Raw genomic sequence first — 115,343 nt, forward strand, 5'->3', positions numbered from 1 at the left:
CCGGTGCCTGGTGGTGGCAGAATTACCAGATGCAGCAGCAAGAGATCAGCTCGATGGTCGATCACGCTGCGGCTAACACCTCGGAAGAAACGGAAAGTCAAACGGCAGTTCCGCTCGCCACAACCGGTTCACAGAGCATCGATTTGACGCAGATTGCGCCGGCCGCGCCGGAAGGTGCCAACACCGCGGCGAATGCGCCGTCAGTGAGTACGCCTGCAGCAAATGCAGCAGCGACCACGGGGGCGCCAGCGCAGGCAAGTAATGGGCATCAGCCTGTTGCACCAGCGACCACTCCCCCTGTTACTGCTACAGAGCCCGTTGCGTCACCAAGCGCAACGCCTGTCAGTGGCAATGGCAACGCCATTGCCATGACCTTTAGCGCCGACTGCTGGCTGGAAGTGATCGATGCGGCAGGCAAAAAACTCTACAGCGGCGTGCAGCGCGGCGGCAGTGTATTAAACCTGAGCGGTCAGGCGCCTTATCGTTTGAAGATCGGCGCACCGGCAGCCGTGCAAATTCAGTATCAAGGTAAACCGGTGGATTTGAGCCGGTTTGTAAGAAGCAACCAGATTGCTCGTCTGACGCTGGCAGCGGAGTAATTTCCGGTGCCGGTGATGCTGTAAATGTGGAGAAGAAGTAATGCATAACCCTGCACCCATCGTCCGTCGCAAATCAACGCGCATTTACGTCGGCAAGGTGCCTGTTGGTGACGGCGCACCGATTGCCGTGCAGTCGATGACTAACACCCGAACCACCGATGTGGACGCCACGGTAAAACAGATCAAGGCCCTTGAACGCGTTGGCGTGGACATTGTCCGCGTCTCCGTACCCACCATGGACGCCGCGGAAGCGTTTAAACTCATCAAACAGCAGGTTAACGTTCCGTTGGTGGCCGATATCCACTTTGACTACCGTATCGCGCTGAAAGTGGCGGAATACGGCGTAGATTGCCTGCGTATCAATCCCGGCAATATCGGCAACGAAGAGCGTATTCGCTCGGTGGTCGATTGCGCGCGCGATAACAACATTCCGATCCGCATTGGGGTCAACGGCGGTTCGCTGGAAAAGGATCTTCAGGAAAAATACGGTGAACCCACGCCGGAAGCGTTGTTGGAATCTGCAATGCGTCATGTGGACATCCTCGATCGCCTCAACTTCGATCAGTTCAAGGTGAGTGTGAAAGCGTCGGATGTGTTTCTGGCGGTGCAGTCATACCGCTTACTGGCGGCGCGTATCGATCAGCCGCTGCATCTGGGGATTACGGAAGCGGGCGGCGCACGCAGCGGTGCGGTCAAATCGGCAATCGGTCTGGGGCTGCTGCTGTCGGAAGGCATTGGCGACACGTTGCGTATTTCGCTGGCGGCCGATCCGGTTGAAGAAGTCAAAGTCGGCTTTGATATCCTCAAATCGCTGCGTATTCGCGCGCGCGGTATCAATTTCATCGCGTGCCCTACCTGCTCTCGTCAGGAATTTGATGTTATCGGTACGGTCAACGCGCTGGAACAGCGTCTGGAAGATATCATTACGCCGATGGACGTTTCCATTATCGGTTGTGTGGTCAACGGGCCGGGCGAAGCCCTAGTCTCCACGCTGGGTGTGACCGGCGGTAACAAGAAAAGCGGCTTTTATGAAGATGGCGTGCGCCAGAGAGAACGCTTTGACAACGACGACATGATTGACCAACTGGAAGCGAAAATTCGCGCCAAAGCGGCGATGCTGGATGAAAATAAACGCATCACGGTCAACGTGGTGGACAAATAATTAGCCTCGCACTGTCAGTGACCGTTAAACCCGGCGCTGGCTTTAACGTTGAACAGAGCACATTGAACCCCCTATAATCGGGTCCATTGGAAAAACAATTTTACAACGCATAGAGAACTGACGTGGCAAAAAATATCCAAGCCATACGCGGCATGAATGATTACCTGCCTGCTGAAACGGCCTTATGGCAGCGTATTGAAGATAGCCTGAAAAAAGTACTCCGCAGTTACGGTTACAACGAAATCCGCACACCGATCATGGAGCAAACGCCGTTGTTTAAGCGCGCGATTGGCGAAGTGACCGACGTGGTCGAAAAAGAGATGTACAGTTTCGATGATCGTAACGGTGATAACCTGTCGCTGCGCCCGGAAGGGACCGCAGGGTGCGTTCGTGCCGGTATTGAACACGGCATTTTCTATAATCAGGAACAGCGCCTGTGGTATATGGGGCCGATGTTCCGTCACGAACGTCCGCAAAAAGGGCGTTATCGTCAGTTCCATCAGTTAGGCTGTGAAGTGTTTGGTCTGCAAGGGCCGGATATTGATGCCGAGTTGATCCTGCTCAGCGCGCGCTGGTGGCGCGAATTGGGTATCGCCGAACACGTGGCGCTGGAACTCAACTCCATCGGTTCGCTGGAAGCGCGAGCGCGCTACCGCGAAGCGTTGATCGCGTTTTTGGAACAACACAAAGATCAGTTGGATGAAGATTGCTTGCGTCGCATGTACACCAACCCGCTGCGCGTGCTGGATTCCAAAAATGCGCAGGTGCAGACGCTTCTCAATGATGCGCCGGTGCTGACGGACTATCTGGATGAAGAATCTCGCCAACACTTTGAGCAACTCGGTGAACTTTTAACGCAAGCGGGTATCCCATTTACGGTGAATCCGCGGTTGGTGCGCGGTCTGGATTATTACAACCGTACTGTGTTCGAGTGGGTCACCACCAGTCTGGGTTCGCAAGGCACCGTGTGTGCAGGCGGTCGTTATGACGGCATGGTAGAACAGCTCGGTGGACATGCCACGCCCGCCGTCGGTTTTGCCATGGGGCTGGAGCGCTTGGTGCTGTTAGTGCAGTCGGTTAACCCGGATTTCGCCGCACTGCCTGGCGTTGAGGTGTATCTGATTTCCTCCGGCGTTGGCACGCAGTCAGCGGCCATGCAACTGGCTGAAACGCTGCGTGATGCGCTGCCGGAGCTGAAATTGATGACCAACTACGGCGGCGGTAATTTCAAGAAACAGTTTGCTCGCGCGGATAAATGGGGCGCTCGTATTGCGCTGGTGCTGGGCGAGAACGAAGTGGCTTCCGGTCAGGTAGTGGTGAAAAATCTGAGCAGCGGTGAGCAGGATACATTGGCGCAGGCGGACGTTGCCGCGCGTCTGGCAACGTTACTGGATTGAGGAGAAAGACACCGTGGAAGTCTATACCACTGAGAATGAGCAAGTTGATGCGTTGCGCCGCTTTTTGATTGAAAACGGTAAAGCGTTGGTGGTGGGGATTGTGCTGGGTATCGGTGCCCTGGTCGGGTGGCGTTACTGGCAGAATCATCAGTCTGAAGGAGCCATGTCTTCCTCGTTGGCTTACCAACAGGCCAGTGAAGCATTGGCGAAAGGCGATGCGACGGGCGTTTCGGCAGCGGAAAAATTCTCGGCCGAGAATAAAAACAGCTATGGCGTGTTGTCTTCCTTGCAACTGGCGCGCTATCACGCCGATAAAGGGGAGTTCGCTCAGGCGGAAACCCAATTGCGCACCGCGTTGACGCAAACCAAAGATGTCGATCTGCAAGCATTGACCGCACTGCGTTTGGCGCGCGTTCAAGTGCAGCAGGGTAAGGCCGATGACGCATTGAAAACGCTGGATACCATCACACAGGCGGGATGGGCTGCCATGGTGGCGGATGTGCGCGGCGATGCCCTGGTGAGCAAAGGCGATAACGCGGCGGCACGTGCGGCATACGACAAAGGGGTGGCGGCGAATCCGCCACAGGCATTGCAGGCGTTGCTGCGTATGAAATTAAATAATCTGCCGGGCTAAGAGGAACGTCATGCAATTGCGTAAAACACTTGTGGTTGGAATGCTTTCTCTGGCTTTTTTGAGCGGATGTTCACTGTTCAGCGGTGAAGAAGACGTGGTAACCATGTCGCCGCTGCCCAAGGTTGAGAACCAATTTACGCCAACCAAAGTTTGGAGCAGTTCTGTGGGGAGCGGCCTTGACGGGCACTACTCCAATTTGCGTCCAGCGTGGCAGGGCGATCGCGTATTTGCCGCCGATCGTAAAGGTCTGGTGAAAGCGATGGATTTGGCGAACGGCAAAGAGCTGTGGCGCGCCGATCTGTCTACCAAGCGTGGGCTGCTCTCGTCGCGTGAATCCGCGCTGCTTTCCGGCGGTGTGACGGTCTCTGGCGATCATGTCTATGTCGGCAGTGAGCGCGCAGAGGTGTTTGCGCTTAATGCGGCAGACGGTACCCTTGCATGGCAAGCTACGGCAGCGGGTGAAGTATTATCGCGCCCGGTGGTGAGTGATGGCGTGGTGCTGGTGCACACCAGCAACGGTATGCTGCAAGCGCTGAATGAAAGTGACGGTACCATTAAATGGACCGTAAACCTGGATATCCCGACGCTGTCGCTGCGCGGTGAGTCTGCGCCTGCCACTGCGTTTGGTGCTGCCATTGTCGGCGGTGACAATGGTCGTGTGAACGCCGTGCTGATCAACCAAGGGCAACTGATTTGGCAGCAGCGCATTTCTCAACCGAGCGGCGCGACCGAAATCGATCGCCTGAATGATGTGGACACGACGCCGGTGGTAGCGGGTGAACAGGTATATGCGCTCGGCTATAACGGCAACATGACGGCGCTCGATTTGCGTTCCGGCCAGATCGTGTGGAAACGCGAGCTGGGCAGCGTGCAGGATTTTGTCATCGATGGCGATCGCATCTACGTTGTGGATCAAAACGATCGCGTGGTGGCTCTCAGCACCAATGGCGGCGTGAATCTGTGGCGACAAAGCGATCTGCTACACCGTAACCTGACGGGACCAGCGTTGTATAATGGCTATCTGGTGGTGGGTGACTCCGAAGGTTATCTGCACTGGATCAATACGGCGGATGGTCGTTTCGTGGCCCAACATAAAGTGGACAGCGCCGGTTTCCTGAGCGACCCGGTGGTGGCAAGCGATAAGCTGCTGATTCAGGCCAAGAACGGCGACGTATACGCGTTTACCCGCTAAAAAACAGCATGTATCTGGGCTACACCGCGCAGGCGGTGTGAGCCTTGAAACGGCTCCTGAACGCATCAGGGGCCGTTTCGTCTTTTAAATGTCAGCGAGTCGATTTGCTGTAACATATTGAAATATAATAAATGAGGTTGTGAAATGATACCTGTCGTCGCGCTCGTTGGGCGCCCGAATGTGGGAAAATCTACCCTGTTTAACCGCCTGACGCGTACCCGCGACGCCCTGGTGGCGGATTTTCCTGGGCTGACGCGTGACCGTAAATACGGTCGGGCGGAAGTGGAAGGGCAGGAGTTCATTATTATTGATACCGGTGGTATCGACGGTTCGGAAGAAGGCGTAGAAACCCGTATGGCGGGGCAGTCGCTGCTCGCCATCGAAGAAGCGGATATCGTGCTGTTTATGGTGGACGCGCGCGCCGGACTGATGCCTGCCGATCTGGGCATCGCACAGCATTTGCGCAGCCGCGAGAAAGCCACCTTTCTGGTCGCCAACAAGATTGATGGCGTAGATGCGGATATCGCGATGGCGGATTTCTATTCGCTGGGGCTGGGCGAAGTCTATCCCATGGCGGCTTCCCACGGGCGCGGTGTCACCTCGTTGCTGGAAAACGTGTTACTGCCTTACGCCAAGCAGGAAGATGAACCGGTTGAACTGACGGAAGAAGAGGCTAATGCCGCCTATTGGGCTGAGCAGTTAGGTGAAAATACCGATGAGCCAGAGGACACCGAAGATGACTTCGATCCGGAAAGTATGCCCATCAAACTGGCTATCGTCGGTCGCCCTAATGTGGGCAAGTCCACCCTGACCAACCGTATTTTGGGTGAAGAGCGTGTGGTGGTGTATGACATGCCGGGCACCACCCGCGACAGCATTTACATTCCGATGGAGCGCGATGGTCGCGAGTATGTGTTGATCGACACCGCTGGCGTGCGTAAACGTGGCAAGGTCACGGAAACTGTCGAAAAATTTTCGGTGATCAAAACGCTGCAAGCGATTGAAGATGCCAACGTGGTGCTGCTGGTTATCGATGCGCGCGACGGCATTTCCGATCAGGATCTCTCGCTGTTGGGCTTTATTCTCAATGCGGGACGTTCGCTGGTTATCGCGGTGAACAAATGGGATGGGCTGTCGCAAGAGATCAAAGAGCAGGTGAAAGACATGCTCGACCTGCGTCTCGGGTTCATCGATTTTGCCCGCGTGCACTTTATCTCTGCGCTGCATGGCAGCGGCGTCGGTAACCTGTTTGAATCGGTGCACGAAGCCTATACCTGCGCCACCAAGCGCGTTAACACCTCGCTGTTGACGCGTATCATGCAGATGGCCGTTGACGATCACCAGCCGCCGCTGGTTCAGGGCCGTCGCGTGAAGCTGAAATACGCGCACGCCGGGGGCTACAACCCGCCGATTGTGGTGATCCACGGTAATCAGGTCAAAGATCTGCCGGATTCCTACAAACGCTACCTGATGAATTACTACCGCCGTTCGCTGAACGTGATGGGCACGCCGATTCGCATTCAGTTTAAAGAGGGGGAGAACCCCTTTGCTGAGAAGCGCAATACGCTCACGCCCAATCAGTTGCGTAAGCGTAAACGCTTGATGCAGCACATTAAGAAAGGCAAGTAACCAGAATGGGGCGGAATCGATGATCCGCCCCATTGTTATTATGGCCTTTGAATCAGCAATCACCGTCAACCCTGTGTGAAAGTGTTCGTTATGTCTTGGGAAACCTGGAGTTTTGCCTTTAATGTCACCATGCCCAACCTGTTAATCCTGTTGATTGGCATGGGGCTGCGCCGTTTGGGGCAGTTGGATGACACCTTTTGCGATTCGGCAATGAAGCTGGTGTTTAACCTGGCGCTGCCCTTCCTGCTGTTTTTCAGCGTGGCGACCAGCCAGCAGTCAATTGCCACGCACCTTCCGATGATACTCTATGGTGCCGTAGGCACCGTCACCACGTTTTTATTGCTCGAGTATGCGGCGGTGTATCTGGTGAAAGATCCCCGTGAGCGCGGTATTTTCGTTCAGGGCGGCTTTCGCTCTAACACCGGAATCATGGGGCTGGCGTTTGCGGTGCGCGCTTATGGTGAGCAGGGGATTGCGATAGGCTCGCTCTATCTGACGGTCACGGTGATCTTGTTCAACGTGCTGTCCGTGATCACCTTAACGCGCAGTTTACGGCGGGGACAGGATGGGGGCCGCGTCAGCAAGAAAGCGCTATTGACCAGCATTGCGACCAATCCGTTGATTATTGGGCTGTTGCTGGGCGTGTGCTATGCGCAGTCTGGCTTGGCGCTGCCTGACGTGATGCGGCAAACGGGTCAGCAGATCTCCGGGCTGGCACTGCCATTGGCATTGCTGTGTGCCGGGGCGAGCCTGGATGTCAAAACCATGCTGCGCACCAGTAATGTCGCGGCGCTCTCTACCGTTGCCAAGCTGGTGGTGGTGCCGGGCCTGCTGACGCTCGGCGGCTGGCTGGTTGGCTTTCGCGGTGTGCAGTTGGGGGTTATTTTTCTCTTTTCCTCGACCCCGACGGCGGCGGGCAGCTATGCCATGACACGGGCTATGGGCGGGAATGCTACGCTGGCGGCCAATATTATTGCCATGACCACGGTAGGATCGTTTTTTGCCACGGCGCTCGGGGTTTACTTGTTACGCGCCTGGGGCATCGCTTAATCCTGAAACGGAGGAGCCAATGGACATCTTGTGTCCGCATTGCCAACATACTTTGAACTGGCTGAGCGACAGCCGATTCCAATGTTCGCAGTGTCATCACCATTTTCAACAACAGGCGCATTGCCCGGAATGTCAACAGCCTCTGCAAACCTTATCGGCCTGTGGCTCGGTGAGTTATTTCTGTCAACGCGGCCACGGTTTGATTTCACGCCAACGCGTGCAGTTCAGTTACCTTCCAGTGTCGGAATAGCTAGGAGGATTTGCGCCGTGTGCGCTTTTTGGCATCCGGTGTGACCTGCGTAACCTGACTTTCTACCCAGCCGTCCTGTAAGCGGGTTTTTAGCGTGTCGCCCGGCGCTGTCTGAGCCGTGGCGCGTAAAACCTGCCCAGAGGGCATGGTGGTCACGTTATAGCCGCGCGCCAACGTTTTAAGCGGGCTGACCCCTTCCAGATGGGAACAGACCTCACCCAACCGTTGTTTATTCTCACTCAGTTGCCGGGTCATAAGCCGCTGCAATAGATACTGCATCTGTTGCAGGTATTGCTGCGCACGATGGATACGCGAAAGCGGTTGCTGCTGCGTCAGCCGCTGCTGCAAACGCTCATTGCGCAGGGTTGCGCGCCGCAGTTGCTGCTGCATGCTTTCATCGAGCCTGCGGCGTAGGGTAATCAATTGGTTAAGCTGGCGCGCCAAGCGTAACTGCGGATGCTGTTGCTGCAAACGGTGGTAGAGCCGAGAGAAATCGCGCTGGCGCTGGGCCAGTGAATAATCCATCGCCATCTCCAGCCGTTGACGCTGTGCGTGCAGTTGGCGCAGCAGCTCGTTGCGATCGCGACTGACCAACTCTGCCGCCGCCGACGGCGTAGGTGCGCGTAAATCCGCCACAAAGTCGGCAATGGTGACGTCGGTTTCATGGCCGACAGCACTCACGATAGGAATACGACTGGCGAAGATGGCGCGAGCCACCCGTTCATCGTTAAAACCCCAGAGATCCTCCAGCGAACCGCCGCCGCGCCCAACGATCAGCACATCACACTCTTGTCGTTGATTGGCAAGCTGAATGGCGCGAACGATTTGTGCTGGGGCCTCTTCGCCTTGCACCTGGCTCGGATAAATCACCACCGGCAGTGCCGGATCGCGCCGCTGTAGCACATGCAGGATATCGTGCAGCGCTGCGCCGCTGGGTGAAGTAATCACACCGACGCTGCTGGCTGGACGGGGGAGTGCTTGCTTGAATGATTGATCGAACAACCCTTCTGACGCTAACCGCTGCTTAAGCTGTTCGAACTGCTGTTGCAACAGGCCATCGCCTGCGGGCTGCATGCTCTCTGCCAGCAGTTGGTAATCACCGCGCGGTTCGTACAGGGTGATCGTGGCGCGCAGCAGCACTTGCTGCCCGTTTTGCGGGCGAAACGTCACACGGCGATTGCTGGTGCGAAACATGGCGCAACGCACCTGAGCGCGCTCATCTTTCAGAGTAAAGTACCAGTGACCGGAGGAGGGCTGAGAGAAATTGGAAATCTCGCCGCACAGCCAGATTTGCCCCATTTCCATTTCCAACAGTTGCCGGACGGTTTGATTGAGGCGGCTGACGGTAAAAATAGCGGATGAAGGCGCTTGGGACATGGCGTTGGCTAACCCGATTTAGTGAGCGAGATCAAATTTTAAAACAGAGGGTTAATTAACCGATACTACCTTGCCTGAAAGGTTAATCAAGTTTTTTTATAAAAAAAGCTGGAGGCAACCGATTACGCTCTGTATAATGCCACGGCAATATTTTATCGCATCCCCACATGAGATATTGCCCATGCTACGTATTGCCAAAGAAGCACTGACGTTTGATGACGTCCTCCTGATCCCAGCTCACTCGACCGTTCTGCCGAACACTGCCGATCTTACTACCCAGCTCACAAAAACGATTCGTTTGAACATTCCTATGCTTTCTGCTGCCATGGATACCGTGACGGAATCCGGTTTGGCTATCGCACTGGCGCAGGAAGGCGGCATCGGTTTCATCCACAAAAACATGTCGATTGAACGCCAGGCAGAAGAAGTTAGCCGGGTAAAACGTCATGAAAGCGGCGTGGTTGTCGATCCGCAAACCGTGACGCCAACCACCACGCTGCGTGAAGTCAAAGCGCTGACCGAGCGTAACGGCTTTGCCGGTTACCCGGTAGTGACCGACGATAACGAACTGGTCGGCATTATCACCGGTCGTGACGTGCGTTTTGTGACCGATTTGGAACGCCCGGTGAGCGCCGTTATGACGCCAAAAGACCGGCTGGTAACGGTGCGTGAAGGCGAAGCGCGTGACGTGGTGCTGCAAAAAATGCACGAGAAACGCGTTGAGAAAGCGCTGGTGGTGGATGATAGCTTCCATCTGCTTGGCATGATTACCGTGAAAGACTTCCAGAAAGCCGAGCGTAAACCTAACGCTTGTAAAGACGAACACGGTCGCCTGCGCGTTGGTGCAGCGGTTGGCGCAGGCGCGGGCAACGAAGAACGCGTTGATGCGCTGGTTGCTGCCGGTGTTGACGTGCTGTTGATTGACTCCTCGCACGGTCACTCTGAGGGCGTGTTGCAGCGCATTCGTGAAACCCGCGCTAAATACCCCGATCTGCAAATCATCGGCGGCAACGTAGCCACCGGCGCTGGTGCTAAAGCGCTGGCTGAAGCCGGTGTGAGCGCCGTGAAAGTGGGTATTGGCCCTGGCTCTATTTGTACCACCCGTATCGTTACCGGCGTGGGTGTACCGCAGATCACCGCGATTTCTGACGCGGTAGAAGCGCTTGAAGGTACTGGCATTCCGGTTATCGCCGATGGCGGCATCCGTTTCTCCGGCGACATTGCCAAAGCCATCGCTGCGGGTGCAGCCTGTGTGATGGTCGGTTCTATGCTGGCGGGCACGGAAGAATCTCCGGGCGAGATTGAGTTGTATCAAGGCCGTTCCTTTAAATCTTACCGTGGGATGGGCTCGCTGGGTGCCATGTCCAAAGGCTCTTCTGACCGTTATTTCCAGAGCGATAATGCGGCAGATAAACTGGTGCCGGAAGGGATCGAAGGGCGCGTTGCTTATAAAGGCCGCCTGAAAGAGATCGTGCATCAGCAGATGGGTGGCCTGCGTTCCTGCATGGGCTTGACCGGTTGCGGCACCATTGACGCATTGCGCACTCAGGCCGAATTTGTTCGCATCAGCGGCGCAGGCATTCAGGAAAGCCACGTGCACGATGTGACCATCACCAAGGAATCGCCGAACTATCGGATGGGTTGATTGGGCCCACAGGCCAATCTGCCGATGTGATGGCTGATTTGACAGAAACCCGGTAAACTTCGCCGGGTTCTCTTATTTTTTGCTCCTTACGTATTTTGGAATGCGCCTCTCATGACAGAAAATATTCATCAACACCGCATACTCATTCTGGATTTTGGTTCGCAGTACACGCAACTGGTTGCGCGCCGCGTGCGTGAACTGGGCGTTTATTGCGAACTCTGGGCATGGGACGTTACCGAAGCACAGATTCGTGAATTTAACCCGAACGGCATCATCCTTTCCGGTGGCCCGGAAAGCACCACCGAGCACAACAGCCCGCGCGCGCCGGAATATGTGTTCCAGGCCGGTGTGCCGGTGTTGGGCGTGTGCTACGGCATGCAGACCATGGCAATGCAGCTGGGTGGCCGCGTTGAAGGTTCCAGCGAGCGTGAGTTTGGTTATGCTCAGGTCGAAATCAAAGCGGAAAGCGCGCTGTTGCGTGATATTCAGGATGCGCTGAGTGAAAGCGGTGCGCCGCTGCTGGACGTTTGGATGAGCCACGGCGATAAAGTGACGGCCATTCCGTCCGATTTCGTTACCGTTGCCAGCACCGATACCTGCCCGTTTGCCATTATGGCTAACGAAGAGAAACGCTTTTACGGCGTACAGTTCCACCCGGAAGTGACGCATACCCGTCAGGGACAGCGCATACTGGAACGTTTTGTGCGTGACATCTGCCACTGTGATGCGCTGTGGACGCCGGCAAAAATCATTGATGACGCGATAGTGCGTCTGCGTGAACAGATTGGCAACGATCGCGTTATTCTGGGCCTGTCCGGTGGTGTCGATTCTTCGGTTACGGCGATGCTGCTGCACCGTGCCATTGGCGATCGTTTGACCTGTGTGTTCGTGGATAACGGCCTGCTGCGTTTGAACGAAGCGGATCAGGTGCTGGAAATGTTCGGCGATCACTTTGGTCTGAATATCGTGCACGTGGCTGCCGAAGATCGTTTCCTGTCTGAACTGGCCGGTGAAAACGATCCGGAAGCCAAACGTAAAATCATTGGTCGCGTGTTCGTTGAAGTGTTCGATGAAGAAGCAAGCAAGCAGACTGAGGTGAAATGGCTGGCGCAGGGCACCATTTATCCTGACGTGATTGAATCTGCGGCGTCCAAGACCGGCAAAGCGCACGTCATCAAGTCTCACCACAACGTGGGTGGCCTGCCGAAAGAGATGAAGCTTGGTCTGGTTGAGCCGCTGAAAGAGCTGTTCAAAGACGAAGTACGTAAAATTGGTCTCGAACTGGGCTTGCCGTACAACATGCTGTACCGCCATCCGTTCCCGGGTCCGGGCCTTGGGGTGCGCGTGCTGGGCGAAGTGAAGAAAGAGTACTGCGATCTGTTGCGCCGTGCCGATGCCATCTTCATCGAAGAACTGCACAACGCTGACCTGTACCACAAGGTTAGTCAGGCCTTCACCGTGTTCCTGCCAGTGCGTTCCGTTGGCGTAATGGGCGATGGTCGTAAATACGACTGGGTGGTCTCTCTGCGTGCCGTCGAAACCATCGATTTTATGACCGCGCACTGGGCACACCTGCCTTATGACTTCCTGGGTCGCGTTTCCAACCGCATCATCAACGAAGTCGATGGCATTTCCCGCGTAGTGTATGACGTGTCGGGCAAGCCGCCTGCGACGATCGAGTGGGAATGATTTCGCGTCTGGCAACAGCCTGCACGTAAAAGCAGTAAAGTACCTCTAAGCCCGCGTAACTGCGGGCTTTTTTGTCTGGCATTTGTGACCTGCTCCCCGTTGATTGACATACCACGATGTTAGTAATGTCTTCATCAGCAAACGAAGAATTTCCCTTGCTTGGTTGATTGCAGAAATTTTAAAAATACTGAGGCGCTGCGTGGTCACTTCCAAAGTGTTCCGACGGTCGTCGATTGGGTTAATTTGTGCCTATGGCGGTTCTTTCGATGCTCAGGATGTATTGATTGCTCACTACTTATTCAAATGTTTTGGAAATTCTTCAGCGAGCCAGTCGATGAATACACGCAAACGATGCGTCAAATGGCGGTTCTGCGGATACACCACATGAAAAGGAAATTTTGAAGGTCGCCATTCCTTTAACACTTCCACCAGTAAGCCACACTCCAGCGCCTGCCGGGTACAGTAGGAAAACGTCTGGATAATGCCCAACCCAGCCTCGCCGGCTGCGACATGGGCATTACTTTCATTGATCCCCATCCAATGCTCAATCTTGATTTCGGATGTCACCCCATCACGTTCGAATCGAAATGGTATCGCCCGTCCTGTTGCCGTTGAAACATAAGCAATCAGCCGATGCCCGTTCTTAAGTTCTTCAGGATAAGCAGGAACACCATAGCGCTTGAGATAACTGGGTGATGCACAGGTCACCATATTGGCGTGACCAATATTTCTTGCAACCAGCGATGAGTCGACCAGTAAACCCCCCCGAATAACACAATCGACGCTATCGCTGATCAGGTCGACAGATCGATCTGTTACGCCAAGATCAATCCTGATATCAGGGAAACGCTCCTGGAATGCAGGCAGTGCCGGAATGAGCACGTCACTCGCCGTTGAAGAACCGATGTCGATCCGTAAATGCCCTCGTGGTTTGCTGTGCGCAATGGCGAAGCCAGTATCGATATCTTCAAGATCGGCCAGCAACCGCGTGGTCTTCTCGTAATAATCTCGCCCTTCGGGTGTCACAGTGACGCGCCTAGTCGTTCGCTGTAGTAGCTTCACACCTAAATGGGCTTCTAAGTCCTGCACCAACTTACTCATTGTCGCATTAGGCATATCAAGCGAATCAGCCGCACGCGTGAAATTGCCAGCCTCAACGACTCGAGCGAAGGCTCGGATAGCCAGTAACTGGTCCATCGGAATACCTCTTCTTGATTATCCATGTACATAGATAATCTTTTCGAATTTGCTTACTTTATCAATAAATTTTGGGGTAATAAAGTTAATCCCATGCTCTGACCGTTATGCACTTATCGCCGACGCAAAAGCATCTTAATCAATGAAATTACTCAAGGATAACTCATGAACAAATCACTGAACGGAAAAATAGCGCTCGTCACCGGTGGTAGCACCGGTATTGGTCTGGCAACGGCACAGGAGTTGGTCACGCAGGGCGCTAGGGTATTTATTACTGGCCGCCGCCAGGCTGAATTGGATGCAGCCGTTGCCACCATCGGCGAGGCCGCCACGGGTATCAAGGCCGACGCGTCAGTTTTAAGCGATTTAGACCGAGTCTTTGCACAAATCGCCCAAGAAGCGGGTCATCTGGATGTCTTGTTCGCCAACGCCGGTGGGGGCGACATGATGCCCCTGGGGGCTATCACGGAAGAACACTTTGATCGTATTTTTGGCACCAACGTGCGCGGCGTGCTTTTCACGGTACAGAAAGCACTTCCTTTGTTGGTAAACGGCAGCGCGATCATCCTGACAGCATCAACAGTTTCCATCAAAGGCACAGCTAACTTCAGCGTTTATAGTGCCAGCAAAGCTGCGGTCCGCAACTTTGCTCGTTCTTGGGCTCTTGATTTGAATGATCGCCAAATCCGGGTGAATGTAGTGAGCCCTGGACCGATTCGTACACCCGGACTCGGCGGGCTGGTAGACGACGATAGCCGTCAAGGCCTGTTCGATCATTTGGCTGCTCAAGTACCGTTGGGCCGCGTGGGGGAGCCACAAGAGATCGGCAAGGCCGTGGCCTTCCTGGCATCCGATTCCGCAAGCTTCATCAATGGTATTGAGCTCTTCGTCGATGGCGGTATGGCACAAATTTAAGCCACTGCGTTTGCCTCGTTATCAACACGAGGCTTTTCTCTTCAAGGAGTACTGATATGCAAAACATTCATCCTGCAGCGGCATCAGAACTGGTAACACAAACCTGAATGGGTTCCTTGATGGCTTCTAAGCTGAGGAGTCGTTGCAGTGCAGCAATGGCGGTATCGGTAAGCTCATGTCCCTTGGTGAGAACCATCAAATCATTTGTGGTGCGGATGTCTTCATCAATGACCCAGCCAGGTTTTAATTCACGAATGCGTACCGTACGGACACCGGCCATGTTAGCGCGAAAATCGGTGAGGCTTTTGATGATGTATTCTGGGATGGCTGGCTTGATGGCATTGAGAATTTCCCGTGGATGCTCCAGCCCCTTTCCTCTGGCGGCATGACGTTCAAGTTCGAGGGCTGCGCGCAAGAGATGAGACCCTCGCATAACTTCAGTCGTGGCATCGGCGGGAGCCATGGTCGCTTGGTATCGAATAATTTCGGCTACTGGTTCAAGGCGGGGAATGTTTTTTACTAAGCGAGCCGCGACATCAGGATGTTCTTGAAGTAGTTTTTTTTCTTCCGCAGAAAGTGTGCGTTGTGCGGCGTCAGCCTGAACGATATCGATAGGAATTCCCACACAGCCGATTTGGCTCAGTGATGCGGCAATGGTGTAAATCCATCCATCGGGCCATTCCAGTTTGAGCAGTGCATGACGAACACAGGACTGAGCAAATGCGGCCCGTTGGAAAGCCCAGGGCGCTACCATGGCGAGCACTTCTGTCAGTGTTTTTACGGATGCGCTGAGCGTGGTTTCCAGGAGTTCTTTTTCTACACGAATAAGGCGGTGCTGACTGACGGCATCATTCAACGCTGAAACCAATTCTTCCTTGGGACAGGGTTTGCAGAGGTAGCGAAAGATCGCGCCTTTGTTTATTGCTGCAATCGAGGATTCAACATCGGCCTGGCCTGTAAGGAGAATACGTACGCTGTCTGGAGAAATTTCCCGCGCTTTAGCAAGGAAGACTGCGCCATCCATACCGGGCATACGCATATCTGACATGATCACCGCAAATGGCTCACCCCAACGAACGGCATCCAAGCCAGCCTCACCACTGCGAGCCGTTACGACGTCAAATTCACCAAAAAGACTGCGTTCCATTGCGGCGAGGACATTGGGTTCATCGTCTACGCAGAGCACCCGGGGTAAGGCAGTTTCAGTCATGATGTGTTTCCTTTATTTGGGTAAGCATGTCTTGCCATAAGGTTTGCTGGTTAAGCATGCCGGTTTGTTCGAGATAGCCCAGGTCGAGAGGGGTGTTGTTGGCGAGGGCAACGCCTACGTGCACAGCGCCAACGACGTTAAATGTCTTATCTGTGGCGAGGGAGGGCTGAACGTGATATGCCACGGCTTCCACGATATCCATCGGCAAGCCCCACAATGCCATCAGATATGCACTGACTGCGGCGTGTACCGCGATAGTATTGTGCGTGAGTACGAATGCGTTATTGGGCTCTCTCATTTCAGGTATCAGTCGCGCAATATTGGCAAGCAGTGCGGCCGTTTGCGCTCCCCCTTGATGATCCGATATCTGCGCCGCCAACGTTGAAGCAAGCAGGGCGCGTTGTTGTAGCTGAGCAACATAGCGATCTGTTTTAGCCTCAGCAAAGATCTGAGAAGCCAATACCAGTAACTTAACCTGCTCCAGGCCCAAATGTGAGATGGCATTTCCAATATCTGTGATGCGTCCCCCTCGAGTGAAATAGCTTGAGTTCGCCAGTTGTAAAATTTTTGCGCTCAAGGCGGGATCGCTACTCAGCAACTTGGTGATCTGTCGCGTATCACTGTCAACCTGAGTGATGAGGCGGGAGACTTCAATAAACACGTCAGGCGCTGCGGGTAGATAGCTGGTGCGGCCGACAACGTCGATCATGGCGGGCGCTTGCAGCCTATCGCGCAGGAGTAGAATATTGTTTATCGTCGCTATTAATGTCGTGCTGTCACACGGTTTGGAAATAAATCGGTGAGCGACAGCCAGCATGCGTGTCGTCGCATCAGGGGCAGAATACCCAGATAAGATGATACGTATTGTGCCAGGCCAATGGTGTCTTACCTGTGAGAGTAATTCAGCACCATCCATGAAGGGCATTCGCATGTCAGATACCACCACATCGGCTGGTTTTTCTTCCAGCATCGTGAGCGCTTGTTTGCCACTGTTGGCAAATCGATATTCCCATTCGATGTCTTCTACTAGGAGTGCCCGCTCAATACCTGAGAGCACTCGAATTTCATCATCGACGAACATCACTTGCATGCAGGGGATTCCTCTTGAGGCGAGTTAAGGGGTAATAGCAGAATGAATGTTGTCCCCACGCCTTCCTCTGACTCACATCGGATCTGTCCTTTATGCTTATCAACTACCGTTGAATAGACAATGGAGAGTCCTTGACCTGTCCCTTTGCCTACGGCTTTGGTTGTGAAAAAGGGGTCGAATATCCGGTCTCGGATCCCAACGGGAATGCCGCTCCCGTCGTCTTTAACCCGGATCTCTATGTGCTCACCGTTGAGTGCTGCGGAGATAATAATATGGCCTTTTTCTTTAATGCCTTGCTGAATGGTATCTGCAATAGCGTGGGCTGCATTCACTATCAGATTTAGAATAGCCTGCCCAATGGCGTCTCTCAGACAGGGGAGCTTGGGTAATTCATGCTCAAAGTGTGTCTCTAGTTCAGCAACGTATTTCCATTCATTACGGGCGACGGTTGCTGTGGTGTTGATCACATCGCGGACGTCGACCATTTCTTTTTCATTGTGCGAAGGATGCGAGAATTCTTTCATGGCAGCCACAATCTTGGTGATATGCCCAAGGCCTTCCAACGATTCATCTAAGGCGCTTGGGAGTTGGCGGCATAAGAATTCCACTTTCGTTCGTTTTCGGAGGGTGTCGAACTCCCTTAGGGGGGGGTCTTCAGCGAGTTTCTCCCGTGTTGTATCGATCAGTGCCAGCGCCGTGTCCAACAAAGCGATCAGTGACGTTGTTGCTGTTTTAACAAAGCCCACGTTGTCACAAACGTATTGTGTCGGTGTATTTATTTCGTGGGCAATCCCCGCCGCGAGTTGCCCAATGGATTCCATCTTTTGTGCTTGTAGCAATTGAACTTGGGTTAAACGAAGCTCTTTCAGTGCTTTTTCTAACTCGTAACGTTCATTTTCTAATTCCAACGTTTTACGGGCGACCACTTTTTCCAAGCCTACATTTTGCCTCAGTATTGCGAAAGGCGTGGCATGATCTTGCGCTGTCTCTCGCAAGATACGGCGCTTTAGCACATCAATCGTTTTGTCTCTGGCGGCTAATTTGCGCTCGAACTCGGCGATAGACATGGCAGAGGATGCGGAAAATGTTCCTTCAGTCAATTCACTATCCTCCAATGGCGATTCCCGTGAATGTTTGATTCACGTGCAATCCGTTGTATTGCTCTCCGTATGTGGAAAATCCTACAACGCGGTTTTGCACCATAACGTTGGCGATCTGTTGTTCGAGGCCTTCTTGCTCAAACTGGATACGGCGTAGAATGCAATCACATCCGATGATGACGGGGTCAGGGAGGGTCTCGCGAACCTTACTGAAGGCACATTCAAGGGTTTGGACGGGATCTTCCGCTTTACCGATAGAAACGATAAGGCCTTCTTCAATCGCGCAGTAACAGGTAAGTGATAAATCGGCGTTCCATTTTTGAATAGAACGGACATAAGGGTCATCACCAAAGGAAAGCACAAGTGGGTGACGGGAAAAGACGGTTGGGGTCAATTCAGATACGGTTAACCCGAGGGCTTGTGCGTAAGCAAACGCAGCGGGTTCACCGTTTATTTCAAAAATAAGCCGTCTTTCTGGATCGGCTTCAGTGATAACGAGTTCAATCTTGCTGGGTCTAAAATGCTGTACTTTAAATGTCACGATGGTTGATTGGGTTTCAATAACAGCAAATACGGCTGCATCAGAAATAAAGCGGCCATCGCCATCATAAACATACGCTTTCTCGAAACGCAGGTTATCGCCTGCGGAGCCACCAATAATCGGGATATTGCCTATCTGCTGGTACAGACTTGCAGTCAAACGTTCTTCAATCATTGATAGACCATCGACCAGCAGCAGACTAAAACGATGAAGCGTTGGCCTGTCCTCACAATCGCGATGAATCACTTCGGCAATGTCAGAGACCATTTCGGCATAGTTTTTTAAAGGGTGGATTGTGAAGGTGTGGGCGCTAAAATTCTTGTTCAGGCCCAACCCTACCAACCCGGTATGCTGAAACCCTTGGGTACCGATTTGCCCGGAAGAGGTACAACCGATACACGTGCAGGAGAAGGATTTTTTTAATTCTTGACCTAAAACGTCTAAATCGTAATCAGGAGAGCAGAAAAAAATCACCGTTTTAATATCTTCATGATTAAGTATTTTTGCAAATTCGGCGACTGCCTGGATAGGATCCGGTGACTTACTACTGGCGTACTTGAGTTGAAAATTCATGAGAATGCTCCCGCGCTATTAAGCAGAAACTTTTGCATGAATTTCTGCGAGATCCTGTTATCTCTATGAAAATAGTTCAGAGGGTCAGATAGTCAAGAGCCAGCGTTTTTTTTGTTTCAGATACCGCTTTTTTTTTATTTTCAGACAGGATACAAAAAAATATTGTCATGGTGAGTGCACAATCACTACGCCTTTTCTACTGAGCTTATTTCGGCGTTGTCATCCGGTAAGTGCCGACTTATTCTATTGATTCTCTGTCTTAAACTAGCATCTTGTTGCCGACGATGTTGCTTTCTGTGCATTCAATAGGGTAGAAAACGCAATGTATCTGTCTGATGAAGCCATTCGCGATTTGAATACGCTGGCGGGGTGGTTAGCCCTTGACGATCTCAGCGCTCGAGAAACGCTGAACCCAGAACTGCTGATTTTGGCGGGGCACGCCATTATGCCGAACATTATCGGCGCGCTTGATCTTGCCGCAAAAACCGGCATTCCTGTGTTACTCAGCGGTGGTATTGGTCATTCAACGACGTTGTTACAGCAGGCGGTAAAACAGGACCCGCTCACAGCTACGATTGAGACCGAAGGGAGGGGGGAAGCGGATATTCTTGGCGAGATCGCGCATCAGGTTTTTGCAATCCCTTGGGAAAACATTGAGATAGAAAATCGCTCTACCAACTGTGGCCAAAATGCGGACTTCAGCAGAGACACGCTATTGGCCCAGTCATCTATTCCCGCGACGATACTGCTGGTGCAGGATCCGCTGATGCAGCGCAGAACGTTTGAATCTTTTCAGCACAGTTGGCGGCAGAAAAATTTAACCAGTCGATTTATCAACTGGCCGGTATTTGTGCCGCATGTCGTCAAGGTGGACGATTCCCTGGTGATCACCGGCGGACAACGTGCAGGCATATGGACGATTGAACGCTACATCGCCATGATCTTAGGTGAGGTCAAGCGCCTGCGCGATGATGAAACCGGTTACGGGCCAGCAGGAGCTGGTTTTATCGACCATGTTGATATTCCTGACGCGGTTGAAAATGCCTGGCGGCGGCTTACTGCAAACAACAAACTGTTGGTGAGCGTCAGATAAATCTGCCGCCGGATCGCACCGACGACAGCGTCAGGGGGTCAGGTTGGGTTACGGGAGCTATTGACGTGTCGTTGGGAAAGGCAACCATTTATCTTCACAGGCATACGCCGTTTTCACCGCAGTTGCATTCGCGATGGTCGATGGCGCTGGCGTCAAGCCGCCTTCGGCCACATGAACAATGACGTTTTGTTGATGCCAGCCCTGAAGATTATCGATTTTCACACCGTCAAAGGTCACATCAAGGGGATGGTCACTGTCATAGCCGTTAAGTACCACCTTGCCGCCGTTACCGGACACATTTTTCAGCGAAATATGGTGGTACCAGGGAATAAAGTTGCCCTTTTTGCCTTCATAAGCCGTATCCAGCGTAATCGGCCATTTGTTATTGCGCAAACACACATTCTCAACCTTGACGTTTTCAACGATTCCACCGCGGCTGGAATCACTTTTAATTCTGATGCCTGAGGTTGTGCCATCCAGCGTAAGATCTTTAATCAGAATATCGCTGATGCCGCTGTTGGTTTCACTGCCGATAGACATACCGTGACCGGAATAGAAGTGGTTATCCAGAATAGAGATGAAACGCGTTGGCCCGCTGTTGCCTGCTTTAATTGCTATGTTGTCATCACCGGTGCGGATAACGCTTTTGGCTATCGTTACATCGGTTGCCGCACCCGGATCGATACCGTCGGTATTACGCGCATCCGCTGGCGTATCAATAACAATTCCCCACACCGTGATCCCCTGAACCTTATTCAGCACCAGATGAAAGTTAGGCGAGTTGGTTAAACGGATGTGATAAAAGGTCAGGTTTTTGGCATTATCGACCTGAATAAGACGAGGCACGTTCTGGTTACCCCCTTCCTTTTGCGCGCGTCGCGCCAACTGCCACCAGGTTTCAGTTTTACCCTCCATGATCTGGTTGCCACGCCCATCAATCGTCCCTTCGCCGACCAGTCCGCCGCCCTGCACGTTCTCAATATGAATAAAAGGCTGACATTGCCCTTTCTGGTTGCTGAGCGTGCCGCAAATACCACGGCCTTTATCGTAATCGGCGGGGTTGGCAGAAGCCGCGAGCACGGTACCTTTATCCACCCACAGCCATATGCCGGAACGTATACTCAGCGGGCCGCTTAGAAAGGTATTTTGACCGTTGGCGGCAGTGAGTTTCACGGCTTGCCCCGCAGGGCAACGATCGATGGCCTGTTGGATCCGTTGCTGATTATTTCCCGGTTCGGGTGTCAGCGTAGTACAACTCTGCTGCGGATAGGTGGGTTCCTGTACCTGGCGGCGATCGGCGGCGTGCGCGATACTCAATAAAAACGCGGGGCAAAGCGACAGTATCGTTGTGAGTGTTTTTACTTTCATCGGTGTAGCCTGTTAACCATCATCCACGGTAAATACGTTGTTTTCGTCCAGACTATAATTACAACAGAACCACGAGTACTGCTCTCTCGTGGCCACGTAAGGAAGTGTCACAAAGTAATACTTCGTTTATCGCTATCGTCTGTTACGCTGTCGCTGAAAAATAAATATCGGCATGTGGATGATATCTATCAAGCCAAGGCTTTCGCCTTCAGTTTTTGGTATTCCTCTTCCGTAACGATGCCATCATCTAACAACTTTTTAGCATCTGATATCTGTTCGGCGGGCGATTTCCCCGCTACCTCACGAATATACTCGTTGGTGGCTGAAACGGATTTTTTTACCTGCGCGCGATGTCGCTCAGCCATGCCCTTGCCACGCACGATAAGGTAGATGAGAGAAGTAAGTAGCGGAATAAACAGTAAGAAAACAATCCACGCCGCTTTGTAAAGACCGCTGACTTCCTGATCGCGAAACAGGTCGGATACGACCTGGAAAAGAATAAAAAGATAGGCAATAAAAAAGAACAGTGAAAATGCCGTGACCAATATATCCCACAGCGTCAGTAGGTGCGTTGCCATTTTTGTGTTTCCTCTGGATTTAATTAATTAAATCAGGCATCGAGATGAACATAACAAAGGTATATACCCGTCATACTTCACGTTGCAGGTACGTTGGCTGCACTCGCTCACCCGAATCACTTACTTGAGTAAGCTCATCGGGACTCCCTCATTTGCCGCCTTCCTGCAACGCGAATTATTTAGGGTATAGCACAAATTTATTTTTTCCACACAACAGGGAAAAATAGAAACGAGGGGAGACTATTATGGAGAATGGATGAATAAGAGACGAAGAATAACTGCCAAAGGCATAGCGCGCTATTGATCTGCTGCCTGAGCGTCATCTTCAAAAGCAAACAGTGTAACCAGATCGATGTGTAACCCAACGGCGATGATATAGAGCACTTCCAGCGTTGGATTGCGCACACCACGCTCAACGCCGCTGAGGTATGTGCGGTCCAACCCACATTTTTCAGCAAAAGCTTCTTGCGACAGATTCGCCTGCAATCTGAGTGATCTTACGCGCTGGCCCAGACGGGCCTTGATGGAATTGGATATTTTCATGGAGTAAGCATTGTTTTTTGATGCTTATCAGTCCACGGACTATTAGTCACAACAGTAAGATTTTGTGGTAACGTAGTGACTCATAGTCAACGAACCGGAGGCGTAAATGGAAAAACAGGATTGGCACCCAGCAGATATCATTGCTGCCATAAAGAGGAGGGGGACGTCGCTGGCGGCATTATCTCGGGCATCTGGGCTGGCGTCATCAACGCTAGCGAATGCACTCACGCGACGGTGGCCTAAAGGGGAGCGGCTTATCGCACAAGCGATAAACGTGAGCCCGGAAGAGATCTGGCCTTCACGCTACCTAAAAAATCGCCGTTAAGCGGGGCGGCGAAGCCGTCATCCGTCTTACGCGGGTGACGGAGATTGCCTCATGTTCGACACCGGTGTGGCATCATGGTCACTCTGCGCGTTTTTACGGCGAAAGGTATTGCTGACAGCCTTGATTTCTTTGATGATGCGACAATGAAGCGTTATTTGTTGCTGTCATTAACAGGGTAGGGTTGATGAAGTTTACCAAAATCGTAGGTGTGGCCATCGTTAGTATATTGCTGCTGTCATTCTGGCAAAGCTGGGCGCACTCGACGCGCGGTGGTGAAGCGATGAGCGGTCAGGGATGGTGGTCTGCTCGGCGTGATTCCGCTGGCGTTGCGCCCGATCCCGTGCGTTGGCGTGATACCGCTATTGTTCAAGTGTATGCTGCGCCGACCTATGGTTGGCGTGGTCTGGTGGCAGTTCACCCTTGGATTATCCTGAAAGCCAAAGGTGAAACCCGCTACCGGCGTTATGAAGTGATCAGTTGGGGAAGCGACAATGTGGTACGCCTGAATTACACCTTACCGGACGGGTTCTGGTACGGGGCCACGCCGAAACTGCTGGTTGAACATCGCGGTGAGGCAGCGCAGGTGATGATCCCGCAGATCGATGCCGCGATCAAAAGCTATCCCTGGCCGCAGACCTATCGCGCTTGGCCTGGACCGAACAGCAATACCTTTCTCGCGCACATTGGTCGTGAAGTACCGGCCTTAAAGCTTGATATGCCTGCCAATGCCATTGGTAAAGATTATCGCTCAATCGTGAATCCGGTGGGGTTGGCCCCTTCTGGCAGCGGCGTTCAGATTTCGGTTCTGGGGGCGCTGGGCGTGACGCTGGCACTGGAAGAAGGCCTGGAAGTGAACCTGCTAGGGATGAACCTGGGCATTGATGTGAATCCACCGGCGTTGCGCCTGCCTTTCATTGGCCGATTAGGTTTTGACAATGTGGATCAGCAGCAAGAACGCTGACGCTAAAAGGCGTGGTGCGAGAGCCGATGTGCCCTGCGCCCCGCTATGGGTGCTCAATAATCATCACCGCGCAGGTATCTTCCTCCAATGCTTCGAAGGTGTGCGGCGCATCGGCGGCATAGCTGATGTAATCTCCGGCGTTAAGCGCAATTTCATGCCCTTCAGGACCCAGCACGGCTCGTCCACGGCTAATCATGACATGCTCCAGCGTGCCGGGTTGATGGGGGACAGAGCGGCGTACGCTGCCCGGCTGCGCTGTCACGCGGTAGATATCGCGTTGCATGCCTCTCGGACAGACGGCGAGCAGTGTCACAAAATAATGTGCCTGTTCAGCGGCGACAATTTCCCCCTCATGGGCACGGATTACCTTCACGTGGGGCTGCGGTGCTGCAATCAACTGCGTGACCTGCACATCCAGCGCCAGCGCCAGTGCCCACAGCGTTTCCAGGCTGGGATTACCGCTGCCTGACTCCAATTGAGATAGCGTCGATTTTGCGATACCGGCACGTTTGGCCAGTTCGCTGACGGAAATACCTATCCGCTCGCGTTCACGTTTTACCGCTACGGCGAGAATCCCTATCGGCGTTGATGAAGGTTGCATGTCGTTCTCCATAAAAAACGATCGTTCTGTTTGACAGTCGATATTGCGATAGCCATTATACCATTCGTTCTTTTTATCGAACAGTCGTTCGTTATGTTATTTATTGTATGCGAGGTAATCGATATGGCATCCGATCAACGTGCCGAGTGGGGAGCGGGATCGCTAAAAATGGCGATAGCCATGATCATTTCAGGAACGGTGGGATGGTTTGTGTTAGCCACTGACTTATCTGCGTTAACGGTGGTCTTTTGGCGCTGCGTTTTCGGCATGGTAGCCATGGCACTGGTCTGTGCGACGCAAGGTCTTTTGCGTCGTGGCATGCTTGCACGTAGGCAGTTTTACTGGATTATGGTAGGTGGCGTCACTCTGACGCTCAATTGGATTTGTCTGTTTATCGCGTATGCGCAGACGTCTATTGCCGTCGCAACCATAACCTACCATGTACAGCCGTTTATTTTGGTTGCGCTAGGGGCGTTGCTATTCAATGAAACTCTGACACGTTATAAGCTCGGTTGGATGGTCATTGCCTTTTCCGGTGTGGCACTGATTATGTTGGGAGGTCAGCAGCAGGATCAGGATTCCGGCCAATACCTCTATGGGGTAGGGTTTGCATTGGCTGCCGCCTTTTTTTACGCCATCACAGCAACAATTACCAAGGCGTTGCGCGATGTGTCTCCTTGCCTGATGGTGTTTATTCAGTTAGGGGTTGGCTGCGTGATGTTGCTGCCTTTCGTTTCGCTGCCCACGACATCCTTTTCCAGCGCTGTCTGGGGGCTGCTGGTCGTGATTGGCTTTGTGCATACTGGCCTGATGTCTGTACTACTTTACAGCGCAGTGCAAAAAATCCCGACAATATTGGTCGGCGGGCTCGCGTTTATCTACCCTGTCGTGGCTATTTTTGTCGATGCCTGGGTGTTGCATCGGCCATTAAATGGGTGGCAGTTGACAGGCACCCTGATCGTTTTGGCTGCGGTTGCGGGTATTAATATCCGTAATCTTCCTCATTAACGCGTTATTCTGGCCTGCATTAATGTTGACCAGGGTCAGCATCTGGTAGGGCGAGTTCAGGCTACGATGCGGCAGCATTGCGATATTTTTTCGCTATACCCGTCATACTTCAAGTTGCAGGTGTAATGTGCAGGCGGTTTCGTGTTTATAACAGGGGGAACGTTCAATGCTAGATCATTTAAGTGTTCCGGTGACAGATATTGATCGCAGTCGACAGTTTTATGAAAGCGCGTTGGCACCGTTAGGTTATCGTCTGATTAAAGATTTTAATCATGCAGTAAGTTTTGGCGTGTTGGAAGGATATGGAAAGTCCAGCGATCCTGGCGGCGAATTTTGGATCTATCAAGGAAAAGCATTACCTTGTCCGGCGGCGCATTTTGCTTTTAGTGCTGAGACGCGTGATGTTGTTGATGCGTTTTATCGCGCGGCAATCGAGGCAGGCGGACAGGATAATGGTAAGCCTGGAATTCGAGAGCTGTATCATGCCCATTATTATGCGGCATTCGTGCGCGATCCTGATGGATATAACATCGAAGCTGTCTTTCATCGCAGTATTGCGTCTTAGGGATATCGCTTCTTTTGTTGGCTGCAAACGATCAAAGAAAATCGGATCCTGATTGATACGCATGCTAATACACCTGCGGTATTAATTTTTCCGTCATTTTAATCAGGTCTTTGGGGGATAAAACGTTTTGTCGAGGAAGGCGAAACGCAGGTGAAGATAACGATTACAGATTAGAAAAGATATGCATGGAGTACAACATTACTCCATGCATAACAAGACAAGTGACGCGCGCTAATACGGCAAGGAAGAGAACAAATTAAATCTCGAAATCTTCCAGCGTTTTGCTTCCGCCATCAATGGCTTCACGGATTGCTTTCGGCGTACGGCCTTGGCCAGTCCAGGTTTGCTCGGTGCCATTCTCATCAATATATTTATATTTTGCCGGACGAGGATCGCGTTTGGCCTTGGCCGGTTTGGATTTCACGCTCTCCAGCAGTTCAGCCGGATCAATGCCGTCTTCAAGAAGTTGAGCACGAATGGCATCCAGTTTTGCCAAACGTTCTGCCTGCTCTTTCTGAATTTTGCTGTCTTCTTCGCGGCGCTCTTCCACAATTGCAGTGAATTTGCTTAACAGTTCTTCCAGGGTTTCAAGATCGGTATCTCGGGCCTGAGCGCGAAGAGTACGAATATTACTTAGCACGTCAAAACTCATCATGGTGTTCCTTTAAAAAGAAGAGACATTATTAGCTTACAAGATATTTTTTGATTTTCCAATATACACCAGATACGCCGGCATGAAATATTTTTTTATAGCGTCTTATGTAAAAAAATGCGTAACACGAGGTGTGGGGAAAGCAGGAGCGTTAATCGTTAGCTGGTTAATAACACAACGCCTCGTAGTTTCCACTATTTATTAATTTCCCCACTTAACCACCCATACTTAAGCGGGCTTGTCTGCTCATGGTATTGGTATACCTAATCCTTTCGCCGTGTCAAATTATCGGGGCGATCTCATGTTTCCCCTGTGCATAACACTAATTATTTAAGGGTATAAGCGCCATGTAGAAGAATATAATGCCAGCCTGGGCACACGCAGGTAGGGAAAGGGACTGGGTGGGCATGTGTGAAAAACTGACCCTACTGCTTTCCTTTTACTCTGCGGTGAATGAATGTCTGGTCTGGCAATCGCCCTTTGGCGGGAGGCGAATACAAATCAATTTACACACGTTGTTTTGATGATTATCCTGAATATGTTTTGCTGTGGCAGTACCACAGTAAATTGATGTTGCGATGACTCGGGGTGCCCTTCTTTGTGAAGGCTGAGAAATACCCGTACCACCTGATCTGGATAATGCCAGCGTAGGGAAGTCTCGGTATTCCGATCGGCTACCGTCTTCTTGCACGCCGGTTGGGAGTAATGATGAACGACCAGCCCACCGATTTTTCTGCTGCCCACGCGGCGGCATTTTTGCTCGATTTCTCAACGGCTTCGCCGTTAGTCCATTGCCTGACCAATGATGTGGTCCAGTCTTTTACCGCCAATGTGTTGTTGGCGCTCGGGGCATCCCCGGCGATGGTGGTGGATCCGGGAGAGGCGGCACAGTTTGCTACGTTGGCCGATGCGCTTCTGATTAACGTGGGGACGTTAGAATCCACGCGCGCCGATGCCATGTTGGCTGCGGTGCAGAGCGCTAATCAAGCGGGAAAACCCTGGGTGCTGGACCCCGTCGCGGTTGGCGGGTTGCGCTTTCGCACTGATTTTGTACACAAATTGCTGCCTTACAAACCGGCGGCGATTCGCGGTAATGCCTCGGAAATTATCGCACTGTCTGGCGTCGCTTCTCAGGGCCGAGGCGTTGACAGTCATGATGCCTCCTTTACTGCCATCCCGGCTGCACGCGAACTGGCGACGCGTTGGTCAACCGTGGTAGCGGTGACGGGGGAAGTGGACTACGTCACCGACGGTGTGCGCGTCTGCGCGGTAAACGGTGGTCATGCGGTGATGACGCGTGTGGTGGGTACCGGGTGCGCACTCTCCGCCGTCGTTGCGGCATTTTGTGCACGCGGCGGGGACATGCTCTTTCAGGTTGCAACAGCGTGTGCCGTAATGGCGCAGGCAGGGGAGCGTGCCGCTGCGCAGTCCAGCGGGCCGGGCAGTTTTACACCTGCATTTTTGGATGCGCTTGCGCTATTGCGTCAGGAGGCACAGGCATGCGCCTTATAAAAGAGAACGCTCCCCGAATAAATGCGTTAACGATAGCGGGCACCGATCCCAGCGGTGGTGCTGGGATCCAGGCTGATCTAAAAACGTTCTCTGCCCTGAGTGCCTATGGCACCAGTGTGATCACTGCGCTGGTGGCACAAAATACGCAGGGAGTGCAGTCGGTTTATCGTATCGAACCTGATTTTGTAGCGGCTCAACTGGATTCTGTATTGTGCGATGTGCGTATCGACAGTGCGAAGATCGGCATGCTGGCGCAAAGTGATATTGTTGAAGCCGTTGCGGAACGTCTGCAACGCTATGCTGTACCTTATATTGTGCTGGATACGGTGATGCTGGCGAAAAGCGGCGATCCGCTATTGGCACCTGAAGCGATCGCCGCGATCCGTGAGGTGCTGTTGCCGCGCGTGTCACTGATAACCCCTAATCTTCCGGAGGCGGCGGCGCTCTTGGCATGCAATGCGGCGACGACAGAAACGGAGATGAAAGCGCAAGGGCAAGGGTTGCTTGAGATGGGATGCCAAGCGGTGCTGATCAAAGGGGGCCATTTGAGTGACGCGGAGAGTCCGGACTGGCTGTTTCAACGCGGGCATGCACCGCAACGTTTCTGTGCGCCACGGGTAAACACCCGCCACACTCATGGCACAGGATGCACGCTGTCTGCGGCGCTGGCGGCGCTGCGCCCCCGGCACCACGATTGGGAAAATACGGTGCAAGCGGCGAAGCATTACCTCCAGTATGCATTACTGGCGGCTGATTCATTGGAGGTGGGTCAGGGAATTGGCCCCGTGCATCATTTTCACCAATGGTGGTAGTCGGTTATGGGGGATGCGGTCGGCGGTGATAAACCGCCGACTTTGCAGTTTGTTGCCTGTGGTTTCAGAAAGAGATGATCTTGGCGGTAAACCTGTTGAGCAAGAGCAAACGGCACAACAGCACTGATGCAATAAACACCAATACCAGCAGAACAAATTTCAGGTTGACGTAGTTAAAGTCATATAGCGTGCTAATGAAATAAAACACACTGTAATGTACAATATAGACACCGATCATGGCCGGGCCAATAAACTCGACGACGTGAGTTATAATTTTGTTTTTTATGGTGATATTTTCAAACACAATGAATAATGCCAAACACATGGTCAGCAGATGCAGATGTTCAAGAATCAGCCAGGGCGTGACAATATTTTGAGTGTGGGTTGACAGAAAGCGTTCGTAAAAGAACATCGAGATGCCTACGGGCACCACCATTATGCGAGCCAGCCAGATGATACCAGGTCGGTGAGTGAACAGCCTGCCTGCGGCGGTTCCCAGCATTCTTCCCACAATATAGTATCCCCCCCATACCCAGATAAATGAATAACTGTGTATAAAGAGTGGGTCATCGCGCATATCTAACGGGCTGAATATATCGAATAGAAAAATAATAGCGAGCAAGCTCGCAAAAAATGCCAATGTCATTTTTACATTATGCATTGCCTTAATGATAAGAGGGTAGATGATGTAAATTATGCCAATGGTTAACATTATTCCATTTTGCAGTATGTATCCCTGCTGAATATATTGGAATGTAATCAATGACAGGATAATATTCCAAAAGACGATGATGAATACCACGTTTTTAATTTTTATCCTGACCTCTTTTTTGGTCAGGTTGTCGATATTGTCAAAATAGCCAATAAGGATGAAAAACAATGGCTTGGCAATTGTTGAAAGGAAATAGAGAATGCTCATCGCGTTAGCATTAATAAAACATTCATTCACGCAAAGTTGACTGGCTGAGTAAAATGTGACAGCGGAAAAACAACTCAAACTTTTTAAGGCGTGTTGGCTGACATCTCTGATCATGACACATTCACCTTTAGCCGTAGGTCCTATGGTTATATCCCTGTTTTTCATGAAGATAAGCGTAGTGTTAAAACAGTTTCACGCCTAGTGAGGTGTTTGCGCGCAGCACGTTGCTACTGCATTTCTCTCCATTATTTCCTTATTTTACTTCATGATTTTTAATGTTTTTAGCAGCGCCATGTAATCAATATCCTAATTCTTTACGATTGATTGCTGTCGTCTGGATATTGCGACTTTTTATAATATTATTGAAGTGATAACCACAATAAATAGGCGTGAGTAATACTCACTACTCTCAAATCAGATATTTCTCTTAACGAAATCGTGTTGTTTGTATCCTTACAGAAAAAGAGTAGGTCAGAAAATTAATACTCTTCAATAGTCCATCACATCAATGGCCTTGTGTCAGGAAGGAATACCATGGCGAGCTCATCAGTAAATAAGCTGTCCTTATGGTCTCTCACGGCGTTGGTCGTGGGATCCATGATTGGCGCGGGAATATTTTCATTACCGGCGACATTTGGACGCGCAACCGGGGGATTTGGTGCCATTATCGCATGGTGTATCGCGGGTGGCGGCATGTTAATGCTGGCTTTTGTTTTTCAATCTCTGGCGCAACGTAAACCTGACCTTGATTCAGGGGTCTTCATTTATGCTAAGGAGGGGTTTGGTGATTATCTCGGATTTGCCTCTGCATTAGGGTTCTGGGCAGGAACCTGTATTGGTAACGTCTCCTATTTCGTGCTGATCAAATCCACGCTGGGTGCCTTTTTCCCGGTCTTTGGCGATGGCAATACGATCTCTGCACTGGTGGTGTCGTCAATCATCCTGTGGGGCTTCCATTTCCTGGTGCTCAATGGCGTCAAAAACGCTGCCACTATCAATACCATTGCCACGGTGGCCAAAATCGTCCCGATCATTGCATTTGTCGGGGTACTGATTTTTGCCTTCCAAAGCGACATCTTTATGCAAAATTTCTGGGGTTCTCCGACGGCGGTGCCTGTAACGCCCGATCTTGAGCACCTCAACGATTATGGCTATGCCGGGCATGCGGCGGCAGCGATTATGCCAGCGCAGGAACCGGAATCGTTGTTCAGCCAGATTCGTAGCACCATGCTGGTGACCGTGTTTGTGTTTCTGGGCATTGAAGGGGCCAGTGTGTATTCCCGTTATGCCAAAGAGCGTCGTCACGTGGGTATTGCCACCGTGATGGGCTTTATCGGCGTATTAGGGCTGTTGGTGCTGGTGACGCTGCTCTCTTACGGCGTGTTGCTGCGCCCTGAATTGGCTGGCTTGCGTCAACCTTCCATGGCGGGCGTGCTGGAATCTGTGGTTGGGCCATGGGGCCGCGTTTTTATCAGCGTTGGTTTGATCGTTTCTGTCTTGGGGGCCTACCTCTCCTGGTCATTGCTGGCGGCCGAAGTGCTGTTCTCCGCCGCTAAGCATCAAAGCATGCCGAAAGTCTTCATGACCGAGAACAAACATGACGTTCCCTCTGCCGCTGTTTGGCTCACCAATATCACTATTCAGGTGTTTTTGATCCTGATGCTGTTCAGCCAGTATGCCTTCCAATTGGCGATCGAGTTGACCAGTTCATTAACCCTCATTCCCTATTTATTGGTTGCCGCTTACGGATTGAAACTGGCCTGGACGGGGGAAACGTACGAAACCGACAAGCGCGATCACCGCAAAGATCTCACGTTTGCGCTCCTTGCCACACTCTATGCCCTGTTGATGCTGTACGCCGGGGGGGTGAAGTACCTGCTGCTCTCGGCTGTGATTTATGGGCCGGGCACTGTGTTGTACATCATGGCCAAACGCGAACAGCGGGTTGCGCTGTTCAACAAAACTGAACTTGGGATTTTCGCTATCGTTATGGTCGCCGCCATTGTTGCAATCTACAGCATTGCGACAGGCATTATTACTATCTAAGTGAGGCTGCTTATTATGTCGACAAAAAAGAAGTCTGAGAAGAAATATGGCGTGCATTCGGAAGTTGGTAAATTACATAAGGTTATGGTGTGCGCTCCAGGCAAAGCACACAATCGATTGACGCCGAGCAACTGCGACGAATTGTTATTTGATGACGTGTTGTGGGTTGAACGTGCCAAGCGCGACCATTTTGATTTTATGACCAAAATGCGCGAGCACGGTGTTGATGTGGTGGAAATGCATAATCTGCTGGCGGAAACGGTGGCACTACCGGAAGCGAGAAAGTGGATTCTGGATCAGCAGATTGTGCCGGATGAAGTCTCTCTGGGCATTTTGAACGAAACCCGCAGCTTCCTGGATGGCTTGGCGCCACGCGCGTTGGCTGAAGTGTTGATTGGCGGTTTGTCGACCACTGAACTGGCGAAAGAAGGCTATGCCGATCACGAAGAACTCAATCTGATCCGCGACGCGGCGGGGATTACTGAATATTTGCTGCCGCCGCTGCCCAATACGCTGTATACCCGCGACACCACCTGCTGGATTTACGGTGGGGTAACGTTAAACCCTCTTTACTGGCCTGCTCGTCATGAAGAAACCATCCTGACGACCGCTATCTACAAATTCCACCCGGATTTTGCCAACGCTAACATCAATATCTGGTACGGCGATCCTACCAAACACCACGGCACCGCCACGCTGGAAGGCGGCGATGTGATGCCGATTGGCAATAAAACCGTGTTAATTGGTATGAGTGAGCGCACTTCGCATCAGGCCATCACACAACTGGCGGCCTCTCTGTTTGCCAACAAAGCCTCGGGCGTTGAGCGGGTGATGATTGCTGCGATGCCAAGATTGCGCGCGGCTATGCACCTGGACACGGTGTTTACCTTCTGCGATCGCGATGTGGTAACCCTTTACCCTGCCATTGTGAACCAGATTCGCACCTTCTCGTTGCGACCTGATGATGGCCCAACCGGGATGAAACTGTATCGCGATAAAGGCACGTTTGCGGAAGCGATCGCAGGCGCATTGAACCTCAAGAAACTGCGCGTGGTAGAAACGGCCGGTAATGATTACGACACCGAACGCCAGCAGTGGGATAGCGGTAACAACATGGTAGCCCTCTCCCCCGGTGTGGTACTGGCTTACGATCGTAATACCAAGACCAACACACAATTGCGCAAGGAAGGGGTGGAGGTTATCGAGATCGTCGGCAGTGAACTGGGGCGTGGACGCGGCGGTGGTCACTGTATGACATGTCCTATCATTCGTGAACCTGTGGATTATTAATGTCCCCCATCAGGCGCTCTCACCGAGCGCCTGATGAACACGCACTGTCAGTGCACGAGATCGTTATGCTAACCAGGTGCCAGGCCTGATTCACCTTTCTGCGATAGCGTTTACCGCTGTGATGGTTATGGCGATGACGTAGCGGCGCGTGAATCTGATCCGAAGAGATTGCATCGTGAAAATAAAATTTATCGTTGTTACGTTTATCGCGTTTTTTATTTCTGCCTGTGACAGGGAGGCGACCGAACCAAGTATTACGGTGCGGCCAGTGAGTATTCTGGAAGTTAGCAACAGCGCACAGCAAGGTGTGCGTATCTTTCCCGCCAGAATTATTGCGGGCGATAGAACAGAGTTGGCGTTTAAACGTCCCGGTCAATTAGAACGATTGCTGGTACGTGAAGGGGAACCCGTTACACAAGGGCAGGTGATCGCGGAGCTTAACAGCAATGATGCGAAGCTGCGCCTACAGGATCGCCAGGCTACGTTTAACCTGTCTCAAACCCAATTTAGCCGTTATGCGGCGTTGAGCGAGCGTCACATTGTGGCGCGTGCCGAACTGGACGTGCAGCGCGCTGCGCGTGACTCGGCACAGGCGGCGCTGAAACTGGCGAAAGAAGAGCTGGACGATACGATTATTCGGGCTCCGTTTCCCGGTGTTATCGCCATGGTCAACGCCCGCAATTATCAAATTGTCGCGGCTGGGCAATCTATTGCCACGTTGAACGCGCTGGAGTTGCTGGACGTGGAATTCAGCATTCCCGAAAGCCTTTTTATTCTTATTGATGCCAACAATGTTAAATATCAACCCGTGGTTGAATTGAACAACCTGCCAGGGCGCGAGTTTGTTGCCAGTTACAAAGAGCACACCGCACAAACGGTGTCGGGGGCGCTGACTTATCGTATGGTGCTGACTATGCCACGTCCGCAAGATATCCCGCTGTTGTCGGGCATGAGCGGCAGGGTCAAGATCAATCTGGGTAATCTCCCTGGCAGTGTCGCTGCAATGGCGGTGGTTGTTCCGGTTGAGGCGGTTTTCAATCCAGATACCAGCGCTGAGCATAAGCCGCATGTGTGGGTGGTTAATGAACGTGATGGCAAGCTGTTTGTCACCTCACGCCAGGTTGAATTGGGCCAACTAACGGCGAATGGCGTTCAGGTCGTTTCTGGGTTGTCCCAAGGCGAGCGGATTGTGGCAGCTGGCACCCGTGAGCTTACGCCAGACCAGGAAGTGCGAGCATGGGTTCGTGAGCGAGGTCTCTAATGAAACTGACAGAGAACTTCATCAACAACGGCACTCGCATCTGGCTGTCGATTCTATTGTTAGGTCTGGGGGGCGTCATTGCCTTTCTGAACATTGGCCGATTGGAAGATCCTGCGTTTACCATCAAAACGGCGGTGGTGGTTACCCGTTATGACGGCGCTTCTGCGCAGCAGGTTGAGGAAGAGGTGACTTTACCGCTGGAGAATGCTATTCAGCAGTTACCCTACATCGATAATATCTCCTCGATTTCCAGTGTGGGGCTGTCGCAAATCACCATCAATATCAAAGCCCAGTACGGGCCGGATGATTTACCACAGATCTGGGACGTACTGCGGCGCCGTATTGGTGATGCGGCACGCCAACTGCCACCCGGTGCCAGCCCGCCTTTCGTCAATGATGATTTTGGCGATGTGTATGGCTACTTCTTTTCCCTCTATGGCGATGGCTATTCCAATCAGGAGTTGCGTAACTTTGCTGAGGTATTGCGCCGCGAACTGGTAGTCGTGCCGGGGGTAGGGAAAGTGGCGATCGTCGGGGTGTTGCCGGAAGAGGTGCAAATAGAGATCTCGCGCGCGCAGATGACCGCTGCCAATATTGTGCCACAGCGCTTATATGATTTGCTCAGTCGGCAAAATGTCGTGTCCAATGCCGGTGAACTCTTGGTTGGCAGTGAATCGATCCGCTTGCATCCCACCGGTGAGTTCGACAACGTACAAGAACTCGGTAATCTGTTGATCAGCGAGCCGGGCAGTCCGCGCAGCGTCTATCTGCGAGATATTGCCACCATCAGCCAAGGCGTGACACATTCACCGAACAATATTTACCGCGCTAATACGCAGGCAGCGCTCTCCGTGGGTGTTTCCTTTGCCCCCAGCGTAAACGTGATTGTGGTGGGTAACGCCATCAAGGCACGGCTGGCACAGCTGGAAGCCGAACGACCGGCAGGCATGGCGTTGAATGTGTTCTACGACCAGTCCCATGAAGTCGAGGGGGCAGTGAATGGTTTTATCATGAACTTCCTGATGGCGCTGGCGATTGTCATTGGCACGCTGCTGATTTTTATGGGCGTTCGCAGTGGACTGGTGATTGCGGCTTCTCTGGCGCTGAACGTGTTGGGCACGCTGCTGATCATGAAGCTGCTGAATATCGAATTGCAGCGCGTTTCGCTTGGAGCGTTAGTGATTGCGCTTAGCATGCTGGTCGATAACGCTATCGTGATCGTTGAAGGCGTATTGGTGGGTCGGCAACGTGGTGCTACGGCGATGGATGCTATCAACCGCGTGGTGAAGCAGACCATGTTCCCTCTGTTGGGCGCGACCATTATTGCTGTGCTGGCGTTTGCACCTATTGGTTTGTCTAATGACTCCACCGGTGAGTATTGTAAGTCACTGTTTCAAGTACTGCTTATCTCGCTGATGCTGAGTTGGTTTACTGCGCTGACACTCACACCCGCTTTCACCAAATGGGCGTTTGAAAAGCAGAAAATGGCGCCGCAGAACCCGGATGAACCGGTGAAAAATCCTTACGATGGCTGGCTATTCCGCGTCTATCGTTCTCTATTGGGTAAATTGCTCAACCAGCGCACCTTGACGTTAACGCTGCTGGCAGGCTTGCTCGTCGCGGCGGTGGTGGGGTTTGGCAGTGTGCGGCAAAGCTTTTTCCCACCGTCGAATACACCTATCTTCTTTGTCGATCTCTGGCTGCCGTACAGCACCGATATCGCCTATACCGAGAAGGTTGCGGCGGAAATCGAAAAGCACATTAGCGAGCAACCCGGTGTCGACAATACTATGGTGACGGTAGGGCAAGGCGCGTTACGGTTCATGCTGACCTATAATGCCCAGCGGCAATATGCCAACTATGCGCAGATACTGGTGAGGACCGACGCGCTGAATCAGATCCCGTCGCTGATTCGTGATATTGAAGCCTACGTGCGTGATAACTATCCGGCAGTAAAAGGGCAGGCGAAGCGCATTATGTTTGGTCCGTCCAACAACAGCTCCATTGAGGCGCGGTTTATTGGTAACGATCCGAAGATACTGCGTTCGTTGGCGGCCACGGCGGAGCGGATAGCCAGTGCTGACCCGGATTCCGATGGCGTCATGCATGATTGGCAGGAGAGCAGCAAAGTTATTCGCCCACAGTTCTCGGATTACCTTGGGCGCGAGTTGGGTGTCGATAAGCGTGAGATAGACAATGCATTGCGGATGAGCTTTGGCGGCATCAATGTGGGGTTATATCGCGACGGAACGCGGCTGATGCCTATCGTGTTGCGCACCCCGGATGCGGAGCGGTTAAATGCCGATCGGCTCAATGACGTGATGATCTGGAGTCAGGCGCGACAAGCCTTTATTCCGATCGACAACGTGGTTAACCGCTTCACGACCGAATGGGAAGATCCGCTGATTATGCGGCGCGATCGCACGCGTACGCTGACGGTGCAGGCCGATCCCGCGTCGCAGAGTGGGGAAACGTCCGCTGAGTTGCTGGGGCGCATCAAGCCTGCTATTGATGACATTGCCCTGCCGCACGGATATCGCCTTGAATGGGGCGGTGACTATGAGAGTACCAAAGAGGCACAAGCAGGGCTGTTCACCAGCCTGCCCATAGCCTTTATCGTGATGTTTATCATCACCGTATTGATGTTCAGTTCGGTGAAACATGCCATTGCCATCTGGCTAACCGTGCCGCTGGCGTTAATCGGCGTAACTGTCGGGTTTCTGCTCACCGGTATTCCCTTCGGGTTCATGGCGCTGATTGGTTTGCTTAGTCTGAGCGGGATGTTGATTCGTAACGGTATTGTGCTGGTGGAGGAGATAGGCCTGCAACGTGAACAAAAAGCAATGCGTGATGCCATCATCGATGCATCGACCTCTCGTTTGCGTCCTATTCTGCTCACCGCGTTTACCACGGTGCTGGGGTTGGCCCCGTTGCTGAGCGATGCCTTCTTTCAAAGCATGGCGGTGGTTATCATGTTTGGTCTGGGTTTTGCTACTGTGTTGACACTATTGGTATTGCCAGTGATTTACAGTTGTATGAATCGGGACGAGAAAATCGCATCAGTGGCCTCCTGAGGAGGCTGACAATTCCGCTTCTCTTCATCGCCAGGTAGCGTGCTGCCTGGCGATGTCATTTCTCCCCGTGGTATTCATGGCGTAATGAAATAATGCCAAAACGTTATGAGTAAAAACGTGGCGTTTTGTGGTAAAAAACCGCTATGGCACAACGACTGACGGCATCAGCCTCAGCGACATAATAACGACATCTGCCAGCTGTACCCTTGCTGGAGCCATGCCACGGTGCGGCATGGTGCGTTGATGATGATGTAAGGTAAATACCTATGGATGAAGGACTGCATATGCCGGGTTCTGCGCGCGGGCTCAAAGTGGCGAAAATGCTTCAGACGATACTCAATATTGGGTTATTGCTGCTGGCGACCATTCTGGTGATTTTCCTGATGAAGGAGACATTTCATCTGGCGCAAGTACTGCTGATCAGCAGTGAAAAAGACTCTTCCTTTCAGCTTATTGAAGGGATTGTTATCTACTTTCTCTATTTTGAGTTTATCGCGCTTATCGTGAAGTATTTTCAATCGGGCTACCATTTCCCGTTGCGCTATTTTGTCTATATCGGCATCACGGCGATCATTCGCTTGATCATCGTAGACCACAAAGATCCGCTGGATACCTTGGCGTATGCCGCCGCTATTCTGGTGCTGGTGGTAACGCTCTATCTGGCGAACAGCAAACGCCTTAAACGGGAGTAGCCCGGCATTCAGGCCAACAGTGGACACTGTGGCGGTAACCGACAGGTTAAAGCCTCGGGCACTATGTCGATGCGGAAGCGGTTGGCGTTTAGCGGCTCTCCGTCCAGGTTGAAGGTGATGTCATCGGGCGCAACGATCTCCAGCCAGGGCAAGGTCGCGGCGATCACATTCGGGTTCTCACTGCCAGTGAACAGCGCCTGAAGCATGTTGGGCAGTAATTCCTGGGCTGAGAGCACGCGCAGTTGCAATCGCCCATCGTTGATCAGCGCTTCCGGGCACAGCGGTTGGCCGCCGCCCGCCTGACGCCCGTTACCGATGGCGATCACCAACGTATCACCGGACCACTGAAAATCGGGGCCGCGAATCTCGCAGCGCTCTGCGCTCAGCATATCCATACGCAGCAAAGCGTGCAGCACGTAAGAAGCGCCTCCCAGTGCGGATTTCATCTTCGAGGGCGTTTCTGTGGTAATGCGAGTGGCAAAACCGCCGGTTGCCATATTGATAAAATAGTGGCTGTCATTGACGCAGGCGATATCGATCGGCGTTGCGTGCCCTTTTAACGCCAACGCTAAGGCATGTTCGACATCAAGCGGAATCTGGCAACTGGTGGCAAAATCATTCGCGGTGCCGAGGGGGATGATGCCAAGCGTTGGGCGCTGGGCTGATGCACATTGCACCAGTGCGCTGGCGACCTCATTGATGGTGCCATCCCCACCGGCGGCAATCACCGTATCCACGTTAAGCTGCACGGCTTCCTCAACGTAGCGTTTGGCATCACCGTGTTCCCAAGTCACGCGCACATGCAGCGTAAACCCGGCTTCTCTGTACTGTTGGACTGCGCTACGCAAGACATCGTTATCCGTGTTTTTGCCATTGAGAATCAACAGGGATACGGGATGTTGGCTCATGACGTGCTCCTTTTTGCGCTGAAAAGAGGCAAAGGCAAGTATAAACAGCGTAGCCAGAAATGGCCGAGAACGGTATCAGAACAAGGGATAAAGCAGGAAAAAAGGCAAAGAAAAGCCAGCTCAAGGGAGATTGAGCTGGCCAAGGAGGTGGTTCCTAGTAGTATCACTACGCTTATTTTTCGTTCTAGATTTTCTCAGCGACGCAATACTAACCAGATAGTAAGGGTATTGATGTGATCTGTTTCTAAAATTTGCGAAAAGTCGCAGATTGTGCCTCTGAAGCATGCTTGCGCAGGCAGGATCTCCTACAGGCTAAACGGAGAGGTCCCCGGCTTTCGCCGAGGACGACACACAAGGGGATTACGCTACCTTACGCCGCATTGGGGTTACGGGTGGTCACGTCACTTGGCAGGTTACGCAGCAGTAACGCAAACTCCAGCGCCACGTCATCCGGCACGGGAAGGTAAACGATATGCCCGTTCCCCGGAGCGACGTCGATAGCTTCACCCTTGGCGTTTTGCAGCGCATCGAGCGTGAATTGAATGTTGCCGTTCGGCGTCATCATCTCCACGCTGTCACCGAGGGAGAACTTGTTTTTCACTGCCACTTCAGCCAACCCGTTACGCCGCTCACCGGTAAATTCACCGACAAATTGCTGACGATCTGAAACAGAATAGCCGTATTCGTAGTTCTGGTAATCTTCATGAACGTGGCGACGCAGGAAACCTTCGGTATAGCCACGGTGCGCCAGACCTTCCAGCGTTTGCAGCAGTGTCGGATCGAAGGGTTTTCCTGCGGCGGCATCGTCGATCGCCTGACGGTAAACCTGTGCCGTGCGTGCGCAGTAGTAGAAGGATTTGGTCCGGCCTTCGATCTTGAGCGAGTGCACATGCATCTGGGTTAAACGTTCAACGTGCTGAATAGCGCGCAGATCGCGCGAGTTCATGATGTAGGTGCCGTGCTCATCTTCGAACGCACTCATGTACTCACCGGGACGCAGGTTCTCTTCCAACATAAACACTTTATCGGTCGGTTCACCAATACCCAACGTGGGATCTACGTTCTGTACCGGAATCGGCTCATGTAGGTGAACGATATTGCCGGTATCGTCTTCTTTCCCTTCCTGCACTTTGTATTCCCAACGGCAGGCGTTGGTGCAGGTGCCCTGATTGGGGTCACGCTTATTAATATAACCGGAAAGCAGGCAGCGGCCAGAATAGGCCATGCATAACGCGCCGTGCACGAAAATTTCCAGCTCCATGTCTGGCACCTGCTGGCGGATTTCGGCAATCTCTTCGAGTGACAGTTCGCGAGACAGGATCACGCGGCTCAGCCCCATCTGCTGCCAGAATTTCACCGTTGCCCAGTTCACCGCGTTGGCTTGCACTGAAAGGTGAATTTGCATGTGCGGAAAGTTTTCTCTTACCAGCATGATCAGGCCAGGATCGGACATGATCAACGCATCCGGCCCCATATCAATCACGGGTTGAAGATCGCGCAGGAAGGTTTTCAGCTTGGCGTTGTGCGGGGCGATATTCACCACCACGTAGAATTTTTTCCCCAGTTCGTGGACTTCATTGATGGCGAGCGCCAGCGTCTGGTGGTTGAATTCGTTATTACGCACCCGCAGGCTGTAACGAGGTTGACCGGCATAAATCGCATCAGCGCCATACGCGAAGGCGTAGCGCATATTTTTCAGCGTACCGGCCGGAGAAAGCAGTTCCGGTTTAAACATGGTGTCTCTCTGGTCTGATCACAAGTCAGGCTGTTCCCCGAGGGAACAGTAAAGGAGGGGGATTCTAGCGCTAATGTCGGTAAAAATCAGCTAACGACGCAGAAAAAGTGTGGCTATTGCCCACGCGCACGCTGGCGTGGGCAAAAGGGATTACTTCCCGAGGTTGGCGCGGTTGTGCGCACGTTGTAAATCCACCTGCGGGCCGAGCGGCACAATACCGGTCGGGTTCAGCCAGCGAATACCGTAATAACCCGCTTTGATATGGTCAATATTGACCGTCTCTTTGATTCCCGGCCACTGGTAAAGCTCACGCAGGTAGTTCGACAGATGAGGATAATCTTCAATGCGACGGATGTTGCATTTGAATGCACCGTGGTAGGCCACATCAAAGCGTACCAGGGTCACAAACAGCCGCCAGTCGGCCTCGGTAATGGTATCACCCGCAATATAGCGATTCGTCGCCAGGTGAGTTTCAACACGATCTAACGTATCGAACAGCGTTGTCACCGCATTTTCGTAGTGCTCTTGGGTTTTGGCAAAGCCGGTTTTGTATACGCCGTTGTTGATGTTGTGGTAAATCACTTCATTCCATTCATCAATGGTAGCGCGCAGCGCAAGGGGATAATAATCCTCATGATTACCCGTCAAGGCGTCAAACTGGCTGTTGAACAGACGAATGATATCGGCCGATTCGTTATTCACGATGCGCCCTTCAATACGATCCCACAGCACCGGTACGGAAACTTTACCGGTGTAATGGGCATCGCTGGCGGTATACAACTGATGCAGATAACGCACGGGAGCAACGTGTTCTCCGGCATCTTGCGGGGTGGTAAATTCCCAGCCGTTATCCGCAATCACGGGTTGTGCAATGGACAGAGAAACAATATTTTCTAACCCCTTGAGCTTACGGAACATCAAGGTGCGTGATGCCCACGGGCAGAGATAAGAAACAAAAAGTTGATAGCGGCCCGCTTCTGGAATCAGCGTCGTTTGGCGAAACAGCGTTTCCTGACGATGAAAAGCCCCGTTTTTGATCTCTTCTGCGGCGACATCGCCATTGACCCATTGGCCGTTTACTAAACCTGACATGATATTGTGTTCCCCGTCTTGCCCGCTGTCGGTGAGATAAACCTAAAAATCATCATCGTTATTGTTGTGACGTTATATATGTTAGCAGCCGCTAGAAAGCATAACAGGGTAGAATTTTCATCAAGTCGAACAGTTTTTTTGACGAGTTGGCCTTAGCGTTGATTTAAAGATGTGACCGTGCAGCCATAGCAGGGCGGCATGTTGAGCTGTTCGGCCAGAAAATGGGTAAAGCGTCTTACCTTGAGCGGCAGCAGTTTACGCGTCGGGTAGTGCGCTAGACCATTTCACACGATCCGGCTTCCCAGCGGTATCCCATGCCATAAACGGTACGGATAAACGATGTGCGCTCGTCCAGTTGTTCCAGCTTGCGCCGCAGATTTTTGATATGGCTGTCGATGGTGCGATCGGTCACGACGCGGTAGTCGTCGTAGAGCTTATCCAGCAGCGCTTCGCGCGAAAACACCTTACCGGGCTCCGCCGAAAGGGTTTTCAGCAGACGAAACTCAGCCGGTGTCAAATCGAGCGGTTGACCGAGGTAGCTGGCCTGAAAACGGCTGTTGTCGATCTGCAAGGCCGCTTCTTGCCCCTCTTCGGGCGGTGGTGCAGATTGCCAGCGGCAGCGGCGCAGCAGGGTTTTCACCCGCACCACCACTTCCCGTGGGCTGTAGGGCTTGCAGATATAATCGTCCGCGCCAATTTCCAATCCCAGCAGCCGGTCAATCTCTTCGCTGCGCGCGGTAACCATAATAATTGGCACATTGGAAAATTGGCGGATGATGCGGCACAGCGTCAGACCATCGGTGCCCGGCAGCATTAAATCCAGCAGAATCAACGACGGTGAGTGCTCACGCACCCAAGGCAATACCTCATCGCCGTGGGTGATCCACTGCGTGCGATACTCTGCGGCCTGAAGGTAGTCCACCAGAAGCTGGCCGAGCTTGGGCTCATCTTCAACAATCAGCACCTGCTCTGGCAGCGTCTCGTTCGATAAGGTTTCGGTCATCAGCGTTTTAGGATTCCGGTGGATGAAGCGGGAATTCGGCGGTCATTTGTAAACCACCGAGTAAGGAAGCGCTAGCATACAATCGTCCTCCGTGGGCCTCAACGATATTCTTACAGATAGCCAGCCCCAGCCCGGAACCGCCGCTGGCGCGATTGCGCGATCGCTCTGCGCGGTAGAAACGATCGAAAATCCGCGCCAGTTGCTCGGCGTCGACGCCGGGGGCACTGTCCTCCCACACCAGGGTGCACACGCCATTTTCAGTATGGGCGCGAATCTGTAGCTGTCCACCGTTGTCGGTGTAGCGCAGGCTGTTTTCCAGCAGGTTGTTAAACAGTTGGCTGAGTCGGTCTGGATCGCCAAAGGCGCTGGCGCGTTCTGGCAACTGCGTGATGACCTGAATATGTTTTTTCGCAAAGCGCTCGTTGAAGGACGCGACGCTGATATGCAGCAGTTGGATTAAATCCACGGAAACGCGGCGATAAGCGAGTGCGCCAACATCGGAGAGCGACAACTGATGCAGATCGTCCACCAGTTTGGTCAGCGTGGATACTTCGTTTTGCAAAGAGAGCAGGGAGCCTGAATCCGCCTTGCGCACGCCATCCTGTATGGCTTCCAACTCGCCGCGCAGTACCGCCAACGGTGTGCGCAGTTCATGGGAGATATCGGCCATAAAGGCGCGGCGCGACTGCTCGTTTTTTTCCAGCGCGGTGGCGAGCTGGTTAAAGTCTTGCGCCAGGCGCCCCAACTCATCGCGGGTATTGACCGGCACGCGTGCGGTGAACTCCCCGGCAGCCAGACGGTGGATCCCCTGCATCAGCCGTTTTACCGGTGCCAGCAGGCCACGCGCCATCAGCCAGGTCACTATGATGGCGAGCAGCGTTGACAGCCCGACAATAAACCAACTGGTGCGCTGTTGCTGCCGGTCGAAATTGATATCGGCATCGCGCGTCAAGCGTTCGCTGGGAGAGGCTACCACCCAACCGACCACTGTGCCCTGATGGCGAATGGCTTGCCAGGTGCTTTCGGCGGCAATCGGGGCTGGCGAACCAAACAGCCGGTTGCGCTGGGCATCCAGCACCCAGAGTCGGACGCGCCAGCCGCGCATGCTGTTACTGTCTTCATTTTTGTCCAGCGTGTGCAGCAGGTTGAACACCAAGCGCTCATTGTTTTGCAGAAATACCCAGTCGCCGTACTGCGCGTATTGTTCCTGTAATGCATCACGCAACTGCTCGACGCGCTGCGCATTGCCTTGTTTGATGTAATCCACAAAGCCGCGTTCGAAGCTCATCCGCACGCCCCAATGCATGGTGATCAACACCAGCATGCAGGTAGCAAAAATGGCGAGGAACAGTTTAGCGGTAATGCCGAATCTCATCGTATCCTCACCTTTTTCCCGGCAGCACGTTCTGCTTGATCTGGTCCGGCGGTACGCGCAGGAACAGCAGGGCGGGCAGCGCCAATATGACGGCCATGCTCAGATAGGTATAGCGGAATACTTCGGCGGTTGCCGGGCTAGCGATGTCCAGCGTCCCCTGCTGGGCAAAAATACCCAGCAGAATGCCTGCCAGACTCACGCCGAGACTCATGGAAAGCTGCATGGTCATCGACAGCAGGCTGTTGCCTCCGCTGGCGATGCTGTCCGGCAGATCTTTCAGCGTCAGGGTATTCATGGTTGAAAAACGCACCGAATTGGCAACGCCCACCAGTATCAACACCAACGGCAGCAGCCATAGCCAGTTCAGCAGTGCGACGGTGGCAAACAGCAGGGTGCTGAGCGAGAGCGCCAGGGTAGAAACAATCAGGGCCAAGCGGTAGCCCAAGCGGTTAACAATGCTGACGACGATGCGCTTGGTGCCCATGCTGCCGAGAATCATCGGAATCATCATCAACCCGGCATGAAACGGCGAAAATCCCATGCCCAGTTGTAAAAACAGCGGTGTGGTAAAGGGCAGCATGCCGCTACCGATACGCGCCAGAAAACCGGCGCTGAGCCCAATCGAAAAGGTGGGCGTATTGAACAGGTTCAGATTGAACAGGGCGTTTTCATTTTGACGCGCATGCAGCCAGTAGCTCAGCAGGGCAATAATGCCGATCGCAATCAAACCGACGATGGCAATCGGCGGTAATGCCAGGCTTTTGTGCCCGTCCAACGCTAACGTCAATGTTGCCATGCCGATGGCGAGCCAGAAAAAACCGCTGAGATCGAAGCGCGAGGTTTCGGTGGTGTAGTTCGGCATGATCAACCAGGTGGCGATAGCTCCGATAATTCCCACCGGCAGATTGATCAGGAAAATCCAGTGCCAACTGGCGTATTGCACCAGCAGCCCGCCCAGCGTTGGGCCGAGCAACGGTCCAATCTGGCCGGGAATGGTGACAAAGGTCATCGCGGCCATAAACTGGTCGCGCGGCACAATCTTCATCACCGTCAGACGACCGACCGGCACCATCATGGCGCCGCCTATCCCCTGAATCACCCGCGACATCAGCAGCGCATTCAGGGTTTCCGACCGTGCGCACAGCAGCGATCCCAGCGTGAAAATAATAATGGCGGCAAAAAAGACCCGCTTCACCCCCAGTTTGTCCGCCAGCCACCCGCTGGCAGGCAGCATTACCGCCACGGTGAGCACATAAGCCACCACTACCGAGTGCATGCGCAGCGGGTTTTCATTCAGGCTGAGCGCCATCGTCGGCAGTGCGGTGTTGACAATGGTGGTATCGAGCGTCTGCATAAAGAAGCCAAACGCGACAATCCAAAGCTGCCAGCGCACGGAGGCGGGTTGGGCCGTTGACGGAGTGGACGAAAAACGCATGAAATAACGGGCCTCACGAAATCAGGGTTGTTCTTGTTTACTGGCTGCGCGTCAAGATGACGTGACGCTAGCTGAGTTACGCCGCCGAGCCAGCCAGCCGCGCAGACGATCGAAATAGAGGTACACCACCGGTGTGGTGTAGAGCGTGAGCAGTTGGCTCATCACTAACCCTCCGACGATGGTAATGCCGAGCGGTTGGCGTAGTTCAGCACCGTCACCGCTGGTCAACACCAGCGGCAGCGCACCAAAAATCGCGGCCAGCGTCGTCATCAAAATGGGGCGGAAGCGCAACAGGCAGGCTTGGAAAATCGCCTCTTGTGCACTTAACGTCCCGCCGCGCTGCGCTTCCAGCGCGAAATCCACCATCATGATGGCGTTTTTCTTCACGATACCGATCAGCAGCAAGATACCGATCAGGGCAATCAGACTGAAGGGGGCACCAAACCCTTTCAGCGCCAGCAGCGCGCCAACCCCGGCAGACGGCAGCGTCGACAGGATAGTCAGCGGATGCACATAGCTTTCGTACAGGATCCCTAACACGATGTAGACGGTAACAATCGCGGCAATGATCAGCAGCACCTGCGCACTTTGTGACTGTTGAAACGCCTGTGCCGTACCGGCAAATTGTCCGCGCACCGAAGAGGGCACTCCTAACGCGGTCATACTGCGCTCAATGGCTGCCGTGGCGTCAGAAAGTGATACCCCTTCCGGCAAATTAAACGAAACGGTTGACGCGGCTGACAGCCCCTGATGATTGACAGACAGCGGGGCGTTGATCGGGCGCCAACTGGCGAACGCCGACAGGGGAATCGGCTCTCCGGCGCTGTTAAGCACAAACATCTGGTCCAGCGCGCTAACATCCTGAGTATATTTGGATTCGACCTCCATCACCACTTTGTATTGGTTGAGCGGCTGATAGATGGTGGAAATTTGACGCTGCCCGAACGCATTGTTTAACAAGGCATTGACGCTGGAAACGCTGATACCGAGGCGTGCAAGGGTATCCCGGTCGTAGGTCAGCGCCATTTCCGAGCCTTTATCCTGCTGATCGGAGTTAACGTCAGCCAGTTCAGGGAGTTGGCTGAGCGCGAGGCGAATTTTTGGCTCCCAGGCACGCAGTTCGTTCAGATCGTCGGACAGCAAGGTAAACTGGTAGCCGGCATTGGATTCCCGTCCGCCGATGCGAATATCCTGCACCGGCATCAGAAACAGGTTGGCCCCTGGCTCCTGCGCCAGCTTGCCGCGCAGGCGGGCGATCACCTGTTGAGCGCTCATTTTGCGTTCGGCCAGCGGCTTGAGCGTAATAAACATCGAGCCTGCGTTGGTGCGCGAGCCGCCGGTAAAGCCCGTCACGTTATCCACCGCAGGATCGTCGCTGACGATCACCATAAAATCGTGCAGCTTGTTGCGCATTGCCTGAAATGAAATGCTTTGATCGGCCTGAATAAAGCCCATCACGCGACCAGTATCTTGTTCCGGGAAAAAGGTTTTGGGAATCGAGATATAGAGCCAGACGTTAAGCCCGATGGTGCCAATCAGAATGAGCAGCACCCAGCGTGCATGTTGCAACACCCAGCGTAGCGAACGGCCATACTGCTGTTGCAACGCGACCAGCAGGCGACCAAAACCGCGCTTGCGCGGCTGGCTGTGCGTTGCATGGCTGCGCAGCAGACGCGCGCACATCATCGGTGTCAGGGTGACGGAAATGATCAGCGAAATGGCTATCGCGGCAGACAGCGTGACGGTGAATTCACGAAAGTAGCGCCCCGGCAATCCGCCCATCAGCAGCAGCGGCAGGAACACCGCGACCAGCGACAGGCTCATTGCCAGTACGGTAAAGCCGACCTCGCGCACCCCTTTCAGGGCGGCCTGCATTGGTTTCATGCCAGCTTCAATATGGCGCGAAATGTTCTCCAGCACCACGATGGCATCATCCACCACAAACCCGGTGGCAATCGTCAGTGCCATCAGCGAGAGGTTATTCAGGCTGAAACCGCACAGGTACATCGCCGCGAAGGTGCCAATCAATGACACCGGCACGGCAATGGCTGGGATCAGCGTGGCGCGTCCTGAGCGCAGGAACAAGAACACCACCAGTATCACCAGCGCCACAGCAATCACCAGTGACTGCTCCACCTCGGCCAGTGAAGCCCGAATGGTCGGCGAGCGGTCTTGCGCGATGTTCAATTGAATGGCAGCGGGCAGGCTGGCACGCAGTTCCGGCAGCGCGGCGCGCACGTTGTCCACGGTGGCGATGATATTGGCATCGGGAGCGCGTTGCACCACCACCAGCACGGCGGTTTTGCCGTTTGCCATCCCGGCGTTGCGTGTGTCCTGCACGCCGTCTTTGACCTGCGCCACGTCGCTCAATCGTACCGGCGCACCCTTGTTGTAATGCACCACGATCGGTGCGTAATCCGCCGCCGTTTTCAGCGCATCATTGGTTTGCACCTGCCAGCGTGCTTGCCCATTGTCGATGTTGCCCAAAGGCTGTTTTACGTTGGCTTTGGCAATGGCCTGACGCACCGCATCCAATGCGATACCTTGATTAAACAGCGCCTGAGGGTTCAACTCAACGCGCACGGCGGGCTGTGAGGCGCCGCTGACCGTCACATCGCCCACGCCGTCCATTTGAGAGATGCGTTGCGACAGCTGATTGGTGGCGAAGTCGTAGAGCTGGCCCGAGTTGTAGGTGTCGGAAGTTAATGTCAGCACCAGAATCGGCGCGTCGGCTGGGTTGACCTTACGGTAGGTCGGACGGCTTGACATGCCGGAGGGCAGCAGGTTCTGTGCGGCGTTGATCGCTGACTGTACGTCGCGCGCCGCGCCGTTGATATCACGCGAGAAATCGAACACCAGTATAATACGGGTTCTGCCCAGCGAACTGGTCGAGGTCATCTCTGTCACCCCGGCGATGCGCCCGAGCGAACGCTCCAACGGCATGGCGACAGAGGTCGCCATGGTTTCCGGCGAGGCACCGGAGAGCGAGGCAGAAACCACGATCGCCGGGAAATCCACCTGCGGCAGCGGGGCAACCGGCAGCAGGCGGAAGCCGAGCACGCCGCACAGCGCAATCGCCAGCGTCAGTAACGCGGTGGCGACCGGGCGGTGAATAAACAGCGCGAAAAACTTCACTGTGCGTCTTCCTCTGGCTGCTCGGCACGACGCAGACGGTGTGCCAGTCGGTCAAACAGCAGGTAAATCACCGGCGTAGTGAACAGCGTCAGAATCTGGCTCATGATCAACCCCCCCACCATGCAGATACCGAGCGGTTGGCGCAGTTCGGCACCGACACCGTTGCTGAGCATCAGCGGCACGGCACTCAGCAACGCCGCCAGGGTCGTCATCAGGATCGGGCGAAAACGCAGCAGACAGGCCTGATAAATGGCATCGTAAGGCGTCATGCCTTGTTCGCGTTCCGCCGCCAGCGCGAAATCGATCATCATGATGGCGTTCTTCTTCACAATGCCGATCAGCAAAATGATGCCGATGATGGCAATCACATCCAGTTCGTTGCCCGCTGCCATCAGAGCCAATAGTGCACCAACGCCAGCGGTCGGCAGCGTGGAGAGAATGGTGATCGGGTGAATAAAGCTTTCGTACAGCACGCCGAGCACAATGTACATCGCCACAATCGCCGCCACGATAAGCCACACGGTGCTGCTCAGCGCCGCCTGAAACGCCAGCGCGCTGCCCTGAAAGTGGGTGACGATATCCGCTGGCATCTGCAACTGCTGCTCCGCTGCCGTGATCGCCTGCACCGCTTCCCCAAGGGAATAACCGGGGCTAACGTTAAATGAAATGGTGGTAGCCGGGAACTGATCGATACGGTTCAGCGCCAGTGGACCACGCCGCTCTTCCAGCGTGGCAACGGCGTTCAGCGGTACGCTGTTGCCATCACTGTTTTTGATGTGCACTTCATTCAGTGCGCCGATCCCGGTGGTGTGCGCCGTCTGTTGCGCCAGCACCACGCGATATTGATTCGACTGCGTGTAGACCGTTGAGACCAGACGCTGTCCAAAGGCGTTATACAGCGCATTGTCGATGGCGGACATGGTGAGTCCGAGGCGGCTGGCTGCATCGCGGTTGACGTTGACATAAGCTACCGCCGCATCATCCTGCCAGTCGCTGCTCACATCCTGTAGCTGCGGCAACTGTTGCAATTCGCGCATCAGCGGCGGTACCCAGTGACTCAAATCCTCCAGCGACATTGCTTGCAACGTGAACTGGTACTGAGTGCGGCTGACCTGGGTGTCGATAGTGAGATCTTGCACCGGTTGCAGATAGAGCGTGATACCGGTGAGCTGCGCGGTTTTTTCCTGCAAGCGGGCGATAATGTCTGTCAGGCGATCGCGTCGTTCACTGAGCGGTTTCAGGTTGATCTGCAAGCGTGCGCTGTTCAGCGCCGCGTTGGTGCCATCCACGCCGACAAACGAAGAGACGCTCAATACTGCCGGATCCTGCATGATCAACGATACGGCCTGCTGCTGGCGCTGTGCCATATCGGCATAGGAGACGCTTTGCGGTGCCTGCAACGTACCCTGAATCATGCTGTTATCCTGAACCGGGAAAAAGCCTTTGGGGATCCACAGATAGAGCAGAACGGTAAGCACCAGCGTGCCGATTGCCACGCTCAGGGTGATCCACGGGTGGTTCAACACCCGGCGTAAGCCTTTGCCATACAGCGCGACCAACCGTGAGAAAAAGCGTTCGCTGGCGCGCGTAAAGGCATTTTGTCGATTCAGGCTCTGATGCGTGAGTAACCGGGCGCACATCATCGGGGTCAGCGTCAGGGAAACGATGCCAGAGATCAGGATTGCGACCGCCAGCGTAATGGCAAACTCGCGGAACAGACGGCCAATGATATCGCCCATAAACAGCAACGGGATCAGCACCGCAATCAGTGAGAAGGTCAGTGAGATAATGGTGAACCCAATTTCCCCCGCGCCTTTAAGCGCCGCGTGCAGCGGTTTCTCCCCTTTTTCGATATAGCGTGAAATGTTCTCGATCACCACGATGGCGTCATCCACCACAAAGCCGGTGGCAATGGTGAGCGCCATCAGCGTCAGGTTGTTGATCGAAAAGCCAAGGAAATACATGGCGGCGAAGGTGCCGACCAGAGACAAGGGCACCACAATACTGGGGATCAGCGTGGCGATGGCATTGCGCAAAAATAGGTAGATAACCATGATCACCAGCGCAATCGCCAGCATCAGTTCAAACTGCACATCTTTCACTGACGCGCGGATACTGGCGGTGCGATCGGTGAGCGTAGTGACCGTCACCGATTTTGGCAGGCTGGCGGTTAACGTCGGCAGCAGATTACGCAGGCTGTCCGTGGTGGTGATCACGTTGGCACCCGGCTGTCGCTGGATATTGATGATGATCGCCTGTTCACGGTTGGCCCAGGCACCTAGCGCGGTGTTTTCCGGGGCTTGTTCTACGCTGGCGACATCGCGCAGGCGTACCGGTGCGCCATTGCGCCAGGCAACGATCAACTGGCGATAATCCTCGGCGGATTTCATCTGGTCGTTGGCTGACAAGGTTACCGCGCGCGTTGGGCCGTCCAGGCTGCCTTTGGCGGAGTTGACGTTGGCACTGGTGATGGCGCTGCGCAGGGTTTCGCTGTCCAACCCGTAGGAGGCCAGTGCGTTGGCGTTAAAATTGACCCGCACCGAGGGGCGCTGTCCGCCCGCCAGTGAGACACGACCGACGCCAGAGACTTGCGCCATTTTCTGCGCGATACGGGTTTCCACCATATCCTGCACCTGCGTCATCGGGATGGCGCTAGAAGTCACCGCCAGCGTCATGATCGGCGGATCGGCCGGATTGACTTTACTGTAAATGGGCGGATAGGGCAGATCGCTGGGCAACAAATTGTTGGCGGCGTTGATCGCGGCCTGTACATCCTGCTCTGCGACATCCAACGGCAATGTCAGTTGGAATTGCAGGGTGATCACCGATGCGCCGCCCGAGCTTTGCGTCGACATCTGTTTCAACCCGGACATTTGCCCGAACTGACGCTCAAGGGGGGCGGTGATCGCTGATGCAATCACATCCGGGCTGGCACCGGGGTAGAGTGTCACCACCTGAATGGTCGGATAGTCCACCTCTGGCAGCGCAGAGACCGGTAATGCCCGATAGCCAATAATCCCCGCCAGCAGGATCGCCAACATCAACAGGGTGGTGGCGATAGGGCGCAGGATAAACAGGCGGGATGGGCCCCCGCCTGCCGGAATCTCCCCTTGCATCAGGGTTTCTCCCCGCGCGTGGCGTGTTTGGGCGGCGGTGTGGTTGTGGCGCTAGCGGCGCTAATCACTTCCACCTGTGCCCCTTCGGTTAAGCGGTCGATACCGTCAGTCACCACGCGATCGCCCTCATTCAGGCCAGCCGTTACCACCATCTCCTGACCGTATTGAATACCGACCGTCACACTGTGTTTACTGACCTGGCTTTTCTCATTCAGCACCCAGACAAAACGTCCTTCGCTGCCCATCTGAATGGCGGACAGGGGAACCAACAGCGCGTTTTGCAAGGTGGTTACCTGCATGCGCACATTGACAAACTGGTTGGGAAACAGGGCGTCGTCGCTGTTTTCAAAGCGGGCTTTCAGCTTGATAGTGCCCGTGGTGGCATCAATCTGGTTATCCATGCTGAGCAGGCTGCCTTGTGACAGCTTGTGCTGGTTGGCGCGATCCCAGGCTTCAACCGGCACGGCTTGGCCCGATTTCTGTGCGCTCAGCACCGTGGCGATATCACCTTCCGGTAACGTGAAGATGACATCAATCGGGTGCGTTTGGGTCAACACCACAATACCGGTGCTATCGCCGCTGGTGATGTAGTTGCCCACATCCACTTGTTTAAGCCCCACGCGGCCATTAATCGGCGAGGTGATGCGGCTATAGGTGAGCTGCAATTCCGCGCTGGCAACAGACCCTTCATCGGCCTTGACCGTGCCTTCAGCCTGATGCACCTGCGCTGCCTGCGCATCCAATTCCTGACGGGAAATCAGGTTGGTTTTAATCAGTTGTTGGTAACGCGCCAGATCCTGACGCGCATTGGCCAGCGCGGCCTGATCTTTTGCCAGTTGCCCTTGTGCCTGTGTCAGCGCCACCTGATAGGGGCGTGGGTCGATTTCTGCCAGCAGATCGCCTGCTTTGACCTGCTGTCCTTCCTGAAAATGCAGGGCCATCAGTTCGCCGTTAACCCGGCTGCGCACCGTTACGGTATTGGCAGCGGTAATGGTGCCCAATCCCGAAAGGTAATAGGGCACCGCTGCAGCGCGTGTGGTCGCTGCCTGCACGGGGGGCAATGCGCGCATGGCGGAACGCCGTCCGCCACCGCTGCCCGCATTGCGCGCGGGTGCACTGTTATTACTGGCTTCCTGACGGGCTGAAGGGGACGTCGCCGGGGCATCGGCGGGGCGCAGATAACGCCAGAGGACAACGGCGGCGATAACCGCAAACGCAAGCAACAGCAGACGAAAAAGGCGAGTAGTATTCATCATGGTTTACGAATCGAGTGGCAGCCAGTATTAACACAATGAGCGTAGTCTACTGTGTTTTACGCAAATAATAATGAAGGAAATGTGGAAGAAATGTCAGGGTTTGTAGTGTATAGCGGGCGGCCCGATGGCCGCCCGACGATCGTCGTGGCAAATTACAGCACCAGCCCGGCGATTGAGGCAGAGAGAATGCTGACCAACGTAGAGCCGTAGACCAGCTTCAGGCCGAAGCGAGACACCACGTTGCCCTGATTCTCATTCAACCCTTTGATAGCACCGGCAATGATACCGATAGAAGAGAAGTTGGCGAACGACACCAGGAACACAGAGAGGATCCCGACGCTGCGTGGTGACAACTGGCTCGCCACTTTTTGCAGCTCCAGCATGGCAACGAATTCGTTAGACACCAGCTTGGTCGCCATGATGCTGCCCACTTGCAACGCTTCATTGGCAGGAATCCCCATGATCCAAGCGAAGGGGAAGAACACATAGCCCAGCATTTCCTGGAAGCTGATACCGAACACGGCGCTGAAGATGGCGTTAACCATGGCAATCAGCGCAATAAAACCGATCAGCATGGCGGCGACGATACAGGCCACTTTGAAACCGGCGAGAATATATTCTCCCAGCATTTCAAAGAAGCTTTGGTTTTCATGCAGATCGCGCAGTTGCAACTCGGGTTCGGCATCCACTTTATACGGGTTGATCAATGACAACACGATAAAGGTGCTGAACATATTCAGGATCAGCGCCGCCACCACGTATTTGGAATCCAGCATGGTCATGTAGGCACCGACGATGGACATCGACACCGTCGACATCGCGGTGGCTGCCATGGTGTACATGCGTTTTTCCGACATCTTGCCCAGAATATCTTTATAGGCGATGAAATTTTCCGATTGCCCCAGAATCAGTGAGCTGACCGCGTTAAACGACTCCAGTTTCCCCATGCCGTTCACCTTGGACAGCACCGTACCGATGGCGCGAATCACGACAGGCAGCACCTTGATGTGTTGCAGGATCCCGATTAATGCCGAGATAAACACAATAGGGCACAACACTTTAAAGAAGAAGGAAATCAGATTCTTTTCGTGGTTGACCATATCGCCAAACACGAAATCAGTCCCTTGTCCGGCAAAGCCGAGCAATTTATCAAAGACGGCGGCAAACCCTTTTACGAAGCCCAGGCCCACGTTGGAATACAAGAAGAACCACGCGAGCAGAATTTCAATCACTAACAGCTGAATAATAAAGCGGATACGAATGCTTTTACGGTCGCGGCAGACAAGCAGCGCCAAACCAGCAACGACAAGCAGTGCCAACGCAAATTGCGCAATATGGGTCATGAGAGCTCCGAAAAGTAGGCGGGGTAACGTTTCCCACGCCATTCTAGGTAACGAGAAAGCTAAAAATGCGATAAAACACGCAAAAGTATAATTATATCGTGGGAATAGCGCTAAGTTGAATAGCTTATTGCAGGGCGCTGAGTGAGGGGGGAAGCAAACGTAACCAATAAGCGCGTGGGCAACCCGGTTTGGAGATGCCCGTATCGCCTGCTAACGTGCTTGGGTTAAGGACTGCACCGAGTGACGGCGCACCAGTGTCGGTGTAAAGGTGTTGGTGACCGTCGCCAGCACCTGACCTTGTGCCAGCGCAATCGCCAACTCGGCGGCTTGCGTCGACATGGCTATCACCGGATAGCGAATGGTGGTCAAACGTGGACGCAAATAGCGTGCAATAAGCACATCGTCAAAGCCTATCAGGGACACGTCCTGTGGCACCTCAATGCCGTTGTCGCTCAATACTGCCAATGCGCCAGCCGCCATCGAATCGTTGTAACACACCACGGCGCTGAAAGGCACACCGCGACTCAGCAGTTCGCGCATCGCTGCCTCACCTCCGGTTTCATCCGGTGCCGCGCGGGCAATCAGGCGGCTATCCAGGGCAATACCGTGGTCGTGCAGGGCAGCGCTGTAGCCCTGTAAGCGATCGTCGGCGTCGGAAATCGGGTGATCGGAACAGATAAATGCAATCGCTCGATGCCCTTCCTGAAGCATATGTCGGGTTGCCAGCCAACCGCCGTGGCGATCGTCCAGCGCCACGCAGCGCGACTCGAAGCCGGGCAGAATGCGGTTGATCAGCACCATGCCGGGAACGTGCTGCATAAACGCGCTCAGTTCCGCATCGGGCAACATTTTGACGTGCACCACCAGCGCCGAGCAACAGTGGCGTAGCAACTGTTCGATAGCTTGACGCTCCATTTCCGCATCATGGTAGCCGTTGCTGATCAGTAAAAAATTGCCCGTGGTTCTGGCTGTGCTATCGACCGCTTTTACCATCGCGCCAAAGAACGGATCGGACACATCCGCCACCACCAGCCCCAGGGTTTCTGCATGCTGATGCGCCAGTGCGCGCGCATTGGCATTGGGATGATAGCGCAATTCGGCCATGGCGTTCTGCACCGCATCCCGCGATGCCTGGCTGGCTTTTGGCGAGTCATTGATGACCCGTGAAACCGTTGCCACGGAGACGCCGGCCAGGCGCGCAACATCCTTTATGGTTGCCATCGGTAGTTTCCCTGTCTGTGTTGATGGTGATTGGTTTATGTGATCGGTATCAATATCAATCGTGCGTGTTGCTATTCTCATTTATCACGCTTACTGCCTACAATGAGGGTAATCGTTTACACAGCGTTTGCAACTGGCTTTTTTACGATTTTCATCGCGCCGTGTGAAAACGCATTACACTGCATGCGCTCGTCAACGCACCACAGATATTGCTGCTGTTTAAGGAGTGTCAGGAATGTCATTCGATCCCACAGAGCACCCGCATCGTCGTTACAATCCGCTGAGCGGCGAATGGGTGTTGGTTTCTCCCCACCGCGCCAAACGCCCCTGGCAGGGCCAGCAGGATGAGCCGGACAGGCGTCTGTTACCGGCTCACGATCCCGATTGTTATCTCTGCGCGGGCAATCGGCGCGTTACCGGCGAGGTGAACCCTAATTACACCCACACCCATGTGTTTCGCAATGATTTTTCCGCGCTGATGGAGCAAACCCCTGCGCTGGCGGCAAGCGATGACCCGTTGTTTCAAACGCAAAGCGTGCAAGGCACCAGTCGCGTTATCTGTTTCTCGCCTGACCACAGCAAAACATTGCCGGAACTCTCGCTGGCGGCATTGGCGCACGTGGTGACGGCCTGGTGTGAACAAACCGACATACTGGGAAAACAGTATCCGTGGGTTCAGGTGTTTGAAAACAAAGGCGCGATGATGGGATGTTCTAACCCGCATCCGCATGGGCAAGTGTGGGCCAACAGTTTTTTACCCACCGATATCGCCAAAGAGGACAGGCAGCAGCGCGCCTATTTTGAGCGTCACGGCACGTCACTGTTGCTGGATTATGCCCAGCGTGAGCAGGCGGAGCAGGTGCGCTGTGTGGTGGAAACGGAACACTGGCTGGCGGTGGTGCCCTATTGGGCCGCCTGGCCGTTTGAAACGCTGCTGCTGCCGCGCAGCGCGGTACAGCAGTTGCCGCAACTGACAGCTGCGCAGCGCAGCGATTTGTGTCTGGCACTGAAAAAGCTGACCAGCCGTTACGATAATCTGTTTCAGTGCGCGTTTCCCTATTCCATGGGCTGGCACGGTGCGCCGTTTGTTGAAGGCGATAACGCACATTGGCAGTTGCATGCGCATTTCTATCCGCCACTGCTGCGTTCGGCCAGTGTACGGAAGTTTATGGTGGGCTACGAAATGCTGGCGGAGCCGCAGCGTGATTTGACGCCGGAACAGGCGGCAGAGCGCTTGCGCAGCGTAAGCGATATTCATTTTCGGCAACAGCATGAGGTGAACGATGGGACGGATTAACAGCGTGCGGCAACAGGTCGATGCCGTGTTTAACGCCACTTTTGGCTACGCGCCTGCGGTGCAGGTGCAGGCTCCCGGGCGCGTCAACCTGATCGGTGAGCACACGGATTACAACGACGGATTTGTGTTGCCCTGCGCCATCGATTACCACACGGTGATTGCCGCCACCCCGCGTGCCGACAACCTGGTTCGGGTGGTGGCCGTCAACATGGAAGAGCAGCAGGACAGCTTTGACTTAACGCAGACGATTGAACCGCATCCACAATATCTCTGGCCGAACTATATTCGCGGCGTGGTGAAGTATCTGCTGGCGCGCGGATTGACCCTAGGCGGCGTGGATATGGTGATTGCCGGAAACGTGCCAACCGGTGCCGGGCTCAGTTCCTCCGCCTCACTGGAGGTGGCGGTCGGGCAGGTGTTTAAAACGCTCTATGCGTTACCGCTCAGCCCGTTGGATCTGGCGCTGAACGGCCAGCAGGCAGAAAACCATTTTGTCGGCTGTAACTGCGGCATCATGGATCAGTTTATTTCCGCGCAGGGCGTTGCGGGTCATGCGTTGCTGATTGACTGCCGTTCATTACAAGGCACGGCGGTGCCGATCCCACCGGGATTGGATGTGCTGATCATTAACTCGAACGTACGACGCGGGCTGGTGGACAGTGAATACAACACCCGGCGTGCGCAGTGTGAGGCGGCAGCACAGCATTTTGGTGTGAAAGCGTTGCGTGATGTCTCACTGACGCAGTTTGAAGCCCACCGTGCGGGGCTGGATCCTGTCGTGGCACAGCGCGCACGCCATATCGTTACCGAAAACCAGCGCACGCTGGAAGCCGCCGCGGCGCTAACGGCGGGGGATATCCCGCGTCTTTCCCGTTTGATGGCGGAATCGCACCGCTCAATGCGTGATGATTTTGCCATTACGGTGCCGCCCATCGACACGCTGGTTGCGCTGATTGACGACTATATCGGTGAGCGCGGTGGGGTTCGTATGACCGGAGGCGGTTTCGGCGGCTGTGTTGTCGCGCTGTTGCCCACAGCGTTAACGGCAGCGGTGTGCGAGCGGGTGGCGCGGGAATATCCGGCCCGCACCGGCTTGCCGCCTACGCTTCATATCTGCCAGCCGTCGGCAGGGGCAGGGGTGTTGCCTGCATCAGGGCAGTAAAAACAGGGTCGCGAGCCCGAGGAAGATAAAAAAACCGCCGGTATCGGTGAGCGCCGTAATCATCACGCTGGAGCCGATGGCGGGATCGCGGCCCAGTTTGACCATAGCCAGCGGGATGGTCACTCCCATCGTGGCGGCCAGCAGCAGGTTGAGCATAATAGCCAACATCATGACGCCGCCCATGGCGATGTTGCCGTACAGCAGCACGGTGATGACGGCGAGCACGGCACCCCACACCAGACCATTGACAACGGCGACGCCCAACTCTTTGAACAGCAGAGTCGATTTTTTGCCGTGATCCAACTGGTGCAGCGCCAGCGCGCGCACGATCATGGTGATGGTTTGATTGCCGGTATTGCCGCCGATGCCAGCGACAATCGGCATTAACGTTGCCAACGCCACCAGATGCGCCAGCGTGTCTTCAAATAAACCAATCACCCTGGATGCGATCAAGGCGGTACAGAGGTTGATGGCCAGCCAGCCCGAACGGTTTTTTACCGCTGTCGCCACCGGCGCATAGACATCTTCTGACGCCGTCAATCCGCCCGAGCGGCGCAGATGGTGATCGCTGGTGCGGTTAACCCGGTCCAGAATATCTTCCACGGTGACGCGCCCCAACAGCTTGCCTTTGCTGTCGACAACGGCAGCGGAAATCAGATCGTAGCGTTCGAATGCGCTGGCGACATCATCAGTCTCCGTTTCCGGTTCGAACAGAATCGGCTCAGGATCCATAGCTTGCTCAACCCGCGTGTTTGGCTTGTGTAGCAGAATATTGGTCAGCGTGAGTTCGCCCAGCAGGCGGTTTTTACGATCGGTGACAAACAGTTTATCGGTAGCGTCGGGGATCACTTTACGCCAACGCAGAAAACGTTGTACCACGGCCAGCGTAACGTCCGGTCGCACCGTCAGCAGATTGAAATCAACCAGATAACCGACAGAATCTTCATCGTACTGGATGGTTTCTCGCAGTTGTGCCCGCTGGTGGGGTTCCAGCGCGGTAAGAATACGGCCCAGCAAGTGGCGTGGCAGACGGCGCGCTAACTGCGCCTGCTCATCAATATCCAGTGGGCGAATGGCGCGCAGGATATCTTTGTCGCTCATCTGGGCGATCAGACCATCAGAAATGGTGTCCGAGGCCTCATACAGCACAAAGCCGCGTTTCTCGAGCGGCGTCAGGCACCACAGCGCCTGCCGCGCTTCGGGCGGCAGCGATTCCAGCAGGTCTGCAAGGTCAGCAGCATGTAATTCAGTCAGTAGCGCACAGATCTCGGCGGTGTGATCGAAAAGCCGCTTTTTTTCATCCTCAGCAACCGGGGGCTGCTGGGTGATGATGCTTTCCACCAACGCAGGATCGTCCAGCAACAACAAGGAAATGCGGCGGCGAATGGCCGAGAGCTTTTTGACGCTTGGCATGATCGTTTTTCTCAGTGATTATCACGTTCACGTGCTAGAAATCGAGCATTGTCAGTGTCTTTTACGATGGAGAGCCAGACAATGCTCATGCCTTTCGTTGATGGGGCGCTCTTATCCTTTCCGTACCCGTGCAGCCAGCCCTTTCAGAAAGTAGCGTATAACCTGATCGCCGCAGGTGCGATAGTTTTTGTGGTCAGGTGAGCGCATCATGGCGGTGATTTCCGGCAGTGAAATGCGAAAATTTTGTGTCAGCAGAATCGCCTGAATATCATCCGTTTTTAATGAGAAAGCGACACGCAGTTTTTTCAGGATAATGTTATTGGTCATCTTGCGCTCAAACTGTGGCGCAGGCTGTTTTTCATCTTGACCGCGTTTTTGCAGAATCAGCCCAGTCAGAAAATAACTCAGCACGATATCCGGGCAAGGCTGATAGCCTTCCTCTCCCTCTTTTTTGACGTAGCTCGCCAGCTGCTGGGGAGGGACAGTCATCTCCACCAGTGCCAGAATCTTTAGCAGGTGGTCATTATTGAAATTCAGCATATAGCGCACGCTGCGCAAGACATCATTGTTCATCATTACCGTTTTTTCTCGCCATTCGTTTTAGTTATTGTTGGAGAGTATAAGGGATCGCGTAAGATGTGACACTGAAGTGTTAAAACAGGGGGCGCGCTACTCTTTTTTAACGAAGGAAAGCGTGGGGTTGACCGGCGATGATTTCAGCGTTTGTTCGATACGTTGCTGTTTATCTTGATGATGGAAAAAGGCACTAACGGAGGAGTAAGCGAAACGGCCTACGAGGATAAAGAAACTGATCAGGAGAATCGCTTGCGCAATTCGCGAACCGCTTCGTCTCTCGCGGGACGATCGTCGCTTGTTGGGCTGGGTTGACAGGGGGGGGCGTCGCTTGTGAATCAGGGTAGCCATTATTATCACTCTCGTATCCGCGCTTATGCGCTGTTTCTATTTATCCATAATTGATGATGTTGGTCAATCCTTCGACTTACTTTTGTGATCCTGATGGATTTCACCACGCACAGCGTGGTGAATATTTGGGGTTTCTGTGCCATACATAATAAATAGATACAACGCCAATCATTGATACCGAGACTAAGAATAAGCCTTGCTTATCGACGTAGATAAGCGGGCGTGATGTTCGTCATTTTGACACAGTAAACCTGCCCTTAAATGGAATATGGAGCGGCTTCTAATGCAGATACTTCACCGCATTTCGATGCGTAATAAATTCCTCCTCGCGCTGTTACCGATGGTGCTGGCATTGCTGTGGCTCAGCGCATTGGGGATGAATGAGCGCCGTCAGACAGAACGTGAAATGAACCGGATGGAAACGCAGATCCAGTTAGCGCGAGATGCGGGAGAGTTGGTGCACCAACTGCAACGGGAGCGGGGGATGAGCGCCGGTTATTTTGGTAGCCAGGGCAAGGCCTTTGGCCCCGAGTTGCAGACGCAGCGCCAGGAAACGGATAAAGCCGCTATCGCTTTCCAGCAGCGTTATCGCGACATAGATACCACCTGGCTCGGCGGCGATGTGGCTAAAAACTTTACGCAGGTGGCCGATTCGCTCAAGACACTGGCGTCGCTCAGAGATCAGGTAAACAGTATGTCGATACCGGTGAATACTGCGCTGGGCGCCTACACCGACAAAGTGACGGCGCTGTTGGAAGGGATTGGTCAGATGGCGCATTTGGTGCGCGATGCGGGGATCACCCAGCAAATTACCGCGTATTACAGCTTGCTGAATGCCAAAGAACAGGCAGGGATTGAGCGCGCCGTGTTGTCGAACGTTTTTTCTGCTAATCGTTTTGGCGAGGGGATGTTTGTTCGCCTGAACCAATTGGTGGGACGCGGCGATGCCTATATTGCCAGCTTCAGAACTCTGGCATCGCAATCACTGCGTCAGGCGTTTGACCGCGCAATAAGTTCCAGCGTTGCGCAAGACGCGCAGGCACTGCGCCAACGGGCGATTGACGCACCGCAAGGGGAATGGAATATCGATGGTGCGCAATGGTTTTCGTTGCAAACACAGAAAATCGACCAGCTTAAAAGTATCGAAGAACAGGCGGTGACAACGCTGTTGAGCGATGTCCAGCGCTTGTCTGCGAGCGCACAGCGGGCCTGGATCATCTACCTGAGTGGCACGCTGCTGGCGATCGGGCTGGCGCTGGCACTGGCAGCGATGATCATGCGTAGCATTAACCGGCAGTTGCAGGATACCTTAACCACCATCGCCGAAATGGGCGGAGACTTGACGCAGCGCCTGTCCGTGCCGGGAACGGATGAACTGTCACGGCTTAACCGTGCCTATAACCAATCGCTGGAGAGCATTGCGAATCTGGTGACGAAAATCAAAAACAGCGCCACGACCATCGGACGGGCCAGCAATGAGATTGCCTACGGCAATCATAATCTGGCACAACGCACGGAGCAGCAGGCGGCGTCGCTGGTGGAAACCGCCAGCAGCATGGAGCAAATCACCGCCACCGTGCAGCAGACCGCCGATTTCGCGGCTCAGGCGCGGGAACTGACCACCACGGTTGATGAGCAGGTGCGCAACATTGGTGATATTACCTCCTCTGCCCGTGACGCCATGAGCAAGATCCAACAAACCAGCCAACGGGTGACCGAGATTGTCACGGGCATTGATGCCATCGCGTTTCAAACCAACCTATTGGCGCTCAACGCGGCGGTGGAAGCAGCACGAGCGGGAGAACACGGGCGCGGCTTTGCGGTGGTAGCAACCGAAGTGCGCCAACTCTCGCAGCGCAGCGTCGATGAAGCCAATAAAATTCGTGCGCTGATTGCTGACAGCCTTTCCAGCGTGGAGGAGGGCAGTGCGCTGGTATCACAATCTCATCGCGGGTTAAATGAGATCATCGATGGCACCAGCAAAGTAAAAGCGCTGGTGGGGGACATCGCCATTGCGGCGGGCGAGCAATCGCTGGGGATCGCCCAGATCAACGTGGCATTGAGCCAGTTGGAGCAGGTCACCCAGCAGAATGCCACGTTGGTGGCTGAAGCCTCGACGGCGAGCCAGATGCTGGATGGACAAGTGGCGGGCATGACGGAGTTGGTCGGGCGTTTTCGCGTAGAGCCTTCCGAACCGGTTGTTGAAAATGCGCCGTTTCTGCTGGCAGACGCGTAATGTCAGGGAAACAGCCCTGCGCTCCTAAAGGGAGCGTAGGGGGTTAATTGGCTTCTTCTATCAGCAATTTCCAGCCGGTCACGTCCAGCCAGTACGCCTGCTCTGCTTCCAGATCGAGCTGTACCAAGGCGTTTTGGGCGAAATAGCCCTGCGGAAAGGTGAGCGTCCAGTGGTTGTCGTCGGTGCTGAGGTGCAGCGAATCCGGCGGCGTGGTCGCCTGACGCTGGTTGTTGAGCAAGCTTGCCAGCCGCAGAATCTGCACCATCGGCAAATACTGCTTTTTCTTGAACAGGTTAAAACGCGGCAGTTCTTCCAGCTTGATGGCTTTGCGCTGCAAGCGCACCATCAATGACAGCATCAACTGCTGCTCCTGATTGAAGCCGGGCAGGTTGGTATTTTGCAGAATGTAGGCAGAGTGGCGCTGCATGCCCGCGTGGTTGATGCTCAGGCCCACTTCGTGCAGCATAGCGGCCCATTTCAGGATCGCTTCTAACTGTGGATGCACCAGCGACGGGTTTTGCACTGCCCACTGGGTAAAGAGTAATTCAGTGGTTTCCCGTACCCGGCGCGCTTGTTCCCTGTCGATATTATAGTGGCTGGCCAGACTCAGCGCGGTGCGGATACGAATATCCTGATGGCGGAAACGGCCTTCCATTTCATACAGCACCCCTTCGCGCAGCGCGCCGTCCGACAGGCGCAGCGATTTGATGGCCAGCGCATCGAAAATCCCGCACAGAATCGCCAGTCCGGGCACCAACACCGATTGCCGGTCTTCCGACATGCCCGGCAAACTCAGGGATTTGAAGGTTTTAAACTGCAAAATCTGATCGCGCAGCATATTGAGCCGATCGAGGGTGATCAGACCGTCTTTCTCGCCCATTTCCACCAGAATTTCATGAGCGGATTTAATGGTGCCGGACGCACCCAGCGCATAGTCCCAACCATAAATGCGGTATTCCCAGGAGAGGGTTTCCAGCTTCTGTACCGCGGCTAAACGCGCGCGTCGGAAATTCTGCTCGCTGATTTCACCGTTCGGGAAAAATTGTTGTGCGAAGCTGACACAGCCCATACGACGGCTTTCGACCAGTATTGGCTCAAAATTCTCCCCGATAACCAACTCGGTGGAGCCGCCGCCGATGTCGATCACCAGCTTGCGCCCTTTCTCTGGCTGAGTGTGCTCCACGCCCATAAATATCAGGCGCGCTTCTTCATGGCCGGAAATGATCTCGATGGGATAAGGAATAATGTCGGCCGCGCGGCGCAAAAAAGTCTGCGCGTTGGCGGCTTCACGCAGGGCATGGGTGCCCACGATCGAAACGTTGTCAGGGGAAAAGCCTTGCAGCCGCTCAGCAAACAGCGCCAGGCAGCTTAAGCCACGCTCCATGGCTTCTTCGCTCAGCATGTTGTTGCTGTCAAGGCCATCTGCCAGGTGTACCCGCTGTTTCAGGCGGCTTAACACTTGCAATGCACCGTTGACCACACGGGCAACCACCATATGGAAACTGTTGGAGCCAAGGTCAACCGCGGCGAATTCCTGCGGTGTTTCTTTATCGGTATCGGTTTGTATCAGGGGCATTTTTCTTGCCTATTCGTCGGGTTGCTCAAGGGCCTTGAGGTACTCGTAAATGGCCGTCTGCGCGCGGACCTTACGCCGGTTGCCGCGTGCAACATAGCGATTACTCAGCTCTTTATCAACAATACGTGCTTTAACCGTATCGCTGAACAACAGATCCAGCGTGTCCAATATCTGCTTTTTCAGCGCCGGGTCGAGGATTTCAGCTGCCACCTCGATGCGATAATCGATATTACGTGTCATCCAGTCCGCAGAAGAGATATACACCTTGCTGTCTCCTCCATTATGGAACACATACACCCGATCGTGCTCAAGATAGCGATCTAAAAGACTAATGACTTGAATATTTTCGCTGATGCCGGGCAGCGAAGGGATCAGCGAACACATACCGCGCACCAGCAGGTTGATCTTCACCCCTGCGGCGGAAGCTTCATACAGTTTTTCGGCCAGATCTTTATCGACCAGATTGTTAACTTTGAGGGTAATCACCGCAGGAAGGTTGTTTTGTGCGTTGGTGATTTCGCGATCGATCAGTTTGTGCAGCCGGGAGCGCGAGTTCTGTGGTGACACCAGTAAATACTCGAAGCTGACCGGGCGGTAAGGGTTCTCGATAAAGTTGAACACGCTGCGCACTTCATTGGTGATACGTTCATCGGCGGTCAGCAGTGAATAATCGGTATAAAGCCGGGCGGTTTTTTCGTTAAAGTTGCCGGTGCCGATGTGGGCGTAACGCACGATGTTTTCCCCTTCACGGCGGGAAATCAGGAACAGCTTGGCGTGAATTTTCAGCCCCGGCACGGAGAAAATCACGTGCACACCGGCTTCCGTCAGGCGCTTGGCCCACTGGATATTCGCCTCTTCATCAAAGCGCGCCTGCAATTCCACCACCACGGTCACTTTTTTACCGTTATGCGCCGCGTGGATCATCGCATTAATGATGCGCGAGTCTTTTGCCACGCGATAAATATTGATTTTGATCGACAGTACGTTGGGGTCGAACGAGGCCTGACGCAGCAGTTCCAGCACGTGCTCAAAGGTGTGGTACGGATAGTAAAGCAACACATCACGCTCACGAATGGCATCGAACCCGTTACGGAAATGGCTGAAACGGGTATGGCGCAGACGTGGCAGGGGTTTGTTTTCCAGATTCGGGCGGCCCACGTTGGGGAAGCTGATAAAGTCTTTAAAGTTGTGGTAACGCCCGCCGGGGATGATGGAGTCATAAGACGAAATGCCCAATTTTTCCATCAACATGTCCACCATCGCATCCGGCATATCGCGTTGATAGACAAAGCGCACCGGTTCGGCGGTCAGGCGCTGTTTCAGGCTGGAGGACATCAATTCCAGCAGACTGGACTCCATTTCCGTGACCAGATCGTACTCTGCATCACGCGTCATTTTCATGGAATAGGCGTTGAGCGCATCGTAGTCAAAGAAGCCTCTGAAGATATCATCCAGGCAGTAGCGCAGAATGTTATCCAGCAAAATCATGGTTTTTTTTCTGCGCGATGATTCTGACGGCAGGTTAATGAAACGCGGCACCTTGTCCGACGGGATCTCCAGCAGCGCATAGCGGATCTCATTACCGCGAATAATCTCTACCGCCAGATAGGTGTAGTCATCTTTCAAAAACTCCACCAGATCGGTTTCTGGTAGAATAAGAATCGGCGTGATGTGCTTGCGCAGGTTTTGGCGAAAATAGTCGCGCAGCCACTCCTGCTGAAGCGTAGAAACCTGACGCTCATTCACCAAAAAAATGTGGTTGCGCGCCATCTCCAACAGCAGTTCGTTATACAGGTTATCGAACACCTGATCGGTTTTTAGTACACGAGCCTGAATTTTACCCAGTAAATGGCGTAACCCGCCAGCGGAGCCCTGTTCCTCGTTAATCAGAATCCGTCTTTTCAGATCGGCGAAGCGCACTTTGTAAAATTCATCGAGGTTGTTGGAGTAGATGCCCAAAAAGCGCATGCGCTCAATCAACGGATTACTCTGATCCGCGGCTTCTTGCAACACGCGTTCGTTGAAGGATAACCAACTTAGTTCTTTCTCGATGAAGAGCTTGTCCTGACTCATTGTCACTCCGTTAAATCGTTTACTGACGGTGCACCCACTCTCTACACGCCAATGATGGCGGATTTATGACGGCGTGGCGCTATCTTGTTCTTTGTAACCCATTTTTTATGCGACGCCGTCTCATTGCTGAAAAATCACGATCGTTTTGTACACAAAACAACCTGAATGCCGCGCCCGGTAGGGACGTGCGTTAAAATCGTTCTTACAGAACGTCTTACCATTGTCATATTATGAGTGTAAAGGCAACATATGCTACCCCGATTTCATCGTAGGGGTGAGAAAAGCAATCCGCTACGGTGTTTGAGGCAATCTCCATCGTGCGGGATGGGCGACGCAGGGCTTTTTGTTCGCCATTCACTAACAGAACCTGACGGGTGGTGTAGGGATAATGGCAGAAACAGACAGCAGATTTGCCTATCAGGATGCCCGACGGCGGCGTCTGGATCGCGTAACGCAGCACATCGTGGTAGGCAGTGGCCTGCTGGTGATGATGGCGCTGGTGCTGATTTTTTTCTATCTGCTGTACGTGGTTGCACCGCTGTTTGTTTCCCCCTCGGTAACACAGTACGCTGCGTCGCCGCGCGTGGCATCGGTGCCATCTGCCGCTGTCGGGATCAGCGATGACGGTTCCTTGGGGTATCGCATTGATCAGCAGGGCTTTGGCGAGTTTATGGCTTTTGCGGGCCGGCAATCTCTGCCACGTACCGCACTGAGCGTCACGCCCATTACGCATGCCGTCGCCTTCGGTGAGGGGCAGCCGCATTACGCGCTGCTGTCTACCACTGGCCACATTACGATCGTCGCCCCCTTTATTCCGCTTGCCGGTAATGCACAACCAGCCTGGCGTTACCCGTTTGGCAAAATGCCACTGGCGTTGACGGCGGATGACACACCGCTACGCCATCTGGCGCTGGCACTGCGCGAAACCACACCGGCGATGGCCGATAACGCTGCCGCCACGCTGGTGGATGCGGTCGCCGTTTGGGTGACGCAGGACAACCGTTTGTCCATGGGGCGCATTTCCGCTGAGGGTGTGCAACGTATCGCCAGTGTGGCACTCGGCGACACGCCGGTTGACGCCCTGGTGCTGACGCCCCGTGGCGATGTTATCTACAGCTTAAGCGGCAACCAGCTGACCTCGTGGCGCGTCAGTGGTGAGACGCTGACGCTTTCTGGTACGGCAACGTTGCCCACTGACGGGCCGTGGCGGTTGGCGCTGCTGTCCGGCGGTTATTCGCTGCTGGTGTATAGCGAGGGTGGCAAAATATTTCAGTGGTTTGATGTGCCTGGCGCGGATGGCCTGCGCCTGACGGAGATTCGAGATTTCCCGCAGCGCGAAACGCAAGGTATGCAACTGATGCCGGAAGCCTCGCGCCGGGTATTTGCCACCCTGACGCCGCAGGGTGAGCTTTCGCTGTTTGCCAGCAAACAGTCTGCTGCCGTGTTAACGCAGCAGGTTGCCGCGCAGGCACAACGCATGGCGTTTTCGGCGCACGGCAAAGCGCTATTGCTTGAGACATCAACGCAATGGTATGCCTATCGCGTCGATAATCCTTACCCCGATATCGGCTGGCGCGGGTTGTGGCAGCGCATCTGGTATGAGAACTACCCTCAACCCGACTTTATCTGGCAGTCAACGGCGGCGGACGACAGCTATCAGGCCAAGTTCAGTCTGGTACCGCTCTTGGCCGGTTCGCTGAAGGCGGCGCTGTACGCCATGTTTTTTGCCACGCCGCTGGCGCTGGCTGCAGCAGTGTATACTGCGTGTTTTATGACGCCGGGTTTACGCCGCTGGGTGAAACCAACCCTCGAGGTCATGGGCGCGCTCCCGACTGTGGTGGTGGGGTTGATTGCCGCACTCTGGCTCGCGCCGCACGTTGAAACCTACCTTTCCGCTATTCTGGCGTTGCCGCTGTTCTGTACCCTGGGCGTTCTGGGCGTCGGCGCGTTGACGGCGCGCTGGCCGCGCGTTGCCCGCTGGATGCAGGGACGTGAGGTGCTGCTGTTGATGCCGGTGCTATTGCTGATCGTGCTTGGGGTTTGCGGGTTTGCCCCAGCACTGGAAGTGAGTCTGTTCGGACAGCCGCTGTACCAGTGGATGGACGGCAATTTCGTGCAGCGCAATGCGCTGGTGGCCGGGATTGCGCTGGGTTTTGCGCTGATCCCGCTAATTTTCTCCTTGGCGGAAGATGCCTTGTTCAATGTACCCACGCGACTGAGTCAAGGCTCTTTGGCGCTGGGGGCAACGCCATGGCAAACCTTGTGGCACGTGGTGTTGCCGTCTGCCAGTGCCGGTATTTTTGCCGCATTGATGCTGAGTTTTGGCCGCGCCGTTGGCGAAACCATGATTGTGTTGATGGCAACGGGCAATACGCCCATTGTCGATGCGGGGCTGCTGCAAGGGTTGCGCTCACTGGCGGCCAATATCGCTATCGAAATGCCGGAGGCTGTGATGGGCAGCGGGCACTATCGTGTGCTGTTCCTCACGGCACTTGTGTTGTTTATCTTTACCTTTGTGGTCAATACGTTGGCCGAAACCCTGCGTCAGCGATTGCGCCGACGTTACCGGGATGAGGGGGATCACGCATGACGTCTCAATCGACCGTCCCCGAAGGGCAGACACGCAAATGGTTTCGCAGCGGCACGCCTTGGGTATGGTTAACCGGTGCGGCCATTGGCGTTAGCCTGTTGGCGATGCTGGCCGTGGTGGTGATGTTGGCCTGGCAAGGGGGGCGCTATCTGTGGCCGCAACCGGTGTGGCAGTTCACGCTAACCGAGCAGGTGGCGGGAACGCCGCGCGCGCTGTTGGGCGAACTGTATGCCCGCCAAACGTTGAGCGCGCCTTCCTCCGCTGATGATGAAGCGGCGGTACGCTATCTGGTTAAGGTCGGAATGCGTGAGCGCTACGGGCAAAGTTTCCAGACGCTGCTTTCTTCAGCGATCGCCACGCGATCGCTGCCCGCCGATGTGATTGTGCTTAAGCGCGCGCACAACGGCGTTGCCTATGGTTTTCTGGCGGGGATGCTGGAAGATGGTCAACCGTTGCTGGCAGAAGATCTGCCCGCGACCTTGCAGCGCCGTATCCAACTGATGCAGGGATTTGTGAACAAAACGCAACGCATCCGGTTGGTCGACATGCGTAAAATCAACCAACGGGTTGAAGCGCTGAGGTTGGAGGAGAAACAAAAACAGCGCACCGAGGTGCTTGATACCCAAACGCTGGCGCGCCTTCAGGCTGAACACGGTGAGTTGCAGAGGCGGTTTGATACGCTTTCCGGGCAACTGGTGACGCTCAATCAGGAGATCGATCGTAATCAGGTTTTGTTGCGCGACGCCGAAGGCACGCTGTATCGCATTCCGCTTAAGGAAATAGAAGGCGCCTGGTTTCCCAATAGCATGAGCCGGTGGGATAAAATGCGGCACTGGGGGCATGAAATGGCATACCTGCTCACCCACGATGCGCCGGACAATGCCAGCGGCCATCTGTTCCCGGCCATTTTTGGCACCGTGCTGATGGTTATCCTGATGTCGATTGTTGTGATGCCGTTAGGGGTGATCGCCGCGATCTATCTTAATGAGTATGCCGGGAAAAATCATTTCACACGCTGGGTGCGTATCGCCGTTGCCAACCTGGCGGGGGTGCCTTCGATTGTGTATGGCGTGTTTGGGTTAGGCTTTTTTGTCTACCTGATGGGCGGTACGTTGGATAAGCTGTTTTATGCCGATGCGTTGCCCAATCCGACGTTTGGTACTCCGGGGCTGCTGTGGGCATCGCTGACGTTGGCGCTGCTGACCCTGCCTGTGGTGATCGTGGCGACGGAAGAAGGGCTGGCGCGTATCCCCATGTCGCTGCGCCACGGCTCATTAGCGCTGGGGGCGACGCGGGCGGAAACCTTGTGGCACGTGGTGTTGCCGATGGCCGTTCCTGCCATGCTGACCGGCCTGATCCTTGCGGTGGCTCGGGCTGCCGGTGAAACCGCGCCGTTGATGCTGGTGGGCGTAGTGAAGTCTGTGCCGGTGCTACCGGTGGATGATATTTTCCCCTATCTGCATCTGGAACGGAAATTCATGCATCTTGGCTTTCAGATTTACGATTTGGCGTTCCAAAGTGCGGATGTGGAAGCGGCCCGCCCGCTGGTGTACCTCACAGCGCTGTTGCTGGTCGTGATTGTGGTCGGGTTGAACGTGGCGGCCATGGGCCTGCGCCACGTGTTGCGCGAAAAATACCGCGCGTTGACGCTGTGACGGGGTTTCTCGTCTTGAAGCAATATTTCATTAGGAAAAGGCTATGCGAGTAACCAATCCCCTGCATGCATCACCGCCGCTGGATATCAGCCAATTGACCGATGAGCAGACGGCGCTGGAGGTGGATCATCTCAGCCTCTATTACGGCGAAAAACTGGCGCTGAACGATATCTCGTTGCGCATTCCGCAGCATCAGGTGACCGCGCTGATTGGCCCGTCTGGTTGCGGTAAATCGACGCTGCTGCGCTGCTTTAATCGCATGAACGATCTGGTGGAAAATTGCCGTATTGATGGTGATATTCGGCTGCGCGGCGTTTCCGTCAGGGATGCCCAGTGGGATGTTTCGGCGCTGCGGCGGCGGGTAGGTATGGTATTTCAGCGCCCCAATCCGTTTCCCAAATCCATCTATGACAACGTGGCGTATGGCTTGCGCCTGCAAGGTATCCGCGATCGGCGTTTACTGGATGAAACCGTGGAAAATGCGCTGCGCGCAGCGGCGCTGTGGCATGAAGTGAAAGACCGACTGGGCGATAATGCCTTGACGCTCTCCAGCGGTCAGCAGCAGCGCCTGGTGATTGCCCGAGCCATTGCGATTGAACCCGAAGTGTTACTGCTCGATGAACCGACATCCGCGCTCGATCCTATCTCTACGCTGGTGATTGAAGAGCTGATGGGGGCATTAAAACAGCGCTTCACGCTGGTGTTGGTGACACACAACATGCAGCAAGCGGCGCGGGTATCGGATTACACTGCCTTTATTCATCAGGGCAAACTGATTGAATACGATCTCACCGATACGCTGTTTACCTCTCCCGTTCAGCGCAAAACGGAAGATTACATTACCGGGCGCTTTGGTTAAGGGGCCAGCAGAAAAAATCGTAAAAAAACCTGTCTTTTGTACGATTCTCCGTGCCATATGAAAAAGTGATGATAAAATGTGCGGAATTTAATCGGGCGCAGGTAAAGCCGTAACATGAAATTCAGCAGTATGAGTGAAGGCGACATTGTTGTTGAACTGTGCCGGAGAATCAAAGAAGCACGCATTCAGCAGCGTCTGTCGCAGGTTGATTTGGCCGAACGCGCTGGGTTAGGCATTGCCACCATCAAACGCGCGGAGCTGGGGGAATCGATAACCCTGAGCAGCCTGTTGTGCATTCTGCGCGGTTTGAACCGTCTGCATCAGCTAGAAGGCGTGTTGTTTGACGCGGATGTCACCGCTTTCCATGCGCAAATCAGCGGAGAAAAACAGCGCACGCCGATGCGCATTCGCAAGAAGGCCACGGCATTCCCGCCGCAAACCCACAGCGCACCCGCTGCGGTGAAGCCGGTTGCGAACAGCACGGTGGATTGGTACATCTCGGCGGCAGAGAACAACATTATCTGGTCGCGCCCAGAGAATGAGAAAAAGTCCTGAGGTGGCCGCCTGTCGCTCTGGCATCCATTCGGGCTCTTTCACATCTCCCCGTCATTCCCGCGCAGGCGGGAATCTCCTACAGGCTAAACGCGTTCCTTCTGCCAGAGATCCCCGGCTTTCGCCGAGGATGACGTGAGTGTGTGAAACGAAGACGATGCGAGTGTGTGAGTCGAGGACGCTGAGAAGATCCCGCACTATTCGCACAGCACCACTTTGATTGCCAGCCCGCCGCGAGAGGTTTCGCGGTATTTGGCGTTCATGTCTTTTCCGGTTTCGTACATGGTTTCGATGACCTTATCCAGCGAGACGCGCGGTTCGCTGGTGCGGCGCATCGCCATGCGTGCTGCATTGATGGCCTTAACTGAGGCGATGGCATTGCGCTCGATACAGGGCACCTGTACCTGACCGGCCACCGGATCGCAGGTTAATCCCAGATTGTGTTCCATGCCGATTTCAGCCGCAATGCACACCTGCTCCGGGTTAGCCCCCAGCAGTTCCGCCAACCCGGCTGCCGCCATGGAACAGGCAACCCCCACTTCGCCTTGACAGCCGACTTCCGCCCCAGAGATGGAAGCGTTCATCTTATACAGTACGCCAATGGCACCCGCCGCCAGAAAATAGCGCAGATAGGATTCCTGCGTCACCGGTTGGACAAACTGATTGTAGTAAGCCAGCACGGCGGGAATGATGCCGCACGCGCCGTTGGTCGGCGCCGTTACCACGCGTCCACCGGCGGCGTTCTCTTCCGAGACCGCCATGGCAAACATATTCACCCAGTCCATGGCATCCATTGGATCTTTAGAGAAGCGATCGTTGATAAACAGCAAACGGTGCAACGCCGAGGCGCGGCGCGGAACGCGCAGCGGGCCGGGCAGAATACCTTCGGTGTTCATGCCGCGATGGATGGCGTTTTGCATGGTTTGCCACACCTCGGCAAAATAGTGCTCGATAGCCTCGCGTCCGTGCAGGGCAATCTCATTCTTCATTACAATCGCCGACAGGGACAGGCAGTGATCGTGGCAGTGTTGCAGCAGTTTTTGCGCGGAGTAGAACGGGTAGGGCGCGCTCTCCTCCGTTGTCAGCGTCTTGCCGAAATGTTCCTGATCGACAACAAAACCGCCGCCAATAGAGTAATAGGTTTTGCTGTGTAGCAAGGTTTGCTGCTGGTAGGCACGAATCGTCATGCCGTTTTCGTGCAACGGCAGGTTTTCCGCCTGAAAACGCAGCGCGGTTTCCAGCGGAAAGTTCACCTCATAGTCGCCTCCCAGCAGAGGCAGGCGCTGGGTCTCTTTTACCCGTTGAATAAACGCCGGAATACCGTCGATGTCCACGCTGTCCGGCAGATTTCCGGCCAGCCCCATAATGATGGCGATATCCGTATGGTGCCCTTTACCGGTCAGGGAAAGCGAACCGTACACGTCCACCACGATATCGGTAACAGAGGTAATAAGCGACTGGCTGACCAACTCATCGGTAAACATTTTACCTGCTTTCATCGGCCCGACGGTGTGCGAACTCGACGGCCCAATACCAATTTTGAAAATTTCGAATACGCTGACCATGGCGATTTCCTCTAACAAGAGGCTGACAACGCCAAGGCGCTGCCAGCAGATTCCGTCATCAGGTGTGCCAAGAGGCAGCTGGCAATCTATGCCAACCGTCTCCTGACAGTCATGAGGGGGAACAGGGAAGCGGCCTGGTGCCGCTTCAGTATGGATTAACGCAGGCTATAGACGATGGCGGTGATGGCGATCAGGCCCATCACGGTAACGAACACGTTGCTTACTTGTCCGCTGTATTGCTTCATTGCCGGGACTTTCTGAATGGCGTACATCGGCATCAGGAACAGCAGGCAGGCGATAACCGGGCCACCCATGGTTTCAATCATACCCAGAATGCTGGGGTTGAGCGTGGCGACAATCCAGGTGGTCACCAGCATAAACAGCGCCGTGATGCGGTTCAGCTTGGCGTGACTGATGGTTTTACCGCGGCTGCGCAGCGATTTGGTTATCATGCCGTTAAAACCTTCGCCTGCACCCAAATAGTGGCCGAGGAACGATTTGGAGATAGCGATGGTGGCAATAACCGGTGCCAGATAGGCCATAACCGGGTTATTAAAGTGGTTTGCCAGATAAGACAAAATGGAAATGTTTTGCGTTTTGGCTTCCATCAGTTCCGTTGGGGACAGGCTCAGCACGCAACTGAACACAAAGAACATCACGGTCAGCACCATCATGATATGGCTGTAGGAAAGGATGCGGGAGCATTTGGGCTCGGCATCGTCGCCATACTCTTTACGCTTGGCAACGGCAAAAGAGGAGATAATGGGTGAATGGTTAAAGGAGAACACCATTACCGGGATCGCCAACCACAGGGTGGATAATAGCCCATTGCCCGTTGCGCTGCTGGTGAAAGACATATTATCAAAAATCGCTAAATTCCAATGAGGAACTAAATAAAATGCCAGCAGCATCAAGACCATGACAAAAGGATAAACCAGAATGCTCATGGCTTTTACAATCATGGCTTCGCCAAAGCGAACGATAAACATCAGGCCCAGAATTAATACCAAAGACAACACGGCGCGCGGCGGTGATGGTAAATGAAGTTGGTGCGTGATAAAGCTATCTACCGTATTGGTTATCGCTACGCTATAAACCAACAAAATAGGGTAAATAGCAAAAAAGTAGAGCAGTGTGATTAATTTCCCAGCACCGACACCGAAATGTTCTTCGACTACTTCAGTAATATCCTCACCACCTTTTTTACCGGATAAAACAAATCGACACAGTGCGCGGTGTGAGTAATATGTCATTGGGAAAGCAATAATTGCCATAATTATCAATGGAATTAATCCACCAATACCGGCATTGATCGGCAGGAACAGCACACCCGCGCCAATGGCCGTCCCGTAAAGCCCGAGCATCCAGACAGTGTCGCTTTTACGCCAACCAGAAGCGGGTGCGACGATCGCACTGCTTTCTTGGATTGTGCTCATAATTGGTTCTCCTTGGTGAACACAGTTTGCAAATCGTGTCAATATTGGTAATAGCACCAACGTTGTGTAAATAATAAGCATCGACGCGCTTTTATAACGCAATCGCATGTTTGAGAGTCAATACTGATTGTGGCGGCATTCTATATTGAGGCGGTCAGCGAATAATATTGAGATGATCACAGAAATGAATTGATGTGTTTTAATTTTATCAAAATTCGACCATAAATAAAATATCAATGATGATACTTTACGTTATTTATTTATAAGGTCTCTTGTTTGATACTTTAACTTAATTTTTATACCAAATAATAACCAATAACACGGTTGCTAATAAATAACGTTAATTTACCTGCGATTAATAATAGACCTAATAATCCATATGTCACGCCAAAATAAGACCCTGTAAATAGTGAGTGTTTACGGTTTGCCTACAAAACAGACGATAACGTGCGAGAAAGTACTTCCCACCTGTCAGGCGACGTGGTGGGAAGTGCACGGCGATTAAAGCGTTGCTTGTGCCCACTGTAAGCCGGAATGATAGGCTTCAGGTAACAGGGGAACGAGTGACTGTAACGTGTGTTGTAGCTGAGAGCGATCGCTGTGCGTCAGGTTTAAGTGGCCGACTTTACGCCCGGGTCGTACTTCTTTGTCATACCAGTGCAGATGAACCAGCGGCAGAGCCAACCAGGCGTGATTAACATCAGTGCCGATCAGATTGATCATGACGGCAGGGGCATCAATCACCGGTTTCGGCAATGGCAGATCCAGGATGGCGCGCAGGTGCAGTTCAAACTGGCTGATGGATGCGCCATTTTGTGTCCAGTGGCCGCTGTTGTGCACGCGGGGGGCCAATTCGTTGATCAGTAAACGATCGCCCACGATAAAGCACTCCATCGCCATCACGCCGACGTAACCGAGCGCATTCATGATGGCCGCGAGCATGGTTTCTGCCTGTTGCTGCATGTGCGCATCCGGCTGCGGCAACGCAACGCTGGCGCGCAGAATGCCCTCTTCATGCAGATTGTGCGTCAGCGGATAAAACACGCAGTGTCCATCCGCGCCACGCGCACCGACCATCGATACTTCGCCAGAAAAGGCAATGCCCTGTTCTACGATGCATTCGCCGTAGCACTCTGGCGGCAGGGTCGCGGCAGTGTCAGGGCGTAAACGCCACTGACCACGGCCATCATAGCCGCCCACGCGGCGTTTGACGATGGCCAACTCACCCAGTCGATTGAAGACGTCAGGCCACTCTTGCGCCGAAGCCAGCAACTGCCAGGGGGCAGTAGGCAACTGCAACGCATCCAGCAACTGTTTCTGTGTCAGGCGATCGGCCAGACGCGGAAAAATGTCGCGGTTAACAAAGGCCGCGTGCTCTGCCAATTCGCGCGTCAAGGCGGTTTCCGGCCAACGTTCAATCTCAGCGGTGATGACCGCGTGATGAAACGGCACGGATTCCGGTTCGGCATCCAACCCCACCGGATAGACGGCAATCCCCAAGGGTTCACCGGCCTGACGTAACATACGACCCAACTGGCCGTTTCCTAATACGCAAACGGGTTTCATGCTTCCTCCCGCGGATCGGGATGCGCCAGCACCTCATCGGTTTGCTGTTGACGCCAGGTGGCAAGGCGAACGGCCAGCTCACCATCGTGCAGGGCCAGAATCTGTGCGGCGAGCAGGGCTGCGTTGGCGGCCCCTGCTTTACCGATAGCCAGCGTACCCACCGGGATACCACGCGGCATTTGCACAATGGAGTACAGGCTATCAACGCCGCTTAATGCTGCACTCTGAACCGGCACGCCCAGCACTGGCACCAGCGTTTTCGCTGCCAGCATACCGGGCAAGTGCGCTGCTCCGCCTGCGCCCGCAATGATCACATCAAACCCGTTTTGTGCGGCTTGCTCTGCAAAGCTAAACAGCTTGTCCGGCGTGCGGTGCGCTGAAACGACTTCAGTGTGAAAGGGAATAGCGAGTGTGGTGAGAATTTCCGCAGCAAACTGCATCGTAGCCCAGTCACTCTTTGAACCCATGACGATGGCAATTTTTGCCGGGGCAGCGTTGGATGACATGCCTGTAGTGCTCCTGTGATATGACGTATTGAGACGCATGGCTGCGTCGGCCAGAAAACGGATGACGCTCTGGCTGGAGGGCGCAGATCATACCATGAGCGTTCGGGAAGGAAAACGGTTGCGTGGGGGCCAATCACAGTATTATTGCCGTTAACGGCATCACAGCTTTGCGATAAAAGGCGTGGAAAAGTGGAGGAAATTAGAAGGGAAATGAAATCAATGCGGTATCACTCGCTGTGACTTTTATCATCCATCCTTGCTCATGCCAGGCACCCAGTACTGCCCGTTGCGCTTCGCCGTTTTGGGTGATGACGGTGTGTATCGCAGGCCGATGCGTATGCCCATGAATCAGGGTGTTAACGCCATACGTCTGTAAACACGCCTGTACCGCTTGCTGATTGACATCCATGATCTGCTGCGACTTATGCTGGTTTGCCTGCCGACTTGCCGCACGCATTTTTGCTGCCACCCTGAGACGCACGCGCAAGGGTAAACGCAAAAATAGCCACTGGATGAGGGGATTGTGTACCCGGCGGCGATATTTCTGATAGGCCGCGTCGTCAATGCACAGGGTATCGCCGTGCATGATCAGGATTCGGCGTCCATCGCATTCCACCACCTGTTCGGCGGGGAGCAACGTCATGCCCGCCTGCGCGGCGAAACGCTTACCCAGCAGGAAGTCACGGTTGCCGTGAATGAAGTAACAGGGGACACCGCGTTGTTGTAGCTGGCGCAGCGCGTTAGCCACGGTGGCATGCAGCGGTTGCGGATCGTCATCGCCGATCCAGGCATCGAACAGATCGCCCAGGATGTAGAGCGCGTCCGCTTGCGGGGCATCACGCTCCAGAAAACGCAGAAAACCGGCGGTGATCGCCGGTTCATGTACGTTCAGATGCAGGTCGGCAATAAACAGTGTTGCCATGCTGCTGCGATTACTCGCTAACGGTCACGTGGGTAATCACCACATCTTCTTTAGGCACGTCTTGATGCATGCCGCTGCGGCCGGTGGCAACGTCTTTGATCTTGTCAACCACATCCATGCCGTCGGTCACTTCGGCAAACACGCAATAGCCCCAGCCGTCGGCACGTTCTGAGCGGAAGTTAAGGAAATCGTTATCCACCAGGTTAATAAAGAACTGTGCGGTAGCAGAGTGTGGATCGTTGGTGCGTGCCATAGCCAGCGTGCCGCGGGTGTTTTTCAGGCCGTTATTGGCTTCATTAGCGATAGGCGCTTCGGTGGCTTTTTGCTGCATACCCGGTGCGAAACCGCCGCCCTGGATCATGAACCCATTGATCACACGGTGAAAGATGGTGTTGTCATAAAAGCCGTTACGGCAGTAGTTTTCGAAGTTTTCCACGGTAGCAGGCGCTTTGTCTGCAAACGTGTTAATGACGATGTCACCGAAGTTTGTATGTAATGTAATCATAGTGAGTAAACCCTGAGAACCAGAAGGATGAGACTTCAGCTGCCAGGCAGTGCCGTCTGCTTAAAGGCTGAATAACCAAGGCGCTCTTATAGCATAACTGGCTGCGCGAGTCAGTATGATGAGGGAACTATTCGCAGGGTAGATGTGGACCGTTTGGTTAAAAAGTAACGCAATGTCAATAAAATTGATGATATGTCATATATTTGCGTTATTTTATTGAATAAAATTTTTCTTGTTGTAGATCAAACATTACTTATTTGGGAGTAGGATTTGCTATTGAGTCAGATTAGTCTTAAATGATTCGTATTACTGAGTTTACTAACAATACTAACAGGTGAATCATGCTGGGCTTAATCAATCGTGTACTGGATAAACCCGATGCAGGCAAACTGCTGCTGCGTCTTGCTTTTGGCATTTTGCTGATTTTTCATGGATGGCACAAAATGGTCGATGGAGTAGGTGCCATCGCGGGTATGCTGACAAGGGCTGGGTTGCCGGAGTTTATCGCGTATGGTGTCTTTGCGGGTGAAGTGATTGCCCCTGTTTTGTTGATTCTCGGCATCCTGACACGTCCTTCTGCCTTAGTGGTTGCGGGCACCATGGTGGTCGCGCAACTTCTGGCTGCTCCGGCAGGCTTTGTTTCACTGGCGAAAACCGGTGCCTGGGGCGCTGAACCAACGGCGGTATTCTTCTTCGCCGCATTGGCTATTGCCCTGTTGGGCAGTGGTAAATACTCTGTGATGAGTAATCCGAATTTGCGCTAACGCCGTTTCGGTTTGCCAGCAGTAACATGAGACCCGGCGTACCCTTGCCGGGTTTTTGTTTTTTTAATCCTTATCAATTATCTTCCTATTACACGGTCTCAGTCTTGCAATAGCGCGAGGTTCAGGTTTCAATACGCTGCTGGGCTTACTGAACCCGCCTTAACGGCGTTGTTGCGTTTGCTGCACATACTCCACTTCTCCCGCGAATATCATGGAATGTTTTGATGTTAAAGATTTTTAATACGCTGAGTCGCCAAAAAGAGGAATTCAAACCCATTCATGCCGGTAACGTGGGCATGTATGTATGCGGCATTACCGTGTATGACCTGTGTCATATCGGTCACGGGCGTACTTTTGTGGCTTTCGATGTGGTTGCCAGGTATTTGCGCTATTTGGGCTACTCGCTCAACTATGTGCGCAATGTAACGGACATCGACGACAAAATCATCAAACGCGCTGCGGAGAATGGAGAAAGCTGCGAACAGCTGACCTCGCGCATGATCGCTGAAATGCACGCTGATTTTGATGCGTTGAACATTTTACGTCCCGATCTGGAACCGCGTGCCACACACCACATCGCCGAAATTATTGAGCTGGTGGCGCAACTGATTGCGCGTAAACATGCCTATGTGGCAGACAATGGCGATGTGATGTTTTCTGTCGACAGTGCGCCGGGTTACGGTGTGCTTTCTCGCCAGGATCTGGAACAGTTGAAAGCGGGCGCGCGTATTGAGATTGCGGAAGTGAAACGCAACCCGATGGATTTTGTGCTGTGGAAAATGTCAAAACCCGGCGAACCGCACTGGACATCCCCGTGGGGTGAAGGGCGTCCCGGTTGGCACATCGAATGTTCCGCCATGAACTGCAAACAGCTGGGCGAGCATTTTGATATTCACGGCGGCGGTTCCGATCTGATGTTCCCGCATCACGAGAACGAAATTGCTCAGTCGACCTGCGCCCATGACGGCCCTTACGTCAACTACTGGATGCATTCCGGTATGGTGATGATCGATCGCGAGAAGATGTCTAAATCGCTCAACAACTTCTTCACCGTACGTGATGTGCTGAAATATTACGACGCCGAAACCGTGCGTTACTTCCTTATGTCGGGTCATTATCGTAGCCAGTTGAACTACAGTGAAGAGAATCTGAAACAGGCGCGTGCCGCTTTAGAGCGCTTATACACCGCGTTGCGTGGTACCGATCCGGCGGCGACGGCACAAGGTGGCGATGCGTTTGAAACGCGTTTCCGCACGGCAATGGACGATGATTTTAATACGCCGGAAGCTTACTCGGTGCTGTTTGACATGGCACGCGAGGTGAATCGCCTGAAAGCGGAAGATACAGTGGCAGCGGATGCGTTGGCCGCCGCGTTGCGCCGTTTGGCGGGAATTCTTGGGCTGTTGGAACAAGACCCGGAAATCTTCCTGCAAAGCGGTTCTCAAGCAGATGGTGATGAAGTGCAAGAGATTGAAGCCCTGATTCAGCAGCGTAATGACGCGCGCCAGGCCAAAGACTGGGCGCTGGCTGATGTAGCGCGTGCGCGCCTGACAGAAATGGGGATTGTGTTAGAAGACGGCCCGCAGGGTACTATATGGCGCCGCAAATAACATGGCATCGTAAATAACGTTACTGTTAGTGGTATCGTGTTAAAAATCGCCCGCGACGGTAAACCTTCGCGGGCGATTTCTATTGGGTCAGACGACGGGCTGTCGTTTAGGGCACGACATTTACCGATTGCCCGGCAAAGTTGACCCGTTGACCGGCAATGATTTTGCAGCGCTTACGCGTTTCTACCTGACCGTCAACACTGACGCCACCGTCAGCGATAGCGGCTTTGGCGGCAGCGCCGCTCTCGCTCCAGCCAAGCAGTTTAAGTAGATCGCACAGTTCAACGTGCGGGTGTTTATCGAGATGAAAAGTTTCCATAACATCCTGCTGTAAGAAAGAAAAAGGCGCGCCTGAGCGCGCGATGTTAACGTGATGTTTATGCGTTAACCGTAATCCGTGCCGTTACGCGTTGCCGTCGTGGTACTCTTCGCAGGCTTGTAGCGTGTTTTGAATCAGGGTGGCAACGGTCATAGGGCCAACACCGCCGGGTACCGGCGTTATCAGCGACGCGCGTTCCTGTGCGACGGAGAATTCCACGTCGCCTACCACTTTGCCGCTGTCCAGTCGGTTGATGCCGACATCGACAACGATGGCACCCGGTTTAATCCACTCGCCGGGAATAAAACCCGGTTTGCCAACCGCAACAATCAGCAAGTCGGCTTGCTCAACGTGTTGACGCAGGTTTTTGGTAAAACGGTGGGTCACCGTAGTGGTACACCCTGCCAGCAGCAGTTCCAGACTCATTGGGCGGCCAACAATATTGGAAGCACCCACCACCACGGCGTTCAAGCCGAACATGTCTACATTGTAGCGTTCCAGCAGCGTGATGATGCCACGCGGCGTACAGGCACGCAGCAGCGGGTCACGCTGGCACAGGCGACCGACATTGTAAGGGTGGAAGCCGTCCACGTCTTTATCGGGTGCAATGCGCTCAATGACTTTGGTGTTATTAATGCCTTCAGGTAGTGGCAACTGAACCAAAATACCGTCAATGCTGTTGTCGGCATTCAGTTCGTCGATCAACGCCAGCAGCGCGGCTTCCGTAGTGCTGGAAGGTAAGTCATAAGAGCGGGAGACAAAGCCCACTTCGTCACACACTTTACGCTTACTCGCGACGTAAATTTGTGAGGCGGGATTATCGCCGACTAACACAACAGCCAGCCCTGGCGCACGCTTGCCCTCGACCAGACGCTGCTTGACGCGCGCGCAAACTTCATCCTTCACTTGCTGCGCAATCGTTTTACCATCAATAATCTTTGCTGCCATCTCTGTGGAAATCCATCAAATAAAACTACGGGGGATGGCGCTATTTTGTCAGAAGCGACGCGCGCTGTCAGGCACTGTATCAATATAAATTCGTCCGCATCTGACTGCTGTCGGCTTATTCTGTCGCAATTTCAACGCGATTTCTGCCGTTGTTCTTTGCCTGATACAACGCTTTATCAGCACGCATAATCACGCTCTCCGGTGCCTGAGTTGGTGTTGTTCCCACAAAAAGGTAAACGCCAGCGCTGGCGGTGACGACTTTTTCATCCAGCGTAGTGAATTCATGGGGGATGCGCTGGTGCCTGATGGCTTCCAGCGCCCGTTCAGCAAACGCCACAGCACCTTCTTCCGTCACATCCATCAGAATGATGACAAACTCTTCACCACCATAGCGTGCGATTAAATCCTCTTTGCGGCGCGGCATACTGCTCAACGCATGGCTCACGGTTTGCAGGCACTTGTCGCCTTCAACGTGACCATAATGGTCGTTGTATTTCTTGAACATATCGACATCGAGCATGATGAGCGCAATCCGCTTGCCGGAAAGGGCGGATTGCGCGATGGTTTCACGCAGGAAAATATCAAACTGTCGTCGGTTCGCCAGACCTGTGAGACCATCGAGCAACGCCAGCGTCTCCAGCGTATGATTCATGGCGGTAAGCTGATCGCGCACCTTGGTCAGATCGGTCTGGTTTTTTTCGTTGATCTTGATCTGCTTAAGTACCATAACGCCCATGCTGCTCATGATGAGCAGTAAGGTCAATGCGATAGCGGTATAAATGGTGGAATCGACTTTCCAATTGGAAAACACCTGGTTTTTGTTGTAACCCGCGGCAATTACAATCGGATAGCGTTTTAGTCGGTTATAACCATAGATGCGCTCAATGTGGTCAACGGCGGAATAGAAGGTGGCTGTGCCGCTGGTCGATGACTTCAAATACTCCACAAACAGCGGGCTTTTTGATACGTCCCGATTAATTTGCGAATCATCAAAAGGGCGACCATACAGGATATGTCCGTCAGACAGTAAGATGGCTAATACGTCAGTGTCTCCCATCGAATAATAGCCATAATAGAGTTTAAAATAATTGAGTGAAATGGTGGCGAGCAGCACGCCAGCAAAGCTGCCATCCTGGTTATTCAAACGCATGGAAACCGGAATAATCAGATCGTCCGTGGTACGGCTACGTATGACATTACCAATATATAAACCGCTATTTGGATTGTTGTGATGATATTCGAAATATTCACGATCTGAGTTGTTGGCATTTTTAGGTGTGTAATCCGCGGCATTTGCCAGCCAGTGTCCTGACGCGTCATAGATAAAGATGCCGTTCAACTGCGGCAGGGTAGATTTACGGTTTTTCAGCGTTTGTTGCAGACGAGGAAGTTGCGACCCGCTAAACCCATCTTGTTCAATGCGTTCATTGAGATCCTGGAGCAGCAACTCAACTTGTAAGAAGGTGTCTTCTGCATGGCGTGAAAGCGAAAGCGATAAGTTATCCACCTGCTTTTCGATGGCCTCAAGGGTGCGTTGATAGGAATTAAACACCACCCATCCATTAAGCATTACGACCGCCAGAATGATAAACAGGATAAACCCTGCCATCAGGTTTTGCAGAGAGGTTGATGAGCGATGTTCTGCCGACTGTGCGCGTGTATTCATGTGATGGTGTCCCTTGTCCCCCATGCTGACAGGTACGCCTTACTTACCCATGTCAGTATTAATCCTGAAAAAAAATCTCCCTGCCGGTCTGGAATGCAGCGTGATGCTGACGGTATTTATGGGTGGCACGGGAAAATACAGGAAGCGAATACACTAAGTGTAGCTGTGTTATTAAAAAGCGAATCTTAACGGTTGTTTTTTAATAATGGGCGGCACGGTTTGCCGCCCGAAGGGGCGTTAAGCGGGATTTTTTTCTGAGCGCAGTCTGACAATTAGGCACGCGACGCTGGCGAGTGTGGCAAGCAAGGTAACACCCGGCCAACCGGCTATCGACATCGCTTTGGCACCCAATGCCGATCCTGATGCCATGCCAATAAATACGCCGGTAAACAGCAGGGCGTTGAGTCTGCCACGTGCCTGAGCGTTCAAGCTGTAAACCAGCGTCTGGTGTGAAACCAATGCGGACTGCAATCCCAGGTCAAAACCGACGGCGGAAAGCGCAATCAAGGCCAACTGACCGTGCTGCGGCAACGTGGGCAACAGAAACAGGGCAGCAAAAGAGAGGGCCGAGAGCGCTGCGCCGAGCTGAGTGACTTTTGCTGCGCCAAAACGATCCGAAAGACTGCCAGAGAGCGGGGCGGCCAGTGCTCCGGCTGCACCCGCCAGACCGAAGGTGCCGGCGACGGCGCTACCCAACTGGTAATGCTGTTCCAGCATTACCGCCAGCGTCGACCAGAATGCGCTAAAACCGACAGAAAGTAACCCTTGCGCCAGCGCCGCACGGCGCAGTGCCGGATAGCTGCGCCACAGTTGCAGCATTGAGCGCAATAAACCCGGGTAGCTCAAGGTTGAGTGCTGAGCAAACGCAGGCAGAATACGCCACAGGGCGATACCGATAATCGCGATACTGAGAGCGGCTAACTGGTACATGGCGCGCCAGCCGATGTACTCACCCACCACGCCGCTCACGGTGCGAGACAACAGTATACCGATCAACAAACCGGTCATCACGGTACCGACATTTTTTCCCTGTTTTCCCGCCGGGGCCAAAATGGCTGCAACGGGAACAATATCCTGCGCCAGGGTGGCGGCCATCCCGAGCAGCAGGCTGGACAGCCACAGTGCGGTGGAGCCTGTCACCTGGCTGCACAGCCAGAGCATGGCGGTCAATGCGGCGCTTTTAACGGCGATGATCTTACGCCGATCGTAGCGATCGCCGAGCGGTAATAACAGCAGGATGCCGAGCGCATAGCCAATTTGCGTTAACGTGGGCACCAGCCCCATGCCGTCAAGTGACAGCTGTAAGTCATGGCCTATCTGCGGCAGAATCGGTTGAACATAGTAGATTGATGCCACGCTGAACCCTGCGCCAATGGCAAGGATGAGCGTCATGAGACCGGAAAGGGTCGGCTGTGCGACGCTTTCGCGCTCGGTGTTTGAAATGATCGACATGTAAATTTCCCCGTTGTGCTGTCGTGTTGAGGCGTATTGTTCAGTAATGTGGCATCGCGTTGTAGCCGGATAAGTGGTAAAACAGTTATACGTATGGCGTATGAGTGATGGCATAGTGAGCAACATAGACCGTATAGAATTGATGCAGACGCTGACGCGCATTATCGAAAGTGGTTCTTTGTCGGCGGCGGCGCAGCAGATGGGAACGACTCAGGCGACAGTCAGTCGCCGTTTGCAAGCGTTGGAGCAGTTGCTGAATACCAAACTGCTGCTGCGAACCACCCATGCCATGAAGCTGACGGATGATGGTGAGCGCTGTTACCAACACGCCCGATCGCTGATCGCCGCCTGGGAAGCGCTAGAAGATGATTTGAAAGGCGCGGATGCTGAACCCACAGGCGTTCTTCGGGTGCGTGCTCCGCATGCCTTTGGTCAGGAGCAGCTTATTGCGCCGCTAACGCAGTTTCTTAATCAGTACGGGCAACTCTCTGTGGAGTGGATGCTGAACGATAAATCACCGGATTTTATCGCTGACAACATTGATTGCGCGATACACGTTGGGCCTGCCACCGATCCGGCAACGGTCGCCACGCGTTTGGCGGAGGTGCCACGTATCATCGTGGTTTCACCTACGCTGTTGGCGCAGGCGCAGAACGCTGTGGAAGGTATTGAGGCTTTGGCGGCATTGCCCTGGATCGCCATCAGGCAGTTTTATCACTACGATGTGACCTTATCTCACAGTGAAACCGGGCAGAACGTGCATTTTCCCATTGTTCCTCGGCTCACGTCAGACAGTCTGTATGCCGCGCGTCAGGCTGCATTGAGCAGCATTGGCGCTGTTATTATTTCGGCCTGGCTGGTGGAGGATGATATCCGCACGGGGCGGCTGATCCATGTGTTACCGCAGTGGCAAGCCTCACCCCTGCCGGTTTTTTTGCTTTACCCTTATGCCAATTACTACCCCGCACGGCTGCGCAAATTTTTGGCGTTAATGCGCGATGCCATGCCGGGGTTAGTGGGAATGCGCAAACCCGAATCCCGTTAGTGTGAATTGGCTAGCAGAGGAGCATCATCCAACGCGCCTGTCAGTTCGCTGATATGGCGAATACCCTGTTGTTGACAATAGTGGTGCAGGTCATCGAGCAGCGTTGTCATGGTCTGCGGTTGGATAAACGTAGCAGTGCCGACCTGAACGGCGCTTGCGCCTGCCAGCAGGTAGGCGACAGCATCCTCTGCGTTGGAAATACCGCCGCAGCCGATGATAGGAATGGAAATATGTTTGTGGCACTGGTAGACCATGCGTAGCATGATGGGTTTGATGGCCGGGCCTGACAGCCCGCCCATGATATTGCCCAGCCGAGGTCGCCGGCTGTGGATATCAATGCTCATGCCCAACAGCGTGTTACCCACCACGACCGCGTCCCCCCCTTCATGTTCTACTGCCTGTGCCACCGCGGCGACATCCGAAGTATTCGGCGTCAGCTTGGCCCAGAGCGGAAGGGGGGTTGCCTGACGCAACGCTTTGATAACACGCGCGGTTGCCACCGGTTCAATGGCGAAAGCGCGGCCGTCTTCTTCAATGTTGGGGCAGGAGATATTGGCCTCAATCGCGGCAATGCCCGGCACCTCGCTCAGGCGTGCTGCCAGCGTGGCAAATTCCTGCGCGGTGGGTGCAGAGATGCTGGCGATCAGCGGTGGCGCATAGCGCCGATAAAACGGCAGCGTATGTTCAATAAAATCCTCCACGCCTTTACTGGGAATACCAATGGCGTTGAGCATAGCCGAATCTAGCTCACAGACACGTGGCAGCGGGTTGCCGCTACGCGGATGAAGCGTGAAGGTCTTGGTAACGAACGCACCAAGGCGATTAAAATCAATTACGTCGGCTAATCCCTCGGCAAACGTGCCTGAAGCGGGCATCACCGGATTTGCCAGGTGCAATCCATTAATATCGACGCTGAAATCCGTCATAACACCACCTCATGCAGCGGAAATACCGGGCCGTCGTAGCAGACGCGTTTATCGGTGAGCGCCTGACTCTCTTTATCGCGCATGGGACGAACGCAGCAGTAGCACATACCCAAACCGCATGCCATCTGCTGCTCCAGTGCCGCTTCGCCACTGAAGCCCAACTCCTGTGAGAGCCGCTGCAAAAGTTGAATCACTCGGGATGAACCACAGGTATAGACGGCATCGATCGGGCACTGCTGGTGCACGGCGCGAATGCGCTGCTCAACCTGTACCATGGCGCTGGAGCCATCGCTGTCGGTCACTTCGATAACATCGGCACCGCTGGTGAGAAAACGCTGTTGTGACATCAAGTGCTCGCGATCGCGCGCACTCAATAGGGCGGTAACCTTAACATTATGTGCTGCCGCGTGCTCAGCCAACGGAGCCAGTGTTGCCAACCCCACACCGCGTCCAGCGACCAAAATATGGCGATGGCCCGGTTGCAGCGTGAAGCCATTGCCCAGCGGCCCGAGTACATTTACCGCATCCTGTGGGCGCAGCGTTGACAAGGCGCGCGTGCCGGCACCGACCACTTTATACAGAAAATCCACATAGCCCTGCTCTGCATTGGCAAACCAGGTGCTCATCGGGCGGCGGAAAAACGGTTTGTCCTGTTCCGTTTGCGGGCATTGCAGGTTGAAGAATTGGCCCGGCTTCACCTGTGCCGCGAGCGCATCGACACGCACGCGCAGATGTTTATACTCATCATTGACCCATTCATTACTCAGCACGCTGGCCGCGTTTTCGCGCGCAGTACTTGCTCTATGGGTACAGGCACGCGCGGCATCGTCACGCATTGTCATAAAAACTCCGTTGATCGTCGTAATAAAAATTTCCCTGGCGCGGCGTAAAAAGAGGAACCCATCCGCGCATAATGTTTTCGCCCTGGTGTGGCGTTGTATTTTTTAGCTAAAGCTGGACCCGCCATACTTCAAGCTGCCTGCAACTCGAATTATTTAGGGTATTCAATGACCCGTCATCGCCGATGGCTGCATTTGTCAGTCAGAACCGTTGATGATAAAATAATGCAAATTATTCAGTGGCCTGGACCCATGAATCTCACGTCGATCGATTATTTGGCTATCGGGCAACGGTTGCGTGCATACCGAATTGCCGCATCGCTCAATGCTGAACAGATTGCTGCCGAACTGGGTATATCGCGTGCGGCGGTATACCGTCTGGAAAAAGGCGAAATAAAAAAGATCGAAACCCTGGAGCGTCTGGCGCAGTGCCTGAATACCACTGTTGAGACGTTGCTGGGCGTGGGCATGGAGTATTATCCCCATGCCAGCGGCTTCTTTGAGAGAATGCGCCAACTCGAAGAGGGCTCTACGCGTATTTATTCTCATTTTGAACCGTTCTCCTACCTGCTGACCTCAGAAAAATACGATGCCTACCTGCAACAAATGTTGTTAGAAACCGACAGCACGACGGAACAGGGCGACAAACTTGACGCGAAGTCATTACAAACATTGGCTATCCTTTCGGAACGTAAATCCCACCTGAATAGCCATTTGCCGAAAATCCATAACCTGATCGGTATTCAGCACATCGAGAAATTTATCCATCTCGGGCTGGTAGGCTCCTTGAATATTTCACCCAGTACGCGCATGGAGCGTGTGCTGGCTGCGCGTCAGGAAGTGAAATACCTGCTCCACTTATTGGAAGAGAAAAAGGATATTGTTCAGGTTGCCATCACCAAACAAACCATCCCTTCTTCTACCTTCCAGATTTTCTATAACGACAGCGAAGCGCTTTCAGTGGCCTCCAGTCCCTTCCGCTTAGGGGAACTCCCCAACATCAGCGCCGGTGTGGCGTGGGTTTCCTCATCAAAAGAGGCGATTCACCACCACCAATCCTTGTTTGATGCGCTGTGGGAAAATGCCGCTAAAGGGGACGATGCCCTGCGTTTGTTACGTGAAACCCTCGAACGCTACTGATGGCATGCTCTGTTGCTTGTGCTTTAGTCGTTGGCTAACCGCGCCAGCGTGTTTTTCAATACCGTGGCGGCCAGTGCGATATCTTGCGGCGCCGTGTATTCCGCCGGATGGTGGCTGATGCCTTCACGAGAAGGCACAAACAGCATCGCCGTGGGATAGCGGCTGGCCATGTACATCGCATCGTGCCCGGCACCGCTGGCCATGCGCATGCTGGTAATCCCCTCAAGTGCTGCGCTCTCTTCCAGCAAACGGCAAATCGATGTATCCAGCAGCGTAGGGATTTCTGCGGCCAGCGACTCCAGCGCAATCTGCACATCGTTCTCTTTCGCTACTTTGCTGACGGAATCGGCCAGACGGTCCGCCACCCGTTGAATGCTGTTTTTATCGATGCCACGAATATCCACGTAAAACTTTACCAGACCGGGGATCACGTTCATCGCATTGGGCGATACGTCCAGCTTGCCAACGGTGCCAACCGTGCCATAGACCATCTCTTTGCAAGCCGCATGGTGCACGTCTTCAATGATCATGGCGCTGGCGACCAGAGCGTCATGGCGCTGGTACATCGGTGTGGCACCAGAATGGTCGGCAAGACCGGTTACCGTCACGCGAAAGCGCGTCGGTGCCGCAATACCTTCAACAATGCCGAGGGTTTTCCCTTCGTTTTCAAGCCGCCGTCCTTGCTCAATATGCAGTTCGATAAAGGCATCGTAGCGTGCGGGCGCAAGCTCGCAGTTGGCGAGTGTATTCTCGGCGTAACCTGCTGCGTTCAGCGCTTGAAATACTGTTAATCCTTGATCGTCCGTGTTTTTCATCCACGCACTGCGATCGATGTGTCCGGTCAGCACTTTGCTGCCGATGCAGGAAAAACCAAACCGGCTCGACTCTTCGGCACGAAAGACCACCAGTTCCAGGTCACGTTTGAGTTCGCCGGGTTCGAATTGGGTCAGGGCATACAGGCCGGTGATAACCCCCAGCGTGCCATCGTATCCGCCCCCGCTTGGCACGGAGTCAATGTGTGAACCGGTACCAATTGCGGGAAGTGAGCTGTCATAACCGGGTAAACGCGCAAATATCGTACCCATAGCGTCCCGGTATACGCTAAGCCCCTGCGTTGCCAACTTATCGGCCAGATAACGATGGGCCGCCTCGTCTTCCCGGCTGAAGGCGAGGCGCGTAACGCCATCCTGACCTTGTGTAGTGGAAAATTGGCGTAATTCTTCCAGCAACACCGTGATGTCTTCTGTGGTGAAACGGGGCGGCATAGGGGCTCCTGATCCTCTGTACTGTCAGCGACTACCGGTTAACCATAAAGGCCAACCCGAGGGATAAACCTCAGCTGATGTTATGGTTTTTAGTGTTGCGCGTTTTTTTCATGCTCGTCAATATGATTGTCTAAAAATTTAGACAAAAATCGAAATGTGATAATAAGTGGCTTAGCAGTGGTCTGTTTTTAAAAAAATATTTGTTTTTAATAATAAGAAAAAACGATGGCTGGTATTCATTTGTGTCAATTTTTAGATAGTGATTGCCGAACACAGTTGACAAGTTGCGGTATTCGTTTTAGAAAAGGTAGCTTCCCGATGTGGTTGACTAACCGCGACTAAAGGTGGCAGTGATGGATTTTACGACGGTATATCATGCATTTACTCAGAGTCTGGATGGCACGGATAGCTATGTTGTCTTGCGCCGCGATTTGGACAGCCTGATGGGGAGCGATCCCGATAATGCGGTTTCCTATTACGTTTTGCGTGGTCTGGCAGATAGCTACGTGACGTTGTATGCCGATCAGGCGGTTAGCCCTGATTTCGCGCATCAGGCAAAAACGGAAATGATTCGGCTGCTTGATATCGTAAAACCGGCATTGGCAGACAAAACCACATCGGTGGCCGTACGCTATCAAGCGATCAACGCCTTGGTGACGAGCTACTCATCGGGGAAAAAACGGTTTTAGCGCGCGAGTAGTCCCTTGATATCCAGCGATGTAAGGGATTGCTCTGCCCATCATTCTTATCCTCCGCGTCAGGAGGATTTTTTTTTAACTATTGCTTGTTATTTTGTATCAAAAATAAAACAAACGAGTAAATTTTGCTGCTTTTCCCGTTTGTAGTAATAGTCGGAAAGTCAGTACATCGGTTTGCATGTCAGGCGTGATTTCTTTTTTTGCACTGATTTAGTGATAATATGGTGCGCTTGCATTATTTTGGTGCTGCCATTTACCTAAATGGGTGCACAACCCTTTTCGTTCAAATAGGCATTTCTTTGTTATCAGGGAATGGCTAAAAAATAATTAGTTATAAATCATGTAATTATTAATTTCGCTGCTCACGCTTGAGCGTTTTTGCGAAGTAAACGTTTGCGTGGTTGTTAGGTAAAAAAGTGGTATGACTATTGCTAGTCATGCTTGTATCAAAAATGATACTGGTGGCGTACAGGGGCAAGGGTAGCAATACCAGGCATGTAATTTCTTATTCTTATAACAATGATTCAGGAGAGCAGGATGGAATCAATTCCTTCACAAAGTGCACCCGCGTCAAGGCCGGGGAGCACGGAAAAAGAACACGTTGACAGCTACAGTTGGAAAGCATTAGCAGGGTCGGCAGTGGGCTACGCCATGGACGGATTTGATTTGCTGATTCTCGGCTTTATGCTGACGGCAATATCTGCGGATCTGAGTCTGACGTCGGGTCAGGCGGGATCGCTGGTCACCTGGACACTGATCGGTGCAGTGATCGGTGGTTTAATTTTTGGTGCCCTGAGCGATCGTTACGGCCGTATTCGTGTACTGACCTGGACCATTGTCCTGTTCGCCGTGTTTACCGGGCTGTGTGCTTTTGCGCAGGGCTACTGGGATTTGCTTATTTACCGGACGATTGCCGGTATCGGTCTGGGCGGTGAATTTGGTATCGGCATGGCGCTGGCGGCAGAAGCCTGGCCTGCCAAGCATCGCGCCCGCGCCTCTTCTTATGTTGCTCTGGGCTGGCAGGCTGGCGTATTAGGCGCCGCGCTGATCACCCCTGCGCTGCTGCCGCATATTGGCTGGCGTGGCATGTTTCTGGTGGGGATTCTTCCGGCATTTGTTGCCTGGTTTATCCGCCACCGCCTGCACGAGCCGGAAGTGTTTGTGCGTAAGACAGACAAGAAAGCTTCGACCTGGTCTTCTTTCAAACTGCTGATGAAAGATAAGGCGACCAGCAAAGTCAGTGCAGGGATCGTGGTGCTGACTTCAGTACAGAACTTCGGTTACTACGGCATTATGATTTGGATGCCAAGCTTTCTGTCCAAAACCCTGGGGTTCAATCTGACCAAATCAGCCATGTGGACCTCGGTAACCATTTTGGGCATGATTGCCGGTATTTGGGTGTTTGGGCAACTGGCAGATCGCATTGGCAGAAAACCTTCGTTTTTGCTGTTCCAGGTTGGTGCTGTGGTGATGGTTTTGACCTATTCTCAGTTGACCGACCCCATGACCATGCTCTGGGCTGGTGCGCTGCTCGGGGTGTTTGTTAACGGCATGATGGGCGGCTATGGTGCCGTGATGTCCGAGGCTTATCCGACCAATGCCCGTGCGACCGCGCAGAACGTGCTGTTCAACGTTGGCCGCGCCGTTGGTGGCTTTGGCCCCGTGGTGATTGGTGCTGTTGCCAGCGCCTACTCCTTCCAGATGGCGATCGCGCTACTTGCCGCTATCTACGTGCTGGATATTCTGGCGACGCTGTTCCTGATCCCTGAATTGAAAGGGAAAGCGCTGGAATAACGTTTTCCCCGGTGAGCATTCAAGGCCAGAGCATATGCTCTGGCCTTTGCGTTTAGTGCGTTTGAGTGGTGTCGGATTTACCCGGCATCATGCGCAGCAACGTATTATCTCGCTGAACATAATGGTGAAACAGCGCTGCACCAGCATGCAGGGCAATCAGCACATAGCCCAGATTGGCGAGCGTTTCGTGAATGTCTTTCAGCAGGAACTGGGTATCCTCATTGGGCGTGACGAAAGGGGAGACCGTGAAACCCATGAGCGACCATTCATTGTCGCCATACGCCATCATGGCAATACCTAACAGCGGCAAGATCAGGAACGTGGCGTAAAGCACGATGTGTGTCAGCGTGGCGAGGTGATGCTGCCAGCGCGGCGGTGCGGGCACGATCGCTGGCGTGTTGTATTTGTGCTTGAGCCCTATTCGGATAAACATCAATACCCAAACGGCAATCCCGGCGTTGTAATGCAAGGTTTTCATTGCTGAAAATGCGAAGGAGGAGCGTGGAAACCAGCCACGCAATTCCATCGCCGCATACGTGAGCGCAATGAGCAGCAGCGTTACCCAATGCAGATGGATCTGTAATTTGGAAAATCGAGTCATTGTGACATATCCCATTGAATGTTATGGCTAGTCGGCAGTAAGAAACCGTAATATGAACAAGTATGGAGACTTACCGGAAATAACGCCACATCGTCAAGGGAGATTTAACATCTTTACGTCATGCCTCGTTCAACCGCCAGAAAATCAACTGCCATATTTAAAGTTAAAGCCAAATGCGTCTGTGGTTGTGTTGTATTCGCGGAATTTATAGATAAGCGGGTTCCATTGAGCCGTGTTGAGGGAGCCATCTTCATTCAACAGGTATTCATCGATCCAGACCTGTTTGATCGCCAATTCAACGAGAATAAAGGCTTCTTTCTCGATCACATCGACGGTTTTACATTCAGCCTGAATTGGGCAATCAGCAACACGGTCGGGAGAGACATACGTTGATGCTTCGAGAGTAAAACCGGCGGCATCTGCTTTATCTGTGCAAGAAGAAAACCCCTGGCTACGTTTACTGTCCGGTACAATTTCTCTTCCGGTCATACGTCCCAATTGCTCGATTTTAGACCACAGCTGATGCGGTGGGATATTGATCACCACATCTGAACCCGCCACGATATTGTCGTGGGTTTTATTGCTTTTGTTTACGCCAATCATCAGTGTGTTGCCTAAGGAAAAAGAGGCGGAGAGCGGCGCGATATTCAATTGTTGCGTGATGGGGTCGCGGGTTGATGCTAAAAATACAGGAAAACCGTAGTAAAACGATTTCAGGTTAACGCTTTTTTTCATTATCAATCACCTTAGTAGAACGTGGAGGGCGTAATGCCATCAGGCATTAGCCATTTCCGATACTACTGCCATCATTTCTACCAGAACAATGACCCAGAAGAGGGAGACAATACTCCTTTATTATCACTGCCTGAGCCAGTGTGGGATGTGGATATCGGTGTTCTCGCGTTTTCGGGAGTGATCACACGATCACTCTGCAACCAGCCATTCATCAGCATCATTGAACATTTCTTCAATAAGGCGATTGATGATGGCTTTATCCGATTTGCTGGCATCAGAATTTATCGCGTTCGCCTGCATGGCTTTTGTTCTGACATCAGCATCGGGAAAAATGCGGTGTATACGCTTAGCCAGCTCTTTTTCGATGAGTGCGTGGGCATTGCTAAGTCCGGTAACGTTGCGTTTGTCATAAACCAGTTCTATGAACATGAAAGGATCTCTACGTAACTGTTTTTATATACAGTATACCTAAACAGAATTCTTGAAAAGAGAAATTTATCAACACAATATGATTCTCGTCCGTAGTTTGGGGATGATGTCCTGTAAGATGATTCTCAAGGGAGTGGTTTTGCAATGCCCCCCATCACTGGATGGAGTAAACTTGCTGGGATTTACACCTTTTCGCTTCCCTGCGATTCTTATTATGCAGCGTATAACTATAGATATGCTTAAATAATCTATTCCGGGAAATATTTATACTTAGTATATTTACTGAAATTTAATGTGAGAGTAAATATAATTTTTTATGTCTTTACGTATAAAAATGCAGTGATAAATACGTATTTAATCGTAAAGTGATATATCTTAGCTGTCTTTATTTATATATTGAAATATCCCTTTAATAAAGGCGGGGGAAAGTATAAGGCTTTGATGATATTTTAGCGTGAAAAGCGCTCTGGATACTGTGGTTGCTAGGTGTTTCAAATAAATGATTCTTTTCATTCTTTTTTTAAATATATGAGTTCATTTCTTAGAGAGTGATTTTAAGCGTTATTGTGGATTGTCTATAGATGGACGCTATATCACAACATAGGATATGGAGACACTATTTAATGTTTTGTTGATTCTATCCCGTATTTATATTAATCCTTCATTTAATTTAAATATACATGAGGTCATGAATGCCAATAATATCCGATTGCAAATACTCTTATAATGATGTTTCCTCACGGAATTATATTTCAGATGATAGGCAAGGTAACGATAGCGTTTTATTACTTAATGAAGTAATAACTATAAATAATTCACAAGGCTTAGCTATCTGCAATGAACATGTTTATATAAAGGAAGACGAAGGAATAAAAGTACTTAGCGAGTCTCTTTTGGGTAAAAAAAATTGTAAGTGCGGGTTGGATAAATCATCGCAGAGTTTCACCCTGAGTAGGGTAGTTGGTTTTATGGCTTCGTTGGTAGGTGTTATGTTTTTGGGTATGGCCGGGGGGCGTTTTTTTTATAAGAAAGATCAAGCATGTTTATCAATTAAAGACAATCTTGATTTATTTAACAGTACGGCAACGGATGATGTTATAAATGCAATGAATAACTCTAGAGATATATTTTTGCTGAGGTCATATAAGGATAGTAGTCCCTTTTCTACCACTGTATTTTGTAATAATGTGGATTTATCACAAGATCAATATTTAAAAGAAATGTTGATTATTGATAATCTATCATTGCCAGATATTAATAAGTTATACCAGATGGTATTGTCTGAAAATCATAAAAGAATATCAAGGTCAATAACCTCCTCGGCCGATCATAAAAGTGGTGTTTCTGAGATGATAAGTAATATTATAAATAATGATGATATTGACTGGAGGATAAGAGAGGAATTTAGCGGGGTCTATTCTAAAGCAATAAATTTCCCTGAAATAAGACAGACAATAGAAGGAGTAGAGAAAGATGTGAAGTTAATTTTAGCCTGCATCAGTTTAATGCTACGATATCTCCATGAAAATAAAATTAATAATTTAAACAATGGATCTTTTCTTTATGGGGCCGCTTTTATACATGAATTACTTCGTGAACTGGATAACGTTAATGCATCAGAGGTGGTTTTTATAGATAAAAGGTATAAACAATCTGTTCTTCTGATGATTAGAGATATTTATTCCAATAAAGATAATGAATCATATGATGAGTCTGTTGTTTTCAATAAAAAAGAGAATGAGAAATTATTAAAAGAAAATGATGCTTATTTTTATTCTTTTATAAGAAATGCTGTGCTTGATAAAAAGAGCGTAACCACCGTTCTTCCTGAGCCTGAAATAGATAATGTTAAAATAGTCAGTCTTACTTCATGTCAAATAGAAAGAGAAAATTTAACAACAGCTGATGTATTAAGAACCCTATCTAGGACTATTAAATCATCACTTCTTAACTTCATTGAAGAAACGCGCATTGTTTATGAATACAGTTTTAAGAATAATGGATGCCCAATCCCCCTTTCTGCTGAAACTAAAAGTATGATAGAAAAGGTGTCAGAGAGTTTAGATTCTCTTATGTCATTAGATGCCACTTATAATCGAAGCCGTGGAGTCTCATTGATTGCTGCCGCTGTTATGAATATGATTGCAGATGAGTTAGAAAACAAAGAACTCTCTTTGGATTCTGTCAGTGATGTTAATTGGAATATGGTGGGCTTGATAAAAGATCTTGTTTCTTCACTATCAACCAAGCAATTTAAGGATATTAATTCAGCGAGTAATAATGACGAAATAGAATTGATGGTTAAGAACTTGAAATATAAAGACAATACATTAACTATTAATATGGAAAACCCCAGAAATGTTGTTTCTGTTGAGGTTGGATATAATAATTTTGTTGATAAGGAAACAAAGAGGACTATATATTATGATTCGAGGAATTTTTGGTATATCAGTCGTGATGAAAGTTATACCGAGAATAGGCAGAATGTTTTAGAAAGTAAATACGGATTTAAATTACGTGGTTCAGATATATCAATTGTTAAAAATAGTTCCCCTGATTTATATGCTGATGGTACTTTTATTAGAACTAATGATATGACGTATGTCATTGTTAATGAAGGGTTGTATCATGTTTCAGAAATGTATGTAAGAGATGGTATATATCGTTATGTTGCCCATCGTGATAATATATACACCCCTGTGATCAATATAGGCGGTGCGTGGTATTTTGAAAGTAAAGATTCGATTAGTATAATTCATGAGGTCGTTGATTTTCTGAGTGGTAACGAAAAAATCAAATCAAAATTGATTAGTGATAATATTGTTCATGCCGATGTTACGCCCATTCAATTTTCAAAAAAAACACAGACTGATGCAAGTGGGAATAATTACTTAAAATCTGACAATAATTATTTTTTACTAAGGGATGGAGTGTGTTTTTCTGATTATATTGAGGGTGGGTATGATATTCTTCCGCTGAAATATAGTAACGGTAAATATCGTTTTGGTTATGATATATTTGGTAGTATGTATAATGCCTATAAAAAAGATCTCAGGGTGTTTTCAGATATTGGTGAAAGTGAAATATATTATCTTGATAGTTCTGTTATTAAAAAAATCCATGAGGGAAATTTGCTTGAAGAGGCAGGTGATTTTATCCATAAGGATGATTTAGAAACGAAATATACTCTTTCTTCTTCAAGAATAGAAGGTGCGATATCTATTTCGGACGATGATTTTATTGTTTTTAATAACAAGCTTATAAAAATTCGAAGTAATAATGATGATACCTTTTTATTAGGAGGAAAGAACAATATCAGAGCGTATAAAAACATTAAAAGCAATACCTATTATTATGTTTCAGATGAAAATAATGATAACTATCGGGCACAAAATTTCAAGATAAGGGATTATCATTGCATAGCTAAACGGCAGCTTTTTACGTTGTGTTCTGCCAAATTTTATGAATCAAAAGATATTACTACTCGTCTCAGCTCAAACGCTGAGCACGGTATTCACTTCGATAAGCCCAGTGATAACCTTGAACCTTATGCTGATGTTCATGGATTTTATAAAGATAAAAATAATGCAGAGGGGTTTTATTTTCAGTCTAGAAATGGAATCTTTTTTCATGCTCGGGAAGAGAAAAACGATGATAAAATGATTCCTACTTTTTTTAAAATTTATGGTAAAAAAGCAGATGATAGCATAGATAATAATTTATTGGTTTCTGATGTAAGCATCATTAAAGATTTTGATACTAAGGAATTAATCATTACTACTCCAGCAGAGGCAATGGAAATGGTGTTTCATCTGGATTCAAAGAAAGAGATGGCTCTTTCACACTGGAATAAAAGTCGGTTGTTACGTAAGCCTATAAATGTTAACTTTAAAGATTTAGAAAACATTCAAAACAAAATTAATGAAAATGAGGATTTGAATCTTGTAAAATCACTTTTTTCTCTTCATGGAAAAAAAGTAGTTTCTTCAAAAAAAATAGCGATTTTTTCATTGAAAAACAAAAAGCAAAAATTCTTAATAATCCAGACGATTATTTCTTTAACAGCATGCGTTCACTTGAAGAAAGCTCACAACAACCGTATATCATGAGCATATTCAATCATGCATTTGAAAAAACCATAATGAAAATAGAACGTGTCTATGCGTCTATTAAAACACGGCGTGCTTTAGTTGATGGGTATGTGTTATCTAAATTAAGGATAAATTTTTCTGGTGCGCGCGAGTTATTTATAGATGTGTTATCTAGTAAGTTAAAAAGAATGGAGGGTGTATTTGATTTAAATGATAAATCTAATATTATTTTGGTTATGGGAAAAAATAAAGATAACATTCCTATGAATGGTCAACTCTCGGGAGAAAAAGACAATATTGTTGGTTTTTCATATATCCATGACCCATTGGATAGAATATATATTAAAACAGACTCTTTCTCGAGGGATCGCACCAGTACCTTTGCTGGATGGGAAAAGGTCAGAGATCTTGAGAAAAAAGCAGAACACTTATCTAACATTATGTGTCATGAGTCTGTTCACGCGTTAGGCACGCCTGAAGATTATTTTTATCATAACACCATTGATGATGGGAAGTATGACATGATAGAAAACACCCTTATACGTACCGAGATAGCGCTCCGGCAAGGTCGTGGAGTGAATGATACATTTATTAATATGTGTACACTTTACTTTATGAGTAACCCTGTCTACCAGACTTTTGAACTGAACTCACTGCTCAAACCAGAAGCCCTTAGCCTTTTATTTCAGTATGATGATTATCTTCGTGCACTCATATTAGTTAACAACCCGGATACTATCACTGTAATTATTAATGACCTTGCAAAGTTGCATTGATTGGCGTCTTATTTACATATCCTTAGTGTTGGCATAGTGACCAGGTTCGGTGCTCTGGCAAGGATTATCCTTGCCAGTCTTCATATTACATGAGTGACACTCATGTTTTCTATTCTGCTATTCATGGTCTGGTGATTACTTCATTAAGAATAGTTTCACTGAATTGTTGACCGGAGTCGGTATGTCAGAATGCATTAACCGTGTCGCTATGTTTATGGTCATTGGCATCTTTTTGGTGCAATGAACAGAAAGTTTGCACCACGACCGCTGTTTACCTTCCTTTTAAGCATTTTCATCCTTTTTAATTTCATTGATAATATGAATTAATAATATGATTTTTATATAAAAATAAAATTAACCCATCATCGGTTATGGTTTTGGCGCGCCCCTTGCTTAATGTTTGGCACAGGCGTTTCTTTGTGTGTGTTTTCATAAAACAGATGTGCCAGGCATGTCTCATCGCACACCCCGAAACGTACGTACCACACAGACTGAGGTCAGGATGAATAATGCGCTAACCGCACCAGAAGAACACACCAACGTACTGGCTGAGCTTCACACCGCCATCCGCCTGATCTATGGCGCGTTGTCTCCGGCAGAGAAGAAGCTGGTCGATGTCATTCTGGATCATCAACACCAATTGGCAAGCTACAGCGCAACGGAATTAGCACGGCTGGCAGGCGTCTCTAAATCGACGGCGGCGCGGGTGTTTCGTCGCCTCGGTTTTCAGGATTTCAATCAGTTTCGCGTGAAATGTCGCGGTATTGAGCCCATGGGCTATTCACCGCTCACCAATTTGGCACAGCGTACGGCCCACCCAACCACGGTGCGTGAACGACTCGATAGGCATATTGAACGGGAACGCGAAAATCTGGCGGGCCTGCAGCGTGACAGCATGCCTGAAGAATTGGAGCGTGCGGTGCAAATGATGCGTGATGCTCGTCGCGTCTGGGTGTTGGGGTTCCGTAATAGCTATGCGCCAGCATTTTATGCCCAATCATTGTTTTCCCATGTACTGAGTGACGTGCAACTGGTCAATGACCCAGCGGCTAAATTTGCCGATGTTCTGGCGGATATTGGCGAGGCTGACGTCCTGTTCGTGGTGGATTTCCCTCGCCAGATTCAACTGCTTTCCCATCTGGTGCGTGTGGCCAAACGTTACCAGGCGCGCATTGTGGTGCTCAGTAATACGCTGGTGTCGGATGTTAGCGCGCTGGCGGATGTTGTGATCCCCTGCGCTGCAAAACACAGCGATATTTTCGATTCCTACACCGCTGCCATCAGCATGGTCAATTTTATTGGCAATGAACTGGCAGCCTGTTGTTCCGATAAGGCAAGCCAACGCATGCAACGCATGGAAGATATTCATCAGCAGATTGGCGACCTGTATCAATTTGCTCCGCTCTCATCGGCGGACGACAAAAAACGTAGTTAATTCGGGTACACACTGACTTTCACTATTGAGGACATTCGTGATGTTGACATCCAGATTCGCAACACTGCACAAATTGGGTTGTACGGCGCTACTGTCTTTATCGGTACTGGCGTCATCCGCCTTTGCGGCAGATCCTGTCAAAGTAAAATTCTCTCTCGACTGGCGTTTCGAAGGGCCCTCAGCCCCGTTTTTAATGGCCAAGGCCAAAGGCTATTTCGCTCAGGAAGGGCTGGACGTACAGATTGACTCCGGTAACGGTTCTGCGGGTGCGGTGACCCGTGTGGCGACTGGTGCCTATGATATGGCCTTTGCCGATTTCAATGCATTGATTGAACAAGAATCCCAGCATCCAGGTACCGGTATTAAAGGTGTCTATATGCTGTATAACGCTACGCCTGCCGCGGTGTTTTTGCTGAAAAGCACTGGGGTAAAAACGCCGGCAGACCTGAAGGGGAAAACCATTGCGGCTCCGGTCTTTGACGCAGCACGCAAAGCTTGGCCAGCCTTTGCGAAGAAAGTGGGGTTGAGCAAGGATGCCGTTACCTGGCAATCGGCTGACCCCACCGTTACCGCCAACCTGTTGGTGCGTAAAAACGTCGATGCCATTTCCGGCTTCTATTTTACCAACTTGCTGAATCTTGAAGCGCGCGGTGCGAAAGCGGATGACCTGACTATCTTCCCGTATGCGCAATATGGCGTCGATCTCTACGGCAACACCATCATCGCCAGCAAAGACATGCTGGAAAAACACCCCGATATCATCAAAGCCTTCTTGCGTGCCTTTAATAAAGCCGTGCAAGAAACCCTCGCCGATCCCGTCAGCGCCGCCAAGTTTGTGAAGGAACAGGATTCGCTGATCGATTTGCCGCTGGAGACCCGCCGTCTGCAACTGGCGTTTGATCAGTTGGTGGTAACGCCGGAAACCAAGAAGAACGGTCTGGGCAGCGTGGATACCCAGCGTTTGAGTAACTCTATCAGCGATGTGGTGGCTGCGTTCGAGTTGAAAGAGACGCCGAAAACGGATGCGTTGTTTACCAGTGCGCTGTTACCGGCACAGGCCGATCGGACCGTGCGGTAATTTCTGTCAGGCAGCATGATTTCAGGTGGTGATCAATGAGTTTCGTTAAGTTCGAGAATGTCAGTCTGGCGTACAGTAACAGCGAACAGCTGGCCATAAAGGACATTAATTTCAGTATCAATGAAAATGAGTTCGTGGCGCTGGTAGGACCTTCCGGCTGTGGTAAATCGACATTCATGAAGTTGACCTCGGGGCTGCTCTCGCCGAGTGAGGGCTACGTTTTCGTCAACAAACGCGAAGTGGTGGGGCCACAGAAATGCGTCGGCATGGCGTTTCAAGCCTCTAACCTGCTGCCTTGGCGTACCACGCTACAAAACGTCATGCTGCCGATGGAGATCGTGGAGCCTTACCGCTCTACGCGGCGAAAAAAAGGGCACGAGTATGAAGAGCAGGCGCGAGCCTTGCTAAAACGCGTTGGCCTCGAAGGGTATGAAGATAAATTCCCGTGGGAATTGTCCGGTGGCATGCAGCAGCGTGCCTCGATTTGTCGCGCGCTGATCCACAAACCGCGCCTGCTGATGCTGGATGAACCGTTCGGTGCGTTGGATGCGTTTACCCGTGAAGAGCTGTGGTGCATGTTGCGTGATTTGTGGCAGGAAGCGCCGTTTACGGTGGTATTGGTAACCCACGATCTGCGTGAAGCGGTGTTTCTGGCGGATACCGTCTATGTGATGAGTGCCAGGCCGGGTCGGATTATCGCGCGCCGGGAGATAGAGCTTCCTCGTCCGCGTGATCTTCAGGTGACCTACACCGATGCGTTTTCTCGCTATGTGTTTGAGCTGCGCGAACACATCTCTTCACAACATCATGCCTAACGGAGGCCCGTCGTGATATCTCGTCCTGTGTTAATCAAGATAGCCCCTTGGGCACTGCTGGTTCTGCTCGGCGTTGTGTGGCAGGTGATTGTGGTGGGGCTGGATGTGCCGACCTACTTGTTCCCGTCATTGAGCGATGTGTTCCGCTCGTTGGTCGCGGATTGGCGGCCCATCGCTGCCCACTCGCTGCAAACGCTCTACACCACGCTGGCGGGTTTTGTGTTGGCGGTTGTGGTTGGGCTGGTGTTGGGGGTTGCGGTCGGTGCTTCCTCGCTGGTTTACAAAGCGGTTTATCCGCTGCTGGTGGGGTTCAACTCGATTCCCAAAGTGGCTTTTGTGCCGGTACTGGTGGTGTGGTTTGGCATCGGTACCATTCCGGCCATTGCCACTGCTTTTCTCATCTCTTTTTTCCCGGTCGTCGTCAACGTCGCGACCGGACTCGCGACGGTAGAGCCTGAAATGGAGGATGTGCTGCGTTCACTGGGGGCATCCCGTTTCGACATTCTGAAAAAAGTGGGATTACCCCGATCGCTACCTTATTTCTTTGCCTCGTTAAAAGTGGCCATCACGCTGGCATTTGTCGGATCGGTGATTTCGGAAACCGTGGCCTCCAATCTGGGCATTGGCTATCTAATGATGTCGGCCAGCTCCAACATGAATATGGCGTTGGTGTTTGCGGGGTTGATCGTTATTGGCGCAATGGGGGTGGTGATGTATGAAATCTTCGCCTTCATTGAAAAGCGGATGACGCACTGGGCGCATCGTTGATGCCGCTCGGCAGCACTATAAAAAAGGTTATGTCATGACAAGCGAGTTACGCATTAACGGCGAACGCCTGATGGCGTCGCTGTATGAATTGGGCGCGATAGGCGCATTGCCGCAGGGCGGTGTGTGTCGGTTGGCGCTCAGCGATGAAGACCGACAGGGGCGCGATTGGGCGATGGCGCGCATGCAGGCGTTAGGGCTCAACGTTACGGTGGATGCCATCGGTAATACCGTGGGTGTCTACCCCGGATTAACCGATACGCCGCCGGTGATGATGGGATCGCATATCGATACCGTAGCAACTGGCGGGTTGTATGACGGTAACTACGGTGTGCTTTCCGGGCTGGAAGTGATTGCCACATTGAAAGACGCCGGTCTGCGGCTGCGTCGTCCCGTTGCGGTGGCGTTTTTCACCAACGAGGAAGGTTCACGCTTTCAACCCGACATGATGGGCAGCTTGGTGTATCAGGGAGGACTGGCGCTGGAGACCGCGCTGGCAACCCGCGGTATTGACGATGTCACCGTAGGCGATGCGTTGCGGAAAATCGGTTATGACGGCCCGGCACCAGTGGGGAATAACCGGGTGGACAGCTATTTCGAACTGCATATCGAGCAAGGCCCAGTGCTGGACGAGGAAGGGCTGGCGATTGGGGTTGTGGAAGGCGTGCAGGGGATCTCCTGGACCGAATTTCACTTGCAGGGCGTGTCGAACCATGCCGGTACCACGCCGATGCGTTTACGTCACGATGCGGGTTATGTCGCCGCGCGGATCGGCGTCTTTGCCCGTCAACTGGCGCAAGAGTTGGGCGGCGACCAAGTTGCCACCGTCGGGCATCTGGTGTTCACGCCGAATCTGGTCAATGTGATTCCCGATACTGTGACCTTGACCGTGGATTTACGCAATACCGACGCAGAGGCATTGCATCTGGCAGAACAGCGCCTATGGGCGTTTGCTGAACAGACGGCGCACGAAGAAGGGATCACCCTATCACGCAACATGTTGGCGCGTTTTGAGCCAACACCCTTTGCGCCGGAGATGGTCGAACTGGTTGCGGCGCAGGCGCGTCTGCGTGGCTTACCGGCGCGCCGCATGCCTAGCGGTGCCGGACATGATGCGCAAATCATGGCTACCATGTGCCCGGCCGGAATGATCTTCGTGCCCAGCGTGGCGGGATTAAGCCACAACATTAACGAATTTACGGCACCACAGGATTTGATCGCGGGCGCGAACGTTCTGCTGGGTGCCGTCGTACAGCGCGCCGATCGCGCCTGATACCCGATGCGTTTACAGGAGAAAAATTACATGGCGCGTTATGTCAATGTCGCTATCGGTCAGTTAGGGCCGGTCAATAAAGAAGATTCCCGTGCTGCCGTGGTGGCACGCTTGATGAACCTGATGCGCGAGGCGCACCAACTGGGTGCGGATCTGATCGTGTATCCCGAGTTGGCGCTCACCACATTTTTTCCGCGCTGGTATATCGAAGATGAGTCCCAATTGGATAGCTGGTGCGAGGCGGCGATGCCGGGTGCCGAGACGCAGCCGTTGTTCGATTTGGCGCGTGAATTGCAAGTGGGCTTTTGTCTGGGCTACGCCGAACTGAGCGTGGAACAGGGCGAAAAACGGCGGTTTAACACCTCCATATTGGTGGATAAAAACGGCGTTATCGTCGGCAAATACCACAAAGTGCACTTACCGGGTCACCGGGAGCACGAACCCTGGCGTGCGTTTCAGCATCTGGAGAAGCGCTATTTTACGCCGGGAACGGAATTCTCGGTGTTTAACGCTTTTGGCGGCCGGGTCGGCATGGCGATTTGTAATGACCGTCGCTGGTGTGAAACCTATCGCGTGATGGGGCTACAAGGCGTGGAAATGGTGCTGATCGGCTACAACACGCCGGTGCACAATGCGCCCGCGCCAGAGCATGACGATCTGTCACTGTTTCATAACCAGCTCTCTATGCAGGCTGGTGCTTATCAGAATGGCACCTGGGTGGTGGGGGTGGCGAAAGCGGGAACCGAAGAGGGCGTCGAACACATTGGCGGGAGCTGCATCATTGCGCCATCGGGTGAAGTGGTTGCCAGCTGTGTGACCAAAGGCGATGAAGTGGCGATAGCCCATTGCGATCTCGATTTCTGTCAGATCTACAAGCGCACCACGTTCAACTTTGATGTGCATCGCCAGCCCAACGCCTACGGTCCGATTACTGCGCTCAAGGGCGAGGCATTGCTGGCCGATGGCAGTCCGCGTCACCAATGAGGTTAACCATGGCAGCAGAAGAGAAAGATGTGATGGAAATGCAAGTGGTCGGCCATGAAGTGCCGCGCGTGGATGGTTTGGCCAAGGTCAAGGGCAGCGCGGTGTACGGTGATGATATCGTCCTGAAAGACATGCTGTACGGCGTGTGCCGCTATGCGGATATCGCCGCTGGGCGGGTGGAGGACATCGATCTCGACGCCGCATTACAGGTGCCGGGCGTGGTGAAAATCGCCACCTGGCGAGATGTACCCGGCGAAAGCCACATCGGCGTAGTGATGGCCGACTATCCGCCGCTGGTAAATGAGAATATTGCGTTTCGTGGCGATGTGATTGCGGTGATTGCGGCGGAAAGTTACGAAGCGGCCTGTCAGGCTGCGGATAAAATCAGCGTGCGTTACACGCCGTTTGAGCCAATCACTCGGGTAGAAGACGCATTAAAACCGGATGCCCGGCTGATTCACCCGGGCAGCGCCAGCAATGTGATCAATCACCACCATACCATCAAAGGCGACATTGACGCGGGGTTCGCGGCCTCCAGCCATATTTTCGAACGGGAATATGAGGTGGGGTATCAGGAGCACGCTTACATTGAGCCAGAGTCGATCATTGCCTGGATCGACGATAACGAGCAGATCATGACGCTGTCAGGATCGGTACAGAATGCGCACCGTGTGCGCGGTTTTGTGGCGAAGTACCTCGGTTTGCCGCAAGCGCGCGTCAACATCAAGCGCGCGATCGTTGGCGGTTCGTTTGGCGGTAAAGATGACATCATCGACCATCTGGCGTGCCGTGCGGCGCTGTTGTGTCACTTAACGGGCAGGCCGGTCAAATTTACCTACAACCGTGAACAATCGATGCGGGAGAGCTATAAACGCCACCCGTACAAGATGAAATACAAAATCGGTCTGGACGACGAGGCGCGTATTCAAGCCATTAAGATTGAGGTGCTGGCGGATGGCGGCAGCTACGCCGGGCAAACGCCGTTTGTCACCTGGCGCAGTTCGGTGCAGGCTGCGGGGCCGTACCGCATTCCTAACGTGCGCGTCGATGTCACAGGGGTGTACACCAACAACAACTACACCTCGGCGTTTCGTGGTTTTGGTGCGCCGCAAGTGATTCTGGCGAACGAGTCGCTGATGGATGAAGTGGCGGCAGTGCTTGGCCTGTCACCGCTTGAATTGCGTCAGCGTAATATCCTGCAACAAGGGGATACCAGCATGGCGGGACAGGTGTTCAGCGAACACACGGTATCTGCCGAAGAAGTGCTGGAAAAAGCGGCTAACAGCGTCGAATTTATGGCAAAACGCGAACGCTATCAGCAATTGAATGCACAGGGCGGGCCGATCAAATACGGCATCGGTCTGGCGTTAAGCCACCGCGGATGTTCGCTCGGTGCGGAAGGGCTGGATGCGTCATCCGCGCTGATTCAGGTCAATGCTGATGGCAGCGTCAATATCTCCACGGCGGTTTCTGAAAATGGTCAGGGTCTGCAAACCACGATGTCGATGATTGCAGCGGAAGCCTTCGGCCTGCCGCTCTCATGGATAACCTTTACCGATCCGGCGACGGCGATGATAGCTGACGGCGGTTCGACCGTTGCCTCGCGCGGCACGCTGATGGGGGGGCAAGCGGTGCTCAATGCCGCCAGCAAGATCAAACAGCGCATGGCGGATGCCGTTGCCGCGCAACTGGGGGCCAGCGGAGTGGACTCCCTGATGTGGCGCGATGGCAAGGTGTTTAACCGTGCTGATCTGACACGTTTCATGGATTTCGCTCAGGTGGTAACGCTCACCAAGGCAACCGGTGCCAATCTTTCCGCGTATGGCTGGCATGTTGCGCCCTCCATTCACTGGGATGAGGAAAAAGGCTGCGGCAGCCCCTATTTTACCTGGGTATATGGGTGCCAGGTGGCGGATGTGGCGGTGGATACCCGTACCGGAAAAATCACGCTGTTGGATATCACTGCGGTACACGACGTGGGCAAGGTGGTGAACCGCGTGGGGTTCGAAGGGCAGGTATACGGCGGCGTGGTGCAAGGGATGATCGGCTACGGCATGCTGGAAGATTTTAATATCGAAAACGGGGAGGTGAAGTCCGAGAACTTCGACACCTACCTGTTGCCGACGATTCGCGATGTCCCCAACATTAATGTCATTGCGGTGGAAAACCACGATAAGGCCGGGCCTTACGGTGCCAAGGTGATTGGTGAACCGGTGCTGGAACTGGGCGGTGCCGCGCTCAATAATGCGGTCAGTTTCGCCATTGGCCGTTGGAATCGCACGTTACCGTTGACGCTGGAACAGGTACGGCTGGGCTACAACCTGAAAAAACCGGCGCGCCAGAGTGAAGTGCAAGCCCATGATGGTGAGCGTAAGCAGGTGCTGCGTCTCAATACCCTTGAGGTGAGTCAGCCTGCCAGCCTCGATCAGGCGCTAGCGCTGTTGGCGCAACCCGGCACGCAGGTGCTGGCTGGCGGGACCGATGTGCTGGTGCAGGCGCGTTTAAAAACCACGCCGGTGCGGCTGGTGAATATTTCCGGCTTGCGCGAATTGCGCGGAATCCATGCTGAAGGTGACGCCCTTGCTATCGGTGCCGGCACCTGCTTTACCGATCTGGTCAGCGATGAACGGTTGCAGCGCCATTACCCGCTGCTGGTGACCGCCTGTCGCACCGTTGGCTCGTTACAACTGCGCAACCGGGCGACCGTTGGCGGCAATATCGTCAATGCCGCACCCTGTGCGGATTCGGTGCCGCCGCTGATGGTTTACGGTGCGGAGGTGGAGTTGCGTACTGCCAGTGAACGTCGTCGTGTCCCGCTGGAATCCTTTATCACTGGCGGCTATCGCACCCAGCTACAACCCGGTGAATTACTCACCCGCATTATCCTGCCGCCACCTCCGGCAGGCGTGCTGCGCCCGTTTTATCTGCAATTGGGGCGGCGTACTGCCGTGAATATCACGCGCCAAAGCCTCACCGCGCTGTTTCGGCTGGATGCATACGGGAACATCGAACTGTGTCGTTTGGTCGATGGCGCCGTGTTTGGCAAGCCACAGCGTTTGACGGCGGTCGAACAGACGCTGTTGGGGCACGCGCCGACACCAGCGGTGATTGATAATGCCGCCGCGGTATTGGAAACACTGGTCACCGACGCGATTGGTGGTCGATGGTCGGCACCTTACAAAATCCCGGTTTATCTCGACATGTTCCGTCAGGTGATGACAGAACTGGCGCAGCAGGAGTAACAGATGATTGATGTAGAAATGAAGATTAACGGCATTCGGGTGCGGGCCACGGTGAATGACAATACGCGCCTGCTGGATTACCTGCGTGAAGATCGTCGGTTGACTGGCACCAAAGAAGGCTGTTCCGTTGGTGAGTGTGGTGCCTGCTCGATCATCATGAACGGGCGTGCGGTGTGCTCCTGTCTGCTGCTGGTTGCACAGTGTGATGGCGCTGAAATCACTACGGTGGAGGCACTGCATCAAGACCCTGTCGGCGTAAAACTACAGAACGCCTTCATTCGCCATGGTGGCGTGCAGTGCGGCTTTTGTACGCCCGGCGTGTTGATCAGCGCCAAAGCCTTGCTGGATGCCAACCCGCAGCCGAATGATGAAGAAATTCGCGAGGCGCTGGAGGGCAATCTGTGCCGCTGTACGGGCTATCAGCCGATTATCACCTCAATCAAAGCGGTGTTGGCACCGTGATGCTTGTGGAATTGACGGCATGAGTGAGAAAGTTTGTCTGATGCTGGCGGCCGGACTCTCCAGCCGCATGGGGCAGTGGAAAATGATGCTGCCCTGGGGAGAGGGAACGGTGCTTGACAGCGCGCTGGCGGCGGCGCTCTCCTTTTGCGATCGCGTGGTGCTGGTGACGGGTTTTCGCGGTGCCGAATTGAACTGGCGCTATGGCGATCATGGGCGCATCACGCTGTGCCACAACGAAGACTTTACCGAGGGGATGTTCTCCTCCATTCGCTGTGGTGCGGCGGCGCTCGGCGGCGGGCATTTCTTTCTGGCGTTAGGGGATATGCCTGCTGTCAGCGGGGCGGTTTATCGCACACTGTGGCAACAGCGCGATGCGACCTGTCTGATTCCAGAATACGCTCAAGGCAAAGGGCACCCGGTATTGCTGCCACCCGCCATGCGCGATGCGGTGCTGGTAGCGGATAATCAGACGTCGATGAAAACGCTGATTGCCTGCCACGGTCAACGGCGGGTGTTAGTATCGGATGGAGCGATTCATTGGGACATGGACACGCCGGAACAGTATCAGCAGTTGCTCCGACGGCGTTAACGATGAGAACGGGCTAGTGACTATCACGTAGCCCGTATTTTTTTGATTTTGCGGTACAGTGTCGCCACGCTGATCTCCAACTCTTGCGCCAGTTGTGCTTTGCTCACGCCACGACCTAATGCCTCGATAATGCGCTGGTGCTCCAGCTGTTTCAGGCTCGGGGGCACGGCAGACGTGGTCGCTGCTACGGTTTCCACTGCGGGCAACATGGTGGTGGTTGCACGATGAAAGTGTGGTGGTAATAGCGTCGGGTCAATCACCTCACCATTGGGCACAATGTTCACCAGATACTCCACCAGATTGCTCAATTCACGCACATTGCCCGGCCAGCGATAATCTCGCAGCAAGGCCATCACCTCACGGCTCACGCCAGGGTAGGTGCTGCCAATACGGCGCGTGTGCAGATTGAGAAAGTGGTGCACCAGCAGTTCGATATCCGCCGTGCGCTCGCGCAACGGTGGGATCTCAACCGGTATCACCTTCAGTCGGTAGTAGAGATCCTCGCGAAAGTTTCCCTCTTCGATCGCGCGCGTCAAATTTTGGTGGGTGGCAGAAATAATGCGGATATCCACCGCCACCGGCTTGCTGGCCCCCAGCGGCATCACTTCACGCGTTTCGAGTACTCGCAGCAGCTTGGCCTGCAACGTTAATGGCATATCGCCAATCTCATCGAGAAATAAGGTGCCGAGATGGGCGGACTGAATCAGCCCCGCCTTGCCATTCGGGGCGGCACCGGTAAAGGCGCCTTTGACATAGCCGAACAGTTCACTCTCCAGCAGATGCTCAGGGATCGCCGCACAGTTGATGGCAATAAAAGGGCGCATGCTACGCCGTCCCACCTGATGAATGGAGCGCGCCAGCACCTCTTTACCGCTGCCGCTCTCACCGGTGATCATGATGCTGGATGGGCTATCGGCAAAACGCGCGATGTGCTGTTTCAACACCTGTACCGCAGGCGCATTGCCGATAAACTGGCCGATACGCGGTTCGCTGTCCGCCTCATTGATCGGCGCGGGGCGCTCGGATTGGTGGAAAGCAAACAGGAATAACTGCCGGTTGTTACCGTTATGATGCTGCCCGATCACCACTTCCTGCTGGGCGGCAAAGGCGATCACATGCTGTGCATTGCCGTTGGCGAAATCTTTGCTGGCCACCAACGGACGGATGGTGACCGGCGTGTTGGCAAGGGTTTCCCAGCGGGCGTTGAGCAGCGTCAGCGCATTCTGATTGGCAAACGTCATAATGCCATGCTCATCCAGCACCAGAATCCCCTGATCCATGCTGTTGATGAGCGTGGTGAACAGCACATCCATGCCATCATTGGCGGTAGGATTTTTCGTCAGGTTAGCAATCAGCAGTGAAGCGATATGCCGGACGTAATCGGAAAATACCGTGATATTGTCCTGCAATCGCTGCTGCTGTTCTGCATTGACGGCGGCAAGGCTGATGACGCCCAGACAGCGCTCGCCGTGCATCACCGGCAGGCCAAGAAACGCCAACTCGCCGCAGTTGCCGTACTGACCACAACCCTGACAAATCGGATCGTGCTGTGAATGAATGACCGCTTTCTCTTGCTTGTTATCAATGACGTATTGCAACAGGCGGGTGTTGTCTGATGGTTGGCCGATGCGGTTACGGTAGGGGCCACTGCCAGCCACGCGCAGCAACCGGTTGTCAACGATCTCCACTTCCAGCCGCAGTACCTGACTGAGCATCTGGGTGAAATGCCGAATGGTGGGCTGGATGTGCATCAGAGACAGGGTCTGGCTGGTCATGGGCTACGCTCTTGTATCGGGTAAAGCGCCTCGCGGCAGTTTCTCATTTTGAGAAAAGGCATCACCGGCTCGTCTGTCGCATTGCGACAGTCAGGCCTGATGGTGCCCGTTAAGGCAGAACGGCGTGGGAAACGGCACGGCTTCCGGCACGCCATGCGGTGTGAACATGCCTTTTTTTCCTGTTTTTGATTATTCGACATTGCACTGGGTGCTGCAACTACAAACTGGCACAGATATTGAAACATGGATATGGAATAGCTATGGGTGAATCATTTAATCAAAATCAGGAAGCCAACATGTCAACGTTTTCACTACGGATGCAGATTGCCGATAACGCTCACTTTACGCCGCACGGCGCAGCACTGTTCAGCCGGGAACAGGCGGAACAGGCACGCAGCTTTCATCAACGGATGCCAGGGTATCGCCCGACGCCGCTGCACTCGCTGACGGCGTTCGCGGCTGAATTGGGCGTAGGGAAGGTGCTGGTGAAAGATGAATCTCAACGTTTCGGGCTCAACGCCTTCAAAATTCTCGGCGGTGCCTATGCCATCGCCCGCTGCGTGTGCGAGAAATACCACTTCTCTCTGGCGGATTTTTCGTTTGAGCAAGGCCGCGCGGCGCTGCCGGAAAGCATTACCTTTGCCACCACCACGGACGGCAACCACGGCCGAGGCGTTGCCTGGGCGGCCAAAGCGTTAGGGCAACGGGCGGTGGTTTATATGCCCAAAGGGGCATCTGCGGAGCGTGTCGCACACATCACCGGGCTGGGGGCGGAATGTATCGTCACTGACATGAACTATGACGATACTGTGCGCCTGACCATGCAAACCGCGCAAGAAAAGGGCTGGGAAGTGGTGCAGGACACCGCCTGGCCAGGTTACGAAAAAATCCCCGCCTGGATAATGCAAGGTTATGCGACGCTGGCGGTAGAAGCGGTAGAACAGGTTGCCGAGAACGACTGGCCGACACCGACGCACGTTTTTCTTCAGGCTGGCGTGGGCGCGATGGCGGCGGGTGTGCTCGATTATCTGGTGAATTGTTATGGCGCAGATAAATTGCATGCGGTGATTGTCGAGCCGGATCGCGCTGACTGCTTGTTCCGCTCCGCGCAGCAAGGAGAGATTGTCGCTGTTGGCGGTGCGATGGACACCATGATGGTGGGGTTGGCCTGCGGTGAACCCAATCCGTTGGGGTGGCCGCGCCTGCGAGATTGCTCCCGTCAGTTTATCTCCTGTGAAGACCGCATCACCGCGCTGGGTATGCGAGTGCTGGGCAATCCGCTTGGGCAGGATGCGCGCATCGTTTCCGGTGAGTCGGGCGCTGTCGGCATGGGGGTCTTGGCGGCGATACTGCATAGTCCGGATCGAGAAGCGCTGTTGGCGCAGTTGGGGTTGGATGCGTCTTCCTGCGTGCTGGTGGTCAGTTCTGAAGGCGATACCGACCGACAGCACTACCGGGAAGTGGTATGGGAAGGCCGCCCCTTGATGGATTAACCCTCTTCAACTTGATGCAGGAGAATGTTATGCAGCGCTTACTCAAAGGCGGCACGTTGATCGATCATCAGGGGCAGTATCATGAAGATCTGCTGATCGAACAGGGGCGGATCGTACAGCGAGGGCCCACTATCGCCATCACGCCCGATATGGAGGTGATTGATGCAACCGGGTATCAGGTGATGCCTGGCGGTATTGATGTACACACCCATTTCAATATCGATGTCGGTATTGGCCGCAGCTGCGATGATTTTTTTTCCGGCACCCGTGCGGCGGCGTGCGGCGGTACCACCACCATTGTCGATCATATGGGCTTTGGCCCGGCGGGATGCAACCTGCATCATCAATTGGGCTGCTATCACGCTTATGCCGAGGGGCAGGCGGCGATCGATTACAGCTTTCACGGCGTGGTGCAGCATGTCGACGATGCTATTCTGGATGAAATGGCGTCGATGGTAGAGCAAGAAGGGATCAGCAGTTTCAAACTCTACCTGACCTATCAGTACAAACTGGATGATGCGGCGGTGTTGCAGGCCTTGCAGCGGCTGCATCAGGTCGGTGCGTTAACCACGGTACATCCGGAAAATGATGCGGCGATTAGATGGCGTCGCGATGCCTTTGTGCAACAGGGGAACACGTCGCCGATTTATCATGCATTGAGCCGCCCCGTCGCCTGCGAGGCGGAGGCGATCGCGCGCATGATTAATCTGGCGTCGCTCGCCGATAACGCACCGCTGTATATCGTTCACCTGTCCAACGCGTTGGGGCTGGATTATATCCGTCTGGCGCAGCGCGGCGGGCAGCCGGTATGGGCTGAAACTTGTCCACAATACCTGCTGCTGGATGAACAACGTTACCATGACCCTGATGGGATGAAATACATCCTCAGCCCGCCGTTGCGCGGACAGGAAGAGCAGGCCGCGCTGTGGCAAGGGATAGCAGAGGGCAGTATCGCCACGCTGGCGACCGATCACTGTAATTTTTCACTGCATCAACGCCACATGCTCTCCGGTGGAGATTTCAGCCGTTGTCCGAACGGGTTGCCAGGCGTGGAAAATAGACTGGCATTACTCTATTCGCACGGTGTGTCGACAGGGCGAATTCGTCCTGAGCAGTTTGTCGCATTGACCAGCACACGTCCGGCGCAATTGTTTGGCCTGTGGCCGCAGAAAGGTAACCTGATGCCCGGTGCCGATGCCGATTTGGTGCTGTTCGATCCGCAGCGGCGCGTCACGCTGCGGCACGATGAGATGCATGATAACGGCGACTACTCCCCTTACGAGGGTATGGTATGTCAGGGTTGGCCGATCATGACCTTGAGTCGTGGT

General features: G+C 53.0%; 93 protein-coding genes and 1 riboswitch (2 of these 94 cut by a window edge). Of the genes, 49 read left to right on the plus strand and 44 right to left on the minus strand.

Annotation, left to right across the window (positions count from 1 at the left end):
• The 8 genes from rodZ to J5224_RS00280 form a co-directional block, all read left to right on the plus strand.
• Nucleotides 1–599: the 3' portion of a cytoskeleton protein RodZ gene (gene rodZ, locus J5224_RS00245; protein ID WP_264623435.1), read on the plus strand. 382 nt of this gene lie to the left of the window's left edge; only the last 599 of its 981 coding nucleotides appear in the window; its start codon lies beyond the left edge, outside the window; its stop codon occupies nucleotides 597–599.
• Between the two features lie 40 nt (nucleotides 600–639).
• A complete protein-coding gene (gene ispG / locus J5224_RS00250) occupies nucleotides 640–1,761 on the plus strand; it encodes a flavodoxin-dependent (E)-4-hydroxy-3-methylbut-2-enyl-diphosphate synthase (protein ID WP_264623436.1) in 1,122 nt (373 codons plus the stop codon).
• A gap of 122 nt (nucleotides 1,762–1,883) precedes the next feature.
• Entirely contained in the window at nucleotides 1,884–3,158 is a 1,275-nt protein-coding gene (gene hisS / locus J5224_RS00255; RefSeq protein ID WP_264623437.1) for a histidine--tRNA ligase, read from the plus strand.
• Nucleotides 3,159–3,171: 13 nt separating this feature from the next.
• The gene (locus J5224_RS00260; RefSeq protein ID WP_264623670.1) at nucleotides 3,172–3,792 is read left to right on the plus strand and encodes a YfgM family protein; all 621 of its coding nucleotides are present in this window, start codon (nucleotides 3,172–3,174) and stop codon (nucleotides 3,790–3,792) included.
• Between the two features lie 10 nt (nucleotides 3,793–3,802).
• Nucleotides 3,803–4,984, plus strand: a complete 1,182-nt coding sequence (gene bamB / locus J5224_RS00265; RefSeq protein ID WP_264623438.1) for an outer membrane protein assembly factor BamB — start codon at nucleotides 3,803–3,805, stop codon at nucleotides 4,982–4,984.
• 144 nt (nucleotides 4,985–5,128) lie between these two features.
• Nucleotides 5,129–6,613, plus strand: a complete 1,485-nt coding sequence (gene der / locus J5224_RS00270; RefSeq protein WP_264623439.1) for a ribosome biogenesis GTPase Der — start codon at nucleotides 5,129–5,131, stop codon at nucleotides 6,611–6,613.
• 90 nt (nucleotides 6,614–6,703) lie between these two features.
• On the plus strand, nucleotides 6,704–7,663 hold the full coding sequence (locus J5224_RS00275) for an AEC family transporter (protein WP_264623440.1): 960 nt from the start codon (nucleotides 6,704–6,706) through the stop codon (nucleotides 7,661–7,663).
• A gap of 19 nt (nucleotides 7,664–7,682) precedes the next feature.
• Nucleotides 7,683–7,913, plus strand: coding sequence for a zinc ribbon domain-containing protein (locus tag J5224_RS00280; protein WP_264623441.1), 231 nt, complete (start codon nucleotides 7,683–7,685; stop codon nucleotides 7,911–7,913).
• On the opposite strand, the gene xseA is transcribed toward J5224_RS00280, so the two are convergent.
• A complete protein-coding gene (gene xseA, locus J5224_RS00285; protein WP_264623442.1) occupies nucleotides 7,914–9,290 on the minus strand; it encodes an exodeoxyribonuclease VII large subunit in 1,377 nt (458 codons plus the stop codon).
• A 181-nt stretch (nucleotides 9,291–9,471) separates the two neighbouring features.
• Here xseA and guaB point away from each other — a divergent pair, with 181 nt between their 5' ends.
• Both guaB and guaA read left to right on the plus strand, forming a co-directional pair.
• On the plus strand, nucleotides 9,472–10,935 hold the full coding sequence (gene guaB / locus J5224_RS00290; protein ID WP_222157743.1) for an IMP dehydrogenase: 1,464 nt from the start codon (nucleotides 9,472–9,474) through the stop codon (nucleotides 10,933–10,935).
• 111 nt (nucleotides 10,936–11,046) lie between these two features.
• A complete protein-coding gene (gene guaA / locus J5224_RS00295) occupies nucleotides 11,047–12,624 on the plus strand; it encodes a glutamine-hydrolyzing GMP synthase (protein ID WP_264623443.1) in 1,578 nt (525 codons plus the stop codon).
• Between the two features lie 291 nt (nucleotides 12,625–12,915).
• Here guaA and J5224_RS00300 read toward each other — a convergent pair whose 3' ends face one another.
• A complete protein-coding gene (locus J5224_RS00300) occupies nucleotides 12,916–13,821 on the minus strand; it encodes a LysR family transcriptional regulator (RefSeq protein ID WP_264623444.1) in 906 nt (301 codons plus the stop codon).
• 165 nt (nucleotides 13,822–13,986) lie between these two features.
• Here J5224_RS00300 and J5224_RS00305 point away from each other — a divergent pair, with 165 nt between their 5' ends.
• On the plus strand, nucleotides 13,987–14,736 hold the full coding sequence (locus tag J5224_RS00305; protein WP_264623445.1) for an SDR family NAD(P)-dependent oxidoreductase: 750 nt from the start codon (nucleotides 13,987–13,989) through the stop codon (nucleotides 14,734–14,736).
• A gap of 67 nt (nucleotides 14,737–14,803) precedes the next feature.
• Here J5224_RS00305 and J5224_RS00310 read toward each other — a convergent pair whose 3' ends face one another.
• The 4 genes from J5224_RS00310 to J5224_RS00325 are packed head-to-tail and all read right to left on the minus strand — an operon-like array spanning nucleotide 14,804 to nucleotide 19,250.
• On the minus strand, nucleotides 14,804–15,946 hold the full coding sequence (locus J5224_RS00310) for a response regulator (protein WP_264623446.1): 1,143 nt from the start codon (nucleotides 15,944–15,946) through the stop codon (nucleotides 14,804–14,806).
• Nucleotides 15,939–17,036, minus strand: coding sequence for a response regulator (locus tag J5224_RS00315; protein WP_264623447.1), 1,098 nt, complete (start codon nucleotides 17,034–17,036; stop codon nucleotides 15,939–15,941). Before J5224_RS00315 ends, J5224_RS00310 begins: the two co-directional genes overlap by 8 nt.
• Entirely contained in the window at nucleotides 17,027–18,151 is a 1,125-nt protein-coding gene (locus J5224_RS00320; protein WP_264623448.1) for a sensor histidine kinase, read from the minus strand. The genes J5224_RS00315 and J5224_RS00320 overlap by 10 nt, the downstream gene beginning before the upstream one ends.
• Nucleotides 18,141–19,250, minus strand: coding sequence for an FIST N-terminal domain-containing protein (locus J5224_RS00325; RefSeq protein WP_264623449.1), 1,110 nt, complete (start codon nucleotides 19,248–19,250; stop codon nucleotides 18,141–18,143). The genes J5224_RS00320 and J5224_RS00325 overlap by 11 nt, the downstream gene beginning before the upstream one ends.
• Before the next feature lie 322 nt (nucleotides 19,251–19,572).
• On the opposite strand from J5224_RS00325, the gene J5224_RS00330 reads away from it, so the two are divergent.
• Entirely contained in the window at nucleotides 19,573–20,343 is a 771-nt protein-coding gene (locus J5224_RS00330) for a YdcF family protein (protein ID WP_264623450.1), read from the plus strand.
• 57 nt (nucleotides 20,344–20,400) lie between these two features.
• Here J5224_RS00330 and J5224_RS00335 read toward each other — a convergent pair whose 3' ends face one another.
• From J5224_RS00335 to J5224_RS00345, 3 genes are all read right to left on the minus strand, one after another.
• Nucleotides 20,401–21,711 carry a glycoside hydrolase family 28 protein gene (locus J5224_RS00335; RefSeq protein ID WP_264623451.1) on the minus strand — a complete coding sequence of 437 codons (1,311 nt, stop codon included), beginning with the start codon at nucleotides 21,709–21,711 and terminating at the stop codon, nucleotides 20,401–20,403.
• A 188-nt stretch (nucleotides 21,712–21,899) separates the two neighbouring features.
• Entirely contained in the window at nucleotides 21,900–22,289 is a 390-nt protein-coding gene (locus tag J5224_RS00340) for an SHOCT domain-containing protein (protein WP_264623452.1), read from the minus strand.
• Nucleotides 22,290–22,586: 297 nt separating this feature from the next.
• Nucleotides 22,587–22,832 carry a helix-turn-helix domain-containing protein gene (locus J5224_RS00345; RefSeq protein WP_264623453.1) on the minus strand — a complete coding sequence of 82 codons (246 nt, stop codon included), beginning with the start codon at nucleotides 22,830–22,832 and terminating at the stop codon, nucleotides 22,587–22,589.
• Between the two features lie 106 nt (nucleotides 22,833–22,938).
• Here J5224_RS00345 and J5224_RS00350 point away from each other — a divergent pair, with 106 nt between their 5' ends.
• Nucleotides 22,939–23,157 carry a helix-turn-helix domain-containing protein gene (locus J5224_RS00350; protein ID WP_264623454.1) on the plus strand — a complete coding sequence of 73 codons (219 nt, stop codon included), beginning with the start codon at nucleotides 22,939–22,941 and terminating at the stop codon, nucleotides 23,155–23,157.
• Nucleotides 23,158–23,341: 184 nt separating this feature from the next.
• Nucleotides 23,342–24,118 (plus strand): DUF3750 domain-containing protein, encoded by a 777-nt coding sequence (locus J5224_RS00355; RefSeq protein ID WP_264623455.1) that lies wholly within the window; start codon nucleotides 23,342–23,344, stop codon nucleotides 24,116–24,118.
• Nucleotides 24,119–24,161: 43 nt separating this feature from the next.
• Here the strand turns inward: J5224_RS00355 and J5224_RS00360 are convergent, their stop codons facing one another.
• Entirely contained in the window at nucleotides 24,162–24,719 is a 558-nt protein-coding gene (locus J5224_RS00360; protein WP_264623456.1) for a helix-turn-helix domain-containing protein, read from the minus strand.
• Between the two features lie 123 nt (nucleotides 24,720–24,842).
• On the opposite strand from J5224_RS00360, the gene J5224_RS00365 reads away from it, so the two are divergent.
• Nucleotides 24,843–25,727 carry a DMT family transporter gene (locus tag J5224_RS00365; RefSeq protein ID WP_264623457.1) on the plus strand — a complete coding sequence of 295 codons (885 nt, stop codon included), beginning with the start codon at nucleotides 24,843–24,845 and terminating at the stop codon, nucleotides 25,725–25,727.
• Between the two features lie 166 nt (nucleotides 25,728–25,893).
• Nucleotides 25,894–26,292 (plus strand): VOC family protein, encoded by a 399-nt coding sequence (locus J5224_RS00370; protein ID WP_264623458.1) that lies wholly within the window; start codon nucleotides 25,894–25,896, stop codon nucleotides 26,290–26,292.
• Nucleotides 26,293–26,548: 256 nt separating this feature from the next.
• Here the strand turns inward: J5224_RS00370 and J5224_RS00375 are convergent, their stop codons facing one another.
• Nucleotides 26,549–26,947, minus strand: coding sequence for an H-NS family nucleoid-associated regulatory protein (locus tag J5224_RS00375; protein WP_264623459.1), 399 nt, complete (start codon nucleotides 26,945–26,947; stop codon nucleotides 26,549–26,551).
• A 571-nt stretch (nucleotides 26,948–27,518) separates the two neighbouring features.
• Nucleotides 27,519–27,615: riboswitch (TPP riboswitch) on the plus strand.
• A gap of 37 nt (nucleotides 27,616–27,652) precedes the next feature.
• Here J5224_RS00375 and thiM point away from each other — a divergent pair.
• Both thiM and thiD read left to right on the plus strand, forming a co-directional pair.
• Nucleotides 27,653–28,456 carry a hydroxyethylthiazole kinase gene (gene thiM, locus J5224_RS00380; protein ID WP_264623671.1) on the plus strand — a complete coding sequence of 268 codons (804 nt, stop codon included), beginning with the start codon at nucleotides 27,653–27,655 and terminating at the stop codon, nucleotides 28,454–28,456.
• Nucleotides 28,444–29,268 (plus strand): bifunctional hydroxymethylpyrimidine kinase/phosphomethylpyrimidine kinase, encoded by an 825-nt coding sequence (thiD, locus tag J5224_RS00385; RefSeq protein WP_264623460.1) that lies wholly within the window; start codon nucleotides 28,444–28,446, stop codon nucleotides 29,266–29,268. The genes thiM and thiD overlap by 13 nt, the downstream gene beginning before the upstream one ends.
• A gap of 64 nt (nucleotides 29,269–29,332) precedes the next feature.
• Here thiD and J5224_RS00390 read toward each other — a convergent pair whose 3' ends face one another.
• On the minus strand, nucleotides 29,333–30,301 hold the full coding sequence (locus tag J5224_RS00390) for an acyltransferase family protein (RefSeq protein WP_264623461.1): 969 nt from the start codon (nucleotides 30,299–30,301) through the stop codon (nucleotides 29,333–29,335).
• 420 nt (nucleotides 30,302–30,721) lie between these two features.
• Between J5224_RS00390 and J5224_RS00395 the strand changes: the two genes are divergently transcribed.
• The 5 genes from J5224_RS00395 (at nucleotide 30,722) to psiE (ending at nucleotide 38,550) form a co-directional block, all read left to right on the plus strand.
• Nucleotides 30,722–32,233 carry an amino acid permease gene (locus tag J5224_RS00395; RefSeq protein ID WP_264623462.1) on the plus strand — a complete coding sequence of 504 codons (1,512 nt, stop codon included), beginning with the start codon at nucleotides 30,722–30,724 and terminating at the stop codon, nucleotides 32,231–32,233.
• A gap of 15 nt (nucleotides 32,234–32,248) precedes the next feature.
• Nucleotides 32,249–33,523 (plus strand): arginine deiminase, encoded by a 1,275-nt coding sequence (gene arcA / locus J5224_RS00400; RefSeq protein ID WP_264623463.1) that lies wholly within the window; start codon nucleotides 32,249–32,251, stop codon nucleotides 33,521–33,523.
• A 175-nt stretch (nucleotides 33,524–33,698) separates the two neighbouring features.
• Nucleotides 33,699–34,784 (plus strand): efflux RND transporter periplasmic adaptor subunit, encoded by a 1,086-nt coding sequence (locus J5224_RS00405; protein WP_264623464.1) that lies wholly within the window; start codon nucleotides 33,699–33,701, stop codon nucleotides 34,782–34,784.
• Entirely contained in the window at nucleotides 34,784–37,858 is a 3,075-nt protein-coding gene (locus J5224_RS00410) for an efflux RND transporter permease subunit (RefSeq protein WP_264623465.1), read from the plus strand. The genes J5224_RS00405 and J5224_RS00410 overlap by 1 nt, the downstream gene beginning before the upstream one ends.
• Nucleotides 37,859–38,142: 284 nt before the next feature.
• The gene (psiE, locus tag J5224_RS00415) at nucleotides 38,143–38,550 is read left to right on the plus strand and encodes a phosphate-starvation-inducible protein PsiE (RefSeq protein WP_264623672.1); all 408 of its coding nucleotides are present in this window, start codon (nucleotides 38,143–38,145) and stop codon (nucleotides 38,548–38,550) included.
• A gap of 8 nt (nucleotides 38,551–38,558) precedes the next feature.
• Here the strand turns inward: psiE and yegS are convergent, their stop codons facing one another.
• The 11 genes from yegS to galR all read right to left on the minus strand — a co-directional run bounded on the left by yegS (nucleotide 38,559) and on the right by galR (nucleotide 56,169).
• Nucleotides 38,559–39,458, minus strand: coding sequence for a lipid kinase YegS (yegS, locus tag J5224_RS00420; protein ID WP_264623466.1), 900 nt, complete (start codon nucleotides 39,456–39,458; stop codon nucleotides 38,559–38,561).
• A gap of 370 nt (nucleotides 39,459–39,828) precedes the next feature.
• Nucleotides 39,829–41,193, minus strand: coding sequence for a tRNA 5-hydroxyuridine modification protein YegQ (gene yegQ, locus J5224_RS00425; protein WP_264623467.1), 1,365 nt, complete (start codon nucleotides 41,191–41,193; stop codon nucleotides 39,829–39,831).
• A gap of 150 nt (nucleotides 41,194–41,343) precedes the next feature.
• Entirely contained in the window at nucleotides 41,344–42,285 is a 942-nt protein-coding gene (locus J5224_RS00430) for a glutathione S-transferase family protein (RefSeq protein WP_264623468.1), read from the minus strand.
• A 274-nt stretch (nucleotides 42,286–42,559) separates the two neighbouring features.
• Complete coding sequence (gene baeR, locus J5224_RS00435; RefSeq protein WP_264623469.1) at nucleotides 42,560–43,288, minus strand: two-component system response regulator BaeR; 729 nt, start codon at nucleotides 43,286–43,288, stop codon at nucleotides 42,560–42,562.
• Between the two features lie 7 nt (nucleotides 43,289–43,295).
• Nucleotides 43,296–44,663: a two-component system sensor histidine kinase BaeS gene (baeS, locus tag J5224_RS00440; RefSeq protein ID WP_264623470.1), complete on the minus strand. Its 1,368-nt coding sequence runs from the start codon at nucleotides 44,661–44,663 to the stop codon at nucleotides 43,296–43,298.
• Between the two features lie 7 nt (nucleotides 44,664–44,670).
• Complete coding sequence (gene mdtD, locus J5224_RS00445; RefSeq protein ID WP_264623471.1) at nucleotides 44,671–46,098, minus strand: multidrug transporter subunit MdtD; 1,428 nt, start codon at nucleotides 46,096–46,098, stop codon at nucleotides 44,671–44,673.
• Nucleotides 46,099–46,149: 51 nt separating this feature from the next.
• Nucleotides 46,150–49,233, minus strand: a complete 3,084-nt coding sequence (gene mdtC, locus J5224_RS00450) for a multidrug efflux RND transporter permease subunit MdtC (RefSeq protein ID WP_264623472.1) — start codon at nucleotides 49,231–49,233, stop codon at nucleotides 46,150–46,152.
• Nucleotides 49,230–52,349: an MdtB/MuxB family multidrug efflux RND transporter permease subunit gene (locus J5224_RS00455; RefSeq protein ID WP_264623473.1), complete on the minus strand. Its 3,120-nt coding sequence runs from the start codon at nucleotides 52,347–52,349 to the stop codon at nucleotides 49,230–49,232. The genes mdtC and J5224_RS00455 overlap by 4 nt, the downstream gene beginning before the upstream one ends.
• Nucleotides 52,349–53,602: an MdtA/MuxA family multidrug efflux RND transporter periplasmic adaptor subunit gene (locus J5224_RS00460; RefSeq protein ID WP_264623673.1), complete on the minus strand. Its 1,254-nt coding sequence runs from the start codon at nucleotides 53,600–53,602 to the stop codon at nucleotides 52,349–52,351. The genes J5224_RS00455 and J5224_RS00460 overlap by 1 nt, the downstream gene beginning before the upstream one ends.
• A 155-nt stretch (nucleotides 53,603–53,757) precedes the next feature.
• On the minus strand, nucleotides 53,758–54,948 hold the full coding sequence (locus J5224_RS00465; RefSeq protein WP_264623474.1) for a NupC/NupG family nucleoside CNT transporter: 1,191 nt from the start codon (nucleotides 54,946–54,948) through the stop codon (nucleotides 53,758–53,760).
• Between the two features lie 210 nt (nucleotides 54,949–55,158).
• Entirely contained in the window at nucleotides 55,159–56,169 is a 1,011-nt protein-coding gene (gene galR / locus J5224_RS00470; RefSeq protein WP_264623475.1) for an HTH-type transcriptional regulator GalR, read from the minus strand.
• A gap of 235 nt (nucleotides 56,170–56,404) precedes the next feature.
• Here galR and galT point away from each other — a divergent pair, with 235 nt between their 5' ends.
• Together galT and galK are read left to right on the plus strand one after the other, a co-directional pair.
• Nucleotides 56,405–57,466 carry a galactose-1-phosphate uridylyltransferase gene (gene galT / locus J5224_RS00475; RefSeq protein WP_264623476.1) on the plus strand — a complete coding sequence of 354 codons (1,062 nt, stop codon included), beginning with the start codon at nucleotides 56,405–56,407 and terminating at the stop codon, nucleotides 57,464–57,466.
• On the plus strand, nucleotides 57,453–58,628 hold the full coding sequence (gene galK / locus J5224_RS00480; RefSeq protein ID WP_264623477.1) for a galactokinase: 1,176 nt from the start codon (nucleotides 57,453–57,455) through the stop codon (nucleotides 58,626–58,628). The genes galT and galK overlap by 14 nt, the downstream gene beginning before the upstream one ends.
• Here galK and mgtE read toward each other — a convergent pair.
• Nucleotides 58,617–60,041: a magnesium transporter gene (gene mgtE, locus J5224_RS00485; protein WP_264623478.1), complete on the minus strand. Its 1,425-nt coding sequence runs from the start codon at nucleotides 60,039–60,041 to the stop codon at nucleotides 58,617–58,619. The two genes, galK and mgtE, sit on opposite strands and share 12 nt — an antisense overlap.
• Nucleotides 60,042–60,152: 111 nt before the next feature.
• A complete protein-coding gene (locus tag J5224_RS00490; RefSeq protein WP_264623479.1) occupies nucleotides 60,153–60,617 on the minus strand; it encodes a DUF1456 family protein in 465 nt (154 codons plus the stop codon).
• A gap of 631 nt (nucleotides 60,618–61,248) precedes the next feature.
• On the opposite strand from J5224_RS00490, the gene J5224_RS00500 reads away from it, so the two are divergent.
• The gene (locus tag J5224_RS00500; RefSeq protein WP_264623481.1) at nucleotides 61,249–63,201 is read left to right on the plus strand and encodes a methyl-accepting chemotaxis protein; all 1,953 of its coding nucleotides are present in this window, start codon (nucleotides 61,249–61,251) and stop codon (nucleotides 63,199–63,201) included.
• Between the two features lie 43 nt (nucleotides 63,202–63,244).
• On the opposite strand, the gene ppx is transcribed toward J5224_RS00500, so the two are convergent.
• Complete coding sequence (gene ppx, locus J5224_RS00505) at nucleotides 63,245–64,777, minus strand: exopolyphosphatase (protein ID WP_264623482.1); 1,533 nt, start codon at nucleotides 64,775–64,777, stop codon at nucleotides 63,245–63,247.
• A gap of 9 nt (nucleotides 64,778–64,786) precedes the next feature.
• Nucleotides 64,787–66,850: a polyphosphate kinase 1 gene (gene ppk1 / locus J5224_RS00510; protein WP_264623483.1), complete on the minus strand. Its 2,064-nt coding sequence runs from the start codon at nucleotides 66,848–66,850 to the stop codon at nucleotides 64,787–64,789.
• 388 nt (nucleotides 66,851–67,238) lie between these two features.
• Between ppk1 and J5224_RS00515 the strand changes: the two genes are divergently transcribed.
• The 4 genes from J5224_RS00515 (at nucleotide 67,239) to J5224_RS00530 (ending at nucleotide 72,509) form a co-directional block, all read left to right on the plus strand.
• The gene (locus J5224_RS00515; protein WP_264623484.1) at nucleotides 67,239–69,440 is read left to right on the plus strand and encodes an ABC transporter permease subunit; all 2,202 of its coding nucleotides are present in this window, start codon (nucleotides 67,239–67,241) and stop codon (nucleotides 69,438–69,440) included.
• Nucleotides 69,437–71,095, plus strand: coding sequence for a phosphate ABC transporter permease PstA (pstA, locus tag J5224_RS00520; RefSeq protein WP_264623485.1), 1,659 nt, complete (start codon nucleotides 69,437–69,439; stop codon nucleotides 71,093–71,095). The genes J5224_RS00515 and pstA overlap by 4 nt, the downstream gene beginning before the upstream one ends.
• A 43-nt stretch (nucleotides 71,096–71,138) precedes the next feature.
• Nucleotides 71,139–71,954 carry a phosphate ABC transporter ATP-binding protein PstB gene (gene pstB, locus J5224_RS00525; RefSeq protein ID WP_264623486.1) on the plus strand — a complete coding sequence of 272 codons (816 nt, stop codon included), beginning with the start codon at nucleotides 71,139–71,141 and terminating at the stop codon, nucleotides 71,952–71,954.
• Between the two features lie 114 nt (nucleotides 71,955–72,068).
• The gene (locus tag J5224_RS00530; protein ID WP_264623487.1) at nucleotides 72,069–72,509 is read left to right on the plus strand and encodes a helix-turn-helix domain-containing protein; all 441 of its coding nucleotides are present in this window, start codon (nucleotides 72,069–72,071) and stop codon (nucleotides 72,507–72,509) included.
• Nucleotides 72,510–72,703: 194 nt separating this feature from the next.
• On the opposite strand, the gene J5224_RS00535 is transcribed toward J5224_RS00530, so the two are convergent.
• The 6 genes from J5224_RS00535 to ppiB all read right to left on the minus strand — a co-directional run bounded on the left by J5224_RS00535 (nucleotide 72,704) and on the right by ppiB (nucleotide 79,006).
• On the minus strand, nucleotides 72,704–74,071 hold the full coding sequence (locus J5224_RS00535; protein ID WP_264623488.1) for an L-serine ammonia-lyase: 1,368 nt from the start codon (nucleotides 74,069–74,071) through the stop codon (nucleotides 72,704–72,706).
• Between the two features lie 155 nt (nucleotides 74,072–74,226).
• Nucleotides 74,227–75,507, minus strand: a complete 1,281-nt coding sequence (locus tag J5224_RS00540) for an HAAAP family serine/threonine permease (RefSeq protein ID WP_264623489.1) — start codon at nucleotides 75,505–75,507, stop codon at nucleotides 74,227–74,229.
• 501 nt (nucleotides 75,508–76,008) lie between these two features.
• Nucleotides 76,009–77,073 carry a 5-(carboxyamino)imidazole ribonucleotide synthase gene (gene purK / locus J5224_RS00545; protein WP_264623490.1) on the minus strand — a complete coding sequence of 355 codons (1,065 nt, stop codon included), beginning with the start codon at nucleotides 77,071–77,073 and terminating at the stop codon, nucleotides 76,009–76,011.
• The gene (gene purE / locus J5224_RS00550; RefSeq protein WP_264623492.1) at nucleotides 77,070–77,579 is read right to left on the minus strand and encodes a 5-(carboxyamino)imidazole ribonucleotide mutase; all 510 of its coding nucleotides are present in this window, start codon (nucleotides 77,577–77,579) and stop codon (nucleotides 77,070–77,072) included. Before purE ends, purK begins: the two co-directional genes overlap by 4 nt.
• A 199-nt stretch (nucleotides 77,580–77,778) precedes the next feature.
• Nucleotides 77,779–78,501, minus strand: coding sequence for a UDP-2,3-diacylglucosamine diphosphatase (gene lpxH, locus J5224_RS00555; protein ID WP_264623493.1), 723 nt, complete (start codon nucleotides 78,499–78,501; stop codon nucleotides 77,779–77,781).
• A 10-nt stretch (nucleotides 78,502–78,511) separates the two neighbouring features.
• Complete coding sequence (gene ppiB, locus J5224_RS00560; protein ID WP_264623494.1) at nucleotides 78,512–79,006, minus strand: peptidylprolyl isomerase B; 495 nt, start codon at nucleotides 79,004–79,006, stop codon at nucleotides 78,512–78,514.
• Between the two features lie 341 nt (nucleotides 79,007–79,347).
• On the opposite strand from ppiB, the gene J5224_RS00565 reads away from it, so the two are divergent.
• Together J5224_RS00565 and cysS are read left to right on the plus strand one after the other, a co-directional pair.
• Nucleotides 79,348–79,770, plus strand: coding sequence for a DoxX family protein (locus J5224_RS00565; RefSeq protein WP_264623495.1), 423 nt, complete (start codon nucleotides 79,348–79,350; stop codon nucleotides 79,768–79,770).
• A gap of 224 nt (nucleotides 79,771–79,994) precedes the next feature.
• The gene (cysS, locus tag J5224_RS00570) at nucleotides 79,995–81,380 is read left to right on the plus strand and encodes a cysteine--tRNA ligase (RefSeq protein ID WP_264623496.1); all 1,386 of its coding nucleotides are present in this window, start codon (nucleotides 79,995–79,997) and stop codon (nucleotides 81,378–81,380) included.
• Between the two features lie 106 nt (nucleotides 81,381–81,486).
• Here cysS and ybcJ read toward each other — a convergent pair whose 3' ends face one another.
• The 4 genes from ybcJ to J5224_RS00590 form a co-directional block, all read right to left on the minus strand.
• Nucleotides 81,487–81,699: a ribosome-associated protein YbcJ gene (ybcJ, locus tag J5224_RS00575; protein WP_264623497.1), complete on the minus strand. Its 213-nt coding sequence runs from the start codon at nucleotides 81,697–81,699 to the stop codon at nucleotides 81,487–81,489.
• Nucleotides 81,700–81,783: 84 nt separating this feature from the next.
• Nucleotides 81,784–82,647, minus strand: coding sequence for a bifunctional methylenetetrahydrofolate dehydrogenase/methenyltetrahydrofolate cyclohydrolase FolD (gene folD / locus J5224_RS00580; protein WP_264623498.1), 864 nt, complete (start codon nucleotides 82,645–82,647; stop codon nucleotides 81,784–81,786).
• Nucleotides 82,648–82,762: 115 nt separating this feature from the next.
• Nucleotides 82,763–84,313, minus strand: coding sequence for a sensor domain-containing diguanylate cyclase (locus J5224_RS00585; RefSeq protein WP_264623499.1), 1,551 nt, complete (start codon nucleotides 84,311–84,313; stop codon nucleotides 82,763–82,765).
• A gap of 237 nt (nucleotides 84,314–84,550) precedes the next feature.
• Entirely contained in the window at nucleotides 84,551–85,765 is a 1,215-nt protein-coding gene (locus J5224_RS00590; protein WP_413544624.1) for an MFS transporter, read from the minus strand.
• A 100-nt stretch (nucleotides 85,766–85,865) separates the two neighbouring features.
• Between J5224_RS00590 and J5224_RS00595 the strand changes: the two genes are divergently transcribed.
• A complete protein-coding gene (locus J5224_RS00595; protein ID WP_264623500.1) occupies nucleotides 85,866–86,810 on the plus strand; it encodes a LysR family transcriptional regulator in 945 nt (314 codons plus the stop codon).
• Here the strand turns inward: J5224_RS00595 and J5224_RS00600 are convergent.
• Nucleotides 86,807–87,736, minus strand: coding sequence for a dihydroorotate dehydrogenase (locus tag J5224_RS00600; protein ID WP_264623501.1), 930 nt, complete (start codon nucleotides 87,734–87,736; stop codon nucleotides 86,807–86,809). The two genes, J5224_RS00595 and J5224_RS00600, sit on opposite strands and share 4 nt — an antisense overlap.
• Entirely contained in the window at nucleotides 87,733–88,578 is an 846-nt protein-coding gene (locus J5224_RS00605; RefSeq protein WP_264623502.1) for a dihydroorotate dehydrogenase electron transfer subunit, read from the minus strand. Before J5224_RS00605 ends, J5224_RS00600 begins: the two co-directional genes overlap by 4 nt.
• Before the next feature lie 249 nt (nucleotides 88,579–88,827).
• Here J5224_RS00605 and J5224_RS00610 point away from each other — a divergent pair, with 249 nt between their 5' ends.
• Nucleotides 88,828–89,715, plus strand: coding sequence for a helix-turn-helix domain-containing protein (locus J5224_RS00610; protein ID WP_264623503.1), 888 nt, complete (start codon nucleotides 88,828–88,830; stop codon nucleotides 89,713–89,715).
• Between the two features lie 23 nt (nucleotides 89,716–89,738).
• Here the strand turns inward: J5224_RS00610 and J5224_RS00615 are convergent, their stop codons facing one another.
• Nucleotides 89,739–90,980 carry a Zn-dependent hydrolase gene (locus J5224_RS00615; protein WP_264623504.1) on the minus strand — a complete coding sequence of 414 codons (1,242 nt, stop codon included), beginning with the start codon at nucleotides 90,978–90,980 and terminating at the stop codon, nucleotides 89,739–89,741.
• 353 nt (nucleotides 90,981–91,333) lie between these two features.
• On the opposite strand from J5224_RS00615, the gene J5224_RS00620 reads away from it, so the two are divergent.
• Nucleotides 91,334–91,669: a hypothetical protein gene (locus tag J5224_RS00620; protein WP_264623505.1), complete on the plus strand. Its 336-nt coding sequence runs from the start codon at nucleotides 91,334–91,336 to the stop codon at nucleotides 91,667–91,669.
• Between the two features lie 660 nt (nucleotides 91,670–92,329).
• On the plus strand, nucleotides 92,330–93,472 hold the full coding sequence (locus J5224_RS00625; protein ID WP_413544628.1) for an MFS transporter: 1,143 nt from the start codon (nucleotides 92,330–92,332) through the stop codon (nucleotides 93,470–93,472).
• A gap of 52 nt (nucleotides 93,473–93,524) precedes the next feature.
• Here the strand turns inward: J5224_RS00625 and cybB are convergent, their stop codons facing one another.
• From cybB to J5224_RS00640, 3 genes are all read right to left on the minus strand, one after another.
• Nucleotides 93,525–94,073: a cytochrome b561 gene (cybB, locus tag J5224_RS00630; RefSeq protein WP_264623507.1), complete on the minus strand. Its 549-nt coding sequence runs from the start codon at nucleotides 94,071–94,073 to the stop codon at nucleotides 93,525–93,527.
• Between the two features lie 144 nt (nucleotides 94,074–94,217).
• Nucleotides 94,218–94,808, minus strand: a complete 591-nt coding sequence (locus J5224_RS00635) for a flavin reductase family protein (protein ID WP_264623508.1) — start codon at nucleotides 94,806–94,808, stop codon at nucleotides 94,218–94,220.
• Nucleotides 94,809–94,997: 189 nt separating this feature from the next.
• Nucleotides 94,998–95,237 carry a DinI family protein gene (locus J5224_RS00640; RefSeq protein WP_264623509.1) on the minus strand — a complete coding sequence of 80 codons (240 nt, stop codon included), beginning with the start codon at nucleotides 95,235–95,237 and terminating at the stop codon, nucleotides 94,998–95,000.
• 692 nt (nucleotides 95,238–95,929) lie between these two features.
• On the opposite strand from J5224_RS00640, the gene J5224_RS00645 reads away from it, so the two are divergent.
• The 11 genes from J5224_RS00645 to J5224_RS00695 all read left to right on the plus strand — a co-directional run bounded on the left by J5224_RS00645 (nucleotide 95,930) and on the right by J5224_RS00695 (nucleotide 110,747).
• Complete coding sequence (locus tag J5224_RS00645; RefSeq protein ID WP_264623510.1) at nucleotides 95,930–99,346, plus strand: hypothetical protein; 3,417 nt, start codon at nucleotides 95,930–95,932, stop codon at nucleotides 99,344–99,346.
• A gap of 32 nt (nucleotides 99,347–99,378) precedes the next feature.
• Nucleotides 99,379–100,104 (plus strand): hypothetical protein, encoded by a 726-nt coding sequence (locus J5224_RS00650; RefSeq protein ID WP_264623511.1) that lies wholly within the window; start codon nucleotides 99,379–99,381, stop codon nucleotides 100,102–100,104.
• A 502-nt stretch (nucleotides 100,105–100,606) separates the two neighbouring features.
• Nucleotides 100,607–101,539, plus strand: a complete 933-nt coding sequence (locus tag J5224_RS00655) for a MurR/RpiR family transcriptional regulator (RefSeq protein ID WP_264623512.1) — start codon at nucleotides 100,607–100,609, stop codon at nucleotides 101,537–101,539.
• 40 nt (nucleotides 101,540–101,579) lie between these two features.
• Nucleotides 101,580–102,617 (plus strand): ABC transporter substrate-binding protein, encoded by a 1,038-nt coding sequence (locus tag J5224_RS00660; protein ID WP_264623513.1) that lies wholly within the window; start codon nucleotides 101,580–101,582, stop codon nucleotides 102,615–102,617.
• A gap of 35 nt (nucleotides 102,618–102,652) precedes the next feature.
• A complete protein-coding gene (locus J5224_RS00665) occupies nucleotides 102,653–103,432 on the plus strand; it encodes an ABC transporter ATP-binding protein (protein ID WP_264623514.1) in 780 nt (259 codons plus the stop codon).
• Nucleotides 103,433–103,444: 12 nt separating this feature from the next.
• Complete coding sequence (locus J5224_RS00670; RefSeq protein WP_264623515.1) at nucleotides 103,445–104,200, plus strand: ABC transporter permease; 756 nt, start codon at nucleotides 103,445–103,447, stop codon at nucleotides 104,198–104,200.
• Nucleotides 104,201–104,234: 34 nt separating this feature from the next.
• Complete coding sequence (locus J5224_RS00675) at nucleotides 104,235–105,470, plus strand: Zn-dependent hydrolase (protein ID WP_264623516.1); 1,236 nt, start codon at nucleotides 104,235–104,237, stop codon at nucleotides 105,468–105,470.
• A gap of 30 nt (nucleotides 105,471–105,500) precedes the next feature.
• Complete coding sequence (locus tag J5224_RS00680) at nucleotides 105,501–106,454, plus strand: N-carbamoyl-D-amino-acid hydrolase (protein ID WP_264623517.1); 954 nt, start codon at nucleotides 105,501–105,503, stop codon at nucleotides 106,452–106,454.
• A gap of 32 nt (nucleotides 106,455–106,486) precedes the next feature.
• The gene (locus J5224_RS00685) at nucleotides 106,487–109,696 is read left to right on the plus strand and encodes a molybdopterin cofactor-binding domain-containing protein (protein ID WP_264623675.1); all 3,210 of its coding nucleotides are present in this window, start codon (nucleotides 106,487–106,489) and stop codon (nucleotides 109,694–109,696) included.
• A gap of 3 nt (nucleotides 109,697–109,699) precedes the next feature.
• On the plus strand, nucleotides 109,700–110,158 hold the full coding sequence (locus J5224_RS00690) for a (2Fe-2S)-binding protein (protein ID WP_264623518.1): 459 nt from the start codon (nucleotides 109,700–109,702) through the stop codon (nucleotides 110,156–110,158).
• Nucleotides 110,159–110,177: 19 nt separating this feature from the next.
• Nucleotides 110,178–110,747 carry an NTP transferase domain-containing protein gene (locus tag J5224_RS00695; RefSeq protein ID WP_264623519.1) on the plus strand — a complete coding sequence of 190 codons (570 nt, stop codon included), beginning with the start codon at nucleotides 110,178–110,180 and terminating at the stop codon, nucleotides 110,745–110,747.
• 23 nt (nucleotides 110,748–110,770) lie between these two features.
• On the opposite strand, the gene J5224_RS00700 is transcribed toward J5224_RS00695, so the two are convergent.
• Nucleotides 110,771–112,522 (minus strand): sigma-54 interaction domain-containing protein, encoded by a 1,752-nt coding sequence (locus J5224_RS00700; protein ID WP_264623520.1) that lies wholly within the window; start codon nucleotides 112,520–112,522, stop codon nucleotides 110,771–110,773.
• Nucleotides 112,523–112,818: 296 nt separating this feature from the next.
• On the opposite strand from J5224_RS00700, the gene dpaL reads away from it, so the two are divergent.
• Nucleotides 112,819–114,015 (plus strand): diaminopropionate ammonia-lyase, encoded by a 1,197-nt coding sequence (gene dpaL, locus J5224_RS00705; protein WP_264623521.1) that lies wholly within the window; start codon nucleotides 112,819–112,821, stop codon nucleotides 114,013–114,015.
• A gap of 29 nt (nucleotides 114,016–114,044) precedes the next feature.
• Nucleotides 114,045–115,343, plus strand: the 5' portion of a protein-coding gene (gene hydA, locus J5224_RS00710; protein ID WP_264623522.1) for a dihydropyrimidinase. Its footprint extends 102 nt past the window's final position; the window shows 1,299 of its 1,401 coding nt (coding positions 1–1,299); it begins with the start codon at nucleotides 114,045–114,047; its stop codon lies off the right edge, out of view.

It is taken from the genome of Candidatus Symbiopectobacterium sp. NZEC135 (assembly GCF_025962695.1).

Excerpts from the sequence above, each read along its gene's own strand:
- J5224_RS00615 (WP_264623504.1), bottom strand. The coding sequence starts at position 90,980 with ATGCCGCCCCGTTTCACCACAGAAGACATCACGGTGTTGCTGGAAGAA.
- cysS (WP_264623496.1), top strand. The coding sequence starts at position 79,995 with ATGTTAAAGATTTTTAATACGCTGAGTCGCCAAAAAGAGGAATTCAAA.
- yegS (WP_264623466.1), bottom strand. The coding sequence starts at position 39,458 with ATGAGCCAACATCCCGTATCCCTGTTGATTCTCAATGGCAAAAACACG.
- J5224_RS00395 (WP_264623462.1), top strand. The coding sequence starts at position 30,722 with ATGGCGAGCTCATCAGTAAATAAGCTGTCCTTATGGTCTCTCACGGCG.
- J5224_RS00530 (WP_264623487.1), top strand. The coding sequence starts at position 72,069 with ATGAAATTCAGCAGTATGAGTGAAGGCGACATTGTTGTTGAACTGTGC.
- pstA (WP_264623485.1), top strand. The coding sequence starts at position 69,437 with ATGACGTCTCAATCGACCGTCCCCGAAGGGCAGACACGCAAATGGTTT.
- baeR (WP_264623469.1), bottom strand. The coding sequence starts at position 43,288 with ATGACCGAAACCTTATCGAACGAGACGCTGCCAGAGCAGGTGCTGATT.
- dpaL (WP_264623521.1), top strand. The coding sequence starts at position 112,819 with ATGTCAACGTTTTCACTACGGATGCAGATTGCCGATAACGCTCACTTT.
- guaA (WP_264623443.1), top strand. The coding sequence starts at position 11,047 with ATGACAGAAAATATTCATCAACACCGCATACTCATTCTGGATTTTGGT.
- xseA (WP_264623442.1), bottom strand. The coding sequence starts at position 9,290 with ATGTCCCAAGCGCCTTCATCCGCTATTTTTACCGTCAGCCGCCTCAAT.
- J5224_RS00590 (WP_413544624.1), bottom strand. The coding sequence starts at position 85,765 with ATGTCGATCATTTCAAACACCGAGCGCGAAAGCGTCGCACAGCCGACC.
- J5224_RS00325 (WP_264623449.1), bottom strand. The coding sequence starts at position 19,250 with ATGAATTTTCAACTCAAGTACGCCAGTAGTAAGTCACCGGATCCTATC.
- J5224_RS00515 (WP_264623484.1), top strand. The coding sequence starts at position 67,239 with ATGGCAGAAACAGACAGCAGATTTGCCTATCAGGATGCCCGACGGCGG.
- J5224_RS00595 (WP_264623500.1), top strand. The coding sequence starts at position 85,866 with ATGAGTGATGGCATAGTGAGCAACATAGACCGTATAGAATTGATGCAG.
- J5224_RS00375 (WP_264623459.1), bottom strand. The coding sequence starts at position 26,947 with ATGATGAGTTTTGACGTGCTAAGTAATATTCGTACTCTTCGCGCTCAG.
- J5224_RS00500 (WP_264623481.1), top strand. The coding sequence starts at position 61,249 with ATGCAGATACTTCACCGCATTTCGATGCGTAATAAATTCCTCCTCGCG.
- guaB (WP_222157743.1), top strand. The coding sequence starts at position 9,472 with ATGCTACGTATTGCCAAAGAAGCACTGACGTTTGATGACGTCCTCCTG.
- J5224_RS00345 (WP_264623453.1), bottom strand. The coding sequence starts at position 22,832 with ATGAAAATATCCAATTCCATCAAGGCCCGTCTGGGCCAGCGCGTAAGA.
- J5224_RS00620 (WP_264623505.1), top strand. The coding sequence starts at position 91,334 with ATGGATTTTACGACGGTATATCATGCATTTACTCAGAGTCTGGATGGC.
- J5224_RS00350 (WP_264623454.1), top strand. The coding sequence starts at position 22,939 with ATGGAAAAACAGGATTGGCACCCAGCAGATATCATTGCTGCCATAAAG.
- pstB (WP_264623486.1), top strand. The coding sequence starts at position 71,139 with ATGCGAGTAACCAATCCCCTGCATGCATCACCGCCGCTGGATATCAGC.
- J5224_RS00315 (WP_264623447.1), bottom strand. The coding sequence starts at position 17,036 with ATGCAAGTGATGTTCGTCGATGATGAAATTCGAGTGCTCTCAGGTATT.
- J5224_RS00540 (WP_264623489.1), bottom strand. The coding sequence starts at position 75,507 with ATGAGCACAATCCAAGAAAGCAGTGCGATCGTCGCACCCGCTTCTGGT.
- J5224_RS00680 (WP_264623517.1), top strand. The coding sequence starts at position 105,501 with ATGGCGCGTTATGTCAATGTCGCTATCGGTCAGTTAGGGCCGGTCAAT.
- J5224_RS00280 (WP_264623441.1), top strand. The coding sequence starts at position 7,683 with ATGGACATCTTGTGTCCGCATTGCCAACATACTTTGAACTGGCTGAGC.
- mdtD (WP_264623471.1), bottom strand. The coding sequence starts at position 46,098 with ATGCGTTTTTCGTCCACTCCGTCAACGGCCCAACCCGCCTCCGTGCGC.
- J5224_RS00370 (WP_264623458.1), top strand. The coding sequence starts at position 25,894 with ATGCTAGATCATTTAAGTGTTCCGGTGACAGATATTGATCGCAGTCGA.
- J5224_RS00365 (WP_264623457.1), top strand. The coding sequence starts at position 24,843 with ATGGCATCCGATCAACGTGCCGAGTGGGGAGCGGGATCGCTAAAAATG.
- J5224_RS00460 (WP_264623673.1), bottom strand. The coding sequence starts at position 53,602 with ATGAATACTACTCGCCTTTTTCGTCTGCTGTTGCTTGCGTTTGCGGTT.
- purK (WP_264623490.1), bottom strand. The coding sequence starts at position 77,073 with ATGAAACCCGTTTGCGTATTAGGAAACGGCCAGTTGGGTCGTATGTTA.
- J5224_RS00390 (WP_264623461.1), bottom strand. The coding sequence starts at position 30,301 with ATGATCAGAGATGTCAGCCAACACGCCTTAAAAAGTTTGAGTTGTTTT.
- thiM (WP_264623671.1), top strand. The coding sequence starts at position 27,653 with ATGAACGACCAGCCCACCGATTTTTCTGCTGCCCACGCGGCGGCATTT.
- mgtE (WP_264623478.1), bottom strand. The coding sequence starts at position 60,041 with ATGCCAAGCGTCAAAAAGCTCTCGGCCATTCGCCGCCGCATTTCCTTG.
- J5224_RS00650 (WP_264623511.1), top strand. The coding sequence starts at position 99,379 with ATGAAAATAGAACGTGTCTATGCGTCTATTAAAACACGGCGTGCTTTA.
- J5224_RS00490 (WP_264623479.1), bottom strand. The coding sequence starts at position 60,617 with ATGATGAACAATGATGTCTTGCGCAGCGTGCGCTATATGCTGAATTTC.
- J5224_RS00330 (WP_264623450.1), top strand. The coding sequence starts at position 19,573 with ATGTATCTGTCTGATGAAGCCATTCGCGATTTGAATACGCTGGCGGGG.
- J5224_RS00645 (WP_264623510.1), top strand. The coding sequence starts at position 95,930 with ATGCCAATAATATCCGATTGCAAATACTCTTATAATGATGTTTCCTCA.
- J5224_RS00310 (WP_264623446.1), bottom strand. The coding sequence starts at position 15,946 with ATGACTGAAACTGCCTTACCCCGGGTGCTCTGCGTAGACGATGAACCC.
- purE (WP_264623492.1), bottom strand. The coding sequence starts at position 77,579 with ATGTCATCCAACGCTGCCCCGGCAAAAATTGCCATCGTCATGGGTTCA.
- galR (WP_264623475.1), bottom strand. The coding sequence starts at position 56,169 with ATGGCAACCATAAAGGATGTTGCGCGCCTGGCCGGCGTCTCCGTGGCA.
- J5224_RS00455 (WP_264623473.1), bottom strand. The coding sequence starts at position 52,349 with ATGCAAGGGGAGATTCCGGCAGGCGGGGGCCCATCCCGCCTGTTTATC.
- ybcJ (WP_264623497.1), bottom strand. The coding sequence starts at position 81,699 with ATGGAAACTTTTCATCTCGATAAACACCCGCACGTTGAACTGTGCGAT.
- J5224_RS00605 (WP_264623502.1), bottom strand. The coding sequence starts at position 88,578 with ATGACAATGCGTGACGATGCCGCGCGTGCCTGTACCCATAGAGCAAGT.
- lpxH (WP_264623493.1), bottom strand. The coding sequence starts at position 78,501 with ATGGCAACACTGTTTATTGCCGACCTGCATCTGAACGTACATGAACCG.
- J5224_RS00700 (WP_264623520.1), bottom strand. The coding sequence starts at position 112,522 with ATGACCAGCCAGACCCTGTCTCTGATGCACATCCAGCCCACCATTCGG.
- J5224_RS00625 (WP_413544628.1), top strand. The coding sequence starts at position 92,330 with ATGGACGGATTTGATTTGCTGATTCTCGGCTTTATGCTGACGGCAATA.
- J5224_RS00300 (WP_264623444.1), bottom strand. The coding sequence starts at position 13,821 with ATGGACCAGTTACTGGCTATCCGAGCCTTCGCTCGAGTCGTTGAGGCT.
- J5224_RS00465 (WP_264623474.1), bottom strand. The coding sequence starts at position 54,948 with ATGACCCATATTGCGCAATTTGCGTTGGCACTGCTTGTCGTTGCTGGT.
- J5224_RS00685 (WP_264623675.1), top strand. The coding sequence starts at position 106,487 with ATGGAAATGCAAGTGGTCGGCCATGAAGTGCCGCGCGTGGATGGTTTG.
- cybB (WP_264623507.1), bottom strand. The coding sequence starts at position 94,073 with ATGACTCGATTTTCCAAATTACAGATCCATCTGCATTGGGTAACGCTG.
- baeS (WP_264623470.1), bottom strand. The coding sequence starts at position 44,663 with ATGAGATTCGGCATTACCGCTAAACTGTTCCTCGCCATTTTTGCTACC.
- J5224_RS00600 (WP_264623501.1), bottom strand. The coding sequence starts at position 87,736 with ATGACGGATTTCAGCGTCGATATTAATGGATTGCACCTGGCAAATCCG.
- J5224_RS00675 (WP_264623516.1), top strand. The coding sequence starts at position 104,235 with ATGACAAGCGAGTTACGCATTAACGGCGAACGCCTGATGGCGTCGCTG.
- yegQ (WP_264623467.1), bottom strand. The coding sequence starts at position 41,193 with ATGTTTAAACCGGAACTGCTTTCTCCGGCCGGTACGCTGAAAAATATG.
- arcA (WP_264623463.1), top strand. The coding sequence starts at position 32,249 with ATGTCGACAAAAAAGAAGTCTGAGAAGAAATATGGCGTGCATTCGGAA.
- bamB (WP_264623438.1), top strand. The coding sequence starts at position 3,803 with ATGCAATTGCGTAAAACACTTGTGGTTGGAATGCTTTCTCTGGCTTTT.
- galT (WP_264623476.1), top strand. The coding sequence starts at position 56,405 with ATGTCATTCGATCCCACAGAGCACCCGCATCGTCGTTACAATCCGCTG.
- J5224_RS00535 (WP_264623488.1), bottom strand. The coding sequence starts at position 74,071 with ATGGTCAGCGTATTCGAAATTTTCAAAATTGGTATTGGGCCGTCGAGT.
- J5224_RS00585 (WP_264623499.1), bottom strand. The coding sequence starts at position 84,313 with ATGAATACACGCGCACAGTCGGCAGAACATCGCTCATCAACCTCTCTG.
- J5224_RS00355 (WP_264623455.1), top strand. The coding sequence starts at position 23,342 with ATGAAGTTTACCAAAATCGTAGGTGTGGCCATCGTTAGTATATTGCTG.
- J5224_RS00410 (WP_264623465.1), top strand. The coding sequence starts at position 34,784 with ATGAAACTGACAGAGAACTTCATCAACAACGGCACTCGCATCTGGCTG.
- J5224_RS00430 (WP_264623468.1), bottom strand. The coding sequence starts at position 42,285 with ATGTCAGGTTTAGTAAACGGCCAATGGGTCAATGGCGATGTCGCCGCA.
- der (WP_264623439.1), top strand. The coding sequence starts at position 5,129 with ATGATACCTGTCGTCGCGCTCGTTGGGCGCCCGAATGTGGGAAAATCT.
- J5224_RS00360 (WP_264623456.1), bottom strand. The coding sequence starts at position 24,719 with ATGCAACCTTCATCAACGCCGATAGGGATTCTCGCCGTAGCGGTAAAA.
- J5224_RS00640 (WP_264623509.1), bottom strand. The coding sequence starts at position 95,237 with ATGTTCATAGAACTGGTTTATGACAAACGCAACGTTACCGGACTTAGC.
- J5224_RS00660 (WP_264623513.1), top strand. The coding sequence starts at position 101,580 with ATGTTGACATCCAGATTCGCAACACTGCACAAATTGGGTTGTACGGCG.
- J5224_RS00565 (WP_264623495.1), top strand. The coding sequence starts at position 79,348 with ATGCTGGGCTTAATCAATCGTGTACTGGATAAACCCGATGCAGGCAAA.
- J5224_RS00340 (WP_264623452.1), bottom strand. The coding sequence starts at position 22,289 with ATGGCAACGCACCTACTGACGCTGTGGGATATATTGGTCACGGCATTT.
- J5224_RS00305 (WP_264623445.1), top strand. The coding sequence starts at position 13,987 with ATGAACAAATCACTGAACGGAAAAATAGCGCTCGTCACCGGTGGTAGC.
- thiD (WP_264623460.1), top strand. The coding sequence starts at position 28,444 with ATGCGCCTTATAAAAGAGAACGCTCCCCGAATAAATGCGTTAACGATA.
- J5224_RS00695 (WP_264623519.1), top strand. The coding sequence starts at position 110,178 with ATGAGTGAGAAAGTTTGTCTGATGCTGGCGGCCGGACTCTCCAGCCGC.
- folD (WP_264623498.1), bottom strand. The coding sequence starts at position 82,647 with ATGGCAGCAAAGATTATTGATGGTAAAACGATTGCGCAGCAAGTGAAG.
- J5224_RS00690 (WP_264623518.1), top strand. The coding sequence starts at position 109,700 with ATGATTGATGTAGAAATGAAGATTAACGGCATTCGGGTGCGGGCCACG.
- ppx (WP_264623482.1), bottom strand. The coding sequence starts at position 64,777 with ATGCCCCTGATACAAACCGATACCGATAAAGAAACACCGCAGGAATTC.
- J5224_RS00610 (WP_264623503.1), top strand. The coding sequence starts at position 88,828 with ATGAATCTCACGTCGATCGATTATTTGGCTATCGGGCAACGGTTGCGT.
- psiE (WP_264623672.1), top strand. The coding sequence starts at position 38,143 with ATGCCGGGTTCTGCGCGCGGGCTCAAAGTGGCGAAAATGCTTCAGACG.
- ppk1 (WP_264623483.1), bottom strand. The coding sequence starts at position 66,850 with ATGAGTCAGGACAAGCTCTTCATCGAGAAAGAACTAAGTTGGTTATCC.
- ppiB (WP_264623494.1), bottom strand. The coding sequence starts at position 79,006 with ATGATTACATTACATACAAACTTCGGTGACATCGTCATTAACACGTTT.
- galK (WP_264623477.1), top strand. The coding sequence starts at position 57,453 with ATGGGACGGATTAACAGCGTGCGGCAACAGGTCGATGCCGTGTTTAAC.
- J5224_RS00665 (WP_264623514.1), top strand. The coding sequence starts at position 102,653 with ATGAGTTTCGTTAAGTTCGAGAATGTCAGTCTGGCGTACAGTAACAGC.
- J5224_RS00335 (WP_264623451.1), bottom strand. The coding sequence starts at position 21,711 with ATGAAAGTAAAAACACTCACAACGATACTGTCGCTTTGCCCCGCGTTT.
- J5224_RS00275 (WP_264623440.1), top strand. The coding sequence starts at position 6,704 with ATGTCTTGGGAAACCTGGAGTTTTGCCTTTAATGTCACCATGCCCAAC.
- J5224_RS00635 (WP_264623508.1), bottom strand. The coding sequence starts at position 94,808 with ATGAAAAAAAGCGTTAACCTGAAATCGTTTTACTACGGTTTTCCTGTA.
- ispG (WP_264623436.1), top strand. The coding sequence starts at position 640 with ATGCATAACCCTGCACCCATCGTCCGTCGCAAATCAACGCGCATTTAC.
- J5224_RS00655 (WP_264623512.1), top strand. The coding sequence starts at position 100,607 with ATGAATAATGCGCTAACCGCACCAGAAGAACACACCAACGTACTGGCT.